This window comes from Klebsiella sp. BIGb0132 (genome assembly GCF_024810075.1).
Classification (GTDB): domain Bacteria; phylum Pseudomonadota; class Gammaproteobacteria; order Enterobacterales; family Enterobacteriaceae; genus Klebsiella; species Klebsiella terrigena.
Map to the genome: position 1 here is coordinate 113215 of NZ_JANUDW010000008.1, position 113820 is coordinate 227034.

111 protein-coding genes, 3 tRNA genes, 2 pseudogenes and 1 riboswitch (2 of these 117 cut by a window edge) are annotated in these 113820 nt (G+C 56.6%); of the genes and pseudogenes, 48 read left to right on the forward strand and 68 right to left on the reverse strand.

Annotated features, from left to right (window positions below; translation table 11 throughout):
* Window positions 1-1492 carry the 3' portion of an EAL domain-containing protein gene (locus M2416_RS20235; protein ID WP_076947356.1) on the forward strand. 86 nt of this gene lie to the left of the window's left edge, so the window shows 1492 of its 1578 coding nt (coding positions 87-1578); the start codon falls outside the window, past its left edge; the stop codon is at window positions 1490-1492.
* Window positions 1493-1530: 38 nt separating this feature from the next.
* Here the strand turns inward: M2416_RS20235 and yoaE are convergent, their stop codons facing one another.
* Window positions 1531-3090, reverse strand: a complete 1560-nt coding sequence (gene yoaE, locus M2416_RS20240; protein WP_259226424.1) for a CNNM family cation transport protein YoaE — start codon at window positions 3088-3090, stop codon at window positions 1531-1533.
* 447 nt (window positions 3091-3537) lie between these two features.
* Here yoaE and manX point away from each other — a divergent pair, with 447 nt between their 5' ends.
* The 5 genes from manX (at window position 3538) to mntP (ending at window position 7744) form a co-directional block, all read left to right on the forward strand.
* Window positions 3538-4509 carry a PTS mannose transporter subunit IIAB gene (gene manX / locus M2416_RS20245; RefSeq protein ID WP_041146193.1) on the forward strand — a complete coding sequence of 324 codons (972 nt, stop codon included), beginning with the start codon at window positions 3538-3540 and terminating at the stop codon, window positions 4507-4509.
* A 55-nt stretch (window positions 4510-4564) separates the two neighbouring features.
* On the forward strand, window positions 4565-5365 hold the full coding sequence (locus tag M2416_RS20250; protein ID WP_041146194.1) for a PTS mannose/fructose/sorbose transporter subunit IIC: 801 nt from the start codon (window positions 4565-4567) through the stop codon (window positions 5363-5365).
* 12 nt (window positions 5366-5377) lie between these two features.
* Window positions 5378-6229, forward strand: coding sequence for a PTS mannose transporter subunit IID (locus M2416_RS20255; RefSeq protein WP_041146195.1), 852 nt, complete (start codon window positions 5378-5380; stop codon window positions 6227-6229).
* Between the two features lie 63 nt (window positions 6230-6292).
* The gene (locus tag M2416_RS20260) at window positions 6293-6751 is read left to right on the forward strand and encodes a DUF986 family protein (RefSeq protein ID WP_076947354.1); all 459 of its coding nucleotides are present in this window, start codon (window positions 6293-6295) and stop codon (window positions 6749-6751) included.
* 199 nt (window positions 6752-6950) lie between these two features.
* Window positions 6951-7061, forward strand: a riboswitch (yybP-ykoY riboswitch).
* A 116-nt stretch (window positions 7062-7177) separates the two neighbouring features.
* The gene (mntP, locus tag M2416_RS20265; protein WP_076947353.1) at window positions 7178-7744 is read left to right on the forward strand and encodes a manganese efflux pump MntP; all 567 of its coding nucleotides are present in this window, start codon (window positions 7178-7180) and stop codon (window positions 7742-7744) included.
* A 3-nt stretch (window positions 7745-7747) separates the two neighbouring features.
* Here mntP and rlmA read toward each other — a convergent pair whose 3' ends face one another.
* The 6 genes and pseudogenes from rlmA to mgrB form a co-directional block, all read right to left on the reverse strand.
* Window positions 7748-8542 carry a 23S rRNA (guanine(745)-N(1))-methyltransferase gene (rlmA, locus tag M2416_RS20270; protein WP_076947352.1) on the reverse strand — a complete coding sequence of 265 codons (795 nt, stop codon included), beginning with the start codon at window positions 8540-8542 and terminating at the stop codon, window positions 7748-7750.
* A 61-nt stretch (window positions 8543-8603) separates the two neighbouring features.
* Window positions 8604-10349 (reverse strand): peptidoglycan glycosyltransferase FtsI, encoded by a 1746-nt coding sequence (gene ftsI / locus M2416_RS20275; RefSeq protein WP_076947351.1) that lies wholly within the window; start codon window positions 10347-10349, stop codon window positions 8604-8606.
* Window positions 10350-10540: 191 nt separating this feature from the next.
* Entirely contained in the window at window positions 10541-10750 is a 210-nt protein-coding gene (gene cspE / locus M2416_RS20280; RefSeq protein WP_001062678.1) for a transcription antiterminator/RNA stability regulator CspE, read from the reverse strand.
* Between the two features lie 12 nt (window positions 10751-10762).
* Window positions 10763-10907: pseudogene (locus M2416_RS20285) on the reverse strand (DUF2627 domain-containing protein).
* A 634-nt stretch (window positions 10908-11541) separates the two neighbouring features.
* Entirely contained in the window at window positions 11542-11832 is a 291-nt protein-coding gene (locus M2416_RS20290; protein WP_076947350.1) for a YebO family protein, read from the reverse strand.
* A gap of 74 nt (window positions 11833-11906) precedes the next feature.
* A complete protein-coding gene (gene mgrB / locus M2416_RS20295; protein WP_041146201.1) occupies window positions 11907-12050 on the reverse strand; it encodes a PhoP/PhoQ regulatory lipoprotein MgrB in 144 nt (47 codons plus the stop codon).
* A 160-nt stretch (window positions 12051-12210) separates the two neighbouring features.
* On the opposite strand from mgrB, the gene M2416_RS20300 reads away from it, so the two are divergent.
* Window positions 12211-12450: a YobH family protein gene (locus M2416_RS20300; RefSeq protein WP_041146202.1), complete on the forward strand. Its 240-nt coding sequence runs from the start codon at window positions 12211-12213 to the stop codon at window positions 12448-12450.
* A 66-nt stretch (window positions 12451-12516) separates the two neighbouring features.
* Here M2416_RS20300 and kdgR read toward each other — a convergent pair whose 3' ends face one another.
* Window positions 12517-13308, reverse strand: coding sequence for a DNA-binding transcriptional regulator KdgR (gene kdgR, locus M2416_RS20305; RefSeq protein ID WP_259226425.1), 792 nt, complete (start codon window positions 13306-13308; stop codon window positions 12517-12519).
* A 177-nt stretch (window positions 13309-13485) separates the two neighbouring features.
* Between kdgR and M2416_RS20310 the strand changes: the two genes are divergently transcribed.
* Window positions 13486-14859 (forward strand): MFS transporter, encoded by a 1374-nt coding sequence (locus tag M2416_RS20310; RefSeq protein WP_076947349.1) that lies wholly within the window; start codon window positions 13486-13488, stop codon window positions 14857-14859.
* 77 nt (window positions 14860-14936) lie between these two features.
* On the opposite strand, the gene htpX is transcribed toward M2416_RS20310, so the two are convergent.
* The 4 genes from htpX to M2416_RS20330 all read right to left on the reverse strand — a co-directional run bounded on the left by htpX (window position 14937) and on the right by M2416_RS20330 (window position 19397).
* On the reverse strand, window positions 14937-15818 hold the full coding sequence (gene htpX / locus M2416_RS20315) for a protease HtpX (RefSeq protein ID WP_041146205.1): 882 nt from the start codon (window positions 15816-15818) through the stop codon (window positions 14937-14939).
* A gap of 238 nt (window positions 15819-16056) precedes the next feature.
* Complete coding sequence (prc, locus tag M2416_RS20320; RefSeq protein WP_076947348.1) at window positions 16057-18105, reverse strand: carboxy terminal-processing peptidase; 2049 nt, start codon at window positions 18103-18105, stop codon at window positions 16057-16059.
* 19 nt (window positions 18106-18124) lie between these two features.
* On the reverse strand, window positions 18125-18802 hold the full coding sequence (proQ, locus tag M2416_RS20325; RefSeq protein WP_041146207.1) for an RNA chaperone ProQ: 678 nt from the start codon (window positions 18800-18802) through the stop codon (window positions 18125-18127).
* Between the two features lie 97 nt (window positions 18803-18899).
* Complete coding sequence (locus tag M2416_RS20330; RefSeq protein WP_259226426.1) at window positions 18900-19397, reverse strand: GAF domain-containing protein; 498 nt, start codon at window positions 19395-19397, stop codon at window positions 18900-18902.
* Window positions 19398-19529: 132 nt separating this feature from the next.
* Here M2416_RS20330 and yebS point away from each other — a divergent pair, with 132 nt between their 5' ends.
* From yebS to M2416_RS20355, 5 genes are all read left to right on the forward strand, one after another.
* Window positions 19530-20813 (forward strand): membrane integrity lipid transport subunit YebS, encoded by a 1284-nt coding sequence (yebS, locus tag M2416_RS20335; RefSeq protein WP_259226427.1) that lies wholly within the window; start codon window positions 19530-19532, stop codon window positions 20811-20813.
* Window positions 20782-23415: a PqiB family protein gene (locus M2416_RS20340; RefSeq protein WP_076947346.1), complete on the forward strand. Its 2634-nt coding sequence runs from the start codon at window positions 20782-20784 to the stop codon at window positions 23413-23415. The genes yebS and M2416_RS20340 overlap by 32 nt, the downstream gene beginning before the upstream one ends.
* 126 nt (window positions 23416-23541) lie before the next feature.
* Window positions 23542-24975 carry a 16S rRNA (cytosine(1407)-C(5))-methyltransferase RsmF gene (gene rsmF, locus M2416_RS20345; RefSeq protein ID WP_259226428.1) on the forward strand — a complete coding sequence of 478 codons (1434 nt, stop codon included), beginning with the start codon at window positions 23542-23544 and terminating at the stop codon, window positions 24973-24975.
* A gap of 115 nt (window positions 24976-25090) precedes the next feature.
* A complete protein-coding gene (locus tag M2416_RS20350) occupies window positions 25091-25330 on the forward strand; it encodes a YebV family protein (RefSeq protein WP_041146212.1) in 240 nt (79 codons plus the stop codon).
* A gap of 97 nt (window positions 25331-25427) precedes the next feature.
* The gene (locus M2416_RS20355; RefSeq protein ID WP_076947344.1) at window positions 25428-25619 is read left to right on the forward strand and encodes a YdfD/YebW family protein; all 192 of its coding nucleotides are present in this window, start codon (window positions 25428-25430) and stop codon (window positions 25617-25619) included.
* Here the strand turns inward: M2416_RS20355 and pphA are convergent.
* Entirely contained in the window at window positions 25616-26269 is a 654-nt protein-coding gene (pphA, locus tag M2416_RS20360) for a protein-serine/threonine phosphatase (protein WP_076947343.1), read from the reverse strand. The two genes, M2416_RS20355 and pphA, sit on opposite strands and share 4 nt — an antisense overlap.
* Before the next feature lie 163 nt (window positions 26270-26432).
* Here pphA and M2416_RS20365 point away from each other — a divergent pair, with 163 nt between their 5' ends.
* The 7 genes from M2416_RS20365 (at window position 26433) to M2416_RS20395 (ending at window position 33438) form a co-directional block, all read left to right on the forward strand.
* Window positions 26433-27392, forward strand: a complete 960-nt coding sequence (locus tag M2416_RS20365) for a VirK/YbjX family protein (protein ID WP_259226429.1) — start codon at window positions 26433-26435, stop codon at window positions 27390-27392.
* A gap of 105 nt (window positions 27393-27497) precedes the next feature.
* Entirely contained in the window at window positions 27498-27641 is a 144-nt protein-coding gene (locus M2416_RS20370) for an Ecr family regulatory small membrane protein (RefSeq protein ID WP_148070661.1), read from the forward strand.
* Between the two features lie 600 nt (window positions 27642-28241).
* Entirely contained in the window at window positions 28242-28817 is a 576-nt protein-coding gene (locus M2416_RS20375) for a Csu type fimbrial protein (RefSeq protein WP_076947341.1), read from the forward strand.
* 21 nt (window positions 28818-28838) lie between these two features.
* Window positions 28839-29357, forward strand: coding sequence for a Csu type fimbrial protein (locus M2416_RS20380; RefSeq protein ID WP_259226430.1), 519 nt, complete (start codon window positions 28839-28841; stop codon window positions 29355-29357).
* A gap of 18 nt (window positions 29358-29375) precedes the next feature.
* Window positions 29376-30140: a fimbrial biogenesis chaperone gene (locus M2416_RS20385; protein WP_259226431.1), complete on the forward strand. Its 765-nt coding sequence runs from the start codon at window positions 29376-29378 to the stop codon at window positions 30138-30140.
* A 2-nt stretch (window positions 30141-30142) separates the two neighbouring features.
* Entirely contained in the window at window positions 30143-32470 is a 2328-nt protein-coding gene (locus M2416_RS20390) for a fimbria/pilus outer membrane usher protein (RefSeq protein ID WP_259226489.1), read from the forward strand.
* A 14-nt stretch (window positions 32471-32484) separates the two neighbouring features.
* Window positions 32485-33438, forward strand: coding sequence for a Csu type fimbrial protein (locus M2416_RS20395; protein ID WP_254846105.1), 954 nt, complete (start codon window positions 32485-32487; stop codon window positions 33436-33438).
* A gap of 391 nt (window positions 33439-33829) precedes the next feature.
* Here M2416_RS20395 and M2416_RS20400 read toward each other — a convergent pair whose 3' ends face one another.
* From M2416_RS20400 to yobA, 3 genes are read right to left on the reverse strand one after another with little or no spacing between them, the layout of a single operon-like run.
* Complete coding sequence (locus tag M2416_RS20400) at window positions 33830-34168, reverse strand: YebY family protein (protein WP_041146216.1); 339 nt, start codon at window positions 34166-34168, stop codon at window positions 33830-33832.
* A 16-nt stretch (window positions 34169-34184) separates the two neighbouring features.
* Window positions 34185-35054 (reverse strand): copper homeostasis membrane protein CopD, encoded by an 870-nt coding sequence (gene copD / locus M2416_RS20405; RefSeq protein ID WP_076947338.1) that lies wholly within the window; start codon window positions 35052-35054, stop codon window positions 34185-34187.
* 3 nt (window positions 35055-35057) lie between these two features.
* The gene (gene yobA, locus M2416_RS20410; RefSeq protein WP_259226432.1) at window positions 35058-35432 is read right to left on the reverse strand and encodes a CopC domain-containing protein YobA; all 375 of its coding nucleotides are present in this window, start codon (window positions 35430-35432) and stop codon (window positions 35058-35060) included.
* A gap of 125 nt (window positions 35433-35557) precedes the next feature.
* On the opposite strand from yobA, the gene M2416_RS20415 reads away from it, so the two are divergent.
* Together M2416_RS20415 and exoX are read left to right on the forward strand one after the other, a co-directional pair.
* Window positions 35558-35788: a DNA polymerase III subunit theta gene (locus M2416_RS20415; RefSeq protein ID WP_041146219.1), complete on the forward strand. Its 231-nt coding sequence runs from the start codon at window positions 35558-35560 to the stop codon at window positions 35786-35788.
* A gap of 78 nt (window positions 35789-35866) precedes the next feature.
* On the forward strand, window positions 35867-36526 hold the full coding sequence (gene exoX / locus M2416_RS20420; RefSeq protein ID WP_259226433.1) for an exodeoxyribonuclease X: 660 nt from the start codon (window positions 35867-35869) through the stop codon (window positions 36524-36526).
* A 9-nt stretch (window positions 36527-36535) separates the two neighbouring features.
* Here the strand turns inward: exoX and ptrB are convergent, their stop codons facing one another.
* From ptrB to M2416_RS20435, 3 genes are all read right to left on the reverse strand, one after another.
* Entirely contained in the window at window positions 36536-38596 is a 2061-nt protein-coding gene (ptrB, locus tag M2416_RS20425) for an oligopeptidase B (RefSeq protein WP_259226434.1), read from the reverse strand.
* Window positions 38597-38863: 267 nt separating this feature from the next.
* Entirely contained in the window at window positions 38864-39529 is a 666-nt protein-coding gene (locus M2416_RS20430; RefSeq protein WP_259226435.1) for a tellurite resistance TerB family protein, read from the reverse strand.
* 96 nt (window positions 39530-39625) lie between these two features.
* Window positions 39626-40015 carry a YebG family protein gene (locus M2416_RS20435; RefSeq protein ID WP_259226436.1) on the reverse strand — a complete coding sequence of 130 codons (390 nt, stop codon included), beginning with the start codon at window positions 40013-40015 and terminating at the stop codon, window positions 39626-39628.
* 138 nt (window positions 40016-40153) lie between these two features.
* Here M2416_RS20435 and purT point away from each other — a divergent pair, with 138 nt between their 5' ends.
* Window positions 40154-41332 (forward strand): formate-dependent phosphoribosylglycinamide formyltransferase, encoded by a 1179-nt coding sequence (gene purT, locus M2416_RS20440; RefSeq protein ID WP_123551612.1) that lies wholly within the window; start codon window positions 40154-40156, stop codon window positions 41330-41332.
* Between the two features lie 51 nt (window positions 41333-41383).
* Here the strand turns inward: purT and M2416_RS20445 are convergent, their stop codons facing one another.
* The 3 genes from M2416_RS20445 to zwf form a co-directional block, all read right to left on the reverse strand.
* Window positions 41384-42025: a bifunctional 4-hydroxy-2-oxoglutarate aldolase/2-dehydro-3-deoxy-phosphogluconate aldolase gene (locus M2416_RS20445; RefSeq protein ID WP_041146225.1), complete on the reverse strand. Its 642-nt coding sequence runs from the start codon at window positions 42023-42025 to the stop codon at window positions 41384-41386.
* Between the two features lie 39 nt (window positions 42026-42064).
* A complete protein-coding gene (gene edd, locus M2416_RS20450; protein WP_041146226.1) occupies window positions 42065-43876 on the reverse strand; it encodes a phosphogluconate dehydratase in 1812 nt (603 codons plus the stop codon).
* A gap of 220 nt (window positions 43877-44096) precedes the next feature.
* Window positions 44097-45572, reverse strand: coding sequence for a glucose-6-phosphate dehydrogenase (gene zwf, locus M2416_RS20455; RefSeq protein WP_041146227.1), 1476 nt, complete (start codon window positions 45570-45572; stop codon window positions 44097-44099).
* A gap of 320 nt (window positions 45573-45892) precedes the next feature.
* Between zwf and M2416_RS20460 the strand changes: the two are divergent.
* Window positions 45893-46797: pseudogene (locus tag M2416_RS20460) on the forward strand (MurR/RpiR family transcriptional regulator).
* A gap of 125 nt (window positions 46798-46922) precedes the next feature.
* Window positions 46923-48365: a pyruvate kinase gene (gene pyk / locus M2416_RS20465; protein ID WP_041146228.1), complete on the forward strand. Its 1443-nt coding sequence runs from the start codon at window positions 46923-46925 to the stop codon at window positions 48363-48365.
* 101 nt (window positions 48366-48466) lie between these two features.
* Here pyk and M2416_RS20470 read toward each other — a convergent pair whose 3' ends face one another.
* Window positions 48467-49801, reverse strand: coding sequence for a 2-hydroxycarboxylate transporter family protein (locus tag M2416_RS20470; protein ID WP_259226437.1), 1335 nt, complete (start codon window positions 49799-49801; stop codon window positions 48467-48469).
* Window positions 49802-50218: 417 nt separating this feature from the next.
* Here M2416_RS20470 and M2416_RS20475 point away from each other — a divergent pair, with 417 nt between their 5' ends.
* The 3 genes from M2416_RS20475 (at window position 50219) to dcuR (ending at window position 53726) form a co-directional block, all read left to right on the forward strand.
* Window positions 50219-51166 (forward strand): AEC family transporter, encoded by a 948-nt coding sequence (locus M2416_RS20475; RefSeq protein WP_259226438.1) that lies wholly within the window; start codon window positions 50219-50221, stop codon window positions 51164-51166.
* A gap of 85 nt (window positions 51167-51251) precedes the next feature.
* The gene (locus M2416_RS20480) at window positions 51252-52937 is read left to right on the forward strand and encodes an NAD-dependent malic enzyme (RefSeq protein WP_259226439.1); all 1686 of its coding nucleotides are present in this window, start codon (window positions 51252-51254) and stop codon (window positions 52935-52937) included.
* A gap of 69 nt (window positions 52938-53006) precedes the next feature.
* Complete coding sequence (gene dcuR / locus M2416_RS20485; protein ID WP_259226440.1) at window positions 53007-53726, forward strand: two-component system response regulator DcuR; 720 nt, start codon at window positions 53007-53009, stop codon at window positions 53724-53726.
* Window positions 53727-53777: 51 nt separating this feature from the next.
* On the opposite strand, the gene lpxM is transcribed toward dcuR, so the two are convergent.
* The 3 genes from lpxM to znuA form a co-directional block, all read right to left on the reverse strand.
* Complete coding sequence (gene lpxM, locus M2416_RS20490; protein WP_076947327.1) at window positions 53778-54752, reverse strand: lauroyl-Kdo(2)-lipid IV(A) myristoyltransferase; 975 nt, start codon at window positions 54750-54752, stop codon at window positions 53778-53780.
* 128 nt (window positions 54753-54880) lie between these two features.
* The gene (gene mepM / locus M2416_RS20495) at window positions 54881-56200 is read right to left on the reverse strand and encodes a murein DD-endopeptidase MepM (protein ID WP_041146234.1); all 1320 of its coding nucleotides are present in this window, start codon (window positions 56198-56200) and stop codon (window positions 54881-54883) included.
* Between the two features lie 15 nt (window positions 56201-56215).
* Window positions 56216-57160 (reverse strand): zinc ABC transporter substrate-binding protein ZnuA, encoded by a 945-nt coding sequence (gene znuA / locus M2416_RS20500; protein ID WP_259226441.1) that lies wholly within the window; start codon window positions 57158-57160, stop codon window positions 56216-56218.
* Window positions 57161-57238: 78 nt separating this feature from the next.
* Between znuA and znuC the strand changes: the two genes are divergently transcribed.
* Both znuC and znuB read left to right on the forward strand, forming a co-directional pair.
* Entirely contained in the window at window positions 57239-57991 is a 753-nt protein-coding gene (gene znuC / locus M2416_RS20505) for a zinc ABC transporter ATP-binding protein ZnuC (protein WP_041146236.1), read from the forward strand.
* A complete protein-coding gene (znuB, locus tag M2416_RS20510; RefSeq protein ID WP_128877823.1) occupies window positions 57991-58776 on the forward strand; it encodes a zinc ABC transporter permease subunit ZnuB in 786 nt (261 codons plus the stop codon). Before znuC ends, znuB begins: the two co-directional genes overlap by 1 nt.
* A gap of 60 nt (window positions 58777-58836) precedes the next feature.
* Here znuB and ruvB read toward each other — a convergent pair whose 3' ends face one another.
* From ruvB to aspS, 6 genes are all read right to left on the reverse strand, one after another.
* A complete protein-coding gene (ruvB, locus tag M2416_RS20515) occupies window positions 58837-59847 on the reverse strand; it encodes a Holliday junction branch migration DNA helicase RuvB (RefSeq protein WP_041146238.1) in 1011 nt (336 codons plus the stop codon).
* 8 nt (window positions 59848-59855) lie between these two features.
* Window positions 59856-60467, reverse strand: coding sequence for a Holliday junction branch migration protein RuvA (ruvA, locus tag M2416_RS20520; RefSeq protein ID WP_076947324.1), 612 nt, complete (start codon window positions 60465-60467; stop codon window positions 59856-59858).
* 80 nt (window positions 60468-60547) lie between these two features.
* The gene (gene ruvC / locus M2416_RS20525; RefSeq protein ID WP_041146240.1) at window positions 60548-61069 is read right to left on the reverse strand and encodes a crossover junction endodeoxyribonuclease RuvC; all 522 of its coding nucleotides are present in this window, start codon (window positions 61067-61069) and stop codon (window positions 60548-60550) included.
* A gap of 154 nt (window positions 61070-61223) precedes the next feature.
* Window positions 61224-61964: a YebC/PmpR family DNA-binding transcriptional regulator gene (locus M2416_RS20530; protein WP_041146241.1), complete on the reverse strand. Its 741-nt coding sequence runs from the start codon at window positions 61962-61964 to the stop codon at window positions 61224-61226.
* Between the two features lie 61 nt (window positions 61965-62025).
* On the reverse strand, window positions 62026-62469 hold the full coding sequence (nudB, locus tag M2416_RS20535; RefSeq protein WP_041146242.1) for a dihydroneopterin triphosphate diphosphatase: 444 nt from the start codon (window positions 62467-62469) through the stop codon (window positions 62026-62028).
* A 1-nt stretch (window position 62470) separates the two neighbouring features.
* Window positions 62471-64258: an aspartate--tRNA ligase gene (gene aspS, locus M2416_RS20540; RefSeq protein ID WP_259226442.1), complete on the reverse strand. Its 1788-nt coding sequence runs from the start codon at window positions 64256-64258 to the stop codon at window positions 62471-62473.
* 265 nt (window positions 64259-64523) lie between these two features.
* Here aspS and M2416_RS20545 point away from each other — a divergent pair, with 265 nt between their 5' ends.
* From M2416_RS20545 to cmoB, 5 genes are read left to right on the forward strand one after another with little or no spacing between them, the layout of a single operon-like run.
* Window positions 64524-65090 (forward strand): hydrolase, encoded by a 567-nt coding sequence (locus M2416_RS20545; RefSeq protein ID WP_041146244.1) that lies wholly within the window; start codon window positions 64524-64526, stop codon window positions 65088-65090.
* The gene (locus M2416_RS20550) at window positions 65087-65905 is read left to right on the forward strand and encodes a DUF72 domain-containing protein (RefSeq protein ID WP_076947322.1); all 819 of its coding nucleotides are present in this window, start codon (window positions 65087-65089) and stop codon (window positions 65903-65905) included. The genes M2416_RS20545 and M2416_RS20550 overlap by 4 nt, the downstream gene beginning before the upstream one ends.
* Before the next feature lie 53 nt (window positions 65906-65958).
* Window positions 65959-66354, forward strand: coding sequence for an MAPEG family protein (locus tag M2416_RS20555; protein WP_041146246.1), 396 nt, complete (start codon window positions 65959-65961; stop codon window positions 66352-66354).
* 39 nt (window positions 66355-66393) lie between these two features.
* On the forward strand, window positions 66394-67137 hold the full coding sequence (cmoA, locus tag M2416_RS20560) for a carboxy-S-adenosyl-L-methionine synthase CmoA (protein WP_045859241.1): 744 nt from the start codon (window positions 66394-66396) through the stop codon (window positions 67135-67137).
* Window positions 67134-68138: a tRNA 5-methoxyuridine(34)/uridine 5-oxyacetic acid(34) synthase CmoB gene (gene cmoB / locus M2416_RS20565; RefSeq protein WP_041146248.1), complete on the forward strand. Its 1005-nt coding sequence runs from the start codon at window positions 67134-67136 to the stop codon at window positions 68136-68138. The genes cmoA and cmoB overlap by 4 nt, the downstream gene beginning before the upstream one ends.
* 210 nt (window positions 68139-68348) lie before the next feature.
* Here cmoB and cutC read toward each other — a convergent pair whose 3' ends face one another.
* The gene (gene cutC, locus M2416_RS20570; protein ID WP_076947320.1) at window positions 68349-69083 is read right to left on the reverse strand and encodes a copper homeostasis protein CutC; all 735 of its coding nucleotides are present in this window, start codon (window positions 69081-69083) and stop codon (window positions 68349-68351) included.
* 76 nt (window positions 69084-69159) lie between these two features.
* Window positions 69160-69729, reverse strand: coding sequence for a VOC family protein (locus tag M2416_RS20575; protein ID WP_041146250.1), 570 nt, complete (start codon window positions 69727-69729; stop codon window positions 69160-69162).
* Between the two features lie 229 nt (window positions 69730-69958).
* Between M2416_RS20575 and argS the strand changes: the two genes are divergently transcribed.
* Window positions 69959-71692 carry an arginine--tRNA ligase gene (gene argS / locus M2416_RS20580; RefSeq protein ID WP_041146251.1) on the forward strand — a complete coding sequence of 578 codons (1734 nt, stop codon included), beginning with the start codon at window positions 69959-69961 and terminating at the stop codon, window positions 71690-71692.
* 96 nt (window positions 71693-71788) lie between these two features.
* Here the strand turns inward: argS and bglB are convergent, their stop codons facing one another.
* Window positions 71789-72928, reverse strand: a complete 1140-nt coding sequence (gene bglB, locus M2416_RS20585) for a beta-galactosidase BglB (RefSeq protein ID WP_259226443.1) — start codon at window positions 72926-72928, stop codon at window positions 71789-71791.
* Window positions 72929-72932: 4 nt separating this feature from the next.
* Entirely contained in the window at window positions 72933-74516 is a 1584-nt protein-coding gene (locus M2416_RS20590; RefSeq protein WP_076947316.1) for an MFS transporter, read from the reverse strand.
* 360 nt (window positions 74517-74876) lie between these two features.
* Here M2416_RS20590 and uspC point away from each other — a divergent pair, with 360 nt between their 5' ends.
* Window positions 74877-75305 (forward strand): universal stress protein UspC, encoded by a 429-nt coding sequence (gene uspC / locus M2416_RS20595; RefSeq protein ID WP_045859253.1) that lies wholly within the window; start codon window positions 74877-74879, stop codon window positions 75303-75305.
* Window positions 75306-75332: 27 nt separating this feature from the next.
* On the opposite strand, the gene otsA is transcribed toward uspC, so the two are convergent.
* The 5 genes from otsA to M2416_RS20620 all read right to left on the reverse strand — a co-directional run bounded on the left by otsA (window position 75333) and on the right by M2416_RS20620 (window position 81246).
* The gene (gene otsA, locus M2416_RS20600; protein WP_041146255.1) at window positions 75333-76757 is read right to left on the reverse strand and encodes an alpha,alpha-trehalose-phosphate synthase; all 1425 of its coding nucleotides are present in this window, start codon (window positions 76755-76757) and stop codon (window positions 75333-75335) included.
* Window positions 76732-77535, reverse strand: a complete 804-nt coding sequence (otsB, locus tag M2416_RS20605; RefSeq protein ID WP_076947313.1) for a trehalose-phosphatase — start codon at window positions 77533-77535, stop codon at window positions 76732-76734. Before otsB ends, otsA begins: the two co-directional genes overlap by 26 nt.
* 159 nt (window positions 77536-77694) lie before the next feature.
* The gene (gene araH / locus M2416_RS20610) at window positions 77695-78675 is read right to left on the reverse strand and encodes an L-arabinose ABC transporter permease AraH (RefSeq protein ID WP_041146257.1); all 981 of its coding nucleotides are present in this window, start codon (window positions 78673-78675) and stop codon (window positions 77695-77697) included.
* A gap of 15 nt (window positions 78676-78690) precedes the next feature.
* Window positions 78691-80205, reverse strand: coding sequence for an L-arabinose ABC transporter ATP-binding protein AraG (araG, locus tag M2416_RS20615; protein WP_076947312.1), 1515 nt, complete (start codon window positions 80203-80205; stop codon window positions 78691-78693).
* A 60-nt stretch (window positions 80206-80265) separates the two neighbouring features.
* On the reverse strand, window positions 80266-81246 hold the full coding sequence (locus tag M2416_RS20620; protein ID WP_041146259.1) for an arabinose ABC transporter substrate-binding protein: 981 nt from the start codon (window positions 81244-81246) through the stop codon (window positions 80266-80268).
* A gap of 919 nt (window positions 81247-82165) precedes the next feature.
* Here M2416_RS20620 and M2416_RS20625 point away from each other — a divergent pair.
* Window positions 82166-82669 (forward strand): non-heme ferritin-like protein, encoded by a 504-nt coding sequence (locus tag M2416_RS20625; RefSeq protein ID WP_259226444.1) that lies wholly within the window; start codon window positions 82166-82168, stop codon window positions 82667-82669.
* A gap of 442 nt (window positions 82670-83111) precedes the next feature.
* Complete coding sequence (locus M2416_RS20630) at window positions 83112-84629, forward strand: MFS transporter (RefSeq protein ID WP_175636986.1); 1518 nt, start codon at window positions 83112-83114, stop codon at window positions 84627-84629.
* A 38-nt stretch (window positions 84630-84667) separates the two neighbouring features.
* Here the strand turns inward: M2416_RS20630 and M2416_RS20635 are convergent, their stop codons facing one another.
* Together M2416_RS20635 and azuC are read right to left on the reverse strand one after the other, a co-directional pair.
* Window positions 84668-84919 (reverse strand): DUF2766 family protein, encoded by a 252-nt coding sequence (locus M2416_RS20635; protein WP_041146262.1) that lies wholly within the window; start codon window positions 84917-84919, stop codon window positions 84668-84670.
* 79 nt (window positions 84920-84998) lie between these two features.
* Window positions 84999-85082 (reverse strand): stress response protein AzuC, encoded by an 84-nt coding sequence (azuC, locus tag M2416_RS20640; protein ID WP_113771133.1) that lies wholly within the window; start codon window positions 85080-85082, stop codon window positions 84999-85001.
* 196 nt (window positions 85083-85278) lie between these two features.
* Between azuC and M2416_RS20645 the strand changes: the two genes are divergently transcribed.
* A complete protein-coding gene (locus tag M2416_RS20645) occupies window positions 85279-86700 on the forward strand; it encodes an MFS transporter (protein ID WP_259226445.1) in 1422 nt (473 codons plus the stop codon).
* A gap of 38 nt (window positions 86701-86738) precedes the next feature.
* Here M2416_RS20645 and M2416_RS20650 read toward each other — a convergent pair whose 3' ends face one another.
* On the reverse strand, window positions 86739-87377 hold the full coding sequence (locus M2416_RS20650; protein WP_259226446.1) for an RpiB/LacA/LacB family sugar-phosphate isomerase: 639 nt from the start codon (window positions 87375-87377) through the stop codon (window positions 86739-86741).
* A gap of 435 nt (window positions 87378-87812) precedes the next feature.
* On the opposite strand from M2416_RS20650, the gene ftnA reads away from it, so the two are divergent.
* Window positions 87813-88310 carry a non-heme ferritin gene (gene ftnA, locus M2416_RS20655; protein WP_045859271.1) on the forward strand — a complete coding sequence of 166 codons (498 nt, stop codon included), beginning with the start codon at window positions 87813-87815 and terminating at the stop codon, window positions 88308-88310.
* A 36-nt stretch (window positions 88311-88346) separates the two neighbouring features.
* Here the strand turns inward: ftnA and M2416_RS20660 are convergent, their stop codons facing one another.
* A complete protein-coding gene (locus M2416_RS20660; protein ID WP_259226447.1) occupies window positions 88347-88586 on the reverse strand; it encodes a YecH family metal-binding protein in 240 nt (79 codons plus the stop codon).
* 192 nt (window positions 88587-88778) lie between these two features.
* Here M2416_RS20660 and tyrP point away from each other — a divergent pair, with 192 nt between their 5' ends.
* Entirely contained in the window at window positions 88779-89990 is a 1212-nt protein-coding gene (gene tyrP, locus M2416_RS20665) for a tyrosine transporter TyrP (RefSeq protein ID WP_259226448.1), read from the forward strand.
* Between the two features lie 29 nt (window positions 89991-90019).
* Here tyrP and M2416_RS20670 read toward each other — a convergent pair whose 3' ends face one another.
* The 9 genes from M2416_RS20670 to uvrY all read right to left on the reverse strand — a co-directional run bounded on the left by M2416_RS20670 (window position 90020) and on the right by uvrY (window position 96211).
* Entirely contained in the window at window positions 90020-90688 is a 669-nt protein-coding gene (locus tag M2416_RS20670) for a YecA/YgfB family protein (protein ID WP_045859644.1), read from the reverse strand.
* Window positions 90689-90774: 86 nt separating this feature from the next.
* On the reverse strand, window positions 90775-91350 hold the full coding sequence (locus M2416_RS20675; RefSeq protein ID WP_259226449.1) for a DUF805 domain-containing protein: 576 nt from the start codon (window positions 91348-91350) through the stop codon (window positions 90775-90777).
* Window positions 91351-91537: 187 nt separating this feature from the next.
* Window positions 91538-92473, reverse strand: a complete 936-nt coding sequence (locus tag M2416_RS20680; RefSeq protein WP_076947304.1) for a metallophosphoesterase — start codon at window positions 92471-92473, stop codon at window positions 91538-91540.
* 206 nt (window positions 92474-92679) lie between these two features.
* Window positions 92680-92765: transfer RNA gene (locus M2416_RS20685), tRNA-Leu, on the reverse strand.
* Window positions 92766-92778: 13 nt separating this feature from the next.
* Window positions 92779-92852, reverse strand: a tRNA-Cys gene (locus M2416_RS20690).
* 40 nt (window positions 92853-92892) lie between these two features.
* A tRNA-Gly gene (locus M2416_RS20695) sits at window positions 92893-92968 on the reverse strand.
* Window positions 92969-93119: 151 nt separating this feature from the next.
* On the reverse strand, window positions 93120-93668 hold the full coding sequence (pgsA, locus tag M2416_RS20700) for a CDP-diacylglycerol--glycerol-3-phosphate 3-phosphatidyltransferase (RefSeq protein WP_041146269.1): 549 nt from the start codon (window positions 93666-93668) through the stop codon (window positions 93120-93122).
* A 57-nt stretch (window positions 93669-93725) separates the two neighbouring features.
* Window positions 93726-95558 carry an excinuclease ABC subunit UvrC gene (gene uvrC, locus M2416_RS20705; protein ID WP_076947303.1) on the reverse strand — a complete coding sequence of 611 codons (1833 nt, stop codon included), beginning with the start codon at window positions 95556-95558 and terminating at the stop codon, window positions 93726-93728.
* Window positions 95555-96211, reverse strand: coding sequence for a UvrY/SirA/GacA family response regulator transcription factor (gene uvrY, locus M2416_RS20710; protein ID WP_041146271.1), 657 nt, complete (start codon window positions 96209-96211; stop codon window positions 95555-95557). Before uvrY ends, uvrC begins: the two co-directional genes overlap by 4 nt.
* 459 nt (window positions 96212-96670) lie before the next feature.
* Here uvrY and M2416_RS20715 point away from each other — a divergent pair, with 459 nt between their 5' ends.
* Entirely contained in the window at window positions 96671-96895 is a 225-nt protein-coding gene (locus tag M2416_RS20715) for a DUF2594 family protein (RefSeq protein WP_041146272.1), read from the forward strand.
* 67 nt (window positions 96896-96962) lie between these two features.
* Here the strand turns inward: M2416_RS20715 and sdiA are convergent, their stop codons facing one another.
* The 5 genes from sdiA to tcyJ form a co-directional block, all read right to left on the reverse strand.
* A complete protein-coding gene (sdiA, locus tag M2416_RS20720; RefSeq protein ID WP_076947301.1) occupies window positions 96963-97685 on the reverse strand; it encodes a transcriptional regulator SdiA in 723 nt (240 codons plus the stop codon).
* A 552-nt stretch (window positions 97686-98237) separates the two neighbouring features.
* Window positions 98238-98990, reverse strand: a complete 753-nt coding sequence (tcyN, locus tag M2416_RS20725) for an L-cystine ABC transporter ATP-binding protein TcyN (RefSeq protein WP_259226450.1) — start codon at window positions 98988-98990, stop codon at window positions 98238-98240.
* Window positions 98987-99655, reverse strand: a complete 669-nt coding sequence (tcyL, locus tag M2416_RS20730; RefSeq protein WP_041146275.1) for a cystine ABC transporter permease — start codon at window positions 99653-99655, stop codon at window positions 98987-98989. The genes tcyN and tcyL overlap by 4 nt, the downstream gene beginning before the upstream one ends.
* Window positions 99656-99670: 15 nt before the next feature.
* Window positions 99671-100657: a D-cysteine desulfhydrase gene (gene dcyD, locus M2416_RS20735; RefSeq protein ID WP_076947300.1), complete on the reverse strand. Its 987-nt coding sequence runs from the start codon at window positions 100655-100657 to the stop codon at window positions 99671-99673.
* Window positions 100658-100819: 162 nt separating this feature from the next.
* A complete protein-coding gene (gene tcyJ / locus M2416_RS20740; RefSeq protein ID WP_041146277.1) occupies window positions 100820-101620 on the reverse strand; it encodes a cystine ABC transporter substrate-binding protein in 801 nt (266 codons plus the stop codon).
* Between the two features lie 200 nt (window positions 101621-101820).
* Between tcyJ and amyA the strand changes: the two genes are divergently transcribed.
* Complete coding sequence (gene amyA / locus M2416_RS20745; RefSeq protein ID WP_076947299.1) at window positions 101821-103308, forward strand: alpha-amylase; 1488 nt, start codon at window positions 101821-101823, stop codon at window positions 103306-103308.
* Between the two features lie 48 nt (window positions 103309-103356).
* Here amyA and yedD read toward each other — a convergent pair whose 3' ends face one another.
* Window positions 103357-103776 carry a lipoprotein YedD gene (yedD, locus tag M2416_RS20750; protein WP_175636984.1) on the reverse strand — a complete coding sequence of 140 codons (420 nt, stop codon included), beginning with the start codon at window positions 103774-103776 and terminating at the stop codon, window positions 103357-103359.
* 468 nt (window positions 103777-104244) lie between these two features.
* On the opposite strand from yedD, the gene rcsA reads away from it, so the two are divergent.
* On the forward strand, window positions 104245-104868 hold the full coding sequence (gene rcsA / locus M2416_RS20755; protein WP_259226451.1) for a transcriptional regulator RcsA: 624 nt from the start codon (window positions 104245-104247) through the stop codon (window positions 104866-104868).
* A 42-nt stretch (window positions 104869-104910) separates the two neighbouring features.
* Here rcsA and dsrB read toward each other — a convergent pair whose 3' ends face one another.
* Window positions 104911-105099, reverse strand: a complete 189-nt coding sequence (dsrB, locus tag M2416_RS20760) for a protein DsrB (protein WP_041146281.1) — start codon at window positions 105097-105099, stop codon at window positions 104911-104913.
* Between the two features lie 133 nt (window positions 105100-105232).
* On the opposite strand from dsrB, the gene yodD reads away from it, so the two are divergent.
* Window positions 105233-105457: a YodD family peroxide/acid resistance protein gene (yodD, locus tag M2416_RS20765; RefSeq protein ID WP_259226452.1), complete on the forward strand. Its 225-nt coding sequence runs from the start codon at window positions 105233-105235 to the stop codon at window positions 105455-105457.
* 326 nt (window positions 105458-105783) lie between these two features.
* Here yodD and dgcQ read toward each other — a convergent pair whose 3' ends face one another.
* From dgcQ to M2416_RS20780, 3 genes are all read right to left on the reverse strand, one after another.
* Window positions 105784-107451, reverse strand: a complete 1668-nt coding sequence (gene dgcQ, locus M2416_RS20770) for a cellulose biosynthesis regulator diguanylate cyclase DgcQ (protein ID WP_259226453.1) — start codon at window positions 107449-107451, stop codon at window positions 105784-105786.
* A gap of 116 nt (window positions 107452-107567) precedes the next feature.
* The gene (locus M2416_RS20775) at window positions 107568-107738 is read right to left on the reverse strand and encodes a YodC family protein (RefSeq protein ID WP_259226454.1); all 171 of its coding nucleotides are present in this window, start codon (window positions 107736-107738) and stop codon (window positions 107568-107570) included.
* 75 nt (window positions 107739-107813) lie between these two features.
* On the reverse strand, window positions 107814-108725 hold the full coding sequence (locus M2416_RS20780; protein WP_259226455.1) for a DUF808 family protein: 912 nt from the start codon (window positions 108723-108725) through the stop codon (window positions 107814-107816).
* 184 nt (window positions 108726-108909) lie between these two features.
* Here M2416_RS20780 and yedA point away from each other — a divergent pair, with 184 nt between their 5' ends.
* Window positions 108910-109821 (forward strand): drug/metabolite exporter YedA, encoded by a 912-nt coding sequence (gene yedA, locus M2416_RS20785; RefSeq protein WP_076947293.1) that lies wholly within the window; start codon window positions 108910-108912, stop codon window positions 109819-109821.
* Window position 109822: 1 nt separating this feature from the next.
* On the opposite strand, the gene M2416_RS20790 is transcribed toward yedA, so the two are convergent.
* From M2416_RS20790 to drpB, 4 genes are read right to left on the reverse strand one after another with little or no spacing between them, the layout of a single operon-like run.
* A complete protein-coding gene (locus tag M2416_RS20790; RefSeq protein WP_076947428.1) occupies window positions 109823-110287 on the reverse strand; it encodes a very short patch repair endonuclease in 465 nt (154 codons plus the stop codon).
* Window positions 110268-111698: a DNA cytosine methyltransferase gene (locus tag M2416_RS20795; protein WP_310504034.1), complete on the reverse strand. Its 1431-nt coding sequence runs from the start codon at window positions 111696-111698 to the stop codon at window positions 110268-110270. Before M2416_RS20795 ends, M2416_RS20790 begins: the two co-directional genes overlap by 20 nt.
* A gap of 56 nt (window positions 111699-111754) precedes the next feature.
* On the reverse strand, window positions 111755-112450 hold the full coding sequence (locus tag M2416_RS20800; protein WP_076947292.1) for a phosphohydrolase: 696 nt from the start codon (window positions 112448-112450) through the stop codon (window positions 111755-111757).
* A gap of 42 nt (window positions 112451-112492) precedes the next feature.
* Window positions 112493-112774, reverse strand: coding sequence for a cell division protein DrpB (gene drpB, locus M2416_RS20805; protein WP_076947291.1), 282 nt, complete (start codon window positions 112772-112774; stop codon window positions 112493-112495).
* A 570-nt stretch (window positions 112775-113344) separates the two neighbouring features.
* On the opposite strand from drpB, the gene M2416_RS20810 reads away from it, so the two are divergent.
* Window positions 113345-113820, forward strand: the 5' portion of a protein-coding gene (locus M2416_RS20810) for a porin (protein ID WP_259226456.1). Its footprint extends 589 nt past the window's final position; only the first 476 of its 1065 coding nucleotides appear in the window; its start codon is at window positions 113345-113347; its stop codon lies off the right edge, out of view.

Here is a 113820-nt window from a genome sequence, read left to right on the forward strand (position 1 = left end):
CACGCTGGTTATCCGATTTATTTCACAGCGTAGCCTAAATCAGCAGCGGATCCAGACCGTCACCGGCCAGATGGTGCTGGCGATGGATAAAATTCTTCTCCCGCTTGAAAACCAGCACACCTCGCTGCTCAGTTTCGTCGGCCAGCCGTGCCGGGATATTCACCTGCCTCTACGCAAGCTGGCGGCCACGCTGCAGACGGTGCGCACCATCGCGCTGGTGAAATCCAGTATTCTTTACTGCTCGAGTATTTATGGCGAACGCAATGTTAACGTTCATCAGCGACAGCCAATGCTGCCGAGCAATCACTCCATTCTGGTATTCTCCACCGACGGGTCGCTGCTGGTCGGCTCACCGGTATTAATTCGCTGGTATCCGGTATCCCCCAGCGGCGCCGACGGCGTCATGCTGATGATTAACATTGAGCTGCTGGGGGAGTTAATTCTCAACGCGAAATCACCGCTGATTACCGGTATTGGGCTGCAGGTGGGAGATAAAAGCTTTATTAACGGCCTTGGTCTGGTGGATCGCGACGCCATTCCCGGCGAGCGCATTATCTATCGCCAGAGCTCTTCGCAGTTTCCCTTTACCATCAACGTCAGCGGCCCGGGCGCCTCGGCCATCGCCCTCAACGACCTGCCCGCCGAGCTGCCGCTGGCGCTGATCCTTACGCTGTTGATGACCGGCATTGCCTGGCTCATCACCGCCGGCAGGCTCAGCTTCTCCCGCGAAATCAGTCTCGGAATAGCTTCTCGCGAGTTCGAGCTTTGGTGCCAGCCGCTGGAGGATGCGCGCAGCCAAAGGTGTTGCGGAGTCGAGATCCTGCTGCGCTGGAACAATCCGCGTCGCGGGAGAATTTCTCCCGACGTTTTTATTCCCATTGCCGAGGGTTACAATCTTATCGTTCCCCTCACCCGCTACGTCATCGCGGAGACCGCGCGCCAGCTCAACCTCTTCCCCCAGGACAAAGGTTTCCATATTTCAATCAACGTCGCCGCCCGCCACTTTGCTAACGGCGAGCTGCTGCGCGATCTGCATCACTACTGGTTTAGCGCCCATCCCATCCAGCAGCTGGTGGTGGAGTTGACGGAGCGTGACGTGCTGCAGGATGGCGATCGTCATATGGCCGAACACCTGCATTACAAAGGCGTGCAGCTGGCAATCGATGATTTCGGCACCGGCAACAGCTCGCTGTCATGGCTGAAAAAACTGCGCCCCGATATCTTAAAAATTGATAAGTCCTACACCAGCGCTATCGGCATCGACAGCGTAAATTCGACGGTAACGGATATGATTATTGCCCTCGCGCATCGCCTGGAAATTGTCACTATCGCGGAAGGCGTTGAAACACAGGAGCAGGCGGAGTATCTGCGTGACCACGGCGTCGATATCCTGCAGGGGTTTCGCTACGCCCGGCCGATGCCGATCAACGAATTCCCGCAATGGCTGGCGATGCACAACCTGACAACGGTGGGGGCAAAGAATAGCGAATAGCCTGCCGGCTCCTTACGGAGGCCGGCAGGTCGGCGGGATTACTCTTCTTCGTCGTGCTCGTGGCGCGTTTTGACGACGCGGACCAGATCGACGCGGTAGTTATTAGCCTCAACGATAGTGAACTGCAGCGGCGCCAGCTCAACGACGTCGCCGGTGCGCGGGATATGGCCGTTGACGGCGATAACCAGCCCGGCAACCGTCGCAATATCCTCTTCTTCGTTGACGATATCATCCAGCCCCAGCGTCTGCTGCAGCGCGTGGAGATCGGTCGAGCCCTTGATCAGCCAGCCGTCGCCATCGGCAACAATCTCCGGCGTCTCATCGGCGTCCGGGAACTCGCCGGCAATCGCCTCCAGCACGTCCAGCGGCGTCACCAGCCCCTGCACCACGCCGAACTCGTTGGTGACAATAACGAAGCTGCCGCGGGCCCTGCGCAGAACGCCCAGCAGATTGATCGGGTCCAGGGTTTCCGGAACCACAATCGCCGGCGACGCCGAAGCGAGCGCCGCCACGTTCTCACCGGCCTCCAGGGCCACCAGCATCTCTTTGGCACGAACGATACCGATGATCTCATCCAGCTCGCCCCGGCACACCGGGAACAGGCTGTGCGGGGAAGAGAGCAGCTGGCGGCGAATCTCATCTTCGCTCTGCTCAGCGTCAACCCAGCTGATTTCACCGCGCGGCGTCATGATGCCGCGCAGCGAGCGCTGGGCAAGCGTCAGCACGCCGTTAATCATGTAGCGCTCTTCTTCGGCAAACTCGCCTTCCGGCACCGGTACCGCAGAAGGCATGTCGCCATCGTGCGTGACCTGATGCTGCTTGCGGCTGCCCATCAGGCGCAGGATCGCATCGGCGGTTCGCGCGCGCAGCGGCAGCGTCGACTGATGGCGGATAAAGTTACGGCGCGCCACCTGGTTGAAGAACTCGATGGTTATCGAGAAGCCAATCGCGGCGTACAGGTAGCCTTTCGGTATATGGAAACCAAAGCCTTCAGCCACCAGGCTCAGGCCAATCATCAACAGGAAGCTAAGGCACAGCACCACCACCGTCGGATGCTGGTTCACGAAGCGGGTCAGCGGCTTCGAGGCCAGCAGCATCACGGCCATCGCAATCACCACCGCCGCCATCATCACCGGGAGATGGTTCACCATACCCACGGCGGTAATCACGGCATCCAGCGAGAACACGGCATCAAGCACGACGATCTGCAGTACCACCACCCAGAAGCTGGCGTAACCTTTACCATGACCGGCATCATGCTGGCGGTTTTCCAGCCGCTCGTGTAGCTCGGTCGTCGCCTTGAACAGCAGGAATATCCCCCCCAGCAGCATAATAAGATCGCGCCCGGAGAAGGAAAAATCAGCGATGCTGAACAGCGGTTTGGTTAAGGTCACCATCCACGAAATAACCGACAGCAGCCCCAGACGCATGAACAGCGCCAGCGACAGGCCAATCAGACGTGCTTTATCACGCTGCTTTGGCGGCAGTTTATCTGCAAGGATGGCGATAAATACCAGGTTGTCGATACCGAGCACGATCTCGAGGACGACCAGCGTCAACAAGCCGACCCAAATAGAGGGATCCATTAAGAATTCCATGAGTTGCTCCAGTTAACGACGGACGTAGTCATCGCTATGTCATGCACAGGCGAGACAATTGTTGCTGGTAAAAAAGCGTAGCAGGTAGCGGTGGCAGACTGGTGCCAAAAGGTGAAAAGACGTCGATGAGGGTCCATACAGCGGGCTATGCCCTATACTCCTGAGTAGTTAAACGGAAGCTAAACATAGCAAAAAACAGAACCGGATTGGAAAAAAATTTACCTGTTTTTGCAATAGCTAAGGCTATTTTTTGCGCCGCGAAATTATTATTCGTAGATGCGTGATTAACGGATCTTCATCACATTAATTATTTTTTCACTATCTAAAATAATTCGCTGTAGTGATTATTTTAGATCTTACACCCTTACTGAATCGATTTTGTTCGCAAGAGTGATTCAGGATGTATCACAACAGATGATGCATTCACCATAATAAAGGAGGTAGCAAGTGACGATTGCTATTGTAATAGGCACACATGGTTGGGCTGCAGAACAGCTGCTGAAGACGGCAGAAATGCTGTTGGGCGAGCAGGAAAACGTTGGCTGGATTGATTTCGTTCCCGGTGAAAACGCCGAAACGCTGATCGAGAAGTACAACGCACAGCTGGCGAAGCTGGACACGACTAAAGGCGTGTTGTTTCTCGTCGATACGTGGGGAGGCAGCCCGTTCAACGCGGCGAGCCGCATTGTCGTCGATAAAGAACACTACGAAGTCATCGCCGGCGTTAACATTCCCATGCTGGTTGAAACGCTGATGGCCCGTGACGACGATCCGTCGTTCGACGAGCTGGTGGCGTTAGCGGTGGAAACCGGTCGTGAAGGCGTTAAGGCGCTGAAAGCAAAAGCGGTAGAAAAAGCGGCTCCGGCTCCCGTTCAGGCGGCAGCGCCGCGAGCGGCAACCCCAGCTAAACCGATGGGTCCAAACGATTACATGGTTATCGGCCTGGCGCGTATCGACGATCGTCTTATCCACGGACAGGTCGCGACCCGCTGGACCAAAGAAACCAACGTCACCCGTATTATTGTCGTCAGCGATGAAGTCGCCGCCGATACCGTACGCAAAACGTTGCTGACTCAGGTTGCACCTCCGGGCGTCACCGCCCACGTTGTCGATGTGGCTAAAATGATCCGCGTCTACAACAACCCCAAATACGCCGGCGAGCGCATTATGCTGCTGTTCACTAACCCCACTGACGTTGAGCGCGTTGTTGAAGGTGGCGTGAATATCACCACCGTTAACATCGGCGGCATGGCTTTCCGCCAGGGCAAAACGCAGGTGAACAACGCGATTTCGGTCGATGAGAAAGATATTGAAGCGTTCAAGAAGCTGAACGCCCGCGGTATCGAACTGGAAGCACGCAAAGTTTCCACCGACCAGAAACTGAAAATGATGGACCTGATCGCCAAGGTTAATAAATAACCCTGCGCTCGCGCCTGACTTTTCAACTTAAGACTTAATCAACAGGAGAAGTACAATGGAGATTACCCTTCTTCAGATTGTGCTGGTGTTCATCGTCGCGTGTATTGCGGGTATGGAGTCGGTACTTGATGAATTTCAGTTCCACCGTCCTCTGGTGGCCTGTACGCTGATTGGCGCCGTTCTCGGGGATATGAAAACCGGTATTATCATCGGTGGTACCCTGGAAATGATCGCCCTGGGCTGGATGAACATCGGTGCCGCCGTAGCGCCGGATGCCGCCCTGGCGTCCATCATCTCGACCGTTCTGGTTATCGCGGGCCACCAAAGCATTGGTGCCGGTATCGCGCTGGCTATCCCGCTGGCAGCAGCAGGCCAGGTTCTGACCATTATCGTTCGTACGATCACCGTTGCCTTCCAGCACGCTGCGGATAAAGCAGCGGATAGCGGAAACCTGACGGCCATTTCCTGGCTTCACGTTTCGTCTCTGTTCCTGCAGGCCATGCGTATCGCTATCCCGGCTGTTATCGTCGCTATCTCCGTCGGTACCAGTGAAGTCCAGGGTCTGCTGAACGCCATTCCGGAAGTGGTCACCGGCGGTCTGAACATCGCAGGTGGCATGATCGTAGTCGTTGGTTACGCGATGGTCATCAACATGATGCGCGCAGGCTATCTGATGCCGTTCTTCTACCTCGGCTTCGTTACCGCTGCATTCACCGACTTCAACCTGGTTGCTCTGGGCGTGATTGGTACCGTAATGGCCATCCTCTACATCCAGCTGAGCCCGAAATACAACCGCGTAGCGGGTGCGCCAGCGCAGGCTGCTGGTAATAACGATCTCGATAACGAACTGGACTAACAGGTGAGCGAAATGGTTGATATGACTAAAAATACCACCGAGAAAAAACTCACTCAGAGTGATATTCGTGGCGTGTTCATTCGTTCTAACCTGTTCCAGGGTTCATGGAACTTCGAACGTATGCAGGCGCTGGGCTTCTGCTTCTCTATGGTGCCGGCAATTCGTCGCCTGTACCCGGAGAATAACGATGCGCGTAAACAGGCGATTAAGCGTCACCTTGAGTTCTTTAACACTCACCCTTACGTTGCGGCGCCGGTTCTCGGCGTAACGCTGGCGATGGAAGAGCAGCGTGCTAACGGCGCGGAGATCGACGATGGTGCCATCAACGGTATCAAAGTCGGCCTGATGGGTCCGCTGGCAGGCGTAGGCGACCCGATCTTCTGGGGTACCGTGCGTCCGGTATTCGCGGCGCTGGGCGCCGGTATCGCGATGAGCGGCAGCCTGCTTGGTCCTCTGCTGTTCTTTATCCTGTTTAACGCGGTACGCCTGCTGACCCGTTACTACGGCGTCGCGTACGGTTACCGTAAAGGTATCGACATCGTTAAAGATATGGGCGGCGGCTTCCTGCAGAAACTGACCGAGGGGGCATCGATTCTCGGCCTGTTTGTCATGGGGGCACTGGTTAACAAGTGGACGCACGTGAACATCCCGCTGGTGGTATCCACCATCACCGGTCAGGATGGCCAGACTCGCGTGACTACCGTGCAGACTATTCTTGACCAGCTGATGCCGGGTCTGGTGCCTCTGCTGCTGACCTTCGCCTGTATGTGGCTGCTGCGTAAGAAAGTTAACGCCCTGTGGATCATCGTTGGCTTCTTCGTCATCGGTATCGTTGGCTACGCCATCGGCCTGCTGGGGCTGTAATTATCCTGCTGTACGCCGGGGGCCTGCCCCCGGCTTTTTTTTTAGCTTTTGTTCGGAGGATGGATGACTCTCACGGATCTGGTGCTGGTTCTGTTTATTTTGCTTCTGCTGGCATTTGCGATTTATGACCAGTTTATTATGCCGCGCCGCAACGGCCCGCAGCTGCTGGCCGTTCCCCTGCTCCGCCGCAGCCGCGTTGACGGGATAATCTTCGTCGGTCTCACCGCCATCCTGATTTATAACAACATTGTTAGCCACGGCGCGCTCATCACCACCTGGTTGTTATCTGCTCTGGCATTAATGGGACTCTACCTGTTCTGGATCCGCACGCCAAAGATCATCTTCAAACCGGCTGGCTTTTTCTTCGCCAATATCTGGATTGAATATAAGCGTATTAAAGAGATGAATTTATCGGAAGACGGCGTGCTGGTGATGCAATTAGAGCAAAGACGCTTGCTTATTCGCGTACGAAATATCGACGATCTGGAAAAAATATACAAACTTCTCGTTTCCACTCAATAAGTTAAAAATATAGCCTGCGCTATATTTCAGCCCATTTCGGCAGAGGGACATATAGCCATTGCTATATTCCCTCTGGCCACTTCTCTCATATTTATTAACCAATTGTTGACACCTAAATTCAAATGAAAATCGTTATCATTTGGTTATTGAAATATCTAAATGGTGTTATTGTTTTATATTCTAAAAATATGTTAAGGTTGCGCCCGTCGTTGGGGAGTAGCCGATCTTCTGTCCGCCAGGCCAGAAGATGTACGTGTCAACATACTCGTTGCAAAACGTGGCACGTACGGGTTGAAGAACGCATTCAATCAGGCGAGACCATAGGCACATCACTGCAGTGCGCAATATATAATCATTAGAGTTATTGCGTATATTTACTGGGGGCAGCGATGTGTCATATGGAATATCCCCGGTCAGGACGCACTCATGAACTTATCCGCAACGATTCTTCTGGCCTTTGGCATGTCCATGGACGCCTTCGCCGCCTCTATCGGTAAGGGTGCAACTCTCCACAAACCTAAATTTTCCGAAGCGTTACGCACCGGGCTTATCTTCGGCGCGATTGAAACGCTGACCCCGCTTGTCGGCTGGGGAATGGGGATGCTTGCCAGCCAGTTCATCCTCGAGTGGAATCACTGGATTGCCTTTGTGCTGCTGGTTTTCCTCGGAGGCCGAATGGTCATTGAAGGATTTCGCGGCGGCGCCGGCGACGAGTGCGAAGCGCCCCATCGTCACGGCTTTTGGCTGCTGGTCACCACCGCCATTGCCACCAGCCTTGACGCCATGGCCGTTGGCGTCGGTCTGGCATTCCTGCAGGTGAACATCATTGCCACCGCGCTGGCGATTGGCTGCGCGACGCTGGTGATGTCAACGCTGGGTATTATGCTGGGACGGTTTATCGGCCCGCTGCTTGGCAAACGGGCTGAAATTCTCGGCGGGATTGTGCTTATCGGTATCGGGACAGAAATTCTCTGGAGCCACTTCGCCGGTTAGCGATCAGGCATCACGCTGCCAGCAGTGGATCATAAAATCGGTCTGGCAGCCGAATCGCGCCTGCTGACGCAGCGTTTCACGCACCGGTGGTTTCGCCCGCCATGCAAACGGCGTCATCTGCAGCAGCGCCTCGGCCTCACTCCCGCTTAGCGTCATGGGATACGCCAGCTGCTGCTCATGGCGCAGGGTAAAACCGGTCATCTCTTCCGTATTCTGCTCGTGCAGATGCACCTCGTCGTAAATCAGGCCTTTCAGCTCAAGCAGATGCTTTGGACCCGGCGTCGCGGTAACCACCCAGCCCCCGGGTCTGACCACCCGCGCCAGCTCGAGCGCGTTGCAGGGCGCGTAGATCCGCACCACCGCATCAAAGCTGGCATCAGCAAACGGCAGACGCTGGCTGGAAGCGACGCAGAAATTCACCTGCGGATAGCGTTTGGCCGCCGCGCGAACCGCTGATTTAGAGACGTCGAGGCCCCAGCAGCGGGCTGAAATAGCGGCAAACGCGTGGGTGTAGTAACCCTCGCCACAGCCGATGTCCAGCAGGTCGGCTGGCGCACAGGTCTGCAGAAACTCGCCGATCGCATCACGCAGCGGCTGGTAGTGGCCGGCATCGAGAAAGGCGCGTCGCGCCTGCATCATCTCCGCACTGTCGCCCGGATCGCGCGAGCGTTTGAACTGCACCGGCAGCAGGTTAACGTATCCCTCCTTCGCTAAATCAAACTGGTGCCGCTGCGGGCAGATATAGCTATTTTCGCGGCGCTCAAGCGGCGCGTGGCAAAGGGGGCAACTGTAAGACATGACAACTCCGGTGTCGCTGAAAGAGCGAAAGTGTAGCGTTATTCGCTCTTTCAGACCACTGTTACAGCGCCGGAGGCAGGCTCTCGTCGTTATGCATAACGATGAGATTGTCCGAGCCCGCCGGCATTCCGTCCGGCATGACGTTTTCGAGACGCAGCACGTCGCCCATTATCTGGCTAAATACCGGCGCCGAAACAGCCCCGCCGTAATAAGAGCCGTTGCTGGGGTCGTTGATCACCACCACCAGCGCAAACTGCGGGTTGCTGGCCGGCGCCACGCCCGCGGTATAGGCAACATATTTATCGATGTACTTGCCGTCCGGGCCAATTTTTTTCGCGGTCCCGGTTTTTACCGCAATCCGATAGTCGCGGACGGCCGCTTTTGTCCCGCCGCCGCCCGGCAACGCCACGCTCTCCATCATATGCTCTACCTCATGAACGATCTGTTCCGGCATCACTCGCGTGCCGATAACCGGCGGATCGATGCGGGTAATCGACAGCGGCCGCTCGATGCCGAAGCCGCCGATGGTGGCGTAGACATGCGCCAGCTGCAGCGGGGTGACCATCAGGCCGTAGCCAAAAGAGAACGTCGCGCGATCCAGCTGGCCCCAGTAGCGGCGCTGGGGCATCAGCCCCGCGCTTTCCCCGGTGAGCCCGAGGCCCGTAGGGTCGCCAAAGCCAAAGGCCTTATAGGTGTCGATCAGGTGCTGGACCGGCATAGCCAGAGACAGGTGCGAGACGCCGACATCGCTGGATTTTTGCAGAATGCCGGTGAGGGTCAGCTCCGGGTAGTAGCCGACATCGCGAATGCGGTGACCGTCAAGAACGAAAGGATGGGTATCTACCACGCTGTCAGGCTGCACAATCCCCTGCTGTAGCGCCGTCATCAGCACCAGCGGCTTCACCGTCGAGCCCGGCTCAAAGGTATCGCTGATGGCGCGATTACGGAAATCATCTAGCCGGGCGTTATCGCGATTATTGGGGTTAAAGTCCGGATAGCTGGCCATCGACAGGATTTCGCCGGTATCAATCTTAATGAGCACCGCCGCTCCGGACTCAGCCTTGTTCCAGCTGACCGCATTATCCAGCGCATCCTCAGTGACCGTCTGCAGCCGCTCGTCGATACTCAGCTGTAAATTGTGCGCCGGAACCGCCGCCACCTCGGTGATATTTTCAATCACGTGGCCATGGCGATCTTTACGCACCAGCCGACGTCCGGCCTTTCCGGTGAGCTGGGCGTTGAAGCTTTTCTCAACCCCTTCAATTCCCTGATTATCGATATTGGTAAAACCAAGCAGGTTGGCCGCAACGTGGCCCGCCGGATAAAAGCGTCGGGATTCATCGCGCAGGTTAATCCCCGGCAGATGCAGCTTATCGATCCACTCGGCCTGCTCCGGGTTAACCTGGCGCGCCAGATAGACAAAGCGCATGTGAGGGTGAGCCTGAACCCGTTTCGCCAGGTCGCCCAGGTTAAGGTGCAGCGCTTCCGCCATTGCCTGCCAGCGTGGTCCATAGCCGACGCCCCCTTTCTCGACGATCGTTTGCGGGTCGGCCCAGATAGCGCTAACCGGTACGCTGACCGCCAGCGGGCGATTCTCGCGGTCGCTTATCATCCCGCGCTGAACGTCGATAGGCTCTTCGCGCAGCGAACGCATATCCTCTTGCTTAACCAGATTATCGGGGGAGACAATCTGCAGCCATCCCACCCGGCCTAGAAGCAGCCCAAGGCAGCTGAGGATCGCTGCACACAGTAGCCCAAAGCGAATCGGGGTGAAATTCGCGCCTGTCTTAGTTTTGTTCTTTTGCACCGTAGCTCCAGCATTATTTTGCAACCCTCTGATTTAACAGAAAATCGACAAAACAGGATGCGAAACAGTGCTAATAAAGGTGTTGTTTTGCAACAAAGCGCAACGGAGGGGGAAAATCGGAAATGTTTTGCAATAAATGCTAAAAAGCCCCGCAGAGGCGAGGCTTTCTTTACAAGCTGAGTGGTCTTGAATCAGATAGCAGTTACGTTAACTGCTGCCGGACCTTTCTGGCCGTCCTGAATTTCGAACTCAACGTTCTGGCCTTCAGCCAGAGTTTTGAAGCCATTACCCTGGATGGCGGAGAAGTGTACGAACACGTCTTTACTGCCATCAGCCGGAGTAATAAAGCCAAAACCTTTAGACTCGTTGAACCACTTAACTTGACCTTTAATCTTTGCCATTTGCAAAATTCCTTAGACTGTTTTCTTCGCCCGTAGGCGCTTACATAGATAAAACTGACACACTACTGCATGAGGCACTAATATAAGGTTCGGCAGAGAAGCGGTATTCAACGACAACGTGTTTACTCAGGACTTCTTTACTGAAAATGCCACACATAAACAGAACTGTACCTCGTTTAACCCGAAAGGTGTTATCACATACAACGTTAATAATGGCAAGCCATTTTTAAACGGCTCTCGATCCTTCGCACAAAATATAAGGGAATCATTTGACCAACTGCACGTTTATGCGCCTTTTCTCGCCCGCCGTTAATGCCGGGGCGCGCGGCAAACATCCCATTATGCATGGATGAGAGCTGCAACTTTTTCACCGTAGCTCAACAACTTCGCTCCGTCCAGCCCGCCAGGCATGCACCCTGCCAATTTTAAGGGGTTACGTCCAGGTCGCTGCATAACGATGCGCATAAACGCGCATATTGATAGTTGAAAATTGGCTTAGGCCGAGAATATGCAGGGTTAATTAAATCCTGTTAGCCACGCGATAAATAGTGTTTACATTGCATCTTAATAATGAATTTTCGATGACACACACTTTCATCATGCAATTAAATCACGATGTTATTATTTTATTTGAATAGCTCAAAAATCCATAGCTTATTGGATAAAATTGCGATCGCTAACACATTAAGTGACATAAGAAATGTGGCAATAAGCACGGAAGGATAAGAATAAGTTATTGCGTAAGGCGATGAGGCAGGCGTACACCAGTGCGGTGTACACCCGTTTAGCAGCTACCGTTCAGCGACGAGACGGATAAAGTCGTCGTCGTCCTTCCCCTTCTCAACGGCTGAAGGTTCGGCAGCCTCTTCCTTCTCAGGTTCATTGGCTTCGCAGAGCCGACGCAGCAGCGCGTTTTGGCGCTTTTGCTGATCCAGCAGAGCCTGCAGCAGCGCAATCTGCTCGTTGGCGCGCGAACTTGCGCGATTAACAAAAAACCATAACAACAGGCCGACAAGCAACAGCACAATGGAAAGCGCCAGCGATGCCAGATTTACGATCCCAGGACTTAGTAACTCACTCATTTCACCACCTCAAAGAGAAGGCGTTTATTCTACCACCCGCGCAGCAGAAGAAAATCAGTCGTAATAAAAATGTCTTACCAGGGGATGAATTTGTTGATGGTGCAGATGCCGCTGAAAAACTGCACATCCTGATCGCACATTACGTTAAGCATCTGAGTCCACAGCAACAAACAGCCCGCTATGACAACAATCAGCAAAACCCAGCGTAATTTTTTCACTCCACACTCCGCATCAATACCAGATGTTGCCAGGATAGCACGCTCATCTTAAACCGCGGCTAACTGTAATACGAAACGCAAGTTTCAGAATCATAGACTTGTTTCAACTCGTGTACCTGTCAAAATAAACGCCGAGGATAATACAAATTATGAGGCAACAATGCGATTGATCATTCGTACGATTGTAGTACTGGCTATCTTATGGATTGGCGTATTATTAAGCGGCTACGGCATGTTGATTGGCAGCAATGAGAACGCAGCGGGGCTGGGCCTCCAGTGTAAATATCTGACCGCTCGCGGTACCACAACCGTGCAGTACGTTCATTCTGACAGCGGTATTATTGGTCTGACCGACTGTCCGGTTCTGCGTAAAAGCGAAACCGTTATCGACAAAGGTTAATCCGCTGCGGGCTACAGCAGGAAGCGTCTTCCCGCTGTAGCCCGACGCAGCTAGCGCCCGCGGCTGTCAGAACGGATAGTCGTTATAGCCCATCTGCTCAGAAATTTTACGCGCCGCGGTGTGCAGCATTTCAACGTATTCATGCAGACGCTCCTCCGAGAAGCGCAGCGTCGGGAAAGAGATACTCAACCCGGCGATCACTACGCCAAAGCGGTCGAAGACCGGTACACCAATGCAGCGTAGCCCCTCTTCCTGCTCTTCGTTGTCTTCGCCATAGCCCTGCTGACGAACGCTGTCCAGAACCTCCAGCAGCTCTTCGGTGCTGGTAATCGTCCGGTCGGTGCTGCGCTTATACTCGACGTCTTCGAGGATCTGCTCCACCTCGGCGCGGTCGCGCCACGCCAGCAGCACTTTGCCGATAGCGGTGCTGTACAGCGGGTTGCGGCGGCCGATGCGAGAATACATGCGCAGGTTGTACATCGAATCGATTTTATGGATGTAGACGATACTGTCTTCGTCCAGCGCACCCAGATGGATAGTCTCTTTCGTCAGGCGCGACAGCTCGCGCATCTGAATATCCGCACTGCGCACCAGATCGACATTCTGCAGCGCGCGCGCGCCCAGCTCGAACAGCTTCAGCGTCAGGGAGTATTTCTCAGACTCCCCTTCCTGGGCAACGTAGCCCAGCGACTTCATGGTCTGCAAAAAGCGATAAACGGTGCTTTTTGACATCATAACGCGCTGAGATAGTTCGGTAATACCAATTTCACGCTCTTCGCCAAGCGCCTGCAGGATGCCAAAAACCTTCAATACTGAAGAGACAGAATCTGGCTGTTTATCCAAATCTGCAACTGCCATTTATCACCTCATCGCAACTGTTTTATAAAAATTAGAACCGGTTTTTATTATAAATTCGCAACCCGATGCCCGCAATCGTTCTTCTGCCCATTCGTTACAAATCTGCGACATACAGCCGAATAATCAATGCTAAAATCATTACCCAGAGAATAGTTACGATAAAGACACAAGCTTAACATGGATAAAAACGTTTCCGATGGTCTGCCCCTGCCGCAGCGTTACGGCGCCATTCTGACCATCGTTTTAGGCATCGCGATGGCGGTACTCGACGGCGCCATTGCCAACGTGGCCCTGCCGACCATCGCCACCGACCTTAACGCTTCGCCCGCCGCCTCAATCTGGATAGTCAACGCTTACCAAATCGCCATCGTCATTGCGCTCCTGCCGCTCTCCTTTCTGGGTGATATGTTCGGCTATCGGCGCATCTATAAAATCGGTTTGCTGGTGTTTACCTTTACCTCACTGGCCTGCGCCCTCTCCCACTCGCTGGAGATGCTGACTCTCGCCCGCGTAGCCCAGGGCCTCGGCGGCGCCGCGCTGATGAGCGTGAATACCGCGCTCATTCGTCTTATCTTCCCGAAGCGCTTCCTCGGACGGGGAATGGGGATCAACTCGTTTGTGGTCGCCGTCTCATCCGCGGCCGGCCCGACGATTGCCGCCGCTATCCTCTCCGTCGCCTCCTGGCAGTGGCTGTTTTTAATCAACATTCCGCTGGGGATTATTTCGCTGACGCTCGCCATACGTTACCTGCCGGCCAACTGCGGGCGCAGCAGGATCACCCGCTTCGATCTCCCCAGCGCTATCATGAATGCGCTGACGTTTGGCCTGCTGATCGTCGCGCTCGGCGGCTTTGCGCAGGGGCAGTCCGGCCAGCTGGTGCTCGCTGAATTGGCGGCTATGCTGATTATCGGGTTCTTCTTCATTCGCCGCCAGCTGCGGATGCCGGTGCCGCTGCTGCCGGTTGATCTGCTGCGTATTCCGCTTTTCTCGCTCTCCATCTGCACCTCAATCTGCTCCTTCTGCGCCCAGATGCTGGCGCTGGTTTCACTGCCCTTCTTCCTGCAGGGGACAATCGGACGCAGCGAGGTCGAGACGGGACTGCTCCTGACACCCTGGCCGCTGGCGACCATGGTGATGGCGCCGCTGGCGGGTTACCTGATTGAGAAAATTCATGCCGGGCTGCTGGGAGCGATCGGTCTGACGGTCATGGCCTGCGGTCTGTTTGGCCTGGCGCTGCTGCCCTCATCGCCGTCCGATCTCGATATTATCTGGCGCATGGCGCTCTGCGGCGCGGGCTTCGGCCTGTTCCAGTCGCCGAATAACCACACTATCGTCTCATCGGCCCCGAGCCACCGCAGCGGAGGGGCCAGCGGAATGCTCGGCACCGCCCGACTGCTGGGACAAAGCACCGGCGCGGCGCTGGTCGCGCTGCTGTTCAATCTGCAGGGTAACGGCGGCACCCATACCGCGCTGCTGCTGGCTGGCGGACTGGCGGTGGTGGCCGCCACCGTGAGCGGCCTGCGCGTCACCCAGCCGCGCCCCGGACAATAGCCCGCCCGATTACGGCACAAAAAAAACCGCAGCCGATTAAGGCTGCGGTTTTTGTTTCTACGCTCTGAAGAAGAGGATTACTTCAGATATTCCCCGCTGCGCAGAGCTTCGATACGTTTATCCAGCGGCGGGTGCGTCATAAACAGCTCGCTCATCGACTTCGCTTTGCCGTTGATGCACAGCGCCATCATGCTGCTGGCTTCCTGCGGCTCGTAGCTGGTTTTCAAACGCTGCAGGGCGGCGATCATTTTCTCGCGACCAACCAGACGGGCAGAGCCCGCGTCCGCATGGAACTCGCGGTAGCGCGAGAACCACATGGTGATGATGCTGGCCAGAATCCCAAACACCAGCTCCAGAACGGTGGCGACGGCAAAGTAAACCAGCGGGTTGCCGTTGCTGCTCTCGCCTTCATCGCGGTTGCCGCTAAGGAATCCTGCGGCAATTTGCGCGATAACGCGCGAGATAAAGATAACGAAGGTGTTCACCACCCCCTGAATCAGGGTCATGGTCACCATATCGCCGTTGGCAATGTGGCTGATTTCATGGGCAATAACGGCTTCCGCCTCGTCACGGCTCATGTTTTGCAGCAGCCCGGTGCTGACGGCAACCAGCGAAGCATCACGGCGTGCGCCGGTGGCAAAGGCGTTAATATCCGGCGCATGGTAGATAGCAACCTGCGGCATGCCGATGCCCGCCTGCTGCGCCTGCTGCGCGACGGTATTCATCAGCCAGCGTTCGGTTTCGTTACGCGGCTGCTCAATGACTTCCCCACCCACCGATTTTAGCGCCATCCATTTCGACATCAGCAGCGAAACGATCGAGCCACCAAAACCAAAAAGCAGCGCCATGATCAGTAGCCCGGTCATGCTGCTTGACTGTATTCCCGTCAGGCTCAGCACCAGCCCGAACACCGCCATAACGGCCAGGTTGGTCAACAGGAAGAGCGCGATTCGCATCATAATTTTCTTCTAACCTCGATTTAACAAAACGCACTATGCGATTACCCATATCGTATGGGTACAACGTTAATTTTCAACCATCCTCCCCCGCTAAGTCACGAGAAAGACACAACTTTACATTTTGTAGCATATCGCTGACATCTGCATAATATATTGACATCGCGCGCGGGGGAATCGAGGTTTTTGACGGCAGGATCGGATAAAAAAAACGGGCACAACATGTGTGCCCGTCGGGTGCTTATTTGCTAACCGGTGGTTCCACCGCCGGCTGGTCTTTCTCCAGATGGGCCAGGTCGCGCGCAATATGGACCGTTTCATCAAGATACGGATCCGGCTCCTGGTAATCCTTCGGCAGATCGTCCAGCTTCTTAAGCTGTGGTTTGCCTTCACGTTTCAGGCGATCGTTAATGCGGGCCAGACGAGTCGCATCATCCTCTTCGTTCTCTTTCTCGCGCTGGGCGTAGTTCAGAGAAACGATATTACGCTTGTCTTTCATTGCGTTATAACGAGCGATGTCCTTCATGATGTACTGGAATTCCGGATCTTTGGCAATCCGCTCATCATGCAGTTTCAGCAACCCGGCGCCGAACGGCGTTAAGTCGCCGGACTTGACGTAGGTGGCTGCATTCACGCTATCCCACGGCAGAGCGTTATCTTCATACTGCTCGCCGGTCTCGCGATCTTCAGTGCCGGTTGGCATCATGATGTCCGGCGTTACGCCCTTACGCTGAGTACTGCCGCCATTAATACGGTAGAACTTCTGGATGGTGTACTGTACGGAACCCAGCGCCGGCCAGTCCGGACGCAGCATCTGATCGTAAATGCGGTTCAGGGAGCGGTACTGCTGCACGGTGCCTTTACCGAAGGTTGGCTCACCGACGATCAGTCCGCGCCCGTAGTCCTGCATCGCCGCGGCGAAGATTTCAGAAGCCGAAGCGCTGAAGCGGTCAACCAGTACAACCAGCGGGCCTTTGTAGTACACGACGCCGTCAGTATCGCTGTCTTCACGCACTTTACCGTTGTTATCACGCACCTGCACTACCGGGCCAGACGGGATAAACAGACCGGAAAGCGATACCGCCTCGGTCAGCGCCCCGCCGCCGTTGCTGCGCAGGTCGATAACGATACTGCTGACGTTCTGTTTTTCCAGCTTCTGCAGCTGAACCTTGACGTCATCCGTCAGGCCAACGTAGAAACCAGGGATATCCAGCACGCCGATTTTTTCTTTACCAACGGTTTTCACCGACATTTTAACCGCGCGATCTTCGAGACGAATTCGCTCGCGGGTTAGCGTGACGATGCGCGTTTTCGCGCCCTTGCCCGCAGGCAGCACTTCAAGACGAACTTTACTGCCCTTCGGCCCTTTGATCAGCGCCACCACGTCGTCAAGACGCCAGCCGATCACGTCAACCATGCCCTTGCCGGCCTGGCCGACGCCGACGATACGGTCGCCAACGCTAATGGACTTGCTCTTCGCCGCCGGGCCACCGGCCACCAGCGAGTTGATCACCGTATAGTCGTCGTCCATCTGCAGCACCGCGCCGATCCCTTCTAACGAAAGGCTCATTTCGGTATTGAACTGCTCGGTATTGCGCGGCGACAGGTAGTTGGTATGCGGGTCGATTTCGCGGGCAAAGGAGGTCATAACCAGCGAGAACACATCTTCACTATTGGTTTGCGCCAGACGGCGAATAGCAAACTTATAGCGGCGGGTCAGCGTTTCGCGGATCTCTTTGTCGTCTTTACCGGCAAGCTTCAGGCTCAGCTGGTCAAACTTCACCTTGGCATCCCACAGCGCGTTCAGCTCAGCCTCGTCTTTCGGCCAGGGCGACTTGCTGCGGTCAAGGTTGAAGTTATCGTTGCCGGTAAAGTCCATCGGACGCTCCAGCACCTTCAATGCGTACTGATAGCGTTCGAAACGCCGCTTCTGTCCCAGGTTATACAGGTCGTAAAAAACGTCCAGTTTTCCGCTGCGCAGCTCGTCGCCGATTTGATTTTTCCTGGCGGCAAACTGGGCAACGTCGCTGGCCAGCAGCACGTTGTGGCTGTAATCCAGCAGGTTCAGATAGCGGTCAAAAATTTTTGCCGAGAAGGCGTTATCGAGATCGAACTGTCGATAGTGCGAACGAGTAAAGCGCGAGGTTACGCGCTCACTCACCGTCGCGTGCTGCGGCTCTTCTTTCAGCACGGGGATTTGATCGGCTCGGGTAATATCATCCACGGCAAACGCATGGCCTGCTATTGCTAGCAGGCCCGCAAGCGCGGTGAGCTTAAAGAATGTGTTCATGCCTGGCCCGGCCTCCGTTTCAGAACACCAGGTGTTCTGCGCGTACAATCATTGACATACCAGAAGTCAGCTGTACACGAACGCCATCTTTGGTGATTTCCAGAACGGTGGCGTCCATTGCGTTATTGCCTGCTTTCACCTTCAGAGCCTGGCCGACGGACAGCACGGTCAGATCTGATACAGGAGTATGACGCTCTTCGCGCGGTGCTTTCGCAACGGCAGGACGCGGCTTACGCTGTTCGGTACCTTCTTTGCGGCGAACCTGAGGACGCGGCTTACGCTCACGACGGGTGCCGTCTTCCTGCTGACCTGCAGCGGCAGCTGCGGCTTCGCGTTTTTTGGCCTGCTGGCCTGCACGCTGTGCCTGGACGCGAGCTTTTGCTTCTTCGAGCTGCTGACGGGCATGAGCAACGTGCTGCTCTTCCAGTTCGCCGCACGGGTTGCCGTCGAGGTCGACGCGAATCGCCCCTGGCTTAACGCCGTACAGATAGCGCCAGCTCGAAGTATAAAGACGTAAAGCGGCACGAAGCTGGGTTTTGCTGAGATTCATCTCACCCCCAACGCGCTCAACGAGATCCTGAAAAATACCGACTTTCAGGGGGCGAGCTTCACCTTCAGCGCTGAAGCACTGTGGGAAACGTTCGGCCAGAAATGCGATAACTTCTTTACTGCTATTCAACTTAGGTTGATTTTCCATGAAATTTCCTGATTACAACGGACGTAGCCAACAAGCCGCAGGCATGAACAGGCGCCATTATAATGACGCCATCGCTAAATGCTACGTTATCCGTTGATTATCCTGCGACGTGGGTGAATATTTTTTGATAGTCGGTCGCAGAAATGAGTTTTTCCAGCTGCGCTACCAGTTGCGTAAGCCCTTGTTCATCCTCAGCGGTGAAGCGGGCGTACGCGGTGCTGTCGATATCCAGGACGCCAATAATCTGACCGTTCACCCGCAGCGGGAAGACAATCTCCGAATTGCTGGCGGCATCACATGCGATATGCCCGTCAAAGGCGTGAACATCCTCCACGCGCTGCACGCGATTCTGCGAAACGGCAGTACCGCAAACGCCCCGCCCAACCGGAATTCGCACGCAGGCCAGCTTGCCCTGGAAGGGCCCCAGCACCAGCGTATCGCCTTCGAGTAGGTAGAACCCGGCCCAGTTTACCTCGCTCAGCCGCTCAAACAGCAGCGCGCTGGTATTAGAGATCGTGGCCAGAAAACTGGTTTCTCCTGCCATTAATGCCTGAAAATCACGGTTCAGATCCGCGTAAAATTCTGTTTTGTTCATTATATAATCACTTAGTTGTCTTACTCTCGTACACTGACTGCCTAATAAAATAAGCATTAAATGCGTTCAGGCTCAAGATGAATTCATTCCTGGGTTAATATAGTGAAATACATTCATTGCCGTACGTAATAAATGCCACTAAAAACACCCCAGATTACGCCAGCGAAAAAGATGACCGTACATGCGGTCGGTTCGCCGTTGCCTCAGGCCCACTATCACCGCTGCCCGCAGTGCGACATTCTGTTTCGCCTGCCGGTGCTTAAGCGCAATCAGAGCGCCTGGTGCCCACGCTGCAGCGCCAAAATACGCGACGGCCGCGACTGGTCGCTTTCGCGCCTTGGCAGTATGGCGATCGCCATGATGCTGCTGATGCCTTTCGCCTGGATGGAACCTTTACTGCGTTTGCACCTGCTCGGGGTGCGTATCGACGCTAACGTATTACAGGGCATCTGGCAAATGACCGACCAGGGCGATCCGCTGACGGCGGCGATGGTGCTATTTTGTGCCATTGGCGCGCCGGCCCTGCTGGTTATCTCCATCGCCTATCTTTGGCTAGGCAACGTGCTGGGGATGAACCTGCGCCCGGTGCTGCTGATGCTGGAGCGGTTAAAAGAGTGGGTGATGCTCGATATCTACCTGGTGGGCATCGGCGTGGCCTCGATCAAGGTCCAGGATTACGCGTTCCTGCAGCCCGGCGTCGGGCTTATCGCCTTTGTCTCATTGACGCTGCTCAGCATCCTCACGCTCATTCACATGAACGTCGAAGAGCTGTGGGAGCGATTCTACCCCGAGCGCCCGGCGCTGCGCCCGGACCCGAATCTGCAGGTGTGCACCGGCTGCCACTACACCGGGCACCGCGACGCCCGCGGACGCTGCCGTCGCTGCCATACGCCGCTACGCCACCGTCGGCCGCAGAGCCTGCAGAAGAGCTGGGCGGCGCTGATTGCCTCGGTGATGTTCCTGCTCCCCGCCAACCTGCTGCCGATCTCGATTATCTACGTTAACGGCGCGCGCCAGGACGATACGATCCTCTCCGGGATTCTGTCGCTGGCCAACAGCAACGTCGCCATTGCCGGCGTGGTGTTTATCGCCAGTATTCTGGTGCCGTTTACCAAAGTTATTGTGTTGTTTACGCTGCTGGTCAGCATACAATTCAGGTGCGAACAGGGGCTGCGCACCCGCATCCTGCTGCTGCGGCTGATTACCTGGATTGGCCGCTGGTCGATGCTCGATCTTTTCGTTATCTCATTAACCATGTCGCTGATAAACCGCGATCAACTCCTCGCTTTTACGATGGGGCCTGCTGCGGTATATTTCGGCGCCGCGGTAATATTAACTATCCTTGCTGTTGAATGGCTGGACAGCCGCTTACTTTGGGACGCACATGAGTCAGGAAACGCCCGCTTCGCCGACTGAAGCCAAAATTAAAACCAAACGTCGCATCTCGCCATTCTGGCTGCTGCCGGTCATCGCGCTGATGATCGCCAGCTGGCTGATCTGGACCAGCTATAGCGATCGCGGGACGACGATCACTATCGACTTTCAGTCGGCTAACGGGATTGTCCCCGGACGCACGCCTATCCGCTATCAGGGGGTAGAAGTGGGCACGGTGCAGAATATCTCGCTGAGTAAAGACCTGAGTAAGATAGAGGTTTCGGCCAGCGTCAAAAGCGATATGAAAGATGCCCTGCGCAAGGACACGCAGTTCTGGCTGGTCACGCCGAAAGCCTCGCTGGCGGGCGTTTCCGGCCTTGATGCGCTGGTCGGCGGCAACTATATCGGCATGATGCCGGGCCAGGGCGAACCTGAGGACCACTTTGTCGCCCTCGATACCCAGCCGAAGTACCGTATCAACAACGGCGAGCTGATGATTCATCTCCACGCCGCCGATCTCGGCTCGCTAACCAGCGGGTCGCTGGTCTATTTTCGCAAAATTCCCGTTGGCCGGGTCTACGACTATGCGCTTAACGACGGCAACCAGGGCGTCACCATTGACGTGCTGATCGAGCGCCGCTTTACCAATCTGGTCAAAAAAGGCACCCGCTTCTGGAACGTTTCGGGCGTCAAGGCCGACGTCGGGTTTAGCGGCGCTAAAGTGGAGCTGGAAAGCCTTTCGGCCCTGGTTAACGGGGCGATTGCCTTCGATTCCCCCGACGATTCCAAAGTCGCTCAGCAAAACGATGAGTACGGGCTGTACGAAGATTTGGCCCACAGCCAGCGCGGCGTGCTGGTGACGCTCGATTTACCCGACGGCACGGGGCTGAAAGCCGGCTCTACGCCGCTGATGTACCAGGGTCTCGAGGTCGGACAGCTGACTAAGCTCAACCTCCAGCCCGGGAGTAAAGTCACCGGCGAGATGACCGTCGATCCCAGCGTCGTAACTCTGCTGCGTGATAAGACGCTTATTCAGATGAAAAAGCCGAAAATTTCGCTGGATAACCCAAGCCTCAGCGCCCTGCTGACCGGCAATACCTTTGAGCTGGTTCCGGGAGAGGGTGAGGCGCGCAGCCACTTCGTGGTGCTGCCGGCGGATAAATCGCTGCTGGAGGAGCCCAACGTCGCCGCCATCACGCTGACGGCATCGGAGAGCTTCGGCATTGACGCCGGACAGCCGCTGGTGCTGCACGGCGTGAAAATCGGCCAGGTGCTGGAGCGCAGGCTGACGGCGAAAGGCGTCACCTTCCAGGTGGCCATTACGCCGGAATACCGCGATCTGGTGCACGGGGACAGCAAATTTGTGGTCAACAGCCGCCTCGACGTTAAGGTTGGCCTCGACGGCATTAAGGTGCTTGGCGCCAGCGCCAGCGAATGGGTTGACGGCGGTATCCGCATTATTCCCGGCGCCAAAGGGGTGATTCAGTCCAGCTATCCGCTGTATGCCAATATGGAAAAAGCGCAGGAGAATAGCCTGAGCGACGTCCCGACTACCACCCTGAGCCTCACGGCGGAAACGCTGCCGGATGTACAGGAAGGCTCGGTGGTGCTCTACCGCAAGTTTGCCGTGGGCGAGGTGACCTCCGTCAGGCCGCGCAGCAACGCGTTTGATATCGACCTGCACATTCAGCCGGAATATCGTCATCTGCTTACCGGCAATAGCGTGTTCTGGGCGGAAGGCGGCGCGAAGGTCCAGCTCGACGGCAACGGCCTGACCGTGCAGGCCTCGCCGCTGGCCCGCGCCCTTAAAGGGGCAATCAGCTTTGACGAGCTGAGCGGCACCAGCGCCCGCGCCCGCAGCGGCAATAAGCGTATTCTGTATGCCTCAGAGACCGCCGCCCGCGCGGTAGGCGGGCAGATAACCCTGCACGCCTTCGATGCGGGAAAACTCTCCTCCGGCATGCCTATCCGCTATCTGGGGATTAACATCGGCCAGATCCAATCGCTAAACCTGATCACCGCCAAAAACGAAGTGCAGGCGAAAGCCGTGCTCTACCCGGAGTACGTAGATACCTTCGCCCGCGGAGGCACCCGATTCTCGGTGATCACCCCGCAAATTTCCGCGGCGGGCGTCGAGCACCTGGATACCATCTTCCAGCCGTATATCAACGTTGAGCCCGGTCGGGGCACGCCGCGCCGTGACTTCGAAATCCAGGAAACGACCATCAGCGACTCGCGCTATATCGATGGCCTGAGCATCGTGGTTGAGGTGCCGGAAGCCGGTTCGCTGGATATCGGCACGCCGGTGCTGTTCCGTGGCCTCGAGGTGGGGACGGTCACCGGGCTAACGCTGGGATCGCTGTCGGACCGCGTGATGGTCAAACTGCGGATCAGCAAGCGTTATCAGTATCTGGTGCGTAACAACTCGGTGTTCTGGCTCTCTTCCGGCTACAACCTCGACTTTGGCCTGATTGGCGGAGTGGTGAAAACCGGGACCTTCAATCAGTTCATTCGCGGCGGCATCTCCTTTGCCACCCCGCCGGGCACGCCGCTGGCGCCAAAAGCGCAGGATGATAAGCACTTCCTGCTGCTGGAGAGCGAGCCGAAAGAGTGGCGCGAATGGGGCACCGCCCTGCCGCGCTAGCCCGCGGATTGTTGGAGCTCAGCCGCCGCCCCGGCGCCTGAGCTCCGCGCTGGCTTAACGCTCCGGTGTCCGATGCCGGAGCGTTTATGATAAACTGCGCACCCTTTTTTCTTGTGGTGCGCTCCAGTGGCTCAAAACGCTGTCTTTTTTCCTGACGAATTCCTCGCTCAAATGCGTGCGGTTATGCCGACACGTCTCTCTTTCGATGATTTTATTGCCGCCTGCCAACGTCCGCTACGCCGCAGCATCCGCGTTAACACGCTGAAAACCAGCGTGGCCGACTTTCTGCAGCTGGTCGCCCCCTACGGCTGGCAGCTTACGCCGGTGCCGTGGTGCGCAGAGGGATTTTGGATCGAGCGCGAGGACGAGGAGTCTCTGCCGTTAGGCAGCACCGCAGAGCACCTCAGCGGACTCTTCTACATTCAGGAAGCCAGCTCAATGCTGCCGGTGGCCGCCCTGTTTGCCGATGGAGATATGCCGCAGCGGGTGATGGATGTCGCCGCCGCGCCGGGGTCAAAAACCACGCAAATCGCCGCCAGGATGGGGAATAAAGGCGGGATCCTCGCCAACGAATATTCCGCCAGTCGGGTCAAGGTCCTGCATGCCAATATCAGCCGCTGCGGAATAAGCAACGTTGCGCTGACGCATTTCGATGGCCGGGTATTTGGCGCCGCGCTGCCGGAGAGCTTCGATGCGATCCTGCTCGACGCCCCCTGCTCCGGTGAAGGCGTGGTGCGCAAGGATCCCGAGGCCTTGAAAAACTGGTCCCCGGAAAGCAATCAGCAGATTGCGGCAACCCAGCGCGAGCTTATCGATAGCGCCTTTCACGCCCTGCAACCGGGCGGTACGCTGGTGTACTCAACCTGCACCCTGAACCGCGAAGAAAATGAGGACGTGGTGCAGTGGCTGCTGGCCCGCTATCCGCAGGCGGTGGAGACGTTGCCTCTCGACTCGCTCTTCCCCCAGGCCAGCGAGGCCCTGACGGCGGAGGGCTTTCTTCACGTCTTCCCGCAGATTTATGACTGCGAGGGCTTCTTCGTTGCCCGTCTGCGTAAAATCGCCGCCGTTGAACCGCTGCCGGCGCCGGGCTACAAGGTGGGTAAGTTTCCGTTTATCCCGATGAAGCGCCGGGAAAGCGCCGCCGTGTCGGACGCCGCGGCGGCCGTTGGTCTGCGCTGGGATGAGAGCCATACCCTCTGGCAGCGCGATAAGGAAATCTGGCTATTCCCGCAGGCCCTGGAAGCGTTTATTGGCAAGATCCGCTTTTCGCGAATTGGCATCCGGCTGGCGGAAACGCACAACAAGGGCTTCCGCTGGCAGCACGAGGCGGTCATCGCCCTTGCCGCATCCGCGACGCCTTTTGCGCTGACGGAGAGTGAGGCCGAAGAGTGGTATCGCGGCCGCGATATTTACCCGCAAACCCAGCCGCAGCAGGACGAAGCGATCGTCACATACCAGGGCGCAACCCTCGGCCTGGCGAAAAAAGTGGGTTCACGCCTGAAGAACAGCTATCCCCGTGAGCTGGTGCGTGACGGGAAGCTATTTGCCGGCAAGGTGTGATTGAGCGCAAAAAAACAGCACTTTTTCACTGGCTATTTGCGCCCCATTGTCTACGCTGAAAAATGGCGGCCTTAACTGGTCGTACCACAATTCAGCAGACAAACGGGGTGAATTTATGAGTAAAACAAACATACGCATCGGCGCGTTTGAAATAGACGACGCCGAACTGCACGGCGAACAGCAGGGGGAGCGAACGTTAAGCATTCCCTGCAAATCCGATCCGGATTTGTGTATGCAGCTCGACGGTTGGGATGCTGACACCAGCGTTCCGGCTATTCTTGATGGCCGACATTCCGTTCTCTACCGTAAGCACTACGATCAACAATCTGACGCCTGGGTCATGCGCGTAGCCTGACTCAAAAAGAACCCGTCGCCTGAGACGGGTTATTTACCCCCATTCTCGTTAAACTCCCCTATACTTATTAGCATGTTAACCTGAACATGTGGCCAGGATGTTTGCCTTAGTTTTGTTCATTTGTTACCTGGACGGCGGCTGCGAGGACATTGTCGTGGATGTTTACGACGACGAACGACGCTGTGTGGTCGCATTGGACGATCAGCGGATCCGCCATGGCGGCTGCTTTCCGGTAGAAGATTTTATCGACGGTTTCTGGCGCCCCGCCAGCGAATACAGCGATTTCTAGCCTGCCTGCTGCAGCTGCACGAGGGTCAGCTCGCCGCCAAAGACGGCCCCGGTATCAATATAGTGCTGGTTATCGCTGTCGTAGCGCTGCCTGAGCGGCGTATGGCCAAACCAGAAATGATCGGCACCACCAATCGCCCCGTGTCGTCCAGCCAGATGGTCCGTCAGGCGCTGACGGTTCCACAGGACTTGGGTTGCATCCACCGGCTGCTGCCAGCGATAGCACGCCGCCGGATAATCCGCGTGGGCAATAACGTGGGTCTGCGAGCCGGCGCGGAGCTCAATAATCAACGGCAGCCGACGGCAGCAGGCAAAGAGCGGCGCCATCTGCCGCCGCGCCTCCGACGAGCTCTCCTGATACCAGCGCCCGCCGTTGAGCATCCACAGCGCCATCTTCCCGCTCTCCTGCGCCTCCAGCGCCATCTGCTCGTGGTTGCCCCGCACCGCGCGAAACCAGCGACGATCGAGGAGGCCCAGCGTTGCCGCGCTTTGCGGGCCGCGATCGATCAGATCTCCCACGGAGATAAGCAGATCCTGGTACGGGTCAAACCTGAGCAGCCGCAGCTTCGCCGCCAGCAGCGCAAGGCAGCCGTGCAGGTCTCCGACGAGCCAAATATTACGCCAGAGTGAACCATCAAGATGCTGATACATATTGATCCTCCTGCCACAATTATAGCGAGATATTTCTCCTGTTCTCCTCCCTGAAACACACTTCAATAAAATTTAAACGAAACGGAAATATAGTCCGCCAGGGCATTAATCTCGCGCCTGACTCTCATTAAAATAGAGTCTAAATAACGCCGAGGTATTCATCGTGACGGACAATAGCCTGCATTCAGCCTACGAACTACAGCCACAGACAAATCTAATTACCGATCTGGTGATGGGCAGATTTATTCCCGCACCAATCTGGCAAAAGCGTAATTACCGGCTTAAGTTCCTGCTGCGAACCGCATTATTTTATACGCCAACCCGGACCATGCTGGATAATCTCGCGGCGCGGCCCAACTTCAGCCAGCTGCTCGCCGCTCAGGTGACGCTGCCGGGAAAAGTTCATCGTCAGTACCTGAGGCGCGGGCTCAACGCCGGCCAGCGCGCCGCGGCGATCGTCAGCCACTATCAGTATATCGATACCTTACCCGCCGGCCGGCTGGGTGCCGCCATGACCGCGGTGCAGGAGATGCCGCTGCTGGCGCTGCAGGGTAAAGATGACGCCCGGTTTACGCTGTCGGCCTCCTCTGCCGGGAAAGCCGAGCGCGAAGGCGAAACCACGCTTTGGCTGCGCGACGGGAACCAGACGCTGCTGGCCAGCGCGACGTTTAGCGTGGTGCGCGACCAGGAGCAGTGGCAGCTGACCATCGGCGGGCTGCAGGGACCGCGCCGCAACGTCCCGCACGAGGTGATAAAACAGGCTACCCGTGCCTGCTACGGCCTGTTTCCTAAGCGCCTGCTGCTGGAGTTTATCTGGGCGCTGGCGGCGCAAAGCAATATTCAGGCAATTTATGGCGTGAGCGATAATGGCCACGTTTTCATGGCATTACGCTATCGCTTAAGTAAAGGACGCCACTTCCACGCCAGCTATGACGAGTTCTGGAAGTCTATTGAGGGCGAAGCCGAGGGCGCGTGGCGCTGGCGCTTACCGCTGCGCCTTGAGCGCAAGTCTCTGGAGGAGATTGCCAGCAAAAAGCGCGCCGAGTATCGCCGCCGCTTCCAGCTGCTCGACGAGCTGAACGCCGAGGTTATCGCCCTCACCGCCGGCTCCCGGCAGGCGTAGCTTGGCAATAAATAAACGCCGTTTTCGCAACGGCGTTTGCATCTTATCCTGCGGTTTCGTTACTATCATCACTTCTTCGTTTCCGTTCAGGTAGCCATTGAAGTTATGAGTAAAGCAGAAGCAGTGCTGTTGGCTATCGTCCTGATTATTTTGACGGCTTCCCTGTGGTTTATTTTCAGCGGCGAAATCTGGTCCCTCGTCAGTTATCTGGAGACGCGGCTATATCCCTCTTTAGTCGCACCGGAATAATCTTCTTTTGTTTATTTACACTCGCCATCTGCGCATTTTTTCTCACGCCCTCATTTTTTTCACGGTATCACGGCGTATAAATAAGACAAATTATGACGATTTTACTCCGCCACAAGCCGATTAATTCACCCGGTCAATTTATCTCGCGCTAAAAATCGCTCCGCTGACTCCACAGGTATCTGATGTTTGTGCCGAAGAGGATACGCTCTTCCCTCGTTGAATCATTCGCTTAGAATTGATCCTCGCCGTACATCCCCTTATCTGTAACCTCACTTTTGTCCAGATTTTTTGTTCTGAACTTTGCACCAGATGCAGATTTTTAAAAATATTCACAATTCTCGCCAGCCGCAAAACGTTAACAATTAAAACAAAAAACCAACAAGAAGCGTATTAACCAGTCTATAAAACCAAATTAATTAAAAATCAAAGAATAAAAAATCACAAAAAACCAAAAAACAAGCCATTCACATAAAATTACACTTATTCATAGGAAGTGGTTATACGTTAAAAAAATAGGACACCTCTTATTGAACGACCGGAAAGGCTTCTCGTTGTGCTTCGATTTCTCTCAGCGGCTTTCAAATTAAAAAGAGGTTCACCATGAACGTCAAAACGATTACAGGCAGCGTATTAGGTGGCTTATTCGGCGCTATGGTTGTGGCTCATTCGGCGCTTGCCGCGGACCCGTTAGAAACCGGAACCTTGACCGGTCAGGTGGGAGTGCAGTTGACCATCGGCTCAGGCTGTACGGTAACGAACGGTACCAACGCGGGCAGCACCAACAGCTGGGGCACCATTGATTTTGGCTCCTACAGCGATCTGAGCTACGCCATCGACGCCGGTATGATAGGCAGCGGTGGTGCGAGTGCTATCACCATAAAATGCAGCTCCGGCATTAGCCCGAATCTGACGCTCAACGGCGGCGCACACGGCGGTTCCGGCGCCCTGCGCTATATGGAAAATGATGCAGGTACGGCGAAAATCGCTTATCGCCTCTATTCCGATAGCGCGCGCCAGAATCCACTCCTGATGGATACCGCGTTTACGGTAGACGCGACCGGGGGCGAACAGGAAATCCCTATTTTTGCACGCATTCTGCCAGCGGATCAGGGTGGGGTAACGGCACCGTCTGCAGGTCTCTATCAGGATATGGTTATCGCCACCCTGACCTGGTAGCGGCACGAGGAAACGGACGTCATGCTTCGAACGCAGTGGCTAGTCGCATTAATACTCATGAGCGCAGGCGCTTATGCTGACGTAGCCCAGAAGAACTTTAAGGTCTCGGCACAAATTACGACCGGCTGCCTGTTAGGCAGCGGCGGCGGTGCGCCGGCAGCGGATTTCGGCACGCTGAGCTTCGGGTCGATGTCTTCTCTTTACAATAACGTCGATGTTGCCAGCTCCGCAGGGGCTGGCTCTATCGTCGTGGCCTGCACGCCGGGCATGGCCGTCTCTATTGCGCTCGACTACGGCGTCAACGGCGGCTCAGCCACGCAGCGTTACATGGTAAACGGCAGCGGTAATACCCTTGCCTATCAGCTCTTCCAGGACATCAACCGCTCCAGCGTTTGGGGGACGAACGCCCTGGCATACAGCGTTGCCTCATTTCCGAACACCACACAAACCTATACGGTTTATGGCCGCCTTTTTGCCACGAATGGCTTCCCGGCGCAGGGTTCGTATACCGACACAGTCACGGTCACACTGACATATTAGATAATTAGCAGGTTAAATATGATTCGCAGTAGTGTTGCCCTGTTTTTGCTCACCTCTTCTCTCTTCACCACCGCGCACGCCGCCAGCTCCGTTCTGGTGTGGCCCATTTATCAAACCATCAGCGACAGCGAAAAGGGATCCGAACTTTGGCTGGAAAATCGCGGTACGGCGGCGGTCAACCTGCAGCTGCGGGTTTTCGCCTGGGATCAGAAGGACTCTTCCGACGTCTATGCCGATCAGAGCGAGGTGGTTGCCAGCCCGCCCTTCACCACCGTACAGCCTGGACAGCGCCAGCTGGTGCGCCTGATGCGTATCGCTCCCGTCTCTGCCGGCAGGGAAAAATCGTATCGTATTGTGATAGATGAAGTCCCCTCCAGACAGCCGGCAGTGCAAACCGATAAAAGCTCCGCCGGGCTGAAAATGCGCATGCGCTACGTGCTGCCGCTATTTACCTATGGGCAAGGCCTCGCGCCGCTGAAGCTCGAAAGCCCCGTCGAGCCGGTAAGGGCCACCCTGAGCTGGACGCTTTCCAGCCAGCAGGGTCGCCGGGCGCTGTGCATTAAGAATGCGGGCAACCAGCACGCGCGGCTAAGCAACGTCTACTGGGCGAAAGCTGCCGGTAAGGCGGAGGTCACCCAGGCGGAGGGGCTGCTCGGCTACGTTCTGGCCCAGCGCAGCGTCTGCTTCCCGCTGACAGACAAAGCGGCGGTATCGCCAGGCCTGCGCCTGTTTGCCAGATTGACCGACAATAGTCAGGCGGTGGAGATTTCGGCATCCCGTTGATTATGAGGCTTCTGGCATGGACCGCAGCAGGTGGGCTGCTGACGTTAACATCGGCAGCCAGCCTGGCAGCAACCTACGATAGCTTACCGGCGCCGATGGCTTCTTTTAGCCCGAAGCGGGAGTATGTGCTGTATCTGGGCATCTCCGTGAACGGCAACACGCTGGCCGGCACGGTTCCGGTAAAAGTTATTGACGATCGCTATTGGGTCCCGGCCTCCGTCCTGCGGCAGGCCCATATTCCGCTAGCGGAAGGCGAAGCGCTGGTCGACGTTTCCCTTATTCCTTCGGTACAGGTCGAGTACGATCGGGCCGGTCAGATGCTCAGGCTCAAGGTTCCCGAGAGCTGGCTACCGGAACAGCGCATTGATAATACGACCGGGCAGAATTACTACCCGCCGCTCAGCACCCCTGGGCTGCTCTTCAACTATGACTCCTATAGCCTCGCCGCCTCCGACGGCAGCAAAACCACCAGCACGTCGACGGAAATGCGCTTTTTTGGCGCCGCAGGCACCTTTTCCAACTTCGCCGTGATACGGCAGAACTGGACTTCAGGAGACGACGAACAGCAGGGCTATATCCGCTACGACTCGCTGTGGAAATATAGCGATACCGAGCGCATGCTGAGCTACCAGGCCGGGGACGTGGTCAGCGACGCGTTAACCTGGAGTAGCTCCGTCCGCCTTGGCGGTCTGCGCTTTAGCCGTAACTTCAGCGTTCGCCCGGACCTGGTCACCTACCCGCTGCTCAACCTTTCCGGCAGCGCGGAGGTCCCATCGAGCGTCGATCTCTTTATCAACGGCTATAAGACGAGCTCCAGCCAAATTAACGGTGGACCCTATACCCTGACGAATGTGCCCTACATCAGCGGGGCGGGTGAAGCCACGGTGGTGACCACCGATGCGCTGGGTCGCCAGGTTACAACCAGCATCCCCTTTTACGTCTCTAACACCCTGCTGCGCAAAGGCCTCAGCGATTTTGACTTCTCCATCGGCGCGCTGCGCAATAACTACGGGATCAAGAATGCCGACTATGGCGCGGGCGCCGTCAGCGCCATATATCGTTACGGCGTGAGCAACTGGCTGACGCTATCAACGCATACCGAAGATCGAGAGGGGTTAACCAACGCGGGCGTCGGCAGCGATGTTAGCGTCGGGACGTTTGGGACGCTGAGCCTCTCCGCCAGCGCCAGCCAGGGCGAAGGCAAAGGTAACCAGTTTACCTCGGGCTACTCCTACTACAGCAGCGGCTGGGGGATCAACTATCAGCATATTCAGCGCAGCGCTAGCTTCGACAACCTCAGCAGCTATCGCTCAACCGCCACCCTCAGCCGCCAGTCGGATCAGGCGACGCTGAGCTTAAGCCCGTGGGGTCGGTTACTGGGCTCGTTCAGCCTCGGCTACTTCGATATTCAGGCGCAGGATAGCAGCCGCACGCGCCTGATGAACCTGTCATGGAGCCGCAGCCTGTGGAAAAACAGCAGCATGAATATCAGCGTTAACCGGGATCTGCAGGCCAACACCTACTCCAGCATGCTGCAGCTTATTGTTCCCTTTGACGCCCTGGGTACCGTGCAAACCAGCGGCCAGCGCTCCAGCTCCGGCGAGTGGGGGCAAAACGTTGCCTACAGCCGCTCCGCTCCCGTTGAGGGCGGAGTCGGCTGGAATATCGCCCACTCGATCAGCGGTGATGATTACGGCCAGGCCGATGTGACGTGGATAAATAGTCGGGCAACGCTGAGCGGCGGCTATTACGGCTCGCGCGACGATCGCCACGGCTGGCTTGAGGCCGCGGGCTCGGCGATCGTGATGGATAACAGCCTGTTTTTCGCCCGCCGTATTAACGACGCGTTTATCGTCGTCTCGACCGGCGGCTACCCTGACGTCGCGGTGAACTATGAAAACCGCAAAGTTGGCACCACCGATAAGAGTGGTCACCTGCTTATTCCATGGGCCACGGCGTGGTACCCGGGCAAAGTGACGCTGGACACCCTGCCCCTGCCGACGGATACCGAAGTCGCGCTGGTCGAACAGCGTATCGCCGTGCGTGAGGCCAGCGGCGCGCTGGTGGAGTTCCCGGTTCGTCGGGTTCGCTCGGCAACGATCGTCCTTGTCGATGGCGCAGGCCAGCCTTTAGCGCTCGGCACCCCGGTTGAGGAAACCACCAGCCGTCAGGCCAGCGTGGTGGGATACGACGGGATCGTCTGGCTTTCACACCTGAATCGGGAGAATAAGCTGGTCGTCAGCGCCGGCAACGGGGAGTGCGTTGTGCACTTCAAACTACCTGAACAGACGCCGGTCCCGCAGCGGGTGGGGCCGATAAGCTGCAAATGAACAACCCGGAGACGATGTTGAAACGCATCCTTATTTTATGCACCCTGCTGTTTTTATTAAGCCCGCATGCCCGGGCGGATATCAGCTGTTCATTTCAGCTCACCAGCGCGGCAAGCTTTGGTTCAGTAGACTCCTTTACCCTTGCGACTACCTCGCAGACGGTAAAGTCGGCATCCGGATTTGCCTGTTCCGGCAGCGCGCTGTCGCTGCTTAGCACCAATACCATTAGCGCTAAAATCGTCTCATCGGATCACCCAAATGGCTCTGTTCCGCAGATGATGAGCGCCAGCGGCACCGATTTTGTGCCCTACACCCTCTGCCCAGATAACACCTGCTCCGAGATTTACCCCATCGGCTATACCAAAACCTGGAGTATCACCTCGCTTATCGGGCTGCTGGGGTTGTTCAACGCCAGCGATGGTTCGCTGCCCATTTTTCTGAAAATCCCCACCGGGCTCAATGTGCCCGCGGGAACCTATACCGACAATATCAACATCTTGTGGGATTACAGGATTTGTGTATCCGGCATCATTTCGTGCAACTACGCCACCGGCCATCAGCAGGTGGTACTTAACGTGACGCTGAAGGTGACCAACTACTGCTTCCTCGACAGCGCGCCGGACGTGGCTTTTGCGCCCGCCTCCCTTCCCTCCAGCTTTGCCAACCTGAGCGGCAAATTCTCCGTACGCTGTACGAAGAACGCCGCCTATACCGTTAACCTCACCAGCGCCAATCCCGTCAGCGACGGCTGGCGCCAGCTGATGGCAACGATTAACCAGACCAGCTACGGGCTGCAGTATCAGTTTTACCAGCCTTCCGGCAGCGCGTGGACTCAGACCAATAACCTTAGCGTTAGCGGCACCGGCGTATCTCAGGACGTAAACTACACCCTAAAAATAAACCCGGCTCAAACCAGCAAGCCGGCCGGGACCTACAGCGATACCGTCACCGTGACCGTCTCCTGGTGAACGCCAACGCCGCGTTTTTCTGTAAAGGAAATGTGAATGCGTTTTTTGTTGTGGTATAAGGGGAAAAGGTCGCGTCGGGAAATGAGGGATCGTCTCGGGCCTTGCTAGATAATACTTTGAAAGATATAGATAAAAAGAGACCGAACACGATTCCTGTATTCGGTCCAGGGAAATGGCTCTTGGGAGAGAGCCGTGCGCTAAAAGTTGGCATTAATGCAGGCTAAGTCGCCTTGCCTTATAAGAATAGTTTACCGCGTCAGGTTTTCCAGTCCGCAACAAAAGTGGGCCAATAATTCCCGGTAAAATCGCGGAAACGCATAAAAAAACCGCCGTTCCTGTCGCAGGGAAACGGCGGTTTTTTCATTTTAATACAGTCAGATAGTTCTAAAGATCAGCAAAGTTTTTGCGCTCGCTCGATAAAGGGTGCCAGGCTCATTTTTTGCCCCGGATGCTGAGGGTCATCGACCTGGATCACAGAAATCGGCTGACCGCTGGTTTTACCGGCCTTAACCTGCTCAATAGCAATATCATTTAACGGATACTGTACCAGCGTGCTGGGATTGATGGCGAACAGCGCATTTCCCGGACGACAGGTCAGCATCACCTCTTCACGGTTAAATGCCCAGCTATCCTTACCGACTTCAAAGCGGCTAACGGTGATAACCTGCGGGGCCGCAAGCGCGGCGCCGGAGCTTGCCAGTAACATCAGTGTCAGAACAATTTTTTTCATGATTTAACCAGTTAATTCAATAAGGTTCCCAGGTCGCAAACAGGCTGACGGCCAGCAGCGCCAGCGCCCCCAGCGCCATCTCCACCTGCGTGGTACGCAAAATGAGCCGCTCTGCCCGCGCGTCGTTCAGCGACATTCGAGGTACCAGAACATACCGGTTCACCAGCGCGATTGCCACCATCCCCGCGACCAGAGCACATTTGATCAACAGCATTCGGCCCCACGGCGAATCGCTGAAAAATCCGCCCTGAATCAGCAGCGTATTCACCATGCCGCTGGCAATAGTGCCGGCCACCGCCAGATGCCCGTAGCGCGAAAAGCGCATCATGGCGCTAATCGCCGCCTGCCGCCAGCGCCCCTGCAGCAAACGCAGGCAGTAGATAAACGGCAGCAGCCCGCCAAACCAGCCGGCGACGCAGAACAGATGCACGGCATGATTGGCGCGCTGCAGCGCCCCCAGCCCGCCTTCGCTCATCGCCGCATGACCCACGCCCGCCAGTAAAAGCAGCTGCGCGCAAAGCAGCACCAGCAGCAGTCGCGCCGAATGGTGCGGCTTAAGCCAGACGACGATAAGCGTGACCCAGGCCAGCAGAATTTGCCACACCCAGACGCTGCCAAACCGCGTGCCGGCGACGGCCTGCCAGATAGCGGGCTGCCAGACATCGGGCCAGCCCTCGCCCATCAGGCCGCCCTGCGCCATTAGCATCAGCAGCGCTGAAAGCGCGCTGATCAACAGCAGATGGCGCAGCAGCGGATAAAATCGCTGCATTAGCAGGCGACGCAGCGTCGATGGCGCCCACCACGCGCCGTACAGCACGCAGCCGAAAGCCACCATCAGCGAGCCGAAGTGGACAAACCGTAGGATGATATAGAGTGACGCGAGCATCGTTTATTTAACGGTAAAGTGGTACTGCCCTTTGGTCTTATGACCGTCAACGGAGACCACGTGCCAGTCAACGGTATAGTCTCCCGGCGATAAGGGCTGCGCCAGCGGGACCACCAGCTGCGCTTTATTATCATCGCTAAGCGCCAGCTTGCCGGTCGCCACCGCGTTGTGCTGAGGGCCGCTAAGCGTCACGCCGCTGAAGCGGGTTTCGATACCCTCGGAAAAGCTCAGCGTTAGCGCCTGCGGCGAGGCGTTCACCGTCGAATCCGCGGCGGGAGTTTGCTGCTGCAGGTGCGCGTGGGCGAAAGCGCCGGCGCTGGCCAGGAAACCGGCGAGAAGAGCGGCTGCGCGCAGCGCGCTTGCGGCGAGAATACGCATAATCGTCATTCCTTTTCGTTATGTATGTAGCACAGAGAATAACCCTGTATAATGGCGTAGTCGAGCCATGCGTATCAGTCTTAGGTCACGCTCGGCAAGCTTTAGGTATCATCCAGGAGAAACCAATGGAAAATAATCTGGCAAAAATCTCGCAGGACGAGATGGACAAGGTCAACGTCGATCTTGCGGCGGCCGGCGTCGCCTTTAAAGAACGTTATAATATGCCGGTGGTCGCCGATTTGGTCGAAAGAGAGCAGCCTGCTCATCTCCGGGACTGGTTCCGCGAACGCCTGATCGCCCATCGACTGGCATCCGTATCACTCTCACGCCTGCCCTATGAACCCAAAACAAAATAATTCAGCCCCCCTGTGGAGACCCGGGTTGGCAAGACCGGCACATTCTATTACGCTGGCCCCTTTGACCAGGAGCGCGCTATGCTACGCGTAATCGATACAGAAACCTGCGGACTGCAGGGCGGCATCGTAGAGATCGCCTCTGTCGATATTGTCGATGGCCAGATAACCAATCCGATGAGCCATCTGGTCCGCCCCGATCGCCCTATCAGCCCGCAGGCGATGGCCATTCATCACATCACCGAAGAGATGGTCGCCGGCCAGCCGTGGATTGAAGAGATTGTCCCGCACTATTTGGGCAGCCCGTGGTACGTCGCCCACAACGCCAGCTTTGACCGGCGGGTGTTGCCGGAGATGCACGGCGACTGGATTTGCACCATGAAGCTGGCGCGCCGCCTGTGGCCGGGGATTAAATACAGCAACATGGGGCTTTATAAGTCGCGCAAGCTGAACGTCGCCACGCCCGCCGGCCTGCACCACCACCGCGCGCTGTATGACTGCTATATCACCGCCGCGCTGCTGCTTGATATTATCAACGTCTCCGGCTGGTCGCCTGACGATATGGCGACCATCACCGGCCGTCCGGCGCTGTTGACCACCTTTACCTTTGGTAAGTATCGCGGCAAGCCGGTGGCGGAAGTGGCGGAAAACGATCCGGGCTATCTTCGCTGGCTGTTCAACAACCTGGATCGGATGAGCCCCGAGCTGCGCTTAACCCTCAAGCACTATCTCGGGGACTAAGCGCCCGACTTAGACGTCGGCCTGGCCTGGCAGCGTGCCCTGCGCCAGGCCTATCAGAAACGCGTACTCGAGAGCCACGCCCTCATAGCTTTTAAAACGCCCTGATTTCCCGCCGTGCCCTGAGTCCATATCGGTACACAGCAGCAGCAGGTTATCGTTCGTCTTCAGCTCACGCAGCTTCGCGACCCATTTTGCCGGTTCCCAGTACTGTACCTGGGAGTCGTGTAGCCCGGTGGTCACCAGCATATGCGGATAGGCCTGAGCCGTTACGTTATCGTAGGGGCTGTAGCCCTTCATATAGCGATAATAGGTCTCATCCTGCGGGTTGCCCCACTCTTCAAACTCCCCGGTCGTTAGCGGAATGGACTCGTCGAGCATGGTGGTGAGCACGTCAACAAAGGGGACCTGCGCCACCACGCCGTGAAACAGCTCCGGGCGCTGGTTGATAGCCACGCCCATTAGCATCCCGCCGGCGCTGCCGCCCATACCGTAGCACAGCTGCGGGTCGCCGTAGCCCTGCTTGAGCAGCGCATCGCAGACGTCGAGGTAATCGTTGAAGGTATTGTTCTTACAAAGAAACTTGCCGTCTTCGTACCACTGCTGCCCCAGCTCGCCGCCGCCGCGCACGTGGGCGATGGCGAAAACGAAGCCGCGGTCGAGCAGGCTCAGGCGACTGGCGCTGAAATCCGCATCCTCGCTGGCGCCGTAGGACCCGTAAGCGTAGACCAGCAGCGGGCTGGCGCCGTGGCGGAAATATTCGTGTCGGTAGACCAGCGAGACCGGAACCTCCACGCCGTCACGGGCCTGAATCCACAGATGCTCGCTGCGGTAATGGCTGGCATCGAAACCTTTGACCTCCTGCTGCTTGAGAACGCGGCGTTCACCGGTATCCATATCCAGCTCAAACAGCGTATCAGGCGTGGTCATCGAGGAGTAGCCGTAGCGTAAGCGCGCGGTTTCCGGCTCCGGATTATAGGCAAGCCAGGTGACGTAGGCCGGGTCATCGAAGGCAATCCCCACCGCTTCCCGGGTCTTGCGGTTGATCTGCCGCAGGCTGGTAAGCCCGTGCTGACGCTCCTCCACCACCAGCCAGTCGGTAAACAGCGTAAAGCCTTCCAGCATCACGTCATCGCGCGGCGGGATCAGAGCCTGCCACTGCGGCTCGTCGCGCTGATGCGTGAGGTAGAGGCCAAAGTTTTTGCCTTCACGATTTGAGCGCAGGTAGAAAGCGTGCTGATAGTGATCGAGGCTGTATTCATGATCTTTGCGCCGCGGCAGAAAGCACACCGGCTCGGCGTCGGGCATTTCAGCATTCAGCAGCCGCACTTCGCTGGTGGTCGCGCTGGCAAGGTAGATAACCACGAACTGCTGCGAGGTGGTCTTGTGCACGCTGACGTAAAAGGTTTCATCCTGCTCTTCGTACACCAGCACGTCCGCATCCGTCGGGGTGCCGACGGTATGTCGCCAGACCTGATACGGCAGCAGCGTAGTGGGGTGTTTACGGACGTACCACAGCGTGCATGAATCGTTGCTCCAGGCGAATTCCGGGGAGACGTTCTCCAGCACTTCGGGATACCAGCTGCCGTCGGAGAGGTTGCACAAACGCAGGCTGTACTGCCGCCGGGAGAGGTAATCTTCCGCCAGCGCCATCAGCGCGTTGTCCGGGGAGATCCCCAGCCCGCCGAGAGTGTAGAACTCGCTTTTCGCCGCTCGCTGATTGCTATCTAGCAGCAGATCCCACGGGTCCCACTCCTCTTTCAACACCGACTGGCGCTGGTAAATGGCGTATTCGCAGCCCGGCTCATAGACCTGACGATAGCGATAGCCATTTTTACTGTAAGGCGCGGAGACTTCGCGCTGGGGGATGCGATCGATGATCTCCTTCAGCACCCGGTCCTGCAGGCTGCGCTGGGTCTCCATCACCGCTTTGCCGTAGGCATTCTCCTCGCGCAGATACTCCAGAACCGCCGGCTGCGCGCGCTCGTCATCACGTAGCCAGAAGTAGTTATCAATACGCGTATCGCCATGTAAGGCCATAGCGTGGGGGATCCGTTTCGCTTTTGGTAGCATCTCTTTGTTCTTCTTCGGCTTAATTTATGCGCACAACGTTAATCGACGCGCGTCCGGACGGCAAGACAAGAAATCTTCCCGGCATCAATCGCTCTGTCCGAAGGGTTGAAAACGGCCACGGCGCTGTGACGCCCGGCCGCGGGGCAACCGCGGGTGAGATAACGCCGGAGAGAGGGTCATCTCCGGCCTGCGCGAGGTCAGGCTAAGAGATGACTGGTATATAAAGGGTGGCAAAAGTCGCCGGCGATGCAAGCGGAACGTGATGATTTAAGAGGAAAGAGCCTGCTTTTGTGCCTGAATATCCTGTTCGATCTCAGCGCGCACCTCCGCAGGGATCTTCAGCGCGTCGCCCAGCGCGTTGAGGTAGCTGCGCTCCATAAAGTGGTCGATATCAATCACCGCGCAGCTCAGATAGTAGACCTCCAGCGCGTCCTGCTCGCTGCTGATGCCCTGCGCCAGCCGCTGCGGATCGAGGGGCTGGGTGAGCGCGCGATCGATAAGCACCCGTCCCTGCACGTCGATATTGGCCGCGCGCAGCTGCTCTTCGATGCTCGCCCGCTCGTTTTCATCAATATGCCCGTCGCTTTTGGCCGCAAAAACCAGCGCCTGAATCAGCCGCTCGCTGCGGGCATCAGGCTCAGGTGCAGCCGGAACCTGCCCGGCCGGCTGCGGCTGTGGCGAAGCGGCGCGCATCTTCTGCTGATACTTGTTCCACAGCACGCTTCCTGCCACCGCGCCGCCGCCAACCAGCAGCGCGCTGGTGCCGTATTTCGCCAGCAGCTTACGCGACGATTTACTGGCGACCAGCAGCCCCGCCAGGCCGCCCAGCGCGCCGGGCAGCAGCAGATTTTTACCGCCAGAGCGATCGTCAGATGAAGAAGATTGACCCTGCTGACCCAGCAGAGACTGAAGTTGATTAAGCCAGTTAGCCATGATTTCCTCGTTGCACAATAGGCGTTGTCATCAGCCTAAACGACGAGATGTCAGGAAATGTTATCCATGGCTAAAGATGCGCAAATTCCGGGTGGCTCAGGCCTCTTTCACCTTACGCGGTTTGGCCACCGCTTTTTCCGCCGCGCCGTCGTCTATGCCGTCGTCCGCGCTGGCGCTGATGGCGCCATCGCTGGCGTCAGACGACGCCTGCTCTTCGTCATCCCCCTGCCCGGCGGCTTGCTCCTCCGCTTCGGGGAGTTTTCCGGACTTCATAATGTGATGTAAGGTGTCTTTACGCTCTGCCAGCCACATAGCCATTTCGTCACGCTGGGCTTCATCAAGCGTTAGCGGGCAGTCTACCAGCCAGTCGTTAAGGACCTCGGCAAGATCGAGCATTTTGTCGTAAGCATCGGCCTCTTTTTTGCTGGTAAAAGACATTTTTTCCTCACCTTCGCGAATCACCACATATTTGATTTCAACCGCCATTGTGCAGCCCCTTCTTTATACTGTGTTTATATACAGTATAGCAAATTTAGGGCCAGGACTCAACTCACGCGCATAAAGACAGACGCAAACGTTTTCGTTTATACTGCGGCGCATGTTTTTTTACTGCGGAAGAGAGTCATGACTGTATTAGGCACAGCGCTGCGCCCTGCGGCGACGCGAGTTATGCTGTTAGGTTCCGGCGAGCTGGGTAAGGAAGTCGCCATCGAGTGTCAACGTCTGGGCATTGAGACCATCGCCGTCGATCGCTACCCTGACGCGCCGGCCATGCAGGTTGCGCACCGTTCGCATGTCGTTAACATGCTGCACGGCGATGCCCTGCGCGCCCTAATTGAACAAGAAAAACCCGACTTTATCGTGCCGGAAATTGAAGCCATCGCCACCGATACGCTGGTCGAACTGGAGCAGTGTGGGCAAAAAGTCGTTCCCACCGCGCGGGCCGCAAAGCTAACCATGAACCGCGAAGGCATTCGCCGCCTGGCCGCTGAAGAGCTGCAGCTCCCAACCTCATCCTATCGTTTTGCCGACAGTGAAGCCGCCTTTAACGACGCGGTGAGCGAAATTGGCCTGCCGTGTATCGTCAAGCCGGTGATGAGCTCTTCCGGCAAAGGACAAAGCTTTATCCGCCGTCACGAACAGCTGGCCGAAGCGTGGCAGTACGCCCAGCAGGGCGGCCGCGCCGGCGCCGGTCGCGTTATTGTCGAGGGCGTAGTGAACTTCGATTTTGAAATCACCCTGCTCACCGTCAGCGCGGTCGACGGCGTGCACTTCTGCGCCCCGGTCGGCCACCGTCAGGAAGACGGCGACTACCGCGAATCCTGGCAACCCCAGCAGATGAGCGAGCTGGCGCTGGCGCGCGCGCAGGAGATTGCCCGCAACGTGGTGCTGGCGCTCGGCGGCTACGGCCTGTTCGGCGTCGAGCTGTTCGTGTGCGGTGATGAGGTGATTTTTAGCGAAGTCTCGCCGCGTCCGCACGATACCGGAATGGTCACGCTCATTTCGCAGGATCTGTCGGAGTTCGCCCTCCACGTCCGCGCCTTCCTCGGCCTGCCGGTAGGGGCGATTCGCCAGTATGGCCCGGCGGCTTCGGCGGTGATCCTGCCGCAGCTCACCAGCCGCGACGTCACCTTCGGCAACCTGCAGGCCGCGGTCGGCGCGGGCCTGCAGGTGCGCCTGTTCGGTAAGCCGGAAATTGACGGCTCCCGTCGCCTGGGCGTCACGCTGGCGGTGGCGGAGAGCGTGGATGAGGCGGTGGCGCGCGCCAAAGCCGCGGCGTCAGCGGTGGTGGTTGAGGGATAAAAAAACCCGGTAGCGTTGCCGCTTACCGGGTCAGAAACTGAGGCGCGGAAATTACTTCGCGCCTTCTACCGCTTCACGAGCCAGAGTGGTGATGCGGTCGTAATCGCCTGCTTCCAGCGCATCCGCCGGTACCAGCCATGAACCGCCGATACACAGAACGCTGTTCAGCGCCAGGTAGTCGCGGTAGTTAGCCGGAGAGATCCCGCCGGTCGGGCAGAAACGAATGTGGGCGAACGGACCGCCAATCGCCTGCAGCGCCTTCACGCCGCCGTTGGCTTCAGCCGGGAAGAATTTAAACTCTTTCAGGCCGTACTGCATGCCCAGCATCAGCTCGGATACGGTGCTGATACCCGGGATCAGTGGAATCGTCCCCTCTTCAGTTGCCGCCTTGAGCAGAGAATCGGTCAGGCCCGGGCTGATCGCAAACTGCGCTCCCGCCTCGGTCACTTCTTTCAGCTGTGCCGCGTTAGTTACGGTACCGGCGCCGACAATCGCGTCCGGGACTTCTTTAGCGATAGCGCGGATGGCATCCAGCGCGCATTCGGTGCGCAGGGTCACTTCCAGTACGCGTACGCCGCCTGCAACCAGCGCTTTTGCCATCGGCACGGCGTGTTCCAGCTTTTTCACCACGATCACCGGGACAACCGGGCCGGAGGTGAGGATTGCTTCTGCAGTTGTTTTCCAGTTTTTCATCAGAGTTTCTCTCTCGCCAGATCTACAAAATGTATGGTCTTAAAAAGTGATGCAGGTTGCGCCCTGTTCGGCTCCGGAGAGTTTCTCCCGCAGCGCAGAGAACATTTCACGACCGGTCCCGACGCGCGAACCGCTCAGGTCAGGAATATGCGGCTGCCGCGCGGCCAGTTCGGCATCGTCCACCAGCAGCGTCAGCTCGCCGGTTTGGCCGTTGACGCGGATGATATCGCCATCGCGGACCTTCGCCAGCAGCCCGCCGTCGTAGGCTTCAGGCGTGACGTGGATGGCTGACGGAACTTTGCCTGATGCGCCAGAGAGTCGCCCATCGGTGACTAGCGCTATTTTGAAACGGCGGTCCAATAATACACCAAGTGGCGGCATAAGTTTATGTAATTCTGGCATGCCGTTCGCTTTTGGCCCCTGATGACGAACCACCACCACGCAATCTTTGTCCAGCATCCCGGCCTCAAAAGCAGGCAGCACGTCGTGCTGGCTCTCAAAAATAACCGCCGGCGCTTCGATAACCTGGTTTTCCACCGGTACCGCCGAGGTTTTCATCACCGCGCGGCCAAGGTTGCCGCTCAGGACTTTGGTGCCGCCGTGGCGAGAGAACGGCTTGTCGAAGGTCGCGATAACCTGGTCGTCGAGCGGTGCGCTTGCCCCTTCACGCCAGTCCAGCTCGCCGTTGTTCAGCCATGGCTCCATGGTGTAATGCGACAGCCCAAAGCCGGCCACGGTGTTGACATCTTCGTGCAGCAGCCCGCCTTTCAGCAGTTCGCGGATCAGCACCGGCACGCCGCCTGCAGCCTGGAAGTGGTTGATATCCGCCGGACCGTTCGGATAGAGGCGCGCCAGCAGCGGCACCACGTCCGACAGATCGGAGAAGTCATCCCAGTTGATGATGATGCCCGCGGCGCGCGCCATGGCCACCAGGTGCATCGTATGGTTTGTTGAGCCGCCGGTCGCCAGCAGCGCCACGATGCCGTTAACCACCACTTTCTCATCGAACATTTTGCCCAGCGGCATCCACTCGTTGCCGTTGCCGGTCAGGCGGGTGACCTGGCGCGCGGCGGCGACGGTCAGCGCTTCGCGCAGTTCGGCATCCGGATGCACGAACGAGGAGCCCGGGAGCTGCATGCCCATAAACTCCACCACCATCTGGTTGGTGTTAGCCGTGCCGTAGAACGTACAGGTGCCCGGCGCGTGGTAAGAGGCGGCTTCGGACTCCAGCAGCGCCATGCGATCGACCTTACCTTCAGCGTACAGCTGGCGAATACGCACCTTCTCTTTATTCGCCAGACCGCTGGCCATCGGGCCGGACGGAATGAAGACGGACGGCAGATGACCAAAGGAGAGCGCGGCCATCGTCAGGCCGGGGACGATTTTGTCGCAGACGCCAAGGTACAGCGCGCCGTCGAACATATTGTGCGACAGGCCGATGGCCGCAGACATGGCGATCACTTCCCGGCTCAGCAGCGAGAGCTCCATGCCGTCCTGCCCCTGCGTGACCCCGTCGCACATCGCCGGCACGCCGCCGGCAACCTGGCCAACCGCGTTCACCGAATGCAGCGCCTTGCGGATGATATTTGGATAGGACTCATAGGGCTGATGCGCGGACAGCATGTCGTTATAGGAGGTGATGATGGCAATATTGTTACGCAGCATGCTCTTCAGCGAGGCTTTATCATCCGACTGACAGGCAGCAAAACCGTGGGCCAGATTACCGCACGCCAGCTGGGCGCGATGGACGGTATCCGTTTTGGCCTGGTTAATCCGTGCGAGGTAGGCAGCACGGGTATCGCGCGACCGTTCGATAATGCGATTTGTTACCCGTAACATTGTCGAATTCATAAAGGCTCCTAAAAATTTATCTGTCCGGCCGCGGCATTTTTACGATGTCAGAAGATGTAAAAGGCACCAATGCTGCAGCTCAGAGGCAAAATGTCTGCCCGCAGTGTAATAAAAAAAGCTCCGGGGGTGAATCCTCCCGGAGCTTAAAAGATTAAAAATTATGCGACTTTCTGCGTCAGATCATGTTACCGGTAAAATAACACCTCCGGATAACGAGCGCTTACTCGAATTCGTTCCACGAACGCCCGTCGCGGGTGATCATCGCCACCGAGGCAACCGGTCCCCAGGTCCCCGCCTGATAAGGCTTCGGCGCATCGCGGTCGGCGGCCCAGGCTTCGGTAATGGAGTCAACCCACTTCCACGCCTCTTCCACCTCATCCCGGCGCACGAACAGCGCCTGGATCCCACGCATGGTTTCCAGCAGCAGACGCTCGTAGGCGTCGGCGAGGTGCGTTTGATTGAAGGTTTCCGAGTAGCTCAGATCCAGCTTGGTGATCTGCAGATTATGCTTGTGGTCAAGGCCCGGCACTTTGTTGAGCACCTGGATATCGACGCCTTCATCCGGCTGCAGGCGAATGGTCAGCTTGTTCTGCGGCAGCTCCTGCCAGTTCTCTTTGAACAGGTTCAGCTCCGGCGTCTTGAAGTAAACCACGACTTCAGAGCATTTGGTCGGCAGACGTTTACCGGTACGCAGGTAGAACGGCACGCCGGCCCAGCGCCAGTTGTCGATATCAACGCGGATCGCCACGAAGGTTTCGGTATTGCTGGATTTGTTCGCGCCCTCTTCTTCAAGGTAGCCCGGCACTTTTTTACCCTGTGCAAAGCCCGCGGTGTACTGGCCACGTACCGTTTTCTCACGCACGTTGGCGCGATCGATACGACGCAGCGACTTCAGGACCTTAACTTTCTCATCGCGGATGCTATCTGCGCTGAGGTCCGACGGCGGGGACATGGCTATCATGCAGAGGATCTGCAGCAGGTGGTTCTGGATCATGTCGCGCATCTGCCCGGCCTGATCGAAGTAGCCCCAGCGTCCTTCAATACCCACCTCTTCCGCTACGGTTATCTCAACGTGATCGATGGTGCGGCAGTCCCAGTTATTGACGAACAGTGAGTTGGCGAAGCGCAGCGCCAGCAGGTTGAGGACCGTTTCTTTACCGAGATAGTGGTCGATACGATAAACCTGGCACTCTTCAAAGAATTCACCGACCTGGTCGTTGATCTCGCGGGAAGTGTCAAGAGAGGTTCCCAACGGTTTTTCCATCACCACGCGCGCCGGCTTAGCGTTCAACTTCGCTTCGCCAAGGCCTTTGCAGATGGCGCCAAAGGTGCTTGGCGGCATGGCAAAGTAGTTGATGGTGACGCGATTTTTCTGGTCAAGCATTTTGCCCAGACGGGTAAAAGCTTTGGTGTCGTTAACATCAAGATTGCAGAACTCCAGGCGCCCGCTCAGGGTATCCCACAGCGCTTCATCAATCTTTTCCTTCATGAAGGTTTCCAGCGCTTCACGAACTACCTTGGTGTAAGCATCTTTATCCCAGTCAGCGCGTCCGACCCCGATGATGCGGGTATCCGGGTTGATCTGGCCAGCCTTCTCAAGCTGATACAGGGAAGGCAACAATTTACGACGCGCCAGGTCACCCTTCGCGCCGAAAATGACCAGATCGCATGCCTGGGCCGTTTGCGTTACCGCCATGTCATTCTCCTCAGTTGATAGTCTGGTGCTTATGCCAGGCTATAATTTGTAATTTTCTTACACTGCACTGTACTGTGTTTACGATTTTCCCGAAAGCCTCAGCCCCCCTTTCCAGGCGCTAAACCGCACGAGGAGAAAACTTCAGGCGACAATTTGGGCAGACGGCTAATATTGTTCGTTGTTTCGACCGGTTATCAGTTAATAAAATACGACTCTGATCATGTAATGAAAAAAAACAACATTTTTTTAGGTCATTCCTCCCCGCTGACGATTGCGGAGGGGTATATTCTTGCTAAAACGCCTGATGATTTCACCCATTAATGAAATCGCTTCCATTGATGAGCGCCTTGTTACCATGAATATGCTGGAAAAAATTCAGTCCCGGCTGGAACACCTTAGCAAATCCGAACGCAAAGTGGCCGAGGTCATTCTTGCGGAGCCCGCGCAGGCCATCCACTCAAGCATTGCCGCGCTCGCCCTGGAAGCCGGCGTCAGCGAACCCACCGTCAACCGCTTTTGCCGCAGCCTTGAAACCCGCGGCTTCCCTGATTTTAAACTGCATCTGGCGCAAAGTCTGGCGCACGGCACCCTCTATGTTAACCGCAATGTCGATGAAGACGACAGCGTAGAGTCTTACACCGGAAAAATTTTCGAGTCCGCGATGGCCAGTTTAGATCAGGTCCACCATTCTCTCGATATGTCCGCGGTTAATCGAGCCGTCGATCTTTTAACCCAGGCGAAAAAAATCGCCTTCTTCGGCCTCGGCTCCTCGGCCGCCGTGGCCCATGACGCGATGAATAAATTTTTTCGTTTCAACGTGCCGGTAATCTACTCCGATGACATTGTCCTGCAACGCATGAGCTGTATGAACTGCAATGATGATGACGTGGTGGTGATAATCTCCCACACCGGCAGAACGAAAAGTCAGGTTGAGCTGGCGCAGCTGGCCCGTGAAAACGATGCCATGGTTATCGCAATCACCTCGGCGGGAACGCCGCTGGCGCGCGAAGCAACGCTCTCCATTACGCTTGATGTTCCCGAAGATACCGATATTTATATGCCGATGGTCTCGCGCCTCGCCCAGCTGACCCTCATCGACGTGCTGGCTACCGGCTTTACCCTGCGCCGCGGCGCAAAATTCAGAGATAACTTGAAGAGGGTCAAGGAAGCGTTGAAAGAATCGCGTTTTGATAAAGAACTGCCCGTACACAGCGACAACCCATAAAACCAGATAATAAGTAGTGACCCATTACACCTTCGGTTACGTTTCAGCATAGCAATTTTACCGGCTGGAACGACCGATTCCATGTTCACGCAACACCAAAGTTGTTTTAGTCAACGGAGTATTACATGTCCAGAAGGCTTCGCAGAACCAAAATCGTTACCACCTTAGGCCCGGCAACCGACCGCGACAACAACCTGGAAAAGGTAATCGCTGCAGGCGCTAACGTCGTACGTATGAACTTCTCTCACGGTACCCCGGAAGATCATCAGATTCGCGCGGATAAAGTCCGCGTCATCGCGGCCAGACTGGGCCGCCACGTGGCCATCCTCGGCGACCTGCAGGGGCCGAAAATTCGCGTATCGACCTTCAAAGAAGGCAAAATTTTCCTCAATATCGGCGATAAATTCCTGCTGGACGCCGAGCTTGGCAAAGGCGAAGGCGACAAAGAAAAAGTCGGTATTGACTATAAAGGGCTGCCGGCGGACGTCGTGCCTGGCGATATCCTGCTGCTTGACGATGGCCGCGTTCAGCTGAAAGTGCTGGAAGTTCAGGGCCTGAAGGTGTTCACCGAAGTCACCGTCGGCGGCCCGCTGTCCAACAATAAGGGCATCAACAAGCTGGGCGGCGGCCTCTCCGCCGAAGCGCTGACCGAAAAAGACAAAGCCGACATCCTCACCGCAGCAAAAATTGGTGTCGACTATCTGGCCGTCTCCTTCCCGCGCTGTGGGGAAGATCTGAACTACGCTCGCCGCCTGGCGCGTGAAGCGGGCTGCGACGCGAAGATCGTGGCGAAAGTGGAACGTGCGGAAGCCGTTTGCGATCAGGACGCGATGGACGACGTTATTCTCGCCTCCGACGTCGTAATGGTCGCCCGTGGCGATCTGGGCGTCGAGATCGGCGATCCGGAGCTGGTGGGTATTCAGAAGGCCCTGATCCGCCGCGCCCGTCAGCTGAATCGTTCGGTCATCACCGCCACCCAGATGATGGAGTCGATGATCACCAACCCGATGCCGACTCGTGCAGAAGTCATGGACGTAGCCAACGCCGTGCTGGACGGCACCGATGCGGTGATGCTTTCTGCTGAAACCGCAGCCGGCCAGTATCCGTCGGAAACCGTTGCCGCTATGGCCCGCGTCTGCCTCGGCGCGGAAAAAATCCCTAGCCTCAACGTCTCCAAACACCGTCTGGACATTCAGTTCGACAACGTGGAAGAAGCGATTGCCATGTCGGCGATGTATGCCGCGAACCACCTGAAAGGTGTAACCGCTATCATCACCATGACCGAATCCGGCCGCACCGCGCTGATGACCTCGCGCATCAGCTCCGGCCTGCCGATTTTTGCCCTCTCCCGTCATGAACGTACTCTGAACCTGACCGCGCTGTACCGCGGCGTGACGCCGGTTCATTTTGACAGCACCAACGATGGCGTTGCCGCCGCTCACGATGCGGTAAACCTGCTGCGTGATAAAGGCTATCTGGTCTCTGGCGACCTCGTTATCGTCACCCAGGGCGACGTGATGAGCACCATCGGTAGCACCAACACCACGCGTATCCTGACCGTCGAATAGGCCATCGCGCTACCGACCACGCGTACTAAATACCTGCCGGCGTAACGTCGGCAGGTATTTTTTTATCCCGGCTGTGCACGGGCGCTCGCCGGGCAAAGGCATCACACCACCCAGTTCATCAGCAGCGTGGCGGCAATCACCGTCGACGCCCCGCCGATACGGGTCGCAATCTGTGCAAACGGCATCAGCGACATTCGGTTAGAGGCCGACAGGATCGCAACGTCTCCGGTTCCGCCGAGGCCGCTATGGCAGCTGGTGACGATCGCCGCTTCCACGGGGTACATATTGAGACGTGAGGCAATAAAGAACCCGCTCAGTGCCATGGCAATAACAATCGACCCGCACACCACCACGTATCCGACGGAGAATACCGCGACCACGCTTTCCAGCGGCACGTACAGCATCCCAAGCCCGATCATCAGCGGCCATACCAGCGCCGCGGAGACAAATTTGTAGCAGCTGTAGGCACCGACCTCCATCGCCGCCGGGATCGCTTTGGTATATTTACAAATGACGGCGGCAAGGATCATCAGCACCGGGCCGGGAATATGCACCAGCTTCTCCAGTAGCCCGCCGACGATGAAAAAGGCGCAAATCATCAGCAGCCCGCCGCCCATCAGCTGAAAGTCGGTTTGCTGCGGGCCCTGGGCCTGAGTGAAGACGCTGTTATCCTCATGGCTGCGGATCAGCATCCCGCTTCCGGACAGCTCGGGGCGACGAACGCCCAGCCTCGCCAGTACTCCGGCGCAAATAATCGCAAAGATGTTGCCGACGACCGCCGCCGGAGCCAGCTGCGCAACGTAGACGTCGGGGGTTTGCCCAAGGATCGCCGAATAGGCCAGCGAAAGCGGGAGAATGCCCTCGCCGATCCCTCCGCCGATGATCGGCACGATAATAAAGAAAAAGGTGTGGTACAGACTGTAGCCAAACAGCGTCCCCACCAGCAGGCCGGTGAGGATGGCGACAACCGTCCCGACAACCAGCGGGACAAACATTCTGACCATCCCCTGAATCAGGATCACCCGATTCATCCCCAGGATGCTGCCCACCACCAGGCAGGCAATAACGAAATAAAGCAGATTGGCTTCTTTCATCAGCAGATGCACCGTCGCCAGGGTGTGCGGGGCAAACATTTCAAAGTAGACCAGCGCCGAAGGCACCATCAGGCACAGTATCGCCGGGCCACCGATATCTTTCAGTACCGGGACCATGCGGCCGATTTTGGCAAACGCAAAGCCCAGGGTCATAATCACCGCCAGGCCACCGATCATATTTTTTGGCAATACGTTGGCATAGGCGGCAATGGCCACAACGATCGCTATACCGACGAACAGCACCAGCGGAACGGACCCCACTTCCGCATTCCCCAGAATTCTGAGCGCGGGTCGGGCAGGCAGTGAATTTTCAATAGGATGATTTAGTGAATTATTTTCCATCTTTCACCTGACTTTTTATAAATAGCTATGTAGGGGCACAAATAACAGCAACGTTATTCAACCAGAATAAAATGAGAATAAAATAGTACACGAGCGTATTGAGCCTAAAAAAAGTAGCACAGCCATTGAACATAAAAAAGCCATGCGCCATTTTGCGTGGTGGTTTTGTGATTGACCTTGAATCTCAACTTTAAGTAATTTAAGTCGGCCTTTTGTAATTAAAATTATCACGGCGAGTATTTTTAATCACCCTCAATGAAAACATCGGGTTACCTGCCATCCTATATTTGTAAGTAAAGTCCTCGGCGTAAAAGTATTTAAAGAAAACAGACTGTGATTTCTATCACCCTGCGGCGCACGAGGGATTGTTAGATTAAAAAAACAGTAGCCGTAGACCATACTTTATCAGGACATCTTATGCCTTCACTATTATTACAATCACTGTTCCCGCTGGTGTTTATCATGCTGCTCGGATGGATCAGCGGCAAGCTCGGCTATACCCGCCGAGAAGATGCCACGGTTTTAGCGACCGTGGTTATTCGCTTCGCCCTGCCCTTTCATCTCTTTATTGGCGCCTTAAACACCAACCCCGATAAAATTAAAAACTTTACTTTTATGGCAGTGCTGGTTATTGGCCTGATGGGCTCTTATTTTCTGACCCTGCTGCTTTCGCGCTACGTGTTCCGCCACGATATCAAGACCAGCGCGATCCAGTCCCTGGTCTGCTCGTTCCCCGACATGGCCTATTTTGGCGCGCCCGTGCTGGCGGTGCTTATCGGGCCGGAAGGCTTCCTTGGCGTGCTGATCGGCAATCTCATCACCAGCGTGTTTATGATCCCGCTGACGATTATCCTTATTCGCCTCGGCGATAAAAACGCCGCGCCGCAGGGGTCGGAGCTGAACCCCGTCATGCTGATATGGCAAAACCTGATGAAGGCGGTCAGAAATCCGATTGTCTGGATCCCGATATTAGGCGTCCTGTTAAGCCTTGCCGGAATAAAGCTGCCGCACCTCCTGAGCGCCCCGATTGAAATGGTCGGTAAAATTGCCGGCGGCCTCTCCCTGTTTGCCCTCGGCCTGCTGTTTTACGGCGAACGCCCGGCGTTAAATCGTCAGGTATTTACCAATATCGGAATTAAGAACCTGATTCAACCGGGAATGATGGCGGCGGCCGGGCTGGCGCTGGGTCTGAGCCATAGCCTAATGCAGCAGGTTATTATTATCGGCGCCACCCCATCCGCCATTGCCGCCGGAATGTTTGCCCTGCGCAGCGATACCTATATTGAATCAGCATCCTCATCGATTTTAATCGGCACCGCTCTCGGCGTGGTGACGGAGGGCATAATGATCTATTTAATTTCCTAAATTATGGCCGGCGGTCTCCGCGCTATTAATTAGCTCTAAATTTTTTGATCGGTATTTTTGCATAATACATATTCAGGAGTAACCCATGTTAAACCAGGACACTATTTACACTCCCTATAACGGCTCCGTATTACTGGAAAACCCGTTACTTAATAAAGGGCTGGCATTTACCGACGGCGAACGCGATGCCTTTGGCCTGCACGGTTTTCTGCCGCAAAAGGTGGAAACAATTGAGGAGCAAACGGCAAGAGCCTGGGAACAGTTTTGTCAGTTTAAACGCGATATTTCACGCCACGTCTATCTGCGCAATATTCAGGATACTAACGAGACCTTGTTTTATAACGTTCTGCGCACGCATATGACCGATACCCTGCCGATCGTCTATACCCCGACGGTCGGCGAAGCCTGTGAACACTTTTCGGAAATTTATCGCCGCGCCAGGGGCCTGTTTATTTCCTGGCCGGACCGCCACCAAATTGATGAGATGCTGCAAAGCTTCTCGCGCAACGATATCCGGGTCATCGTTGTCACCGACGGCGAGCGCATTCTCGGCCTCGGTGACCAGGGCGTTGGCGGGATGGGGATCCCGATTGGCAAACTTTCGCTCTACACCGCCTGCGGCGGTATTCATCCGGCCTCTACCCTGCCGATCATGCTCGACGTTGGCACCAACAACGCGCAGCTGATCGACAATCCGCTCTATATGGGCTGGCGCCACCCGCGCATCGACGACGACAGCTACCTCGAGTTTATGGATATGTTTATTGAAGCGGTGAAGCGCCGCTGGCCTGACGTGCTGCTGCAGTTCGAAGATTTTGCCCAAAAGAACGCCACCCGCCTCCTGCAACGCTATCGCGATCGGCTGTGCTGCTTCAACGATGATATTCAGGGTACTGCCGCCGTGACAACGGGTACCCTCATCGCGGCCGCCCAGGCGGCCGGCAGCCGCTTATGCGATCAGCGCGTGGTCTTCTTAGGCAGCGGCTCCGCGGGCTGCGGTATCGCGGAAAAGATCGTGGCGATGATGGTCGATGAGGGGCTGTCCGAGCACGAGGCCCGCGACCGGGTGTTTATGGTCGATCGCTGCGGCCTGCTGACGGACGCGATCCCCGAGCTGCTCGATTTCCAGCAAAAGCTGGTCACCTCCCGACACAGCATTGCCCACTGGGAGGTCGACACCGGCCCCGTCTCGCTGCTCGACGTTGTGCGCCATGCGCATCCGACGGTACTGATCGGCGTTTCAGGGCAGCCCGGTCTGTTCAGCGAAGAGATTGTCAAAGAGATGCACCGGCACTGCGCCCGCCCGATTATCATGCCGCTCTCGAACCCAACCTCTCGCGCCGAGGCCCAGCCAGCGGATCTGATCGCCTGGACGGAAGGAGCCGCGCTGGTCGCCACCGGCAGCCCCTTTGCCCCGGTGGTTTACGCGGGTAAAACCTACGATATTGCCCAATGCAATAACGCCTATATCTTCCCGGGCCTCGGGCTCGGCGTGCTGGCCGGCAAGGTCGAGCGGATAACGGAAAAGATGCTCACCGCCGCAAGCCGCACCCTGGCCGCTCACTCCCCGCTGGCAGCGGCGGAAAGCGGCGGGCTGCTGCCGCCGGTGGCGGAGATCGAGACGATATCGCGCGCCATTGCCCTGGCTATCGCGAAGGTCGCCCAGCAGGAGGGCGTGGCTCCGCAGCTCAGCGAAGAACAGCTGCTTGCCCGCATCGAACAAACCTACTGGCAGGCGTGCTACACCGCCTATAAACGCTCATCGTTCTGAAAAAACGGGTCCGGCTGGTAATGTGATATCCGGGAGGCAGATAGCCTCCCGGCCTTAAGAGAGGCCTGAGTGATAAATGTCCTTATTATCGATGACGATCCGATGGTCGCTGAGCTAAACCGCCTGTTTCTCAGCCGGCTTAGCGGCTTTTGCTGCTGCGGTATCGCCCCGACCCTCGGCGAAGCGCAGCGCATCATCAGCGAACGGCCGCAGGGCATTGACCTGATCCTGCTCGATGTTTACATGCATAAGGAAAATGGCCTGGACCTGCTGCCGGCGCTGCGCCGGTCGGCGCATGATATTGACGTCATCATGATCACCTCCGCCGCCGACGCGCTCACCGTGCAGAGCGCAATGCACTACGGGGTGGTGGATTACCTCATCAAGCCCTTCCAGTTCTCCCGCTTTGAAGAGGCGCTGATCGCCTGGAGCCACAAGCGTAGCCAGCGCCACACCACGTCATGTTACCAGCAGTCGGACATTGACGACCTGCTCAATCACGCTTCGCGGCAGCGCGCGGAGAGCCGTCGCCTTCCAAAAGGGCTGACCGCCGAAACGCTGCGCACGGTGTGTCGCTGGATAGGCGCGCATCCTGAAGCCGAGTTTTCAACCAATGAGCTGGCGGCGCAGCTGGATATTTCCCGAGTATCCTGTCGCAAGTATCTGCTGTGGCTGGCGCAGATCGATATTCTGCACACCAGCAACCACTACGGCGCCACCGGGAGACCGGAGTACCGCTATCGGCTGATTGTGGAGCATGACTCACTGCTTAAACAATTTAGCCACTGACGCGTCGGCGTACAGTGGCTAAATAATCGTTACCTTGAGCGGCAGGCAGCGCTATTTCTTCTTCGGAAAGAGCTCTTTGCGCTTATAGGGTTCGATTTCGCCGGGTTTGCGGGTCTTCAGCAGCTTGAGGATCCAGGTGTACTGCTCGGTATGCGGCTTGACGAAAATTTCCACCTCTTCGTTCATCCGCCGGGCAATCGTATTGTCATCGGCCTCCAGCAGGTCGTCCATCGGCGGGCGTACCAGCACCGTCAGACGATGGGTTTTGCCATCATAGACCGGGAACAGCGGAACTACCCGCGCCCGACAGACCTTCATCAGGCGGCCGATAGCCGGCAGCGTGGCTTTGTAGGTGGCAAAGAAATCCACGAACTCGCTGTGCTCCGCGCCGTGATCCTGATCGGGCAGATAGTAGCCCCAGTAGCCCTGACGCACCGACTGGATAAACGGCTTGATGCCGTCATTGCGCGCGTGCATGCGCCCGCCAAAGCGGCGGCGGACGGTATTCCACACGTAATCAAATACCGGGTTGCCCTGATTATGGAACATCGCCGCCATTTTTTGTCCGCCGGACGCCATCAGCATAGCCGGGATATCCACGCCCCAGGCGTGCGGCACCAGGAAGATCACCTTCTCGTTATTACGCTGCATCTCGTCGATGATCTCTTTTCCCTGCCACTCGACGCGGGAAAGAATGCGCTGCGGATCGCGCAGGCCCAGCTCTGCCATCATGACCATCGCCTGAGGCGCAGAGGCGTACATCTCATCAATAATCGCTTCGCGCTCCTGCTCGCTCTTTTCCGGGAAACAGTACAGCAGGTTTATCTGCGCGCGGCGGCGCGAGCTTTTGGCCAGCCTGCCGACAAAGCGCCCCAGCTTGCCGAGAATCGGATCGCGGAACGACGGGGGCGTCAGCGCAATCCCCGCAAAAGCAATAACGCCCAGCCACGCGCCCCAGTAGCGCGGGAGTAAAAAGGATTTCTCAAATTTTGGAATAAACTCAATATTATTTTTTTTCGTTTCCATGCCCGATCCGCAAAAATGGTGCTGAATAAAGATAAGGAGATACTTAAGGCTATAGTTTAGCGACACGTTGGGGAAGGTACAAAAGAAAAAGCCGGCGCGCGCTGGCACCGGCTTTTAATAACAGCGCGTTAGTCGAATCGCAGCTGCGGCATGACTTCTTTCACCTGCGCCAGATAATCCGTGCGGTCGGAACCGCTCAGCCCTTCCGTACGCGGCAGTTTCGCCGTCAGCGGGTTGACCGCCTGCTGGTTAATCCATACTTCATAATGCAGATGTGGCCCGGTAGAGCGGCCGGTATTGCCCGACAGCGCAATGCGATCACCGCGCTTCACCTTCTGCCCGGGTTTCACCAGCAGCTTACGCAGGTGCATATAGCGGGTGGTGTAGGTACGGCCGTGGCGCACGGCAACGTAGTACCCCGCCGCGCCGCTGCGTTTGGCCACCACCACCTCGCCGTCACCGACGGAAAGTACCGGTGTGCCCTGCGGCATCGCGAAGTCTACGCCGCGGTGTGGCGCGACGCGCCCGGTCACCGGATTGAGGCGGCGCGGGTTAAAGTTTGACGATACGCGGAACTGGCGCGCGGTGGGGAAGCGCATAAAGCCCTTCGCCAGGCCGGTACCGTTACGATCGTAGAACTTGCCGTCTTCGGCACGAATGGCGTAGTAATCCTTGCCGTCTGAACGTAAACGCACGCCCAGCAGCTGGCTCTGCTCCCGCTTGCCGTTAAGCATTTCGCGCGACATCAGCACCGAGAACTCGTCGCCCTTTTTCAGCTTGCGGAAGTCCATCTGCCACTGCATGGCTTTAATAACCGCGCTGACTTCGGTACTGGTAAGGCCCGCGTTACGCGCGCTGGAGACGAAGCTGCCGCCAACGGTGCCTTTCAGCACGTTGTTGACCCAGTCCCCTTCCTGCAGCTCGCTGCTCATCTTGAAGCCGTTACCCACGCGATTATAGGTGCGGGTTTCGCGACGGGACATTTCCCAGGTCAGGCTTTGCAGATCGCCATCCGCCGTCAGGCTCCATGAGAGCTGTTGGCCAATCTTAAGGTTGCGCAGCTCTTTATCAGCGGTCGATAAAAGGGAGATATCGCCCATTTCGATACCGTACTGATTGAGGATGCTGCTGAGCGTATCGCCGGTTGATACGACGTACTCATGGCCGCCTGAATCGCCGTCGGCCTTATCGTCCAGCTCGTCCTGAGGGATAGCTTCTTCCTCCTGCGCGGCCTGATCGATAGGTTCAGAGGCTTCCGGCAGCAGGGAACGGATTTCGCTTTTTTCCAGCTCAATCGTTCTGACGATAGGGGCTGATTCGTGGTGGTAGATGTACGGTCGCCAGACGGCGACCGCTAAGGTTAGAACGCTCAACGACCCCAGCATTACGCGGTGAGGTCGTGGCAAATTGTTAAATGCCTGAGTGACAGCGCGGGCTATCTGTTGCACGTATTCACTTCCTCGTTAATCTCCTTTCAGGCAGCTCGAATACTGGTTCGCCAGCTGGTTCAGGAACTGCGGATAACTTTCTTTACCCAGCTTAATTCCTGTACCCAGCGGATCGAGGGTTCCCATGCGCACGGAGGTACCTCTGGCAACAGCTTCTATAACGGCTGGCCTGAACTGTGGCTCAGCAAAAACGCAGGTCGCTTTTTGCTCAACCAGCTGTGTTCTGATTTCGTGTAAACGCTGCGCACCAGGCTGAATTTCAGGGTTGACGGTGAAATGACCAAGCGATGTCAGACCGTAGTGTTTTTCAAAGTAGCCGTAGGCGTCATGAAAAACGAAATACCCTTTTCCTTGCAGCGGTGCCAGCTCGTGACTCACCTGTTTATCGGTCGAGGCTAATTTTGCCTCAAACTCCTTCAGGTTAGCGTCAAGTTTGGCTCGACTCTGCGGCATAAGTTCCAATAATTTATCGTGGATTGCAACCGCCGAAAGCCGTGCTATCTCTGGGGATAACCACAGATGCATGTTGTATTCGCCGTGATGGTGATCGTCGTCACTTTTTCCACCTGCAGCATGGTCGTGGCCGTCGTGGTCATCGTCATCGTCCGCGCCTTTCATGAGCAGCGGTTTCACGCCGTCAAGCTGGGCGATCGTCACCTTTTTGTTGGGCGCAATGCTTTGCGTTGACTTATCCATAAAGGCTTCCATCTCAGGGCCAATCCACACCACTAAGTCTGCGTTCTGTAAGCGTTTTGCATCTGAAGGGCGCAGAGAATAGTCGTGCTCGGAGGCGCCATCTGGCAGCAGTACCTGGGTGTCAGTGACCCCGTCAGCGATAGCGGAAGCGATAAAGCCAAGAGGTTTCATTGAGGCAACCACGGCGGCATTCGCCGCGGAGGTCTGGGTGAACAAAAAAACGGCGCTAAGTCCAGCGCAAAGAAGCGTATTTTTATGTAACATAATGCGTCTAATCGTCGTAATGAATGAGAAAGATGTGATATTATAACATTCACTAGCTTGTGCAACCCTTAATTTGACATGACAAATCTTGTAACTTTGCAAAACGTCTCGGTGGCCTTCGGCCAGCGGCGCGTGCTGTCTGACATTTCGCTCACGCTTAAGCCAGGCAAAATTTTGACCTTACTCGGCCCGAACGGCGCCGGTAAATCCACGCTTGTACGGGTCGTTCTCGGACTGGTAGCACCAACTGACGGTGTTATCAAACGAGAGGGAAAGCTGCGCATTGGCTATGTCCCACAAAAATTACACCTCGATGCCACGATGCCGCTCACCGTCAGCCGCTTTTTACGCCTGCGTCCGCAGACGCGTAAGCAGGATATTCTGCCGGCGCTGAAGCGTGTCCAGGCCGGACATCTTATCGATGCCCCGATGCAGAAACTCTCCGGAGGCGAAACGCAGCGCGTGCTGCTCGCGCGGGCGCTGTTAAATCAGCCGCAGCTGCTGGTGCTTGATGAGCCGACGCAGGGCGTCGACGTCAACGGCCAGGTGGCGCTGTATGACCTGATCAACCAGCTGCGCCAGGAGCTTAACTGCTCGGTGCTGATGGTCTCCCACGACCTGCACCTGGTGATGGCGAAAACCGATGAAGTGTTGTGCCTGAATCAGCATATCTGCTGCTCCGGCACGCCGGAAGTGGTCTCGATGCACCCGCAGTTTATCTCAATGTTCGGCCAGCGCGGCGCGGAACAGCTGGGTATTTATCGTCACCATCATAATCACCGCCACGACCTACAGGGGCGGATTGTACTGCGTCGGGGAAATGACCGCTGATGATTGAACTACTGTTACCCGGCTGGCTGGCCGGGGTGATGCTCGCCTGCGCCGCAGGCCCGCTGGGCTCGTTTGTCGTCTGGCGCCGAATGTCCTATTTTGGCGATACCCTCGCCCACGCCTCGCTGCTCGGCGTCGCTTTTGGCCTGCTGCTCAACGTCAACCCCTTCTACGCCGTTATCGCCATCACGCTGCTGCTGGCGGGCGGGTTGGTATGGCTGGAGAAGCGCCCTCACCTCGCCATCGATACGCTGCTGGGGATTATGGCCCATAGCGCGCTGTCGCTGGGCCTGGTGGTGGTCAGCCTGATGTCGAACGTCCGCGTCGACCTGATGGCCTACCTGTTTGGCGATCTGCTGGCGGTGACGCCGGAGGACCTGATCTCAATCGCCATTGGCGTGGCAATTGTGCTGGCCATTTTGCTCTGGCAGTGGCGCAACCTGCTGTCGATGACGATCAGTCCCGACCTGGCGTTCGTTGACGGCGTGAAGCTGCAGCGGGTGAAGCTGCTGCTGATGCTGGTCACCGCCCTGACTATCGGCGTGGCGATGAAGTTTGTCGGGGCGCTGATCATCACCTCGCTGCTGATCATCCCCGCCGCCACGGCGCGCCGCTTTGCGCGTACGCCGGAGCAGATGGCGGCTATCGCCGTTGGCATCGGGGCGATCGCGGTAACCGGTGGACTGACCTTCTCGGCGTTCTACGACACGCCGGCCGGCCCGTCGGTGGTGCTGTGCGCTGCGGTGCTGTTTATCTTCAGCATGATGAAGAAAGCGGCCGCCTGAGCACTCTGACTCTTCTTCCGGTAGCGCTGCGCTAAGCAGGGCTACCGGCTCAGCGCCCGGCTAGGGCATTTCCGGCGGCTTGATGCCGAAGTGGTTCCAGGCGCGGACCGTCGCCATGCGCCCCCGCGGCGTTCGCTGCAGGAAGCCCTGCTGGATAAGATACGGCTCCAGCACGTCTTCAATGGTTTCGCGCTCTTCGCCAATGGCCGCCGCCAGGTTATCCAGGCCGACCGGGCCACCAAAGAATTTATCGATCACCGCCAGCAGCAGCTTGCGGTCCATATAATCAAATCCTTCGGCGTCAACGTTAAGCATATCCAGCGCCTGGGCGGCGATGTCGAGAGAGATGCTGCCGTCATGGCGCACTTCCGCGAAGTCGCGCACCCGCCGCAGCAGGCGGTTGGCAATACGCGGGGTGCCGCGCGCGCGACGCGCCACTTCCAGCGCGCCCTCTTCGCTCATCTCCAGCCCCATAAAGCGGGCGCTGCGGCTCACAATGTGCTGCAGATCGGCAATCTGATAAAACTCCAGCCGCTGGACGATGCCGAAGCGGTCGCGCAGCGGCGAGGTTAACGAACCGGCCCGCGTGGTCGCGCCAATCAGGGTGAACGGCGGCAGATCGATTTTTATCGAACGCGCCGCGGGCCCTTCCCCAATCATGATATCCAGCTGATAGTCCTCCATCGCCGGATAGAGCACCTCTTCCACAACCGGCGAAAGGCGGTGAATTTCATCGATAAATAGCACGTCGTGGGGTTCCAGGTTGGTCAGCATCGCCGCCAGGTCACCGGCTTTTTCCAGCACCGGCCCGGAGGTGGTGCGCAGGTTAACGCCCATCTCATTGGCGACGATGTTGGCCAACGTCGTTTTCCCCAGCCCCGGCGGGCCAAAGATCAGCAGATGGTCGAGCGCGTCTCCGCGCAGCTTGGCCGCCTGGATAAAGATCTCCATTTGCGAGCGCACCTGCGGCTGGCCCACGTACTCTGCCAGTAGTTTAGGGCGGATTGCGCGATCGACCGTCTCTTCAAACCCGGTGCTGTCTGCCGATACCAGCCTGTCTGCTTCAATCATCCCTTACCTCACAACGCGGCGCGCAGCGCTTCGCGGATTAGCGTTTCACTGTTGGCATCCGGACGGGCGATTTTACTCACCATTCGGCTGGCCTCCTGAGGTTTATAGCCCAGCGCCACCAGGGCGGCAACCGCTTCCTGCTCGGCATCATCGCTGGACGGGCCGGCCGGCGAGGCCAGCACCAGGTCGTCGGCCGGGGTAAACAGATCGCCGTGTAATCCCTTGAATCGGTCCTTCATTTCGACGATCAGGCGATCGGCGGTTTTCTTGCCAATCCCCGGAAGCTTAACCAGCGCCGCGGCCTCTTCGCGCTCGACGGCGTTAACGAACTGCTGCGCCGACATGCCGGAAAGGATCGCCAGCGCCAGCTTCGGCCCTACGCCGTTGGTCTTAACCAGCTCGCGGAACAGCGTACGCTCCTGTTTGTTATTAAAACCAAACAGCAGCTGCGCGTCTTCGCGAACCACAAAATGGGTAAATACGACCGCCTCTTTGCCCACTTCCGGCAGTTCGTAAAAGCAGGTCATAGGCATATGCACTTCATAGCCAACGCCTCCCGTTTCCAGTAATACCAGCGGGGGTTGTTTTTCGAGAACGATGCCTCTGAGTCTGCCTATCACATGCTGCTCCTGCGTTAAGGGCTAAAGTATCTGCCGGTATCATAAAAAAAGGCTGGATAAATATCCAGCCTGATTTGACGTTATCGCAAGCGTCCGCGCGCCAGGTTTAGCCGACTATCGCCTATCTGCGTCGCGTTCTGACTCACGTGGCAGTGGGTAATCGCAATGGCCAACGCATCCGCCGCATCCGCCTGCGGGTTAGCCGCCAGCTTCAGCAGGGTGCGCACCATATGCTGCACCTGGCTTTTTTCCGCGCTGCCGATGCCAACCACGGTTTGCTTGACCTGCCTCGCGGCGTACTCAAAGACCGGAAGATCCTGATTGGTCGCCGCGACGATAGCCACCCCGCGCGCCTGCCCCAGCTTCAGCGCCGAGTCGGCGTTTTTCGCCATAAACACCTGTTCAATCGCGAAATAGTCCGGCTGAAACTGGGTGATAATTTCCGTCACGCCCGCGTAGATCAGCTTCAGCCGCGACGGCAGATCGTCCACCTTAGTGCGAATGCATCCGCTGCCAAGATAGCTTAACTGCCGCCCGACCTGGCGGATAACGCCATAGCCGGTAATGCGCGAACCCGGGTCAATACCGAGAATAATAGCCATCACGCATCTCCGGTAATCACTAAGCCCTGAGACCTTAAATATTTCAGTTCACAGCCAGGCAGCCACTTAGCGCATCCCCGGGAGCGTAGATTCACTACGTAACCGGGGTAAGCGAAGAGAGCCAACGCCGCTGTGGGCTGAAAGATTACGGGAATCACAGCGTTGCGGCGACCTCATCAGAGATCTCGCCGTTATGATAAACTTCCTGCACGTCGTCGCAATCTTCCAGCATATCGATCAGACGCAGCAGCTTCGGCGCGGTCTCCGCATCCATATCGGCTTTCGTCGACGGGATCATGGAGACTTCGGCCGCGTCAGCTTTCAGGCCAGCCGCTTCCAGCGCGTCGCGTACGGCGCCCATCTCTTCCCACGCGGTGTAGACGTCAATCGCGCCGTCGTCATAGGTCACAACGTCTTCCGCACCCGCTTCCAGAGCCGCTTCCATAATCACGTCTTCGTCGCCAGCTTCGAAGGAGATCACCCCTTTTTTGCTGAACAGATAGGCCACCGAGCCGTCGGTGCCGAGGTTACCGCCGGTTTTGGTGAAGGCGTGACGCACTTCGGCAACGGTACGGTTACGGTTGTCGCTCAGGCACTCAACCATCACCGCCGTGCCGCCTGGGCCGTAACCTTCATAAATAATGGTTTCCATGTTCGCGTCATCATCGCCGCCTACGCCACGGGCGATAGCGCGGTTCAGGGTATCGCGGGTCATGTTGTTGGACAGCGCTTTATCAATCGCTGCGCGCAGACGCGGGTTAGAAGCCGCATCGCCGCCGCCTAAACGCGCGGCGGTGACCAGCTCGCGAATAATTTTAGTGAAGATCTTACCGCGTTTGGCATCCTGTGCCGCTTTGCGGTGCTTGGTGTTGGCCCACTTACTATGACCTGCCATAAAAAACTCTCCAAAAATGCCGTTTTCCCGAAGCCTTCTGACCAGCAGGAGGCGGGGAATATTAGTTGGCGTTAATTACAAATTCTTCAATCGCCTGCCGGTTACTCCACGACTTGGTCAACGCGGCGGCTTCCGTCGCGGCAACCCAGCGGTAATCCAGATGTTCGGTAAACACAATCTGGCGTTCATGAGGGAGCGCAAGGCGGAACCAAAATTCCGTATTGCGCTCAACCCCCGGCGCATAGCGATGACGTAAATGAGAAAAGATCTCGAACTCCACCGTACGCTGACAGTCAATTAAGGCCAGATGCTCATCGGCAACATCTATTGCGACCTCTTCCTTTACTTCGCGCGCGGCGGCTTGCAGCGCGGTTTCCCCCTCTTCCAGGCTGCCGGTTACCGACTGCCAGAAAGCGGAATCATCGCGCCGCTGCAGCATCAGCACCCGCTTTGTATCTTCGGCATAAATCACCACCAGTACAGAAACGGGGAGCTTGAATGACATCTTACTTATTCTCCGCAGACTCTTTTGTCTCTTTCGCCACAACCTGAATACCTAATTCACCCAGCGAGGTCGGATTGGCGAAGCTCGGTGCTTCGGTCATCAGACAGGCGGCGGCGGTTGTTTTCGGGAAAGCGATAACGTCGCGGATGTTATCGGTGCCGGTTAGCAGCATCGTCAGACGGTCAAGGCCGAATGCGAGGCCCGCGTGCGGCGGCGTACCGTATTTCAACGCATCCAGCAGGAAGCCAAACTTCTCACGCTGCTCCTGCTCGTTGATCCCGAGGATGCCGAACACGGTCTGCTGCATTTCACCGCTGTGAATACGCACCGAGCCGCCGCCGACTTCGTAACCGTTAATGACCATATCGTAGGCGTTGGCAATCGCCGTTTCCGGCGCGGCTTTCAGCTCGTCCGCGGTCATATCGCGCGGAGAGGTGAACGGGTGGTGCATCGCGGTCAGGCCGCCTTCGCCATCGTCTTCAAACATCGGGAAGTCGATAACCCACAGCGGTGCCCACTTGGTTTCGTCGGTGAGGCTCAGGTCTTTACCCAGCTTCAGGCGCAGCGCGCCCAGAGCATCGGCAACCACTTTCTTATTATCAGCGCCGAAGAAAATCATATCGCCGTCCTGGGCTGCGGTGCGCTCGAGAATGGCTTCGACGATTTCCGCGTTGAGGAATTTAGCGACCGGGCTGTTGATGCCTTCGAGGCCTTTTGCGCGCTCGTTGACCTTCATATACGCCAGGCCTTTGGCGCCGTAAATCTGCACGAACTTGCCGTACTCATCTATTTGCTTACGGGTCAGCGCCGCGCCGCCCGGCACGCGCAGTGCGGCAACGCGACCTTTGGCATCATTTGCCGGGCCGGAGAAGACGGCAAATTCAACCGCTTTCACCAGGTCAGCAATATCCACCAGCTCCAGCGGGTTGCGCAGGTCCGGCTTATCGGAACCGTAGCGACGCTCGGCCTCGGCAAAGGTCATGATCGGGAACTCGCCCAGATCCACGCCCTTCACGTTCAGCCACAGCTCGTGAACCAGCGCTTCCATCACTTCGCGCACCTGCGGTGCGGTCATGAAGGAGGTTTCCACGTCGATCTGGGTAAATTCCGGCTGGCGGTCGGCGCGCAGGTCTTCATCACGGAAGCATTTCACGATCTGATAGTAGCGGTCGAAGCCGGACATCATCAGCAGCTGTTTGAAGAGCTGAGGAGACTGCGGCAGCGCGTAGAACTTGCCTTTATGCACGCGGCTCGGAACCAGATAGTCGCGCGCGCCTTCCGGCGTGGCCTTGGTCAGCATCGGGGTTTCGATATCGAGGAAACCGTGCTCGTCCATAAAACGACGGACCAGGCTGGTGATTTTGGCCCGCGTTTTCAGACGCTGGGCCATTTCCGGACGACGCAGATCCAGATAGCGGTATTTCAGTCGCGCTTCTTCGGTGTTGACGTGGTTGGAATCCAGCGGCAGCGCTTCTGAGCGGTTGATGATGGTCAGATCGGAAGCCAGCACTTCGATGGCGCCGGTAGCCATATCGCTGTTGACGTTTTTTTCGTCACGCGCACGCACGGTGCCCGTCACCTGGATACAGAACTCATTACGCAGTTCGGAGGCCAGCTTTAATGCATCCGCACGTTCCGGATCGAAAAACACCTGTACGATGCCTTCGCGGTCACGCATATCAATGAAGATAAGGCTACCAAGATCACGACGACGGTTGACCCAACCACACAGAGTCACCTGCTGCCCCACGTGGGACAGACGCAGCTGCCCGCAATATTCTGTACGCATGAGATATCCCTTAACTTAGCCACTGGCGGATTGTTGCCTGCTCTGCAGGCCACGAAGTTGCGGCTTTAGCTGAATGTCACAACTGAATGAAAAAAGGCGGCTATTATACTGGAAATTCTGCCGCACGATAAGCCCGACGCAGTTTGTACGTTGCTTTGCTGCACGCTTATTGGCTACGCTCACAAAAATTAACAAAATTTGTTACCCTGGAGCGTGAATGGCAACGGTATTGTAACGGCCAAACTACAGAAGATACGGGGATACTATGCCAGAACTCAATGCGAAAAAAACGGCGCTTGTGGTCATCGACCTGCAGGAAGGCATTTTGCCGTTCGCCGGCGGCCCACACCGCGCCGATGAAGTGGTCGCTCGCGCCGCTCGTCTGGCGGAGAAATGCCGTCAGCAGGGCTCACCGGTCATCATGGTCCGCGTCGGCTGGTCTGCCGACTTTGGCGAAGCGCTAAAACAGCCGGTTGATGCGCAAACGGGGGCGCATGCGCTGCCGGATAACTGGTGGACCTGGCCGCTTGCGCTGGGCAAACAGGATAGCGATATCGAAGTCACCAAGCGCCAGTGGGGCGCCTTTTACGGCACCGACCTCGAACTGCAGCTGCGCCGCCGGGGTATCGACACCATTATTCTGTGCGGTATCTCAACCAATATTGGCGTTGAATCTACCGCGCGCAACGCCTGGGAGCTGGGCTTCAATCTGCTGATCGCCGAGGACGCCTGCAGCGCGGCCTCCGCCGAGCAGCACCAGGGCAGCATGACGAATATCTTCCCGCGCATTGCCCGCGTGCGCAGCACTGAGGACATTCTCGCCGCGCTATGATCTATATCGGGCTCCCGCAATGGTCGCATCCGAAATGGGTGCGCCTTGGCATAACCAGTCTGGAACAGTACGCTCGCCACTTTAACTGCGTAGAGGGGAATACGACCCTCTACGCGTTGCCTAAAGCCGAGATAGTGGCCCGCTGGTTCGAGCAAACCCACGACGACTTTCGCTTCTGCTTTAAGTTTCCGGCCACCATTTCGCATCAGGCGGCGCTGCGCAACTGCGGCGATTTAAGCCGCGAGTTTTTTACCCGGCTCGCGCCGCTTGAGACACGTATCGGCCAGTACTGGCTGCAGCTGCCTGCGACCTTCGGTCCGCGCGACCTCCCCGCCCTGTGGCAGTTTCTCGACGCGCTGCCCGCCGGCTTCACCTATGGCGTAGAGGTACGGAATCCGGCCTTTTTTGCCAAGGGTGACGACGAGCAGCAGCTCAACCGTGGGCTGCACCAGCGCGCCGTTAACCGGGTGATCCTCGATAGCCGTCCGGTGCACAGCGTTACCGCCCGCAGCCCAGCCGCGCTCGACGCGCAGCGTAAAAAGCCCCGGCTCCCGGTCCACGCGGTGGTCACCGCGCATCATCCGCTGGTGCGCTTCATCGGCAGCGACGATATGGCGCAGAACCACGAGCTGTTTCGCATCTGGCTGCAGACGCTGCCGAAGTGGAGCCAATCGACCACGCCCTACCTGTTCCTGCATACGCCGGATATCGCCCACGCGCCGGCGCTGGTCGACACCCTGTGGGCCGATTTACGCGCGGTGCTGCCAGACGTCGGCCCGGCACCGTCAATTCCTCAGCAGACCTCTCTTTTCTGATATCCTGCTATGATAGTCGGAGCCATCTGACACAGTGAAAGGGAGTTTTTTGTATGGTCAGCGCGCTGTATGCCGTCCTGGGTGCGTTATTGTTAATCAAGTTTTCTTTTGACGTCGTACGCCTGCGCACGCAGTATCACGTCGGATACGGCGACGGCGGCTTTAGCGAGCTACAGGTCGCTATCCGCGTGCACGGCAATGCGGTTGAATATCTGCCGATCGGGCTTATCCTGCTGCTGTTTGTCGAGATGAACGGCGCGCAAAACTGGATGGTGCATCTTGGCGGTATCCTGCTTATCGCCGGCCGGCTGATGCACTCTTACGGTTTCCATCACCGGCTCTACAGCTGGCGTCGTTCCGGCATGAGCGCCACCTGGTGCGCGCTGGTGCTGATGGTGCTCGCTAACCTGTGGTATATGCCCTGGGAGTTGGTTTTCTCCTTACATTAGCGCACAATACGCCGTTTTCGTTTTTTCGGGTTTAACCTTATGTCTCACCGCGATACCCTTTTTTCCGCGCCGATCGCCAGCCTCGGCGACTGGACCTTTGATGAACGGGTTGCTGAAGTCTTCCCGGATATGATCCAGCGCTCCGTTCCTGGCTACTCCAACATTATTTCGATGATTGGCATGCTGGCCGAGCGTTTTGTGCAGCCTGATACCCAGGTCTACGATCTCGGCTGCTCCCTTGGCGCTGCCACGCTCTCGATACGGCGTAATATTTCCCACGCCGGCTGCCGGATTGTGGCCGTGGATAACTCCCCGGCTATGGTTGAGCGCTGCCGTCGCCATATCGACGCCTACAAGGCGCCGACACCGGTTGAGGTGGTGGAAGGCGATATTCGCCACGTCACCATCGAAAACGCCTCAATGGTGGTGCTCAATTTCACCATTCAGTTCCTTGAGCCCGACGAACGCCAGGCGATTCTGGATAAGGTCTATCAGGGGCTGAACCCGGGCGGCGCGCTGGTGCTGTCGGAAAAATTCAGCTTTGAAGACGCCAACGTCGGCGAACTGCTGTTTAACATGCATCACGACTTTAAGCGCGCCAACGGCTACAGCGAGCTGGAAATCAGCCAGAAGCGCAGCATGCTGGAAAACGTGATGCTTACCGACTCGGTAGAAACCCATAAAGCACGGCTGCGCAAGGCCGGATTCGAACACGCCGAGCTGTGGTTCCAGTGCTTTAACTTTGGCTCGCTGGTGGCGGTGAAGTCCGGGGAAACAGCATGATCGATTTCAGCAATTTTTATCAGCGTATCGCCAAAGGTCCGCTATCCCACTGGCTGGAGACGCTGCCCGCTCAGGTTGCCGCCTGGCAGCGCGAGGCCCTGCACGGTAAGTACCGTGAATGGGAGCGGGCCGTTGAGTTTCTCCCCGAGCTTTCGCCCTATCGTCTCGACCTGCTGCACAGCGTGACCGCAGAAAGCGAAGTCCCCCTGAGCGAAGGCCATCGGCTGCGGATTGAAAACCTGCTGCGCAACCTGATGCCGTGGCGCAAAGGCCCGTGGTCGCTGTATGGCGTGGATATCGACACCGAATGGCGTTCTGACTGGAAGTGGGATCGCGTTCTGCCGCATCTTTCCGATTTGACCGGCCGGACGATCCTCGACGTCGGCTGCGGCAGCGGCTATCACATGTGGCGGATGATCGGCGCCGGCGCGCATCTGGCGGTGGGTATCGACCCTACGCAGCTGTTTTTATGCCAGTTTGAAGCGGTGCGCAAGCTGCTGGGTAACGACCAGCGCGCCCATCTGCTGCCGCTGGGCATTGAGCAGCTACCGGCGCTGAACGCCTTTGATACCGTATTTTCAATGGGCGTGCTGTACCATCGCCGCTCCCCGCTCGACCATCTGTGGCAGCTCAAAGATCAGCTGGTTGAAGGCGGCGAGCTGGTGCTGGAGACGCTGGTTGTTGAAGGTGACGAAAATACCGTGCTGGTACCGGGCGATCGCTACGCGCAGATGCGCAACGTCTACTTTATTCCTTCGGCGGCTGCGCTGAAAATGTGGCTGGAAAAATGCGGTTTTGTCGACGTGCGGATCGTTGACGTCTGCGTGACCAGTACCGAAGAGCAGCGCCGCACCGAATGGATGACCACCGAATCGCTGGCGGATTTCCTCGATCCGAACGACAGCAGCAAAACCCTCGAAGGCTATCCCGCACCGCTGCGCGCGGTGATTATCGCCACCAGGCCTGAAACCCAGCAGTCGCTGGCAAAAAAAGCGCGCTAACGCCGCCCGGTCAGGGTCGCTCGGGCATCGCGCCCCGGCGATCGGTCGCGAAATTTTGCATAAAAAAAGGCCCCTGTTGAAATTGCAGGGGCCTGGTACGGGCAATCATCATATTGGGCGACATGATGTGCAGCAAAAAACGGTTTTCTCTCTCTGCCCGCAGCCGTTGTGCTGACCAGCCCGCAGGCTGCGCACAAACAACGCGGGCACTCAGGCGGAAATAATGCTCTTCATTTCCGCCACCGCTGCGCCGCTAACGGCATAGCGTGAATATTCATCTGCTTCGGCATCCGTAGACATCGACAGCCTGGAATTACGAAAGCGCATCGGCGAAGGCAGCCACTGGCCGGCGGAGCTGTGCACTTCTTTTACGCCGGCTTCGAGGAACTGCGACAGGTTTGCTGCTCGCACCCCTGCTCCGGCCATAATGATTGGAGTATCGCCCAGGGCAATAAGTTCCAAAATTAATGAAATACCTTTTTCTGCGCTCGCCTGCTGGCCGGATGTCAGGATCCGCGCAACGCCTAATTCAGCCAGCGCCGCGTAGGCCTGATGCGGGTTTGCGCACATATCGAAAGCCCGGTGGAAGGTCACCGCCAGCGGTCCCGCCGCGGCCATAATTTTACGCATCCGCGCGGTATCAACCCGGCCGTCGGCGTCCAGAACGCCAATCACGAGGCCCGGAAAACCCAGTTCTCGTACCGTCGCCACGTCGTCGAGCATCGCCGAAAACTCGCCCTCGGTGTAGCAAAAATCACCGCCGCGCGGGCGAATAATCGGATGCACCGGGATAGTCAGGGTCCTGCGGGCCGTTTTGAGCACGCCCAGCGACGGCGTTAGCCCTCCCTCCTGCGGCGCGGCGCACAGTTCGATGCGGTCTGCACCGCGTCGCTGCGCCTCTTCGGCGCACTCCGTGCTGTAACAGCATACTTCCAGTAGCGTCATTCCATTCTCCATTCACGCCGCGGGCAACACAGCATGTCACGATTTTTCGGTTCAGAAACCGCGTAGCTTCACACTGTTACGCATCCGTTTTTTCACTGGCGATAATTTGCTCGATGGACCACGGGTGAAACTTGATCGTCACGCTCCCGTCCGTCACCGCCAGCGTCGGATTTGCCAGGCGTTCGTGCTGCCCTTTCGGCGAGCTGGTTTTGACGAAGATCCCCGGCTGGCTGAGGCCGTCGTCGGAGAGCAGCGCCAGCGCGCGGGCATTAAGCGTTTCCGGCTCGCCGGCGAGCACAATCTCAACGTGCTCCCAGCCCTCGTGCGGGTAGCGCTTTTCCCCGGGCCACGGCAGCTCAACCACGCTAAAGCGCCAGTGCGCCACGATCACAGGTTCATCCAGCTTAAACAGGCAGATAGGCCGACCGTTAATGGTGTTTTCTGAGAGCAGCGTGCCGCACTGCTCAAGCCCGAGCCGCCAGCGCGCCGCGGTTGTATTCTGATGACAGCGCAGAGAGATGTGGTCCGCAGACAGGGGCGCAATATCCAGTCCGAGCCGTGCGGCCAGCTGGCCTAACGCCTCGGTGAAGCGCGGCAGATCCGCGGTAATATCCTGAAGTTCATCAATTTGCTGCCAGTTCGCCATTCTTGACCTCGACGCTCGCTAAAGGGGCTAATTTATCGCGTTTCCCGGCGGCGACCAACCTGCAATCTTCTTTATCCTGCCCGCGCTGGTTATTCGTTAAGCACGCCGCCCGGCAACGCGCGCGCAGGGCTGACGCAGGGGTGCAAATGCAGTATACTCCTGCCCTAATTTGTCCACATTCCGGCGCCACCCAGCAGGGGTTACGGCGCCTTAAAAGTAAGGTATTCCGGTGAATATTCAGGCTCTTCTCTCAGAAAAAGTCAGCCACGCCCTGATCGCGGCAGGCGCCCCTGCCGATTGCGAACCGCAGGTCCGCCAGTCAGCAAAAATCCAGTTCGGTGACTATCAGGCCAACGGCGTGATGGCAGTCGCTAAAAAACTGGGTATGGCACCGCGACAACTGGCAGAGCAGGTGCTGTCTCATCTCGATCTGAACGGCATTGCCAACAAGGTCGAAATCGCCGGGCCTGGCTTCATCAATATTTTCCTCGACCCGGCGTTTTTAGCCGCCAACGTTAGCCAGGCGCTGTCCGCAGAACGCCTTGGCGTTGCCCAGCCGCAGGCGCAGACTATCGTCGTCGACTATTCGGCGCCTAACGTGGCAAAAGAGATGCACGTCGGCCACCTGCGCTCCACCATCATTGGTGACGCTGCGGTTCGCACCCTCGAGTTCCTCGGCCACAAGGTGATTCGCGCTAACCACGTCGGCGACTGGGGCACCCAGTTTGGGATGCTGATCGCCTGGCTCGAAAAGCAGCAGCAGGAAAATGCCGGCGAAATGGCGCTGGCGGACCTCGAAGGCTTTTACCGTGAAGCGAAAAAGCACTACGACGAAGACGAAGCCTTCGCCGAGCGCGCGCGCAGCTACGTGGTTAAACTGCAGGGCGGTGACGAGTACTTCCGCCAGATGTGGCGCCAGCTGGTCGACATTACCATGTCGCAAAACCAGATTACCTATGACCGCCTGAACGTGACCCTGACTCGCGACGACGTAATGGGTGAAAGCCTGTACAACCCGATGCTGCCGGGTATCGTTGCCGATCTGAAAGCACAGGGCCTGGCCGTTGAGAGCGAAGGCGCCACCGTAGTATTCCTTGATGAGTACAAAAACAAGGAAGGCGAACCGATGGGCGTTATCATCCAGAAAAAGGATGGCGGCTATCTCTACACCACCACCGATATCGCCTGCGCAAAATACCGCTACGAAACCCTGCACGCCGATCGCGTGCTCTACTACATCGATTCCCGCCAGCACCAGCACCTGATGCAGGCGTGGACCATCGTGCGTAAAGCGGGCTACGTGCCGGGTTCCGTCCCGCTGGAGCACCATATGTTTGGCATGATGCTCGGTAAAGACGGTAAGCCGTTTAAAACCCGCGCCGGCGGTACCGTCAAACTTGCCGACCTGCTGGACGAAGCGCTGGAACGCGCGCGTCGCCTGGTTGCCGAGAAAAACCCGGATATGCCTGCCGACGAGCTGGAGAAGCTGGCTAACGCGGTCGGTATCGGAGCGGTAAAATATGCGGATCTGTCCAAGAACCGCACCACCGACTACATCTTCGACTGGGACAACATGCTGGCGTTTGAAGGCAACACCGCGCCTTACATGCAGTATGCCTATACCCGCGTGCTGTCGGTGTTCCGTAAAGCGGAGATTGACGAGCGCGCGCTGGCCGCGGCGCCGGTCATCATCACCGAAGATCGCGAAGCGCAGTTGGCCGCACGTCTGCTGCAGTTTGAAGAGACGCTGACCGTCGTCGCGCGCGAAGGAACTCCGCACGTCATGTGCGCCTACCTGTACGATCTGGCTGGCCTGTTCTCCGGCTTCTACGAGCACTGCCCGATCCTCTCCGCGGAGAGCGAAGAGACGCGCAACAGCCGCCTGAAGCTGGCGCAGCTGACCGCCAAAACCCTGAAGACCGGTCTGGATACCTTAGGTATTGAAACCGTCGAGCGGATGTAATACCGCTCTGATAAACGATAAAGAAACCGGCTTATGCCGGTTTCTTTTTTTGCGCCCTCCTCCGGCCGCGCGGCGCAGAGCCGGTAAAGTTCGCCGTCAGAAATACCGGCGCAGATATTCCGTCATGCACAGGATCGCCATCGCCTGCCCGTAGGGCATCGAGGTGAGCGGGATCTGGCGATAGAAGTCGAGATTCGAGCCCATTCCGGTGCCGAACGAGGTTTGCAGCAGCTCCCCCTGCGGGGAGATATTTTGCACGATCCCGCGCATGGCCTTCTCCGCGACGCGCTCATACTCCCGGCTCACGTAGCGTTTACGTACCGCCTTCAGAATACCGTAGGCAAAGCCGGCGGTTGCCGACGCCTCCAAATACGAATCCGGATCGTCCAGCAGCGTATGCCACAGACCGCTCTCGTGCTGGCACGCTGCCAGCGCCGCAATTTGCGCATTCAGCACCTGAAGCAGATAGCGCCGCACCGCGCTGTGCTCGGGGAGGTCCACCAGCTCAAGAAAGTCCGGGATCGCCATCGTCAGCCAGCTGTTGCCGCGCGCCCAGCGGGCCCGGGCGAAATTATGCTGGCCCTCATAGCTCCAGCCGTGGAACCACAGGCCGCTCTCCCGGTCCATCAGGTTCTGCACGTGGAGTAAAAACTGGTATGTCGCCTCTTCCACATACTGCGGCCGGTTGAGCAATTTGCCGATTTTCGCCAGCGGCAGCACGGTCATCATCAGCGTGTCGTCCCACATCTGCTGGTGATTCTCCTCCGCCAGGGTGATGTGCTGCATCCCGCCGTGACGGGTGCGCGGCATCTCGTGCATTGCCCATTCGGCCCAGCTGTCGAGCCACGGCAGATACTCCTGTCTGCCGGTCTCCTGATAGCGCCAGGCCAGGGTCAGGAATGGCGCCATGGTGTTGACGTTTTTGCTGGTCGCACCCTCGGCGAAGCGATCCGCAAACCAGCTGTCGATAATATCGCGCATCGCGATATCTCCGGTCTGCTGGTAGTACTGATAGATACCGTATAAACCGACGCCGTGGGTCCACTCCCAGCCGGCCCACCCTTTGGTATCAATGACCCGCCCATCGTCCAGCCGTAGCAGAAACGCGCCCGTTTCATCCTGAATATTGACCAGATTGTCGGTCACTTTCTCGATAAGCGCCTGCAGCTCGTTGCGCGCAATAAAGTGCTCCGGCTGACGCAGTAAAGGACTCTGTTTAACAGGCCAAACCTTCATATTATTAACCTCTGTTCAATGTCGAATTCATTTCAGCACCCTGCCTGAGGGACGGCGCGGCAGGCTTATTACGATTCAGATAGCCAATGTTGTTATTTCCCCACAGGCATGCGTAAGGCATACCGGCCAGCATCTCCACCACCGCCCGATCCTCGGCGCGGGTCAGCTCCGGCTGCGCCCGACCCGATTGGCGCATTTTGCGCGTTTCGGCCTGCAGCACGCCGTGGGTCTCGAGGTTGAGCTTAAAGCGCAGGGAGACGAGGAACCCGCAGGCCAGCACCGCCAGCGTGCCCACGCTCAGAATGAGCAGGATGGTGTGGCTGACCTCGTCGGGCTGTGTTTTCTGCCCGGAGACAAAGCCGGAGAGCTGCATAATGATGCCCACCAGCATTACCGCTCCCGCCTGAGAGGCCTTGCGGGTCAGCGTCATGATGCCAGCGAAAATACCCTCCCGACGCTGGCCGGTGATCGCCTCATCGACGTCGGCAATATAGGTGTAGGTGTTCCACGGAACATAGTTGATCCCGCCGCGGCCGAGGCCGGCAATGGCGGAAACCAGCAGCAGCAGCGAATAAACGTCGCTCAGCCCGGCGTAGTAAAGCAGCGCATAGGAGAGCGAGCCGAGGCCAAACAGGATAACCACCATCCGATAGGACGGCGCCGGCCCAAAGCGGATGCACAGCGGGATCATGGCAATGACCGCAATAAACTGGAAGATGGCCATGGTGCCGAGCAGGTTGGATGCCACTGCGGCTTCCTGCATCAGCACAAAGACGACGTAGTAGGTGAAGACGGCGTTAAATACGTCCTGAGCAATATAGCCGCCAAGATACATGCCCAGATGCTGGCGGAAGATTTTAATGCGCAGCGTCGAGGTGAGCTCGATAAACAAGCGATTGAAGCTCTGCGCCAGCGAGAGATTACGCTTCTCCTCCTCGGCCCGCAGCGCCGTCTCCGACCACGCCTCGCGAGCGCGCTCCCAGGTAAAGAACCAGACAAACGTCAGCATCACCGCGCAGAGGACCGAGAACACCAGGCTTGCGTAAAAGAAGGAGACCGCATTGTCCTTACCAAAGTGGGTAAGCAGCACGCCCGGCAGGAATGAGGCGAGGATTGCCGACATTTGCGCCATCGAAATACGCGCCCCGGAGAATTTCGTTTTCTGTTTAAAATCATCGGTCATTTCCGGGACCAGGGTTTCGTACGGCACCAGAATCATGGTGTAGACAATATCAAACAGCAGATAGGTGAGCAGGTAGTACCAGAACCCCATATCGCCGACCCACATCATTGAGTAGCTGAATACGCAGGGGATACCCAGCAGGATAAAGAACTTTCGTCTGCCGAAGCGTTTGCCGAGCCGGGTGGTGCCAAAGTTATCAGTCAGGAAGCCCATCAGCGGGCTAATTACCGCATCCAGCACCCTGGCGGTGGCAAAGATGAGGGTTGCCTGAATCGGAGACAGGCCGCAAAAGGTGGTGTAAAAATAGAGCAGCCATGCTGCGGTGAGCGCCGTGGTTCCCGCGCCGAGGAAATCGCCCGATCCATAGGCAAGATAATTAGCCAAACCGATTTTACGTGTTTTCATCGCCGTAAATCCTGTGTCGTTATTTTTAGTGAACTCCGACAATCTTTCTGGCCAGGCCAAAAGGGAGTAGGTACCTGGCTACAGTAAAAGGATGGAAACGGGGTTACCTTTTCATTTTTGCCAGCCCTGACCCGGCAATGGCAAAAACGCAAAGAGAGGGTTAACGCGCATCACCGATTTATAAAACAGCTTTTCTTTTATGGCAAAACTAAAGACCATTTTTGCGAGGAGGCTGCCAAAATCGCTATTTCGCGCCCCGCGCAGCGGCGGGCTTTGCAGCAAACAATAGCCCTTGCGGGAACAGGGAAATCGGAGTAAAGAAAAGAAGAAGGGTTATTTTGCGTATCTTAAGGAGGCTTGATGCCCTACTCACATCTGCTTGTAGCCGTTGCCCCAACGCCGGAAAGTCGGACGCTTATCAACAAGGCGGTCTCTATCGCACGCCCGCTGGAGGCCAAAATTAGCCTGATAACGCTGGCAACGGACCCGGAAATGTATAACCAGTTTGCGGCGCCGATGTTAGAGAACCTGCGGGATCTGATGTATGAAGAAACCCGCGGCTTTCTCAACGGACTGGCTCAGGATGCCGGCTATCCGATTGAAAAAATCACCATCGCCAGCGGCGAACTTGGCCATCACGTGAAGGATTTTTGCCAGCAGCATCGGGTGGATCTGGTGATTTGCGGCAACCACAACCACAGCCTGTTTTCCCGCGCCACCTGCTCGGCTAAAAGTATCGTCGGCAGCAGCGGCGTTGACGTGCTGCTGGTATCGCTGGAGAAAGGCTAGCGCCGAAGCGCCAGCCTGAGGGCCGAACTAGGCCAGTTTGGGGAAGGTCGCCACCTTACGCTGCAGGTGACTCTCCTCATTTCTCGCTTCTATCCGCTTTAGGTCGGCGATAAACCGCTCCTGCCAGCGGTGGATATCATTGTCCTTGACCACCGCCAGCATCGCCGAGTGGCGCGCGATGCGTTCGGCCAGCGGCATGGTGAGCGCGGTGTCCAACGCCGCGGCGACCTCATCGCGATCGTAGGGATTGACGATGAGCGCCGTCGGCAGCTCGTTTGCCGCTCCGGCAAACTGCGACAGCACCAGAACGCCGGGGTTCTGCGGATCCTGGGCGGCAACAAACTCCTTCGCCACCAGATTCATCCCATCGCGCAGCGGCGTCACCAGCCCGACGTCGGAATAGCGGAAGATTTTCATCAGCAGCTTGCGTTCAAAATGCTGATTCAAATAGTAGAGCGGCGTCCAGCCCAGCTGACCATACTGGCCGTTAATACGCCCGGCGGCGGTTTCCAGCTGGTGACGGATATCCTGGTAGGCCTGGACATCACCGCGAGAGGTCGGGGCAATCTGGGTGTAGCGAATCTTGCCGTGATGCTGGGGATATTTCTCCAGCAAGGCCTCATAGGCCAGGAAGCGCTCCGGCAGCCCTTTCGAGTAGTCCAGCCGCTCTACGGAAAAGATATTCTGCACGCTCTTGAGTTCGCTTTTGAGCTGCGCCAGCTTCGGCGGCAGCGGCCCTTTTGCGCTACGCGCGATCTCATCGGGGTCGATGCCAATCGGGTAGACCTCGGTCTGGAACGGTTTGCCCCAGGCGACATGAGCGTTTCCGCTCCGGGTGGTCAGACGGGTCTGCACCGCGATGCAGTCAAGAAACGCCTGCCGGTCGCTCTCGGTCTGGAAGCCCAGCAGATCGTAGTCGCAGAGCTGTTCAAGCAGCTCGGCGTGCGGCGGCAGTGCGTTAAATATTTCCGGGGTCGGGAAGGGAATATGTAAAAAGAAGCCGACCCGATTATTAACCCCGCGCTGGCGCAGCTCGTGCGCCAGGGGCAGCAGATGATAATCGTGGATCCACACGATGTCGTCAGGCTCAATCAGCGGCAGCAGCTTATCCGCCAGCGTCGCGTTTACGCGCTGATAGCCCTCCCAGGCTTCGCGCTGAAAATCGACCAGATCGAGACGATAGTGAAACGCGGGCCACAGCACCGCGTTGGAAAAGCGGTTGTAGTACTCGTCGTGGTCCTGCTCGCTAAGGTTAAAGGAGGCCCAGGTAATGTTTCCCTGAGTGACCTTTTTCAACGGCTGACTATCGTCGCCAATTTCCCCGCTCCAGCCGAACCACAGCCCACCGGCCGCTTTTAAGGCCCCCATAATCCCCACGGCCAGGCCACCGGCGCTGGCCTTTTTATCATCCGGGGGTGCAATACGATTAGATACTACGACTAAGCGACTCATAGCCATCTCTCCTGTCGGTTAGCGCGTCTGGTTGATGTCCATTATTCGCAATATTATTTAGCCACTGGTGCACCGCCGCGACGTCCGGCAAACGCCAGCGCGCCTGGGTGTCGCCGCTGCCGACTTTTACCGAAACGCCGCCCAGCTGGTTAACGATGCCAAAACCCGCTTCATCGGTTAAGTCGTCACCGACAAATACCGGCCTGCGCCCCGCAAACGGCGCCTCCTGCATAAAGGCGGCGATCGCCTCGCCTTTGTTCACGCCGCGCGGTTTTATCTCGACCACGCACTTGCCCAGCTGCAGCGCCAGCAGCGGATAGCTCTTCACCACCTCCTGGGCCAGCGTCAGCACCGCGCTTTGATGCTGCGGCGCCTGACGGTAGTGCAGCGCAAAAGCCATCCCTTTATGCTCAAGCTCACAGCCTGGCAACGCCTCAAGCACCAGCGCCAGCCGCCCGTGAAGCTCCTTCTGCAGCGCATCCGGTAGGGAAACGATATGCGTATTCCCATTGATATCACGGCGCTCAGCTCCGTGGACACCGGCCAGCGGCAGCCGGTGAGGACGGGTAAGCTCATCGAGCTCAGCCATTGAGCGCCCTGAAATCAATGCCACCGCCCCACTCTGCTGCTGCACGAGCTGCCGCAGCGCCTGAAGCGCGTTAACCGGGATAACAACCTGAGCGGGATGAGGTTTGATATCGGCAAGAGTACCGTCGAGGTCAAAGAAAAATGCGCAATTTTCGCTTGGTACAGGCGGTACAGATATCTGGTCAGCCACCCTGAACTCCTCCTTTCATGGCCAGCGTTTCGCTGGCTGTTAACGAATTGTTAGCCATGTAAGTATAGACAGTGTGACGGAGCTCGCCATTTTTGATAGTTATCACCAGCGCAGCGGGCGCCGGTGATATTCCAGGATTAAACTGAAAGGTTGGAGTATTTACACGCTACGCTTTGCCTTCTGCTTGTAGCGATCGAAGATAACCGCCGCCAGCAGGATCACGCCGCGCACCACGTACTGCGAGAAAGGCGAGATATTGAGCAGGTTCATCGCATTCTCGACGGTGCCGAGGATCAGGATCCCGGCGATCACGTACGAAATCTTGCCGATCCCCCCTTTGAGCGACACGCCGCCCAGCACGCAGGCGGAGATCACAATCAGCTCATAGCCAATCGAGGTCATCGGCTGACCGCTGGTCATTCGCGATGCCAGAATAATCCCCGCCGCGGCAGAAACCAGACCGGAAATAACGAAGATAATAATCTTGGTGCGCACGACCGGCACCCCTGCCAGACGCGCCGCCTCTTCATTGCCGCCGATTGCCAGAGTATTACGGCCAAAGGTGGTTTTGTTCAGCAGCAGACCAAAGATTATCAGGCAGCCCACGGTCAGCCAAATCGGCGCCGGCAGGCCGAACCAGTTGGCGTAGCCGAGGGTGAAGAAGCGCTCATCTTCAATGCCCACCGCTTTGCCATCGGAGATAATATAGGCCAGCCCGCGCACAATCTGCATCGTCGCAAGGGTGGTTATCAGGGCGTTGATTTTCAGCCGGGCGATAACAAAACCGTTGACCAGGCCGCTTAACGCCCCCAGCAGCAGGCCGGCGGCAATGCCGATCCACATGCTTTCGGTGAGGTTGATGACCACCGCGGTGGTCACGCCCGCGCAGGCGATAACCGACGCAACCGAGAGATCGAAATCGCCGGATGCCAGGCAAAACAGCATCCCGCAGGCCACCATTCCGGACATCGAAATCGCCAGCCCGAGGCCTTTCATATTGATGAAAGAGGCAAAGTTCGGCACAAAAATCACGCAGCCGATAAACAGCACGGCAAAGACGACCAGCATTCCAAACTGATCCCAGATACGGGCAAAGCTGAAGGCGGATCGACGGGTATTTGAGGTGGTAACAGAGGACATCATAGACTCCTTTACTCAGGCGACCGCCTGGCTCACTTTTGGCATCGCAAGGCTTAACGCCTGCTGTTCATTCGCATCTTCATGCAGCAGCTCACCCGCCACTTCCCCTTCGCGCATCACGACGATGCGGTCCGCAACGCCAAGCACTTCGGGTAAATCGCTGGAGGCAAAGACGACGGCCACGCCGGATGCCGCCAGCGCGTAGATGACGTTGTAAATTTCATGCTTGGCTCCGACGTCTATCCCGCGAGTCGGCTCATCGAGCAGGATCACCTTCATCTCCTCGGAGAGCCAGCGCCCTAAAATCGCCTTCTGCTGATTACCGCCGGAGAGGTTCATAATCAGCTGCTCGGGTCCCGGCGTTTTAATATTAAGGGACTGAATATGGCGGTCGGCATTCTGCGCCTCCCAGCCGTTGTTAATCAGGCAGCCGGCGTGAATATGCTTACGTCGGGCGCTGATGTTGATATTGTCGCGCACCGAGTGCACCGGAATAATGCCTTCGGCTTTACGATCCTCCGGACACAGCATCATCCCGGCCTGAATGGCCTGCGCCGGTTTACGAATATCGATTGCTTCCCCGTCGATGTACACCTGGCCGCCGGTGATGCGGGTTGCGCCAAACAGCCCCTTCATCAGCTCGCTGCGCCCGGCGCCCACCAGGCCAAAGAGACCGACGATTTCTCCGCTGCGCACCGCCAGGCTCACCGGCGCTCTTACGCCCGGCGCTTTTACCTGCTCCAGGCGCAGGCGTTCGCTGCCGTACTCGCGCGGCTTCCAGCCGTAGACGTCCCCTAAATCGCGCCCGACCATCGCCTGCACCAGCGCATCGTGGCTTACCGTCTGCATATCGTCGAAGGTGCGCACATAGCGACCGTCCTTGAAGACGGTGATCGCATCGCTCAGGGCAAAGATCTCCTCCATGCGGTGCGAGACGTAAATAATGACCCGCCCCTCCTCACGCAGCTCGCGAATAACCCGGAACAGGTTGTCGATTTCACGGGCGGAAAGGGAGCTGGTCGGTTCGTCAAAGGCGATAACCTTGGCGTTGCGCGTCAGCGCCTTGGCGATCTCCACCATCTGCCATTGGCCGATGGAGAGGTACTTCAGCGGCGTTTGCGGATCGATATCCAGCCCCAGATGCTCCAGCTGCAGCCGCGCTTCGTAGTTAAGAAGCTTGCGGTCCACCATGCCGTATTTGTGCGGAAGCTGGCCGAGGTAGATATTTTCCGCGACGGTCATTTCCGGTATCAGGTGCAGCTCCTGGTAAATAATGGCGATCCCGGCGTTAAGCGCCTCGGTGGTGTTGCTAAACGCCATCTGCTGGCCGCGCACCTCCAGGCTGCCCGCGGTCGGTATATAGTTGCCGCTGAGGATCTTCAGCAGCGTGGATTTTCCGGCGCCGTTTTCTCCCATCAGGGCGTGAACCTGGCCGGCATAGCAGTCAAAGCTAATATCGGACAGCGCTTTAACGCCCGGGAAAGTCATGGTGATGCCGCGAAATGAGAGATAAGGGGTAGACTGTTGCATAACGACTCCGCTCTACTGCGCTCAGCCTCCCGCCGCTGCGGGAGGCATGGTTAGCAGGCCTTACAGCCCTTTTTTCGCCAGCTCTTCTTTGAAGTTATCGCGGGTAATCAACACCACGTCGGTGACCGCCGTGAATTTCGGCGGTTCGGCGCCCTTGGTTACCCAGTTGTAGAGCATCTCGCTGGTTTTGTAGCCGTGAATATCCGGGCTCGGCAGCAGAGAGCCGTAGAAGCCGGTGGCCTGCGCCTTGGAGAGCTCGTTGACCGCATCCACGCCGTTAATACCGATACCGATTACATCCGGAGCCTTGAAGCCCTGCCCTTCGGTTGCACGAACGCCGCCCAGGACGGTGTTATCGTTCATCCCGACGATCAGCCAGTGTTTGACCTGCGGGTGCTGGACCAGCATCGAGTTGCCGGCATCGAAGGCGCCGGGGATATCGTTGGATTTCGTCGGCACGCGGTAGATCTGTTTATCCGGGAAGCCGGCGGCTTTCAGCGCATCCAGCGAACCGGTGGTGCGGCGACGCGCGGTATCGAGCTCATCGGCGGTAATCGCCATCACCCCGGTATCCTTCACGTCCCAGCCGCGTTTTTGCATCTCTTTATAGAGCTCCTGGCCCTGACGAGCGCCAATCTCGCTGGCCGCCATCATCACCAGCGGAACGCTCTCCATCGGTTTGCCTTTGGCGTTAACGAACTGATCGTCGACGGTGATGACCTTCATGTCATAGCCGCGAGCTTTGGCGACAATCGCCGCCCCGAGCTTCGGATCCGGCGTACAAATAACAAACCCCTTCGCGCCGCTGGCGGCCAGGCTGTCGATCGCGTTAAGCGTTTTTTCGCCGTCCGGAACGGCGATTTTAATAACCTCAAAACCTAAATCTTTACCGGCCTTATCGGCAAACTTCCATTCAGTTTGAAACCACGGCTCTTCCGGCTGCTTGACCAAAAAGCCGAGCTTAAGCGTTTCCGCCATAGCTGATTGTGACATAACCGCAGCGAGACCGATCGCTGCCAGCGCTTTAGTAAATTTGTGCATGGTAAACTCCAGCTTAAATTCGCTTTTATGTAGGGAAATATCGGAACTAAAAATTTTTATCAGACTTAAAACAAGGTATTAGAAAAATCTCATCCAACGATGCCGTTGTTGAAATAGTAATAGCCGGAAATCAATTCTCCATACGAGAGCGTTATCACATCGCGGAATTACAGTAATTGAGTGCATAAATTCAGCGAAAAAAGCCATAAAAAAAGCGCTAATTGTCAGACAATTAGCGCAGTCATAAGCAGTATTATCCATATCATCAGCAGAGTTATCCCTGTGACGCATTGAGCGCAGCGCGCCGGGCATGCGGACCCGCAATCGGCGCCAGCGGTTGCCCTCCCCCACCCCCTCCTTCCGGCGATGTCAGGCGCTACGCACGGCATCACGATTTTTTGACACAATCGTCATCGCCCTGAAATATTATTTCCCGATGTTCAGCAATAAAAATTAAAAAATGATCCAGCGCAATGTTGCGCCAGCAGAACCGTGACAATTAAATGACGCGGTCAAACATAAGAGGCGTTTATTTTAATTAAGCACTGCTCATATAAATATCATACACCTACGTAATACGAGTGAATTGTTTGATAAACCTTGCAAATGCATCGTTAAAATTAAAATATAATCAAGTAGTTAAGTGACAGCCAATTTAATAAAGATGCTAATCAATAGCCCGCTATCAGCGGATGGTGTAACTAAACGTAAATCCTTCCGGTTAAGAGTTTTCTTAAGTAAATTCTGAGAGTATTCTATATTTGTGGCTATCGGAAATATCATTTCTGGCCACTCATGGAGAGCACGGAATTATATTATTCCGCCAGTAAAGTTTCGTGTGAAGGTCTCGTAATGAAGCTGTTGGGGGCGAAAGCTCTTAACCCGCGAAGACCCCCTTGCAGATTAATAAGGATATTTTATGGTAGTTGCAGGAATGGCTCAAAAGCTGAATAACCAGATGAATCTTGAGTTCCGCGCCTCGAACTCGTATCTGCATCTGAGCGAATGGTGTGCACAGCAGCGCCTGAACGGCACCGCGACGTTTCTCCGCACTCAGGCGCAGTCCAGCGTCACGCTGATGATGCGGGTATTCGAATTTATGAAAAAGGGCGGCGAGTGGCCTATCGTGAAGGCCGAAGGTACCTATCGTCAGGAGTGCAGCTCCCTCGAAGATCTGTTTACCCAGACTCTTGCCGACTATGAACAGCGCAGCAGCCTGCTCGCCGGTCTGGCAGAAGAAGCTAAAGCGCAAAGCGATGATTCCACCTGGCGCTTTTTGACCCTTTTAGAGAAAGAGCAGCAGCAGGACGGTATTCTCCTGCAAACCGTTCTCGACGAAGTACGTAGCGCCGATAAAGCCGGTATCTGTCTGCAGCAAACGGACCGCCGCCTGATGGATCTGGTGGCGCAGCAGCGCCATTAATCCGGCTTAGGCAAACGCCTTCAGGCTGGCAAAGTCAGAAGGAACCACCGCGATAGGGCACCTTTCAGGCTATTAATGAACGGTGCCCGATAATTCACCGCCTGCTCCGTTCCACCATCGCCCTTGCCCGTCCCGTCTTAGAGCCCAGCGGCCAGCCTTCGGCATCGCTTCTGGCCTCCTCCCGCATGGCCCGCACGCTCCCCCATCCTGACATTTTGGCGCTCCGCTGCCGTTTGTTATTCCTAAAAAGCATTAAAAACTTTTAAGCCGATCGCATTACTGCGCAGCTAAATCGCCTGACCGATGATTAGTGACGGGGATCACTTTTTAAGCCGTGAGTTAATAATATAAAAACACTGTTTCAAAAATTTAAAACAAGAGGTTTATATTAATGGCAAGATACGCGGCTTCAGCCTCGCAAGGGCTGCAGGGAAGACCGATTTTGTTACGCCATCAGCTCGCCTACGGCGGCGGCAACTTACTGGGGAGCGGCGCGCTGGCAATCAGCGGCGCCTGGTTACTCTATTTTTATACGACATTTTGCGGGCTGACGCTGATCGAGGCCTCGTTAATTTTCTCGATCGCCAGCATTATCGACGCCATCAGCAACCCGTTAATGGGCTATCTTACGGATAACTTCGGTAAAACCCGGCTCGGCAAACGCTTTGGCCGGCGGCGCTTCTTTTTGCTCATCGGCATTCCGCTGATGATGTTTTACCCGCTGCTGTGGGTAGAGGGCCTCGGCTTTTGGTACTACCTCAGCACCTACGTGATCTTCGAAATCATTTATACCTCAATCATGGTGCCTTACGAAACGTTGGCCACCGAAATGACCGACGATTTCTCGTTACGTTCTAAGCTCACCGGTTATAAAGCCATTTTTGGCAAGCTGGCAAACTTCCTCGCGGCCTTTATTCCGGGCCAGTTCATCCTGCTGTACGGCAAAGATTCCGCCACCCCGTTCTTCCTGACCGGCCTGACCTACGGCATCATTCTGATCGTCGCTATCTCCTGCCTGTGGTACTGCAGCTGGGAGCGTCCGCGGGAAGAGGAGAGCAGCGTCAGCGAGAAGAGAGGGCTGCTCAATACGCTGCTGCTGCTGGCTAAAGATATGCGCTCGACCTTTTATTTACGCGTCTTCCGCAAGCATCTCGGCATGTACCTGTGTGGCTTCGGCGCGGAATGGCTGTTCGCCTCCATCTTTACCTATTTTGTTATCTTCGTTCTGCAGCACGATCCGGCGATGGTTGCCGGGCTGAACAGCCTGAACTCAATTCTGCAGCTGGTCTCTACCGCGCTGTTCATCGGACTGTGCGTGAAAAAAGGCTTCAGCAAGCCCTATATCCTCGCGCTGGGCGTGGTTATTTTCTCGGTACTGCTCTACACCTCGCTGTGGTTTTTCCATCTGCCGGCGCACCTCGCTACCGTGCTGATGTTCGGGATCACCGTCCTGTTTGGCCTCGGAACCGGCGGCGTGTATTACATCCCGTGGACCGTTTATACCTTCCTTGCCGATGTGGATGAGATTTACACCGGCCGCCGTCGCGAGGGAATTTATGCCGGCGCCATGACCTTCTCCGGAAAAATACTACGCTCGATCATCGTCTTCACCATGGGGGCTATTCTCAGCTTCTACGGCTTCCAGTCGAAGGCGCACACCCAGCCGGAAAGCGCGGTTACGGCGATTGCCGTGGTGTTCTGTAGCGGAGTGGTGCTGCTGGCTCTGGCCGCGATCGTCTTCAGCAAGCAGATGAAGCTGGATCGCAAAGCCCATATGGTGGTCTTACAGGAGGTTGCGCGGATTAAAGCGGGAGGCAAAATCGGCGATATCGCGCCGGAGGTACGGGTTGTCGTTGAGGATCTCGTCGGCCATCGCTACGAAGAGTGCTGGGGTAACAGCAAGCTGTTTAGGAGTGAAGAGGCGGCCCCGGCCCGTTCCGCAGCCTCCCACCAGGCCTGATGGACACCCCGCCACCACGTCTGGCGGGGTAGAACCAATTAGTGGGCTTCGCTTTGCGGGGTGAACTTCAGCTCAATCAGGGCAATCGCTTTTTGCACCGCACGCATCGTAACCGGGTCGGACGATGAAGGATGGCTTGAAAAATCAATCGCCTTAAGCTGAGTTGCCATCTTTTCGCGCACCTCTACAGGGGCGATAACGTCAATGACATCGAGGATCTGTTTGATAACCAGCTGACAGGCAACCACGTCGGAAACCAGCTCGTCTTGTTCGGTAAGGTGTTGAGACATTTTTTGCTCCTTTTTGCAGGAGCGTAATAGTACCCTAAATCAGCTGAGATAAAAAAACCTGCCGCAGCAGGTTTTTTTATCAGAACATGCCGGCCGGCGGCACATCTTTGAAGGTCTTGCAGTAGGTGTCAAAAATGCTTTTCAGAATCTTGCGCAGCTTCATGGCGTCACTCCGTTTTTGTTATGCAGGTGTTAATGCTCGTTCGACTATAATATGACCGACATCACAAAAATCAATTTAAATGTGCGCCAAATCACAAAAATAATTGCAGACTGAATTTTAAATTTAAAAAAACGAGCGGAGCCGGAGCGTTCCCCCTCTCCTGCCCGCAATCTCAGCAGGCTATGGCAACAACATAATGACGACAAACATCTCCGCCCGGGAAGACCGGGCGTTCTCGGCGCCAGCGCTGCTGGTCGCCGGGGCCTTTTTCATGGAGTTTCTCGACGGAACGGTGATCGCCACCGCGCTACCGGACATGGCGAAAGATTTTGGCGTGGCGGCGGTGGATCTCAACATCGGGATCAGCGCCTATCTGATTACGCTGGCGGTGTTGATCCCGGCCAGCGGCTGGATAGCCGATCGTTTCGGCGCGCGCAGGGTCTTCACCCTCGCGCTGGCGATTTTTACCCTTGCCTCGGTGTTTTGCGGCCTTTCCAGCAATGTCGATACCTTCGTTGCCATGCGTATTCTGCAGGGAATGGGCGGCGCGTTGATGGTCCCGGTCGGCCGGCTGGCGGTGCTGCGTACCACCCCGAAGCACCAGCTGATTAAGGCCATTGCGACGCTGACCTGGCCGGCGCTGGTGGCGCCGATTATTGGCCCGCCGCTCGGCGGATTTATTACCAGCTACGCCAGCTGGCACTGGATTTTCTTTATTAACGTCCCGCTGGGTCTCGCGGCGATGGCGCTGTCGCTGCGCATTATTCCCGATATTCGCGAGGAGGAGCGGCGTCCGTTCGACCTTCCCGGCTTCCTGGCCACCTCGGTTGCCATGGTCAGCCTGGTCAGCGCCATGGAGATCCTCGGCGACAACCGGCCCGAGGGCTGGAAGACCCTGGCGCTGCTGGGGCTTGGGATCGGCTGCATGCTGTTCTCCCTGCGCCACTTCCGCCGCGCCGCCTGGCCCATGGTACGCCTCGATGCGCTACAGGTCCCCACATTCAGGGTCACCATGTACGGCGGCTCGCTGTTTCGCGCCTCCATCAGCGCCGTGCCTTTTCTGCTGCCGCTGCTGTTCCAGGTGGGATTCGGCATGGATCCGTTCCACTCGGGGCTGCTGGTGCTCGCCGTGTTCGTCGGTAACTTCACGATTAAACCCGCCACCACGCCGCTTATCCGCTGGCTCGGCTTTCGCCGCCTGCTGCTGATTAACGGCGCGCTCAACGTTCTGTCGCTGCTCGCCTGCGCATTTTTGACTCCGCAAACGCCGGTGTGGTTAATCCTGCTGATCCTGTTCCTCGGCGGCGTTTTTCGATCGATTCAGTTCACCGGCATCAGCACACTGGCCTTTGCCGATGTGCCCTCCCCGCAGATGAGCTACGCCAACACCCTGTTCAGCACCGCGTCGCAGCTGGCGGTTGGTTTGGGGATAACGCTTGGCGCGATAGGTATTCGTATTGGGGAAAATCTGAGCGAATGGCTAAGCCTGTCGACGCTGCCAGGCATCAGCTTTCGACTGTCGTTTGTGTTTATTGCGCTGATTTGTCTGGTGGGAATGGTGGATAGCCTGAAGCTGAAGGCGGATGCCGGAAGCAGCGTGTCGAACAAGGAAGCGTAGGCGAAAGTAAGGCCAGCCGCGGCTGGCCTTACCGATGATTAACCGACGATGTGGCGAACGAACGCTTCGATCTCTTTGACCTGGCAATTCTCGAAGAAGCACTGCTGGAAGCGCGGACCTGAGACGGCGGTTTTAACCAGTTCCGGGTCGATAGCGCGCAGGGTGTCGAGGTAATTATCTTTCACCACCGCCGCTTTCACCGTATTCAGAATACCGGCATTGCGCACCTGCGGCTCTTTACGCTCCGGCGGATAGCCTTCCCCGTTGCGGCCGGTGAACGCTTTTTCGAAAATAAAGCGCACGTTCAGCTCTGCGCCCCAGCCGAAACCTTTCGCAAACGGCAGAGAGAGCGCGTTGCCGTTGTTGATCTGGGCAAACAGGAAAGCGTCGGCAGGATCGATACAGTAGCCGCACACCACGCCCGGATGGATATTCAAAGACATCAGCGCGCCCTGACCGGTGCCGCAGCCGGTGACCACGAAGTCCGCCGCTTTGGAATTCAGCAGAATGCTGGCCATGATGCCCAGATGAATATAGGTCAGGTGATGATCGTGCTCATCGCTCATACCCACGTTGTAAACCGGGAAGCCTTTCTCGTCGGCAACGGCGTTGAGCTCGTTGAGGATGATGGCATTTTTGTTTGCCTGGCTGTTTTCCATCATCAGTGCAATTTTCATGCTTTACTCTCCTGAATGCTTTGCGGGTACTTCCGCGATAGGTCGTTAACGTTGGTATGACATTACTACTTAACAAACACACTTTCAAATTTTATGAAAAGTTGTTTTATAAATTACGTAGCGCTTCACACTTTTGCCCGCTAACCCCGCCCCCCGCTCTTTGCGCCTCCGCCTCCCTGCCGCTCGCCGATCGACAAAACCCGCGCGGGGCCCTCAGCCGCTCGTCATTCGGTTACGCATATTGAGCTGTCTCGGCGCTATTTATTAAATATCAATTAAAACCATTCTCATTAATTATTAAATTGCCAATGCGTTTTATTCCCATTTGCATTTTTAATAAATGAAGTTTTTAATTTACTTTTTGCAAATAAATAAATAACAAATTATAGTGAGCGCACAATAATCTTAATTACCTATATTTTCGGAGCACGCGCTATGCTGAAAACAGAAATGATCGATAAGCTCAATGAGCAGATGAACCTTGAACTCTATTCCTCTTTGCTTTATCAGCAAATGAGCGCGTGGTGCAGCTACCATAGCTTCGAAGGTGCGGCGGCGTTTCTTCGTCGTCACGCTCAGGAAGAGATGACCCATATGCAGCGCCTGTTCGACTACCTGACCGACACCGGCAGCCTGCCTTGCATCAACGCCATTGCCTCGCCGTTTGCCGAGTACGCATCGCTGGATGAGCTGTTCCGCGTTACCTACGAACACGAGCAGCTGATTACGCAGCAAATTAACGCCCTGGCCCACGCCGCGATGTCTGCACAGGACTATCCGACCTTTAATTTCCTGCAGTGGTATGTTGCCGAGCAGCACGAAGAAGAGAAACTGTTTAAATCCGTTATTGATAAACTGACCCTCGCCGGTAAAAGCGGCGAAGGCTTGTACTTTATTGATAAAGATCTGGCAACGCTCGATACGCAGAAATAATTATGCCGGCGACGATGCTTCGGCATTGTCGCCCCGCTAATGCTGACAGATTTTACTTTCGCTGGTATTAAACCCGGTGTCTGCGGCAATAAACTTGCCCTTCTTCTGTAGAAATATCACCAGCTCCCCAGCGGTGAGGTTTTCCGCCGAACAGGTGTGAAAACGGGCCTCGTCACCAAAGCGAGCGACTATCGCCGCTTCCAGGCTGGCAATGCTGTAGGCTTCGCCCGAAGCGATCATCATCTGCAGTACTTCATGACCGTGAATAGATTGCATAACTCCTCCTGTAAAGCATCCACGATAAACCACCTTATGGTTTCAGGCTTTGCGCCAGCGCAGCATTAGCGCGGCTTCCGGAGTGTAAACTTTTACTGACAAGCACTGTAACCCTCATTTGACGAATCTGCTGATTTCACATACTCTGCGCGACATATTTTATTGTTAATTCCTTCATGGATAGAGAGAAACGTGAAGAACCGCACTCTAGGTAGTATTTTAATCGTAGCAGGGACCACTATTGGCGCAGGGATGCTGGCAATGCCTTTGGCATCCGCTGGGGTCGGCTTCGGCGTCACGCTCGGGCTGCTGATCGCCCTGTGGGCTTTGATGTGCTATACCGCGCTGCTGCTGCTGGAGGTCTATCAGCACGTACCGGCGGATATGGGGCTGGGCTCGCTCGCCGCCCGCTATCTCGGGCGCTACGGGCAGTGGATCACCGGTTTTTGCATGCTGTTCCTGATGTACGCCCTGACCGCCGCCTACATCAGCGGCGCGGGAGAGCTGTTGGCCTCCAGCCTGAACCAGTGGCTGCAGTGGGATCTTCCGCCGGCGGGCGGGGTGCTGCTGTTTACCGGTATTGGCGGAGCGGTGGTTTGCCTCGGGACCTCGCTGGTCGATCTGTTCAACCGCTTTTTATTCAGCGCCAAGATTATTTTTCTCGCCATTATGCTGGCCCTGCTGCTGCCGCACATTCATCAGATAAACCTGCTGACCCTACCGCTTCAGCAGGGGCTGGCGCTCTCGGCAATCCCGGTTATCTTTACCTCTTTTGGTTTTCACGGCAGCGTACCGAGCATCGTCAGCTACCTTAACGGCGATATTCGTAAGCTGCGGCGGGTGTTTATCATCGGCAGCTTTATCCCACTGGTGGCCTATATTTTCTGGCAGCTGGCGACGCTGGGCAGCATTAGCTCTCCAACCTTTGCCGCCCTTCTGGGACAGCATGCGGGTCTGAACGGTCTGCTGGAGGCTATCAGAGAAGTCGTCGCCTCACCGCACGTTGAGCTGGCGGTGCATCTGTTTGCCGATCTGGCGCTGGCCACGTCGTTCCTCGGCGTCGCGTTGGGGTTATTTGATTATCTGGCCGACCTGTTTCAGCGTAAAAATACGCCGGGCGGGCGCGTGCAAAGCGGCGTCATCACCTTTGTGCCGCCGCTGGCCTTCTCGCTGTTCTACCCTCGCGGCTTCGTCATGGCGCTGGGCTATGCGGGCGTTGCCCTCGCCGTGCTGGCACTGATGCTGCCTGCGCTGCTGGTCATGAAGAGTCGTCAGCAGCATCCGCACGCGACGTGGCGGGTTATCGGCGGAACGCCGGCGCTGTGGCTGGTCCTGCTGTGCGGTATCGCTATCGTGTTGATTCAGTTTTGTATCGCGATCGGCGCGTTACCTGCCGTCGGATAAAAGAGTAAGGGGCCTGTCGGCCCCTTATTTTATTTCGCTAAGCAGCACTGCTTATATTTCTTACCGCTGCCGCACGGGCAGGGATCGTTACGTCCAACTTTGGCATCATTTCTGATCGGCTGCGGTACCTCTGCCGGCTGCGCATGCTCTGTCCAGTATTGATAAAGCGCCAGCGCCGCGGGTTTAATACGCTCTACGCTGGCGAGAAAATCATCGACGGAGAGCGCTTCAACCGCCGGGAACTGCGCTTCCGTCCCGTGCAAAGCGATGATATCGAGCTCGGCCTGCAGCTCCGCCGGTAAAGCGGTCCAGCTACCCAGGCCGACGCCGCGCATGTAGCCAAAGCACCACTCGCCAACGATAGTCAGCTCCTGGCCTTCCTCTTCCCGCGTGCCAAACAGCGGCTCGAACTGCTCCGGATAGTCGTCCAGGCGCTCGGCAACATCGCTCATATGCTGCAGGGTGAGGTTAACGAAGCGGTCACGCTCGCGATCGTTGGCCCAGCGCGGTACGTTGTCGGCACCGCCCCAGATAGCCAGCAGCCACTGGGCGGGTTCAATCTCGGCTGGCCCGGAGAGGATCGCCGTCAGCAGGCCATCAAGCTCGGAGACATCAAGGATGGCGCCGTCGGTGGCGTATTTCGACAGGATATCGTCCAGCCATTCAAGTTCGCTTTCGTTCAGGGGTCCGGTTTTCATAAACAGGCTCGTCGTCTTAGAAAAATGGCGCATACAGTAGCGGAAATGCCGGGAGAAAACCACCCGGCGCGGCCATTCTGCGCGGGTTAAATATCCTTAATAATGCTTGAGCGCATCGTTTCATATTCACTTTCGCTGATCGTACCGTCATCGCGCATCTTTGTTGCCTGGGCCAGGCGCTCTCTGACATCTTCGGCGGAAGAAACCGGGGCGCTCTGCGCGCCGGGAGGTGCGCTGTCGCCGTTATCCTGCTGAACGTCGCCAAAGCGGTTAGCCCCGTCGGTGCCTCGGGCAAACAGTAGCCAGATAGACATCACCAGTGAGATGATTCCGCCAGCAACCATCAGCCATACCCATACCGCCGCCCCACCCTCTTCTACGGTGCCGGCAACGCCAATCAGGCCGATAATCAGGATCAGGAAAGGCGCCAGCAGCCACCAGCCGGATTTGTTCAGATCGTGCAGGCGTCGTACCGCCACCGCGATACCCGGAATAATAATAATCAGGCTAAACAGCCCGCCGATAACCGGGATCAGCCCCAGTACCGCGGACAGCACAAAGTTAGCGACGGTAAATACGGCGTACTCTTTGCGCGCCGAGCGGCCGCGAAAGGTGGCATATTTGAGAAAACAGTTACCGTAGCTTTCAAGCAACGTGGCCATAAGATCCCTCATTAAAAATAATTATTATTGCCGTGACGGCATATTGTCCCAAAGGCGATTTATCCGGCCGCAGGCGCGCGCCGGAGCGCTATTTTACCGCAGTTTTCCCGAAATGTGCCGCAGAAAACTGAGGGCTTGACCGCCGGGCGTCATCGCTATAGCTCTGCCCTTAAGCGGAATATCAGCCTCAAACGCTGACGAAGCGCCCGTTTGCCACCTCCGTCTGGCCGGCGTCATAAATCCACGCCCGCAGCGGATGGTTCGCTTTTGCCGCATTATAGTCAACGCACACTACCCGCTCGCTCAGCGCCGCCGGTTCGCCAGATAGGGTATAGTGCCCAACGACAACCGGAACCTCGGGCAAAAGGTAAGCGTTTTTTTCCAGCGCCATATCCGGGATGCTGCTAACCATCTCGGGCTGAACCTGGGCAATCTGCCGGTAGGTTGTTGCCTCGTTAAGCCACCAGCGGATGCGAATATGGCGCCGCTCGATCCCGGTTTTATCCTCGAAGCTGTAGCCTGCAGGCAGCGCCAGCTCTGGCCCCTTGAGTATCGTCTCCAGCAGGCGGAACAGCTCGTGCTGTTTATCGAAGGCGTGTACCCAGCTCTCCGGCTTCAGCCGGTTCTCTTCGTCGAGCCACGGGCGAAGCCGGGCAATGGCGCTCTCGTCCCAGCAGGCGTGCACCGCACGGATATCGCCAAAATCAATGAACAGCGGCAGGGTTTTAAACCACTCGACCCACAGCAGGTGCTGAGCGCTGCCTTCCGCGACGTCGTTGAGGAAGGCCTGATGCTGACGGCGGTTATTCGCCGTATGCGGACGCAGGGGCTGAGCCGTCTGCGGATGGCGCATCAGCCAGCCAACGGCGTTAAATTCATGATTGCCCATCAGGCAAATGGCGCGCCCCGCGGCCACCTCTCCCCTCACCTGTTCCAGCACCGACGGATGGTCGATGTGGCTCCCCGGCTGATTATCAATAAGATCGCCGACAAAAATCAGCCGGCTGCGATGCAGGTCTTCCCGGGATCGCAGATGGGCCAGCAGGGCGGAAAGCTTGCCGTACTGGCCATGAATATCACCAATAAATATTTTGCGGCTTTTAGTCTGGCCTGAAGCGGGCATCAGAATTCCTTGTGCTTTTTTAGTCGGTGCGACCTTACGGATAGTAACAGGGTTGCCGGGGGAAGCCTCGCGCTACGAGGGGACCGGCTGAAGGGCAGGATAATATGATGAAGTGATACTATGAATGGCGTGCTGCAGACATGAAAAAACCACCCGTAGGTGGTTTCACGACACTGCTTATCATTGATTTTATTCTATAATCCCAATGGTACCCGGAACGAGACTTGAACTCGTACAGCCTATGGCCGAGGGATTTTAAATCCCTTGTGTCTACCGATTCCACCATCCGGGCTCGGGATGTAAATTGGAGGCGCGTTCCGGAGTCGAACCGGACTAGACGGATTTGCAATCCGCTACATAACCGCTTTGCTAACGCGCCTTTAATGCTGCAACACCCGCAACTGCCGATGCTTTTAAACTGGAGCGGGAAACGAGACTCGAACTCGCGACCCCGACCTTGGCAAGGTCGTGCTCTACCAACTGAGCTATTCCCGCATTATCAAGCTAATTTGCTAATCACTTGATTTTGTTATCGTCTGGCAAGCCGTACTGCCGTTCGATGCGATGCATTCTACTTACCTGGCGCAATGAGTCAACGATATTTTTTAAAACCTTGCGTCGTTTGCTGAAAATTACGCCGAAACGATCACTGATCAAGCAAATCGCCGCGCGCCGCGTTCAAATATTGCAGCATCGACCACAGCGTCAGCACCGCCGCAACGAGGAACAGCACGATCCCTGCCCCTTCAACCCACTCATTTGGCCGCCACAGCATCCACACCAGCGCCGTCATTTGCGCCGTCGTTTTGACTTTACCGATCCAGGAAACCGCTACGCTGCTGCGTTTACCCAGCTCGGCCATCCATTCGCGCAGGGCAGAGATAATGATTTCACGGGCGATCATCGTCGCCGCCGGCAGAGTGACCCACCAGGTGTGGTAATGCTCGGCAACCAGCACCATCGCAATTGCCACCATGACCTTATCCGCTACCGGGTCGAGAAACGCGCCAAAACGAGTGCTCTGATTCCAGCGGCGCGCCAGATAACCATCAAACCAGTCGGTTACCGCGGCGACAAAGAAGATCAGCGCACAGGCAAACGGTGCCCATACCACGGGAAGGTAAAACGCCAGCACAAAGAACGGTATCAGGATGACGCGAAACAGAGTAAGCAATGTAGGGATATTAAATTGCATAGTGACGGGTAACTATCTGTTAGAAGTAAAAATTAGCCCTATGTTGCTACAGAGCCCCTAATGTTTCAACGAGTAGAAGATCTTTTCTGCCAGACCGTGAGATATACCCGGTACTTTGGCTATCTCTTCGACGCTGGCTTGCTGTAGCCCCTGCAGACCGCCCATATACTTCAGCAGCATCTGCCGACGCTTTGGCCCCACTCCTTCGATAGTCTCCAGCGTGCTGGTACTTTTCACTTTTGCCCGCTTTTTACGATGCCCGGCGATGGCATGATCGTGCGACTCATCGCGGATATGCTGAATGACGTGCAGCGCGGGAGAGTCCGGCGGCAGGCTAAAACCTTCGCCCTCGGGCTCAAAGAATAGCGTTTCCAGGCCCGCCTTACGATCGCTACCTTTTGCTACCCCTAATAATAGAGGATGATGTTTATCCCAGGCCACGTCCAGCTCGGCAAACACGCTTTTCGCCTGCCCAAGCTGCCCTTTACCGCCATCTATCAGGATAACGTCGGGGATCTTGTTCTCTTCGATAGCTTTACCGTAGCGCCGGCGCAGAACCTGATTCATCGCCGCATAGTCATCCCCCGGCGTGATCCCGGTAATATTGTAGCGGCGATACTCGGCGCGCAGCGGCCCGTTGCTGTCAAATACCACGCACGAGGCGACGGTCTGCTCGCCCATCGTGTGGCTGATATCAAAGCACTCCATGCGCTTCACCGCCGGCAGCTTGAGCAGCGTCGCCAGCGCCTGCAGGCGCTGATGGATGGTGGACTGCTGGGACAATTTGGTCGTCAGCGCCGTCGCGGCATTGGTGCGCGCCAGCTTAAGATAGCGCGCGCGATCGCCGCGGGGTTTCGTCTGCACATTCACGCGCCGCCCCGCCAGCTCGGAGAGCGAGTCGGCGAGCAGGGTTTTGTCGCCAAGGTTAAAGTCGAGCAGAATCTCCCCCGGCAGGGTGCGCATCTGGCTCCCCTGCAGGTAGAACTGGCCGACGAAGGTCTCCACCACTTCCCCAAGCTCGGTGCCGCCGGGGACCTTAGGGAAATAGCTGCGGCTACCCAGCACCTTCCCCTGGCGAATAAACAGCACGTGAACGCAGGCCATGCCCGAATCAAAGGCGACGCCAATAACGTCCATATCGTCACCATTATTTGAGACAAACTGCTTCTCCGTCACCCGACGCACGGCCTGGATCTGATCGCGAATGCGCGCCGCCTCTTCAAACTCCAGCGCCTGGCTGGCCTTCTCCATGCGGGCAATAAGCTGCGTCAGGACCTGATCGTCTTTGCCGGCAAGGAACAGCCGCACGTATTCAACCTGCTGGGCATACTCCTCCTCGCTAACCAGCCCCGCCACGCAAGGGCCGAGGCAGCGGCCAATCTGATACTGCAGACACGGACGCGAGCGGTTGCGATAGACGCTATTTTCGCACTGGCGAACGGGGAAGATTTTTTGCAGCAGCGCTAAGGTTTCGCGAACCGCATAGCCGTTCGGGAAAGGACCAAAATATTCCCCTTTAGCGTGCTTAGCGCCGCGATGGGTCGCCAGCCGCGGATGGGTATCGGCGCTGAGAAAAATAAAGGGATAGGATTTGTCATCGCGCAGCAGCACGTTATAGCGCGGCTGATACAGCTTGATATAGTTATGTTCAAGCAGCAGAGCTTCCGTTTCGGTATGGGTTACCGTCACGTCTATTTGCGCTATCAGCGCCACCAGGGCTTCGGTTTTACGCGAAGCCAGGTTGCTGCGAAAATAGCTGCTTAGCCGCTTTTTCAGGTCTTTTGCTTTACCAACGTAAATAACGATACCGCCAGCATCGTACATCCGATAGACGCCCGGCTGGCTGGTTACTGTCTTCAGGAAAGCTTTGGCATCAAAAACATCACTCACAGACTTGCTAACGACTCCGCATTACACAGGCCATGGCGGATTGCCAGGTGGGTCAGCTCAACGTCACCGTGGATGTTTAATTTACTGAACATCCGATAGCGATAGCTGTTCACCGTCTTGGGACTCAGATTCAGCTGCTCTGAGATCTCATTGACCTTCTGACCTTTAGTGATCATCAGCATAATCTGCAATTCTCGTTCAGACAAACTGGCAAACGGCGATTCCGTTTTTTCCGGCTCGATCTGGCTGAGCGCCATCTGCTGGGCGATATCCGAAGCGATATAGCGCTGACCTGATGCCACGCAGCGAATCGCATTGACCACTTCCTGTGGCGCGGCGCCTTTACTCAGGTAGCCCGCAGCGCCTGCCTGCATCACCTTCGCCGGCAGCGGGTTTTCGGTATGCACGGTGAGCATAATGACTTTGGTATCGACAATGGCGCGCGCAATTTTACGCGTTGCCTCAAGACCGCCGATCCCGGGCATATTCATGTCCATCAGGACTACGTCAACGGGATTAGCCCGACACCATTTAACGGCATCCTCGCCGCAGCAACATTCGCCCACGACGTTAATCCCTTTTATATCTTCCAGAATGCGTCGTATCCCTGCGCGCACCAGTTCGTGGTCATCAACAAGAAGGACGTTGATCAAAGGAATAATCTCCAGAATTAGGGATAACACAACGGATAGCTTATCGAACCCATATTACCGGGTTTTGGCGTAATTTTAAAAGCCAAAAGTGTTCTGCAGAGGATTTATCTGTCCTTTATGGCAAGTTGTTTGCACACCTGGTGGAAACCCATACATAACAGAGAGTTGTATAAGGTCGCATTTTTAACATTCGTCATACAGAAAACGTAATAAACACAACATAATACGTAGTTGATAAATACGAAAGAAAATATGTAACAATAATTAACTCTAAAAATCATACCAAAAATTAACAATTTGCAGGCGCCGAAGCGGGCCTTATTCAGGCAATTAAACCCGTCACAGCTCCGATCAGAGAACGCAAATTACGCGCTCCTTTTTTTTCTGCCGCTTGTGGTATACTGCGCCGCTTTAAGATTTAGTATTGCGCAAAAGCGCCGATAGCAAACGAGGATATCGATGAGCACACCAGATTTTTCCACTGCAGAAAATAATCAAGAACTGGCGCAGGAAGTGACCTGCCTGAAAACGCTGCTGACGCTGATGCTCCAGGCCATGGGCCAGGCCGATGCGGGTCGGGTGATTATTAAGATGGAAAGGCAAATCACGCAGATGGAAGATGAGGCTCAGGCTGCCGTATTCTCCAGCACCGTTAAGCAAATTAAACAGGCTTACCGTCAGTAACAATAAACCGGCTGAAAGTATAACTGACAGCCGGTTTCACGCCTGGCACGCAGAACGATGGGCTAGCTCAAATTAAGCCGGTGGCGACCGCATAGCAGGCTATTTGCGTTTTATTCGGTGCGTTGAATTTTCGTTGCATATTTTTCTGATGAAAATTGACGGTATTTTCTGAGATAGACAGAATTATCGCGACCTCTGCCGAGGTCTTCCCTTCCGCAGTCCATTTCAAAATCTCCAGTTCACGCCGGCTGAACTTCATTTCCGGCGGCATCACCATCGCGTCCTGCAGGCGTAACAGCGTCAACAGGCTGAGCTCAATCAGCATTCTCAAACGCATTTCTAATTCGTCTGCCGGATAGGGCCCGGCGCTACGATTCTGCCCTGAGACCGAAAGAAAGCCCTGCGCGTGGTTGGGTAAGGTGAGGCACTGAGTAATCCCCTTCACCAGCCCGTGATCGCGCGCGCCGTCCCAGAGCTGCGGGGCGTCACGGAATAGCCCGTCGTTCCACGGCAGGTGACCGCGAAGAAAATTTTCCGGTCGCAGCACCGGATCGATGGCGAAATAGTTCTCGGCTTGATATTGCGCCATCCACGCCTGCGGATAGGTCGTCTGCAGCGTCACCTTAGGGCGCGTAAAGGGCACGGGATGGCGCACGAAGAGAGCAAAATAATCGTATTCCAGCTCTTTCGCCTGCTGCTGCAGGAGATTATAAACCCCCTCTCCCGCCGAAATTGCCTGAAATTGTTGCAGCATTTCCCGCCGCCAGCTGAAAAAATCATTGTCCCTCATAACCGACCAAATAACTCCTGAGTAATTATCATTATTACAAATACAAAAACTAACACATAAATCTTATTTATATGTATAAAATATCGTATACACCGCACATATTAGATCGTTACTGGTGCTATTCAGCGCTGACGGGAGAAGAGAATGTCGCATCATTTATCTCTGCCGACGATATATTCTCAACTGTGGGAGGAGTTTAGCGCCAATCCTGCTGCCGATATTGCCTTCTCTCAAGCGCCGCTTGTTTTACCCTCAGCGATAAGATATGACGTATCGTTTCGGCAGGCTGGCCTCCATCAACGACGGAAAAAGGGATTGTTTCAGGAAAACGTCGCGTGCGGCTGAATATAAAAATACCAATCGATAAGCAGCGTTTAATAGTTCTGCTCTCTCACATGGCGCTATCGTTCAGCAGCTATCGTCCAGAAAGGTTTCCACTTCGCGGCCCAGGCGTTCGGGCTGGCCAAACGCCTGCACCGTTCTCTGCGGCTGGCGGGAACGCCGGTAGCCTCGCCCTTTTCACCGGATCCCGCGGCCGCAGTCGGGTAGCCGTTACTGCATCAGGAATTTTTCGAGGAACTGGCGCGTGCGCGGCTGCTGCGGATTGGCAAACAGCACCTTAGCCTCACCCTGCTCGACGATACGTCCCTGATCCATAAAGATAGCCCGGTCGGCCACGTCGCGGGCAAAGCTCATTTCATGGGTCACGATAACCATGGTGCGCTTCTCCTGCGCCAGCTGGCGAATGGTGTTCAGCACTTCGCCCACCAGCTCAGGATCCAGAGCGGACGTGGGTTCATCAAACAAAATAACGTCCGGACGCATCGCCAGCGCGCGGGCAATCGCCACGCGCTGCTGCTGGCCGCCGGAGAGACGGCGCGGGTAGCTATTCTCTTTCCCGTTTAGCCCAACCTTCGCCAGCAGCTCGCGCGCCCGGACGATCGATTCGTTTTTATCTTCACCCTTAACGATAACCGGCCCTTCAATAATGTTCTCCATCACCGTGCGGTGCGGGAACAGGTTGAAGTTCTGGAAAACGAAGCCGACGTGCTGGCGCAGGCGGCGAATCAGCCCCTTCTGCTGGCTCAGGCTGCGCGCGGTATCGATAGTGACGTCGCCCACCCGAATGGTGCCGCTCTCCGGCTGTTCCAGCAGGTTGATGCTGCGCAGAAGGGTCGTTTTGCCGGAGCCGCTGGGGCCGATAATCGCCACCACTTCGCCCTCCGCCACCTCCAGGTCAATACCGTGCAGTACCGTCTGTCCGTGGAACTTTTTCACCAGGTTTTTGACTTCAATGGCACTCATTTTGGATCACGCTCCTGGCGATTCAGCTGATTTTCAAAATAGTTTTGCAGCGTCGACAGCACCGTCGCCATCACCCAGTAAATCAGCGATGCGGCCAGATACATGGTGAAAACTTCCAGCGTACGGGAGGTAATAAGCTGCGCCTGGCGGAACAGTTCCGGTACCTGGATAGTCGCCGCCAGCGACGTATCTTTCACCAGGCTGATAAAGCTATTGGAGAGCGGTGGCAGCGCGACGCGCGCGGCCTGCGGCAGAACCGCCCGACGCAGAGTCTGCCACGGCGTCATCCCGATGCTTGCCGCCGCTTCCCACTGCCCTTTATCAATAGAGGCAATCGCCGCGCGCAGCGTTTCGGCGGCATACGCCGCGGTGTTCAGCGACAGGCCAATCATCGCCGCCGGAATGGGATCCAGCTCAATGCCAAACTGCGGCAGGCCGTAGTAAATCATAAACAGCTGGGCGATCAGCGGCGTACCGCGGAAAATAGAAATGTAGACCCGCGCCAGCCACTTTACCGGCCAGAGGGGCGACATCCGCATCAGCGCAAGGATAAAGCCCAGCAGCAGGCCAAAGAACATACCGCCGATGCTCAGCTGCAGCGTAAATACCGCCCCCTTGAGGAGAAAAGGTGCGGAATCAAAAACCAGTTGGATACTCTCTTGCATTCTGTTTGTTCTGCTTTAGATATGAGGATGGTAGGCAAACAGCGCCGGCGCTCCGCCGGTGTGTATAAATAAGATTGGCCCTTCATCCTTAAAGCGTTTCTGCTGAATACCGTCAATCAGCCCGGCCATCGCCTTCCCGGTATAGACCGGATCCAGCAGGATACCCTCAAGCTGCGCCAACAGTTTTACCGCTTCCATGCCTTCGTCATTCGGCGTGCCGTAGCCTGGCGCGAAATAGTCGTCCCACAGCGTGATGTTGGCTTTTGCCTGCAGCTCGAGGCTGTTCGCTACCGCCTGCTGCAGGGCCACGACTTTCGGCAGCTGGTCCGCCACCTTGCGCGACACGGTGACGCCAATCAGTTCGGCCCCCGGCATCAGCTGTTCCAGACCCACCGCCAGGCCGGCATGGGTGCCGGCGCTGCCGGATGCCACCACCACGGACGACAGCTCTACCGCGCCTTCGCACTGCTGGGCGATTTCCAGCGCGCTTTCAACATAGCCCAGCGCGCCCAGCGCATTGGAGCCGCCGACCGGGATCACGTACGGACGATAGCCCTGCGCCTCGATACGCGTCGCCAGCTCTTCCAGCTGCGCGTTGGGGTCGGTCAGCGCATCGCACATCTCGACCTGGGTATTGAACAGATCCAGCAGCAGGCGGTTGCCGTTAGTCAGGTAGTTTTCCGCACGGGTGCCAATCGGGTTTTCCAGCAGGGCCACGCAGTGCAGGCCAAGCTTAGCCGCCACCGCCGCGGTTTGACGAACGTGGTTAGATTGAATCGCGCCGGCGGTGATCAGCGTATCGGCGCCTTCCCGCAGCGCATCGGCTGCCAGGAACTCCAGCTTGCGCAGCTTATTGCCGCCCATAGCAAGCGGGGTCACGTCGTCGCGTTTGATAAAAATTTCGCGACCGAGATGATCCGACAGGCGCGGCAGGTATTCCAGCGGAGTCGGAGCGCCAATCAGCTCCAGGCGCGGGAAACGCGTTAAATTTTGCAGTGACATGATATCTCCTGACTGAGAGCCAATCCCTCAGGCGTTATTATTCCGGGCAAACGGGCCCCTAAAATAGCCTGACGAAACAGGCCCTTTGTTTTTATTATGCACGTAGTTGCCGACGAAATAAAAAAAGGCGCCTCGATGAGCGCCTTTTTTCACCGCCGGCCGTTATTTCGTCACGTCAGCGCCAAACCATTTTTCCGACAGCGCTTTCAGGCTGCCGTCTTTTTGCATGTCGGCAATGGCACCATCCACCGCTTTCAGCAGGTCTTCGTTACCTTTACGCAGCGCCACACCGGACTCCTGACGCGAGAACGCTTCGCCGGTGACGGCCAGGGTATTGCCGGTTTTCTTCACCAGATCCAGCGCCGCCAGACGATCGACCAGAATGGCATCGATGCGGCCTACGCGCAGATCCTGATATTTAGTCGGGTCGTCATCATAGGTGCGGATATCTACGCCCTGCACGTTCTGACGCAGCCACTCTTCGTAGTTGGTGCCCAGACCCACGCCGACTTTCTTGCCTTTCAGGTCGGCCGCCGTTTTGATAACGCCTTCATTGCCCTTTTTCACCAGCGCCTGCACGCCAGAGACGGTGTACGGCGTGGAGAAGTCATATTTTTTCTTACGCTGGTCGGAAATGGTGACCTGGTTAATCACCACGTCGATGCGTTTAGAATCCAGCGAGGCCAGCATTCCGTCCCATTTGGTCGGTTTCAGATCGGCCTTCACTCCCAGATGCTTCGCCAGCTCGTTGGCAAAGTCGACCTCAAAACCGGCCAGCTTGCCGTCATCACCCTGATAGCTGAACGGAGGATAGGTACCTTCCAGACCCACGCGCAGCGTGCCGCGCTCTTTAATTTGGTTAAACAGGTTTTCTGCGGCAAACGTTTTTACGCTAACGCCAGTCATCAAAACCACAGCCATTGCGCCCATCAGCGCCTGGCGGCCCAGAAGTGCTAATTTCATAGAGACCCCACAGAGTGATATTTTTTTGTAGTGTAAGGCGTTTATGCGGATGGACCAACATCTATCCGCTACATCTTATTCCAATTTATTATATACGATACCGTTTATGGCATAGTGAAAAACGCGCGCAAAATCGATCGTATTTGCTGGAGATCTCTCATACTGCAAGAGTCAGCTTGATGACGTCTGGAGCACGGAAGATGAAAAACCCCACGTTATTGCAGTGCTTTCATTGGTATTACCCCACCGGCGGCGAGTTATGGCGTGAAGTTGAGGCGCTGGCACCGAACCTGAACGAAATCGGCGTCAATATGATTTGGCTCCCCCCCGCGTATAAAGGCGCTTCCGGCGGCTACTCGGTCGGCTACGACAGCTACGATCTTTTTGACCTTGGCGAGTTCGACCAAAAGGGCTCCATCGCCACCAAATACGGCGACAAGGCGCAGCTGCTGGCGGCCATCGCCGCGCTGCGACAGCACGACATCGCCGTCCTGCTCGACGTGGTGGTCAACCACAAAATGGGTGCCGATAAAAAAGAGAGCATCCGCGTTCAGCGCGTGGACGAGCAAGACCGTACGCAAATTGCTGAAGAGGTGGTGGAGTGCGAGGCCTGGACCCGCTACGACTTCCCCGCCCGCGCCGGTAAATATTCGCAGTTCGTCTGGGATTATAAATGCTTTAGCGGCATCGATCATATTGAGAACCCGGACGAAGACGGCGTGTTTAAAATCGTTAACGACTATACCGGCGAAGGCTGGAACGATCAGGTCGATGATGAGATGGGCAACTTCGACTACCTGATGGGCGAGAATATCGATTTCCGCAACCATGCGGTTACCGAAGAGCTCAAGTACTGGGCCCGCTGGGCGATGGAGCAGACCGGCTGCGACGGTTTTCGCCTCGACGCGGTGAAGCATATTCCGGCCTGGTTCTATAAGGAGTGGATCGATCACGTCCAGGAAGTGGCGACTAAGCCGCTGTTTATCGTCGCGGAATACTGGTCGCACGAAGTTGAAAAGCTGCAGCAATATATCGCGATGGTTGATGGCAATACGCTGCTGTTCGACGCTCCTCTGCAGATGAAGTTTCACGAGGCCTCGCGCCAGGGCCGCGATTACGATATGAGCCAGATCTTTAGCGGTACGCTGGTTGAAGCCGATCCGTTCCACGCCGTCACCCTGGTGACCAACCACGATACGCAGCCGCTGCAGGCGCTGGAGGCGCCGGTTGAGCCGTGGTTTAAGCCGCTGGCCTATGCGCTGATTCTGCTGCGCGAGAACGGCGTGCCGTCGGTCTTTTATGCCGATCTCTTCGGCGCCAGCTATGAAGATACCGGCGGAGATGGCCAGACTTACGCTATCGAGATGCCGGTTATCGAACAGCTGCACGAGCTGATTGATGCCCGCCAGCGCTTTGCCCACGGCGTGCAGACGCTGTGGTTCGATCATCCGAACTGTATCGCCTTCAGCCGCAGCGGCACCGATGACGATCCGGGATGCGTGGTGGTGTTGTCGAACGGTGATGACGGTGAGAAATCGCTGACCCTTGGCGCCAATTACGGCAATAAGCGCTGGAAAGATTTTCTCGGCAACCGGGAGGAGCAGGTGGAAACCGACGACGAAGGCTGCGCGACGTTTACCTGCCGCGGCGGCAGCGTCAGCGTGTGGGTTATCGAAGAGACGTTATAAATCTAGGTGAGTATCGCGGGCTGGACGCGCTGCCAGCCCGTCGGTGCCCTAGTGCGCGCTTTTCGTCGCGGCGGCGGCTTTATTCCACGCCTGCTCGCACTCAGGCGTGAGGCGGTCGACGCGGGTCAGGGTCATGCGGTCATACTCCAGGGTATTGCCGGTGCGTTCGACAGGATAGATATCCAGACCAGAGGTCACGTTGTAAACCCGATCGTCACGCTGCATTAATTTACCCTGCGTGGCGATAACCCGCTGCCACTGACGACAATCGAGCGTATCGCCATTTTTGGTCACAATCAGGCTGGCAATCGCCTCCGGGCTCATCATTTCGCTCTGCGGACCTTTTGATTGCCAGTATCCCTCTAACCCGGCGGGCGCTGGCGCTTTGACAACCTCGTTGTAATTATCTACCTGCACGCATCCGGCGAGAGTCAACAGCGCGCCAGCAATTACTATCTTTTTCATCATTCATCCCACACACCGATAAAAAAGTATTGTGGCATTAAAGCGTTAAGCCTGCCACCTCTCTTGCAGCGGGCGAAAAGCGACGCCAAGAGGCCGTCAATCCAGGCCGATCGCCAGTAGCGCTAAATGGCGTTCGGTTTATTCGGCTATTAATTAATGTTTTTGATGAAACGGCCATATTGGTGAGGTGAGAATTTATCCAGCCAGCATAAGGATAATCCGAAAAGAGAATAACTCCCGGCCGGCAACCTTATCTGTAACTGGAAGTTTTTGCTTTTAATTCCCCGACGTAACATGATGCACGCCTTTACTTTGGGAGTATTCCTGGCAAATTATGGGCAATATTACGGAATAGTTCAGGTTACTTAATGGTTTCCACGCTGTACCTTGTTTTATTACCCACTTAAATGGACTTCATCGCGCTCACCGGCGAAGGATGAATTATCGTTACGTGTTGATTGAGGATGGGTCATGTCAACGATTATCATGGATTTGTGCAGCTATACCCGACTGGGATTGACCGGGTATCTGACAAGCAGAGGAATAAGAAAGCGTGACATCAGCGAAGTGCATACGGCGGCAAGCCTGAAAGAGAGCTGCGAATCGTCCCGCCCGGCGGTGGTGTTTCTCAACGAAGATTGCTTTATTCATCGCGAAGATAGCAATCAGCTTATCCGACAAATCATTACGGATTATCCCGGTACGCTATTTATCATCTTTATGGCGCTGGCTAACGTTCATTTTGACCACTATCTGCTGGTGCGCAAAAATTTACTTATTAGCTCGAAGTCGCTTACGCCAAAAGACCTTGATGACATTCTGGGTAATCATCTGAAATACGATAGCTTCAGCGCCGGACGCATCAATATACCCACGCTGTCATTAAGCCGGGCTGAATCAAATATGCTGCAAATGTGGATGGCCGGGCACGGGACATCGCAAATATCGACGCAGATGAACATCAAGGCTAAGACCGTATCGTCGCACAAAGGCAATATTAAAAAGAAAATCCAGACCCACAATAAACAGGTGATTTACCATATTGTCCGTCTGACGGAAAACATTACCTCAGGGATTTACGTCAACATGCGATGAAAGAACTGGCGGCAGAAACCGCCAGTTTTGATTGCCGACAGACTAGTCGACCTTCTCAACAAAGACACCGTCCGGATGCCCTTTCTCGTTGAAAAACCAGATCCCCAGCGGATAGTCTTCCAGCGAAACCAGATACATTGTTCCTTCGCTAAACGACTCTATTGCCAGTACTACCCCCGATCGACGTGGGCCACCGTCGGTCTTCACCGTGACACGATCGTTCACCTGCATAACTCGTCTCCTCTATTTTTGAGCCAGTGTAGAACAAAACCGCCGGATGCGCAGCGTCCCGCCCGATGAGCGCTGTTTTTATAGACCGTCTATACTTGAAGAGGCACTGTCGGAGCCAAGCGAGGTAGCGATGATGAAATCCGCCAAAGAGAGCAGTTCGGGTAGCGGCGGGGGTAGCGTCAATGTTGACGCCCTGCTGGCGGCAATTAATGAAATTAGCGAAAGCGAAGTGCAGCGCACCCGCGACGATCCTCATCACGTGAGCATTGATGGTCGCGATTACCATACCTGGCGTGAGCTAGCGGAAGCCTTTGAGCTCGATATCCACGACTTTAGCGTCACCGAAATCAACCGCTAGGCGCAGGCGAAAAAAATCCCGACTCGCAGGAGTCGGGATGAAACTTGCTAATGCAAGAAGCACTTGAAAATTCGTTACACCGGGAGATCCGATGCGTGGAAAACATTATCCTCAATTATTTTGCATGACAAGAGCTATTGATGAAGAAAATAATTGAGACACATAGCCAATGACGCCGGGCCCCTGGATAACCCAGGTGGCAGAAGGCTTCGTTGATGCCGCTGCGCCATAAATCGCCTTTCACTCCCGCCCCCTTTTAAGATAAATCTCATATCAGCACTTTACCGCGCCGCGGTGAACGGATGAAGACGGCCCGCATCGGACGCTTACCCCACAGAACAGACCCGGTTGCGGCCATGCTGTTTCGCAAGATAGAGCCGGCGATCGGCTATCGACTGCAGGTTTTCAAAGTTAACCTCCGCGCAATCGTCGCTGCTGCTGACGCCCAGCGAGGCGCTGATGCGCAGGCTCGTGTTGTTGCAGAGCAGTATTTCGCGGCTGTTAATGCGAACGCGGATACGCTCCGCTATCGCCGTCGCCTCCTGCAGGGTGGTATGCGGCATGACCACGCAAAACTCCTCCCCGCCCACGCGCCCGGCGAGATCGCCTTCGCGGATGTTGCTGGCTATCGTGCTGGCAACCAGCGACAGCACCCGATCGCCGGACTGATGACCGTGCAGGTCGTTCACCCGCTTGAAGTAATCCAGATCGAGTTGAATCACGGCGAACGGACGCTTCCCGCGCTCGCACTCTCCGGCAGCGGCAATGGCTCTTTCAAACAGCCCACCGCGGTTTAACAGCCGCGTTAATGCGTCGTGCCAGGCCCGCCACTCCAGCGACGTTTGCAGCTCGCTCATATTGCGCACCATGCGCAGAATAACCAGCCAGGAGATAATCAGCATCGAGGTAAACAGCAGCCACATCAGCATCAGCGCGATGGTAATCGATCCAAACTCACCGCGGACCCCTTCCTGCAGGGTGTGAATACGCAGCAGGACGCCATCAAAATTCTTCAGCTTTTCCCAGCTGATATAGCGGGTTAGCAGACGAATGCCGCCCTTGTTGTCGTGCGAGAAGGCGTAGCTCAGCGTCTCCTGCTCGCGGGGCGAGAGCAGAGTGAGCACATTGCCCGGTGCGGAAGAGGCAATCAGGTTCAGCCGGTTGTCGTACAGCTGATATTCGCCGTCCTGCCCGCCCTTCGCCGCGTTCATCAGAAAGGCCTTTATTTCACGAACCGAGAAGTCCATCGCCAGCACGCCGTGCCAGTAGTGGCGGAAATCCAGCGGTATGGAGGCGGTCACCACCTGGGCATCGCTCAGCGATCCCTCTTCGGGAAAGGTTTGCCAGACTACGCCGCGTCCGGGATTCGTCCGCTGGTCCTGACGGGTAAACCACGGGGAGCGGGTGGCAGCGCTATAAAGCGCCAGCGCCTGGGTGGTGTCTGTTAGCGCTTCAGTGCTAACAAAGAAGCCGCTGCGCGATACGTACAGCATGCGCTCGGTGAAGCCACGGTTATTGTTGGTCAGGCGCAGCAGATAGCCCAGCTCAAGTGCAGCCATCAGCTCGTTGCCGGAAAGGGCATTGTCGCGGGAGAGGGTCGGAGCTTTATCGACGAAAGCATCGGATACGCCGTAGACCGGCAGAGTACGGCGGTTGTGTAACGCTACCGACCATACCGCTTCATGGCGTTTGCTGATGTACTCCTGCTCGGCCTTACGCAGGATCATAAAATCTAACGGCGTTTCCAGCGCCGACTGCATCCCGTTGCGGAAAAAGATCATCCGGTCAGTGTTAAACTGCAGCAGGCCGTCCATTTCATGGACGACGTTTTCGAGATTGTTGTGCTGGCTATCGACATACGCCTCCTCCAGCACCATTATTTCTCGCCATATCAGTAGCGTAGAAAAAAATAGCACCACCACAAAACAAAAATTTACCACGTGTCCCGGGCTCGAAAGGCGGCGAAGTTTTCTCCCCCACAGCGGCTTATTCATTGTGCTCTCGCAGTACCATCATAGAAACAAACGCCATCCACGCTCCCTGTCGGAAAGCCGGGCCATACAATGACAAAACGCCCGGTATAGACCGGGCGTTATTGGGATCGGGAGAGCTATTCCGCGCCCCCTCCCCCACGAACCAACTCATCTTCACGGAACGCCTCGCGCTTAACGGTATAGCCGTCATACCACCGGCATTCAACCATGCCGTTGGCAAAACCGGTCACAACCATGCGCGGCCCGCCGCTTTTCCGCCTGACTTCATCGCTGATGAACCATACCATTTTTCGCTCCGTAATCCGGGAGAAACTGTTTCACCTTAGACGAAGCTGAGACATTTTGCATAACCGCCGACGGATTTACTTTACCGCACGACGAAGCGCGGAAATGGCCTTCACGCCCGCCACTACCACGGCGCCAATGATGAAGCCCAGCACCAGGTTTACGCCCGTCGGCAGCAGCGAAGCGGTGAACCCGGACATGCCGCTGGCCAGATTTTCCACCGCGTGGTGCAGCGGAGTAATGCCGTGGACCACGATGCCGCCACCGACCAGGAACATCGCCAGCGTCCCGACAATCGACAGCACTTTCATCAGCCGAGGCGCCACCACCAGCAAAGCTTTGCCGACCCCGCGGGCCAGCACGCTGCTTTTCTCCACCAGCCAGTAGCCCATGTCGTCCAGCTTCACGATAATGCCGACCAGGCCGTATACGCCAACGGTCACCAGCAGGGCAATTCCGGAAAGGATCATTATCTGGTTTAGCAGCGGCGCATCCGCCACGATACCGAGGGTAATCGCGACAATTTCGGCGGAGAGAATAAAGTCCGTACGAATGGCGCCTTTCACCTTATCGCGCTCAAATGCCAGCGGGTCGCGTTCGGCCAGCGCCGCCAGGCGCTGTTGCCGGGCCTGCGGGTCCTCTTTGTGTTTGCGGGCCTGCAGGCTATGCAGCACCTTCTCGACGCCTTCAAAACAGAGGAAGGCCCCGCCAAGGATCAGCAGCGGCGTAATCGCCCACGGAATAAATGCGCTAATTAAAAGCGCCAGCGGAACCAGGATCACCTTATTGACCAGCGACCCCTTCGCCACTCCCCACACCACCGGCAGCTCGCGGTTCGCCCGCACGCCGGACACCTGCTGGGCATTGAGGGAAAGATCGTCCCCGAGCACGCCCGCCGTCTTCTTCGCCGCCAGCTTACCCATCACCGAGATATCGTCGAGCAGCGTGGCAATATCGTCCAACAAGGTTAAAAGACTACTTCCCGCCAAAATACCATTCCTTCATTTTATGGTTATTAAACATAGAGTATGGGGCAAAATTCGCGTCTCGCCCAGCAAAGCAAATAGTCAACAAAAAATTAACAATCACCGGGTAATTAAAGCGCTCGCCAGCGAGGTAGTTTTCACGTTTACTATATGCCCCCTTCCTATTTTTGTACCGTCGTGAGGACGTATGTCTACCCGCCAGTTATTACCGCTTATCGGGGCGCTGTTTGCGCTATATATCATCTGGGGATCCACCTACTTTGCTATCGCCATTGGCGTTGCCAGCTGGCCCCCGCTGATGATGGCCGGTATTCGCTTTCTTTCTGCCGGAGGGCTGCTCATCGTCTATCTGCTGGCTACCGGCCACAGGCTCCCGGCGCGCAGACCGCTGCTTAACGCGGCGCTGATCGGCATTCTGCTGCTTGCCGTTGGCAACGGCTTCGTCACCCTGGCAGAGCATCAGCACGTGCCTTCCGGTATTGCGGCGGTGATGGTCGCCACCGTCCCGCTATTTACCCTGTGCTTTAGCCGCTTTTTCGGCATCGCCACGCGTAAAATCGAGTGGCTGGGCATCGCCATCGGCCTGGCGGGTATTATCCTGCTCAACAGCGGCGGTAATTTAAGCGGCAATCCCTGGGGCGCGCTGCTGATCCTGATCGGCTCCATGAGCTGGGCGTTTGGCTCAGTCTATGGCTCGAGAATTGAGCTGCCCACCGGCATGATGGCCGGCGCGGTTGAGATGCTCGCGGCGGGAATTGTGCTGATGGTCGCCTCTACCCTGACCGGGGAAAAGCTGACGCAGATGCCCTCATGGTCGGGAATTATTGCCGTCGCCTACCTGGCCATCTTCGGCTCGCTGATTGCGATTAATGCTTATATGTACCTGATCCGTAACGTCACTCCCGCCGTTGCCACCAGCTATGCCTACGTTAACCCGGTAGTCGCGGTGTTATTAGGCACCGGGTTCGCCGGCGAGAGCCTGTCGCTGACCGAGTGGACGGCGCTCGGCGTTATTATTTTTGCGGTGGTGCTGGTGACGCTCGGCAAGTATTTGTTCCCCGCCCGCAGCGAAGCCAAGCCCTGTGAGGTTGAAAAGTAGGCTACGGCCCGATTCCCTGAGTATCAATCTGCGCGCGGTGGCCGCCGCCGCAGATCCACTCCTCCAGGCGTTCGCTCAGCGCTTCATCGCTAAGCTTTTTCTTCCCGCGTAGCGCGCACTCCCAGACGATCAGCACCCGCCATCCTCGCTCAAGCAGCAGCGCCTCGTCCCGCCGGTCTCGCGCCACGTTGCCATCGATTTTATTCAGCCAGAACGCCGTGCGGGTTGCCGGCACCTTGAACAGGTAGCAGTCATGATGATGCCAGAAGCAGCCGTGGGTAAAGATAGCGCAGCGGTAATCGTTGACCACAAAATCCGGGCGCCCCGGCAGCGTGGCCTCCTGAGCGGTAAAAGAAAAACCGGCCTGCGTGAGCAGCCCGGCCAGTCGTTTTTCTATCGCCGTATCGAACGTGCCGATGGCGCGCATATTTTTACTGCGGGTGGCCTTATCGTGAACGTCCATCATCATCCTCGGGATCGCGGCGGGCCACCGCCTGCGCAATTCGCGGCTGCAGCAGCCTGGCGACGGCGGCAAACACCGGCACCACCACCGAGTTACCAAACTGGCGGTACGCCTGAGTATCGGAAACGGGAATGCGGAAGCGGTATCCCTGTGGGGACTCAAAGCCCATCAGGCGCGCGCATTCGCGGGGCGTGAGCCGGCGCGGGCGACGCTGCTGGTTTTGCGGGTTGTCAAAGTCCTTCTCACCCAGCGGGCGATCCCAGCCGCGGTCGATCAGAATTTCAGCGCCATCCTTATAGTAGCGAGCCGACAGCGTGCGCGCCACGCTATGCGGGTTGCGCGGGTCGACTAGCCCATAGCCGAAACCGTTGCCCAGCGCCTGGTGTTTACGCGCGTAGCGATACAGGTACTTCCACAGCACCGGAGTAAGAATAAATTTGGCATCCACCGTCGGCTCGAGCAGCTCGCCAAACGTCGGGCGCTGGGCCGGGTAAAGCCCGGAGATATCGCGCAGGGTAAACCCCTCGTGCAGCTGCAGGTCGCGACGAAAGCCAACCAGCACGATGCGTTCGCGATGCTGCGGCAGGAAGTTGCGGCCATCGATAACCTTGGGATCGTCCGCCCCACTATGCCCGGCATCAGAGACCTCATAGCCGAGTTCGTCGAGGGTTTGCATGATGATGCTGAACGTTCGCCCTTTGTCGTGGCTCTTCAGGTTTTTGACGTTCTCCAGCACGAAGATTGCCGGCCGCCGGGCCGCTATAATCCTGACGACATCGAAAAACAGCGTGCCCTGCGTCTCACAGGCAAAGCCGTGGGCGCGTCCGAGGGCGTTCTTCTTCGATACCCCGGCGAGGGAAAATGGCTGGCAGGGAAAGCCGGCCAGCAGCACATCATGCTGAGGAATAGTGTCGCGAATGTGCCGTGCCGCGTCTTCATCGCTGATATCAAGACGATGGCTGAGGGTGATATCACGGATATCGGCATTGAAGCGATGCTGCTCGGAGTCGCAATACCAGTTCGCTTTGTAGGTACGCACCGCGTGCTTATTCCATTCGCTGGTGAAAACGCACTGCCCGTTGATGGATTCAAAGCCGCTGCGGATGCCACCGATACCGGCAAACAGATCGACAAAGCGGAAAGCATAATTCGGATGGTGTGCCGGCGGCCGCGGCAGCAGCGATGCCAGATGCGCGCGCTCCCGATGGCCTAAGCGGCTGGCCGCCCGGGGCACCGTGGCGACGCGCTTGAGTATCGCCGGGCTCCAGTGCTGTTCCCCAACGGCAACCAGCTGCGCCACCAGCGTTTTCACATCATATATTGCCATCAGCTGGCGCAATAACGCCTGCGCGTCTTCCCCGGCCTGCGTTACCGGCAGAGACGGGGGATTTTCCTTAGATAAATTTTGCGGCATAACCTCAACCAGCTGGACAATTTTCGCAGAGATTACCACAAATAGCGCAGGCAGTTTTAAGCCTGTGGGTCAAAGCGGCGCAAAACCGCCTTATCCAGCGCGGTAGGGTCCCCCTGCAGCTCTGAACTGAGCTTCGCCATAAACTGCACCAGGAAGCGGGCGTTGTGTTCCGCCATCGCTCTCCCTTCAGCGGTTTGCATCGTTTTAGGCAGGCGCAGCAGCTTGCACTGGAAATGGTCCAGCGCGTAGGTGCGGTCATCCAGCTCGCGCCTATCGGCAAAAGGATCGTCAGCATCAAACAGGATATTATTCAGCGCCCCGGAGACCGCGAAAACGCGCGCCAGACCAATCGCCCCCAGGGACTCGAGCCGGTCGGCATCCTGGACAATCTTCGCCTCTTCGCTCAACGGAGGAATAGCGGCGCTAAAGCTATGCGCCTCAATGGCGTGGAGTACGGCAGGATAGCGGTCGACGGGAAAATCGGCAAAAGAGGAGTGCAGAATACTCTGCGTCTTTTGCGCCGCCATCACCGACGAGCGGCTGCGGTCGGGGTGGTTTTTTGCCAGGCTGACAATGTCATGAAAGTAACAGGCAGTGAGGATCACCAGGTGGTCAACCTGCCGGTTGGCGGCCAGCCGCTGGGCGGTGCCCCACACGCGACGAAAATGCGAAATGTCGTGAGCGGAGTCGCCCTGCGGGTGATGCCCTATCAGCCAGGCTTCAAATCGTTGCTGCCAGTCAACCAGTTCCATGCGCTTTCCTCTGAGAGAAGGTAGGCTGCGAGCATAGCAACTTTAATCCTGATGTTCATAGCTACCAGCATCAGGCCGCGTATACCAGGCGATTGTCCCAAGGAGTAACCCGACGACGCCGAGGACAAGAAAGCCCAGCAGCGCGCCCAGCCATTTGCCCGCCGTTGAACCCAGATCCCCGTCAATACCCGTTCCGGGGACGCTCTGAATATGCCCGACAACCCACCAGTAGCGCACCATCGCCCACAGGAAATAGGCGCAGAAGGCGTAAAAAGCCCATAGCGCCAGCTTGCCCCCGGGACTCCGTTTCGCTTTCTCTTCCATTTAACTGCCCTCCTTTCCTCAGTAACGAAACGTCACCTGAAATAAAAATGTGATTTTAGTCACATTATACAGTGAAGTTTGCCGTCAGGCATCCGTAACGTCCGGAGAGGTTCAGCGAGCAATGGGAGTCGCCCACATCGCCTCTCACCAGCTGCCGGTAAATAATATGGCCCCTCGCGCCTGCCCTGATATTCCCGTTAAGCGCCGGTTTAATATTTCCCCGTTACCGCTTCTCTCTTTGCGTAATTACTTTGCGCACAGAAACGATATTTATCGCCCGAACACATCAGTAACGCCCAAGCATCAATATTAGAAATTTCATAACAAGCATGAATCCACCCAGCACCCTAATAACCTATTGTTATAGAAGATAATAAACCGGCAGCATAGCTCACCGACAATCGATAACTTATTAATATAAAGAACCAATAAGAAACATTTTGTAATATTAGATATAATTTACTTACATTTTAAATTTAAATAAAAATGAACCTTCACAGATAGTATTTATTTTGCATTAAGCAAGATTCTTTGACATTCACATTAATTATAAATAAAAGGGAATATATAATGAAAAGAAAAGTACTGGCAATTCTGGTGCCGTCCTTATTAATGGCAGGGACCGCGAGCGCAGCGGAAATCTATAATAAGAGCGGTAATAAAGTCGATTTCTACGGCAAAATGGTCGGCGAACATATTATGACCGATACCGACGAAGGCAACCGCAACTCTGAAGATACCTCCTACGCGCGGTTCGGCGTTAAGGGTGAAACGCAGATTAACAGCGAGCTGACCGGCTATGGTCAGTTTGAGTACAATATGACAGCCAATAAACCAGAGGGCGACCAGGGCAGCGCGACCCGTCTGGCATTTGCCGGTTTAAAATATGCCAGCTACGGTTCATTTGATTATGGCCGCAACTACGGAGCGGTATACGACGCCGCAGGCTACACGGATATGCTGGTTGAGTGGGGCGGCGACGGTCTGGTGCATACCGATAACTTTATGACCGGCCGCACCAACGGCGTCGCGACCTACCGCAATAC

What these genes read in the sequence shown, in the direction of transcription:
- yoaE (WP_259226424.1), bottom strand. Translation starts at nt 3,090, where the DNA reads ATGGAATTCTTAATGGATCCCTCTATTTGGGTCGGCTTGTTGACGCTG.
- M2416_RS20250 (WP_041146194.1), top strand. Translation starts at nt 4,565, where the DNA reads ATGGAGATTACCCTTCTTCAGATTGTGCTGGTGTTCATCGTCGCGTGT.
- M2416_RS20255 (WP_041146195.1), top strand. Translation starts at nt 5,378, where the DNA reads ATGGTTGATATGACTAAAAATACCACCGAGAAAAAACTCACTCAGAGT.
- M2416_RS20260 (WP_076947354.1), top strand. Translation starts at nt 6,293, where the DNA reads ATGACTCTCACGGATCTGGTGCTGGTTCTGTTTATTTTGCTTCTGCTG.
- mntP (WP_076947353.1), top strand. Translation starts at nt 7,178, where the DNA reads ATGAACTTATCCGCAACGATTCTTCTGGCCTTTGGCATGTCCATGGAC.
- rlmA (WP_076947352.1), bottom strand. Translation starts at nt 8,542, where the DNA reads ATGTCTTACAGTTGCCCCCTTTGCCACGCGCCGCTTGAGCGCCGCGAA.
- cspE (WP_001062678.1), bottom strand. Translation starts at nt 10,750, where the DNA reads ATGGCAAAGATTAAAGGTCAAGTTAAGTGGTTCAACGAGTCTAAAGGT.
- M2416_RS20290 (WP_076947350.1), bottom strand. Translation starts at nt 11,832, where the DNA reads ATGAGTGAGTTACTAAGTCCTGGGATCGTAAATCTGGCATCGCTGGCG.
- M2416_RS20300 (WP_041146202.1), top strand. Translation starts at nt 12,211, where the DNA reads ATGCGATTGATCATTCGTACGATTGTAGTACTGGCTATCTTATGGATT.
- kdgR (WP_259226425.1), bottom strand. Translation starts at nt 13,308, where the DNA reads ATGGCAGTTGCAGATTTGGATAAACAGCCAGATTCTGTCTCTTCAGTA.
- M2416_RS20310 (WP_076947349.1), top strand. Translation starts at nt 13,486, where the DNA reads ATGGATAAAAACGTTTCCGATGGTCTGCCCCTGCCGCAGCGTTACGGC.
- htpX (WP_041146205.1), bottom strand. Translation starts at nt 15,818, where the DNA reads ATGATGCGAATCGCGCTCTTCCTGTTGACCAACCTGGCCGTTATGGCG.
- prc (WP_076947348.1), bottom strand. Translation starts at nt 18,105, where the DNA reads ATGAACACATTCTTTAAGCTCACCGCGCTTGCGGGCCTGCTAGCAATA.
- proQ (WP_041146207.1), bottom strand. Translation starts at nt 18,802, where the DNA reads ATGGAAAATCAACCTAAGTTGAATAGCAGTAAAGAAGTTATCGCATTT.
- M2416_RS20330 (WP_259226426.1), bottom strand. Translation starts at nt 19,397, where the DNA reads ATGAACAAAACAGAATTTTACGCGGATCTGAACCGTGATTTTCAGGCA.
- yebS (WP_259226427.1), top strand. Translation starts at nt 19,530, where the DNA reads ATGCCACTAAAAACACCCCAGATTACGCCAGCGAAAAAGATGACCGTA.
- M2416_RS20340 (WP_076947346.1), top strand. Translation starts at nt 20,782, where the DNA reads ATGAGTCAGGAAACGCCCGCTTCGCCGACTGAAGCCAAAATTAAAACC.
- M2416_RS20350 (WP_041146212.1), top strand. Translation starts at nt 25,091, where the DNA reads ATGAGTAAAACAAACATACGCATCGGCGCGTTTGAAATAGACGACGCC.
- M2416_RS20355 (WP_076947344.1), top strand. Translation starts at nt 25,428, where the DNA reads ATGTTTGCCTTAGTTTTGTTCATTTGTTACCTGGACGGCGGCTGCGAG.
- pphA (WP_076947343.1), bottom strand. Translation starts at nt 26,269, where the DNA reads ATGTATCAGCATCTTGATGGTTCACTCTGGCGTAATATTTGGCTCGTC.
- M2416_RS20370 (WP_148070661.1), top strand. Translation starts at nt 27,498, where the DNA reads ATGAGTAAAGCAGAAGCAGTGCTGTTGGCTATCGTCCTGATTATTTTG.
- M2416_RS20375 (WP_076947341.1), top strand. Translation starts at nt 28,242, where the DNA reads ATGAACGTCAAAACGATTACAGGCAGCGTATTAGGTGGCTTATTCGGC.
- M2416_RS20380 (WP_259226430.1), top strand. Translation starts at nt 28,839, where the DNA reads ATGCTTCGAACGCAGTGGCTAGTCGCATTAATACTCATGAGCGCAGGC.
- M2416_RS20385 (WP_259226431.1), top strand. Translation starts at nt 29,376, where the DNA reads ATGATTCGCAGTAGTGTTGCCCTGTTTTTGCTCACCTCTTCTCTCTTC.
- M2416_RS20390 (WP_259226489.1), top strand. Translation starts at nt 30,143, where the DNA reads ATGAGGCTTCTGGCATGGACCGCAGCAGGTGGGCTGCTGACGTTAACA.
- M2416_RS20395 (WP_254846105.1), top strand. Translation starts at nt 32,485, where the DNA reads ATGTTGAAACGCATCCTTATTTTATGCACCCTGCTGTTTTTATTAAGC.
- M2416_RS20400 (WP_041146216.1), bottom strand. Translation starts at nt 34,168, where the DNA reads ATGAAAAAAATTGTTCTGACACTGATGTTACTGGCAAGCTCCGGCGCC.
- copD (WP_076947338.1), bottom strand. Translation starts at nt 35,054, where the DNA reads ATGCTCGCGTCACTCTATATCATCCTACGGTTTGTCCACTTCGGCTCG.
- yobA (WP_259226432.1), bottom strand. Translation starts at nt 35,432, where the DNA reads ATGCGTATTCTCGCCGCAAGCGCGCTGCGCGCAGCCGCTCTTCTCGCC.
- M2416_RS20415 (WP_041146219.1), top strand. Translation starts at nt 35,558, where the DNA reads ATGGAAAATAATCTGGCAAAAATCTCGCAGGACGAGATGGACAAGGTC.
- exoX (WP_259226433.1), top strand. Translation starts at nt 35,867, where the DNA reads ATGCTACGCGTAATCGATACAGAAACCTGCGGACTGCAGGGCGGCATC.
- ptrB (WP_259226434.1), bottom strand. Translation starts at nt 38,596, where the DNA reads ATGCTACCAAAAGCGAAACGGATCCCCCACGCTATGGCCTTACATGGC.
- M2416_RS20430 (WP_259226435.1), bottom strand. Translation starts at nt 39,529, where the DNA reads ATGGCTAACTGGCTTAATCAACTTCAGTCTCTGCTGGGTCAGCAGGGT.
- M2416_RS20435 (WP_259226436.1), bottom strand. Translation starts at nt 40,015, where the DNA reads ATGGCGGTTGAAATCAAATATGTGGTGATTCGCGAAGGTGAGGAAAAA.
- purT (WP_123551612.1), top strand. Translation starts at nt 40,154, where the DNA reads ATGACTGTATTAGGCACAGCGCTGCGCCCTGCGGCGACGCGAGTTATG.
- M2416_RS20445 (WP_041146225.1), bottom strand. Translation starts at nt 42,025, where the DNA reads ATGAAAAACTGGAAAACAACTGCAGAAGCAATCCTCACCTCCGGCCCG.
- edd (WP_041146226.1), bottom strand. Translation starts at nt 43,876, where the DNA reads ATGAATTCGACAATGTTACGGGTAACAAATCGCATTATCGAACGGTCG.
- zwf (WP_041146227.1), bottom strand. Translation starts at nt 45,572, where the DNA reads ATGGCGGTAACGCAAACGGCCCAGGCATGCGATCTGGTCATTTTCGGC.
- pyk (WP_041146228.1), top strand. Translation starts at nt 46,923, where the DNA reads ATGTCCAGAAGGCTTCGCAGAACCAAAATCGTTACCACCTTAGGCCCG.
- M2416_RS20470 (WP_259226437.1), bottom strand. Translation starts at nt 49,801, where the DNA reads ATGGAAAATAATTCACTAAATCATCCTATTGAAAATTCACTGCCTGCC.
- M2416_RS20475 (WP_259226438.1), top strand. Translation starts at nt 50,219, where the DNA reads ATGCCTTCACTATTATTACAATCACTGTTCCCGCTGGTGTTTATCATG.
- M2416_RS20480 (WP_259226439.1), top strand. Translation starts at nt 51,252, where the DNA reads ATGTTAAACCAGGACACTATTTACACTCCCTATAACGGCTCCGTATTA.
- lpxM (WP_076947327.1), bottom strand. Translation starts at nt 54,752, where the DNA reads ATGGAAACGAAAAAAAATAATATTGAGTTTATTCCAAAATTTGAGAAA.
- znuA (WP_259226441.1), bottom strand. Translation starts at nt 57,160, where the DNA reads ATGTTACATAAAAATACGCTTCTTTGCGCTGGACTTAGCGCCGTTTTT.
- znuC (WP_041146236.1), top strand. Translation starts at nt 57,239, where the DNA reads ATGACAAATCTTGTAACTTTGCAAAACGTCTCGGTGGCCTTCGGCCAG.
- znuB (WP_128877823.1), top strand. Translation starts at nt 57,991, where the DNA reads ATGATTGAACTACTGTTACCCGGCTGGCTGGCCGGGGTGATGCTCGCC.
- ruvB (WP_041146238.1), bottom strand. Translation starts at nt 59,847, where the DNA reads ATGATTGAAGCAGACAGGCTGGTATCGGCAGACAGCACCGGGTTTGAA.
- ruvC (WP_041146240.1), bottom strand. Translation starts at nt 61,069, where the DNA reads ATGGCTATTATTCTCGGTATTGACCCGGGTTCGCGCATTACCGGCTAT.
- M2416_RS20530 (WP_041146241.1), bottom strand. Translation starts at nt 61,964, where the DNA reads ATGGCAGGTCATAGTAAGTGGGCCAACACCAAGCACCGCAAAGCGGCA.
- nudB (WP_041146242.1), bottom strand. Translation starts at nt 62,469, where the DNA reads ATGTCATTCAAGCTCCCCGTTTCTGTACTGGTGGTGATTTATGCCGAA.
- aspS (WP_259226442.1), bottom strand. Translation starts at nt 64,258, where the DNA reads ATGCGTACAGAATATTGCGGGCAGCTGCGTCTGTCCCACGTGGGGCAG.
- M2416_RS20545 (WP_041146244.1), top strand. Translation starts at nt 64,524, where the DNA reads ATGCCAGAACTCAATGCGAAAAAAACGGCGCTTGTGGTCATCGACCTG.
- M2416_RS20550 (WP_076947322.1), top strand. Translation starts at nt 65,087, where the DNA reads ATGATCTATATCGGGCTCCCGCAATGGTCGCATCCGAAATGGGTGCGC.
- M2416_RS20555 (WP_041146246.1), top strand. Translation starts at nt 65,959, where the DNA reads ATGGTCAGCGCGCTGTATGCCGTCCTGGGTGCGTTATTGTTAATCAAG.
- cmoA (WP_045859241.1), top strand. Translation starts at nt 66,394, where the DNA reads ATGTCTCACCGCGATACCCTTTTTTCCGCGCCGATCGCCAGCCTCGGC.
- cmoB (WP_041146248.1), top strand. Translation starts at nt 67,134, where the DNA reads ATGATCGATTTCAGCAATTTTTATCAGCGTATCGCCAAAGGTCCGCTA.
- cutC (WP_076947320.1), bottom strand. Translation starts at nt 69,083, where the DNA reads ATGACGCTACTGGAAGTATGCTGTTACAGCACGGAGTGCGCCGAAGAG.
- M2416_RS20575 (WP_041146250.1), bottom strand. Translation starts at nt 69,729, where the DNA reads ATGGCGAACTGGCAGCAAATTGATGAACTTCAGGATATTACCGCGGAT.
- bglB (WP_259226443.1), bottom strand. Translation starts at nt 72,928, where the DNA reads ATGAAGGTTTGGCCTGTTAAACAGAGTCCTTTACTGCGTCAGCCGGAG.
- M2416_RS20590 (WP_076947316.1), bottom strand. Translation starts at nt 74,516, where the DNA reads ATGAAAACACGTAAAATCGGTTTGGCTAATTATCTTGCCTATGGATCG.
- uspC (WP_045859253.1), top strand. Translation starts at nt 74,877, where the DNA reads ATGCCCTACTCACATCTGCTTGTAGCCGTTGCCCCAACGCCGGAAAGT.
- otsA (WP_041146255.1), bottom strand. Translation starts at nt 76,757, where the DNA reads ATGAGTCGCTTAGTCGTAGTATCTAATCGTATTGCACCCCCGGATGAT.
- araH (WP_041146257.1), bottom strand. Translation starts at nt 78,675, where the DNA reads ATGTCCTCTGTTACCACCTCAAATACCCGTCGATCCGCCTTCAGCTTT.
- araG (WP_076947312.1), bottom strand. Translation starts at nt 80,205, where the DNA reads ATGCAACAGTCTACCCCTTATCTCTCATTTCGCGGCATCACCATGACT.
- M2416_RS20620 (WP_041146259.1), bottom strand. Translation starts at nt 81,246, where the DNA reads ATGCACAAATTTACTAAAGCGCTGGCAGCGATCGGTCTCGCTGCGGTT.
- M2416_RS20625 (WP_259226444.1), top strand. Translation starts at nt 82,166, where the DNA reads ATGGTAGTTGCAGGAATGGCTCAAAAGCTGAATAACCAGATGAATCTT.
- M2416_RS20635 (WP_041146262.1), bottom strand. Translation starts at nt 84,919, where the DNA reads ATGTCTCAACACCTTACCGAACAAGACGAGCTGGTTTCCGACGTGGTT.
- azuC (WP_113771133.1), bottom strand. Translation starts at nt 85,082, where the DNA reads ATGAAGCTGCGCAAGATTCTGAAAAGCATTTTTGACACCTACTGCAAG.
- M2416_RS20645 (WP_259226445.1), top strand. Translation starts at nt 85,279, where the DNA reads ATGACGACAAACATCTCCGCCCGGGAAGACCGGGCGTTCTCGGCGCCA.
- M2416_RS20650 (WP_259226446.1), bottom strand. Translation starts at nt 87,377, where the DNA reads ATGAAAATTGCACTGATGATGGAAAACAGCCAGGCAAACAAAAATGCC.
- ftnA (WP_045859271.1), top strand. Translation starts at nt 87,813, where the DNA reads ATGCTGAAAACAGAAATGATCGATAAGCTCAATGAGCAGATGAACCTT.
- M2416_RS20660 (WP_259226447.1), bottom strand. Translation starts at nt 88,586, where the DNA reads ATGCAATCTATTCACGGTCATGAAGTACTGCAGATGATGATCGCTTCG.
- M2416_RS20670 (WP_045859644.1), bottom strand. Translation starts at nt 90,688, where the DNA reads ATGAAAACCGGACCCCTGAACGAAAGCGAACTTGAATGGCTGGACGAT.
- M2416_RS20675 (WP_259226449.1), bottom strand. Translation starts at nt 91,350, where the DNA reads ATGGCCACGTTGCTTGAAAGCTACGGTAACTGTTTTCTCAAATATGCC.
- M2416_RS20680 (WP_076947304.1), bottom strand. Translation starts at nt 92,473, where the DNA reads ATGCCCGCTTCAGGCCAGACTAAAAGCCGCAAAATATTTATTGGTGAT.
- pgsA (WP_041146269.1), bottom strand. Translation starts at nt 93,668, where the DNA reads ATGCAATTTAATATCCCTACATTGCTTACTCTGTTTCGCGTCATCCTG.
- M2416_RS20715 (WP_041146272.1), top strand. Translation starts at nt 96,671, where the DNA reads ATGAGCACACCAGATTTTTCCACTGCAGAAAATAATCAAGAACTGGCG.
- sdiA (WP_076947301.1), bottom strand. Translation starts at nt 97,685, where the DNA reads ATGAGGGACAATGATTTTTTCAGCTGGCGGCGGGAAATGCTGCAACAA.
- tcyN (WP_259226450.1), bottom strand. Translation starts at nt 98,990, where the DNA reads ATGAGTGCCATTGAAGTCAAAAACCTGGTGAAAAAGTTCCACGGACAG.
- tcyL (WP_041146275.1), bottom strand. Translation starts at nt 99,655, where the DNA reads ATGCAAGAGAGTATCCAACTGGTTTTTGATTCCGCACCTTTTCTCCTC.
- dcyD (WP_076947300.1), bottom strand. Translation starts at nt 100,657, where the DNA reads ATGTCACTGCAAAATTTAACGCGTTTCCCGCGCCTGGAGCTGATTGGC.
- tcyJ (WP_041146277.1), bottom strand. Translation starts at nt 101,620, where the DNA reads ATGAAATTAGCACTTCTGGGCCGCCAGGCGCTGATGGGCGCAATGGCT.
- amyA (WP_076947299.1), top strand. Translation starts at nt 101,821, where the DNA reads ATGAAAAACCCCACGTTATTGCAGTGCTTTCATTGGTATTACCCCACC.
- yedD (WP_175636984.1), bottom strand. Translation starts at nt 103,776, where the DNA reads ATGATGAAAAAGATAGTAATTGCTGGCGCGCTGTTGACTCTCGCCGGA.
- rcsA (WP_259226451.1), top strand. Translation starts at nt 104,245, where the DNA reads ATGTCAACGATTATCATGGATTTGTGCAGCTATACCCGACTGGGATTG.
- dsrB (WP_041146281.1), bottom strand. Translation starts at nt 105,099, where the DNA reads ATGCAGGTGAACGATCGTGTCACGGTGAAGACCGACGGTGGCCCACGT.
- yodD (WP_259226452.1), top strand. Translation starts at nt 105,233, where the DNA reads ATGAAATCCGCCAAAGAGAGCAGTTCGGGTAGCGGCGGGGGTAGCGTC.
- dgcQ (WP_259226453.1), bottom strand. Translation starts at nt 107,451, where the DNA reads ATGAATAAGCCGCTGTGGGGGAGAAAACTTCGCCGCCTTTCGAGCCCG.
- M2416_RS20775 (WP_259226454.1), bottom strand. Translation starts at nt 107,738, where the DNA reads ATGGTATGGTTCATCAGCGATGAAGTCAGGCGGAAAAGCGGCGGGCCG.
- yedA (WP_076947293.1), top strand. Translation starts at nt 108,910, where the DNA reads ATGTCTACCCGCCAGTTATTACCGCTTATCGGGGCGCTGTTTGCGCTA.
- M2416_RS20790 (WP_076947428.1), bottom strand. Translation starts at nt 110,287, where the DNA reads ATGATGGACGTTCACGATAAGGCCACCCGCAGTAAAAATATGCGCGCC.
- M2416_RS20795 (WP_310504034.1), bottom strand. Translation starts at nt 111,698, where the DNA reads ATGCCGCAAAATTTATCTAAGGAAAATCCCCCGTCTCTGCCGGTAACG.
- M2416_RS20800 (WP_076947292.1), bottom strand. Translation starts at nt 112,450, where the DNA reads ATGGAACTGGTTGACTGGCAGCAACGATTTGAAGCCTGGCTGATAGGG.
- drpB (WP_076947291.1), bottom strand. Translation starts at nt 112,774, where the DNA reads ATGGAAGAGAAAGCGAAACGGAGTCCCGGGGGCAAGCTGGCGCTATGG.